Source organism: Candidatus Woesearchaeota archaeon (assembly GCA_016187565.1).
Lineage (GTDB): Archaea > Nanobdellota > Nanobdellia > Woesearchaeales > JACPJR01 > JACPJR01.
Map to the genome: position 1 here is coordinate 1 of JACPJR010000003.1, position 114,811 is coordinate 114,811.

Sequence of the window (114,811 nt, forward strand, 5' to 3'; positions counted from 1 at the left end):
AGTAAAATAAACGGTTTCTAGAAGATATATTTTGCGTTGTTGGGAAGAATTCCCCTTACACTACCACTGACTTTGTCCAAGTTCTGCTTGATGCTGTGGAGCACATCGACTTTACGAACAACACCTGTGTTCGTGTAGGTGCTCCGACAGGAGAAACTGTTTTCTTTTTGTTTCTTTACATTCATGGGGTGCTGGTTCATAGATAAACTTATCTCTTAATCCTGTGTCAAATTGACCTCATGTCCAGCATCAACAACAAAGGTTCTATTTTGACCCCACGCTTCATTAGGCATTTCCCCATTATCCTCCTCATGATCGGTTGCATGACAGTTCCATGTATATCGGCCATTGTCAAGGTTGCTTAAGGTAGTGTTGATTGTTAAGTTCTGGCAAGAATCACTGAGTAAACGAAATTGTGATGTATAACCCCATGCATTTAACCATTGCTGATTCAGTGCTTGATTCATAAGATGCCCCTCACTTTGTGATGTCAAGATGGTATAAGTCCCATTAGCCCCTGGATTTGTTTGGATATAAAAAATGTAGTTTACTCCTCCGATTAGAGGAATTGGCCTGTCAAATGGAATTGTTTTCCACTCCTTCGTAAAGGTTCCCCATGTATGGAGAGGAAAATCGGTAACTATTTTATAAGGTACAGATGTACATGTTTCTTCAAAACTTTGGCGATCTGATAATCCGTTAGCTGTTGTGTAACACACATACATATCAATAGAAAGATTCGGAACAGTACTATTCATTGCCGTATGTGCTTCAAATCCAGTAAAGAGGTTATTGGTATTGATTTCACGCACTAAAAACATTGAATCATAAGTTATTTCATTGACTCTACCAGCAAAAAATAGTGCACTTCCTGGAAAAAAAGGTCCTCCTTCTTCATCCCTGAAAGAATCATACGGCGTCTCATTCATGCCACAATAATAGTCTTGCTCAACATTCCATCCACTCCGATTCGAATAAAACTGTAGCTGTTTTAGATTAAAGGATGGATCACTAAAACTACAGAAAAGATCAACTGATCTGTTTTTGAAGGTTTTCCCATTCGGTGGATAATTCTGGATAACACTCGGCGATCCATCTTCAACAGTAAAGTCATAAATCACAGACTCAGCATAATTTTCTTGTTGATCAACTGCTTTAAACAGGTACTGGACAGGAGCACTTCCTGTTCTGATTGCATAATTGACTTCATTGAGAGGTGCTTTCCAGAGATCTCCCTCGTTAAAAAAGACTCGATAATCCTCAAATGTCCCTCCGGGTGGTTTTATAGAAACCCACACTTTATCGAGATCATCATCAATAATGGTTGCATACAGGTTATTGGAGACATCATCGTAAACAGGATCGAATTCTGCAAAAACATTTTCAATAACCGGTGGTTGATTAATAGCAGCTGGCACAATAGCCGTTTTAAAATCTGATTTAACCGTAATACTTGTTTGGAGCTGATTATTTCTTTCGTCTATTTCATCAATAAAATTAAGGTTATCTGCAAAGGCATCAGTAAGATACGTTCCTGCATGAAGACTTATGTTCTCAAAGGTACAGGTAGCTGATTCTCTCTTTTGTAAATGATCAAAGGTACAACGATGAGAGGTTCCGTTCAGACTGAGTTTTACCTCAAATACATCTCCTACGAGTCCTGTCCCATCATTGCTAAAATCAAAGGAAAGATTGAATGGTTTATGTTCAACGACTTGTTCAGGTGTGGTAAACAGCCGTAATGCTTGGAGGTCTGGAATACCAACTGCACTCACGTCAAAGTTTCCTGACAGGACATTATTCGTTTCGTTAGTCTCACGAATATCATTCGAGGAATCGAGTGTCCAATTGAACGCATAATTTCCTATTCGTGCAGAGGAAAAATGGATCATGCACTCTTTTTGTTGGCCAGCAGATAATCCTCTAAAAGAACAACTCCTTGGTTCTTTATCACCTAACCAATTCGCTCCCAAAGTTACCATAAATGGCACCGTAATATTATCCGTATTCTGATTCGTAAATCGTACGATCAAAGCATATTCTTGGCCTTCTCTTGGCTGCACAGGCCTTGTTACGAGTTCAATGCCTTTAAGGTCAACGCTCTTTGTACATCCTTCATCGATGCTACCGTCACAATCATTGTCAAGTCCATCACAAAGTGATTCTTGTTTCTGATACCTACTGCCATAGTTTCCAGCGTTACAACCGTGCCATTGATATGCAGTACAGGTTTCCTTGCTTCCTTTACAGACACCTAACTGGAGTGGGCAATTCCGTACTTGAGCATTCATACATTGGCATCCTTCATCTACCGTAGTGTCACAATCATTGTCTAATCGATCACACGTTACTTCTACGGTCTCATAGCTTGCTCCATAATCACAACCTTCCCACTTTCCTGCAACACAGGTTTCAACGCTGTTTGAACAGACACCTCTCTGTTTGAGGCATGCTCGGACATTTCCATCGATGCACTCACATCCTTCATCAACAGCAGTATCACAATCATTATCAAGACCATCGCAAAGAGCCTCTTCTTCCTGATAATCATGCCCATAATCTTGTGGACTACAACCCTGCCACTGATATTCCTCACAAGGTTCTCTGCTGCCTCTGCAAACACCATTTTGATTTTTACATAATCGTGTTTGAGATTGGTCACATTCACCAATGCTTTCAATAAATACTCCTAAGGGAGCATGGATCGGCATATCTTCTCGCGTTACAAGCTGAGGATAAGCAAAGATAACATCCTTCGTATTGACACTTTGTGTATCCTCTATCCCAAATGAGATTCCCAATAAGTTTCCAAGAGGATCATAGGAGTATCGTAAGGTATAATTCCCACCAACTGCAGAAAGTCTATAAAGCGTATCATACCTATACGTGTGGAAGAGGTTATTGGAGGTATCGTTACGGGCTATGACATTTCCAGCTTTATCATAACCATAGCTCAAATTCTGGTCGGTTCCTGTTTGTATACGCTGTAACCTAAAGTTATTGGGATAGTACCTATAAGTTGTGTTCATTGCATTTGCATGTGCAATAACTAGAGGGGTGTTTACTTCATTGTAATTGATATTGGTAATGACGTCACTGATTCGGTCAAGCTCTCCTTGGGTATTGTAGTTATACACAACATCCTGCCCATTTGGTAAACTGATTGATGTGATCCGATCCATTGCATCATAGGTATAATGGGTTGTAAAGGTATTGCTGCCAAGCACTTTCCGTTCTGTTATCAACCTCAGCCGTTGATCATATTCGTATGTAATAGACATCTCTGACGTTTCAAGATTACTGAGTGTGCCAAGCGTATCCTGATCATACGTGTAAATTATGATCTCTTGTGGTGATGAGTATTCCTTTTTTATTCTGTTAAGTTCGTCATATTCAATGGTTTTGTTAATGCTCCGTGCATCACGAATACCGATCTGATTCCCCGAGGGATCGTAACTAAAATTCCACCTGCCAAGATCCGGATCATTAATAACCGTAAGTCTGTTGAGGCTATCATAATAAAACAAATAAACATTGTTCATATCATCGGTTATGTTAACTAAGTTATTGCTTGCATCATAACCGTACGTTGTTAAGAAAATGGTATCATTCAAGTATTCAGTCACACGCTTAACGTTTCCATACGCATTCAGATCATATTCCATTGAGACATTATTTTCATCAAACGATTTAATGTTCCAGTGATTATACTGAATCCTTCTCGTTGATGTATCTGGATTTGTCAGCCGAGTAATCCTATCAACAGCATCGTAGGTGTAGGTTACTGAAGCAACAGTTTGAGGAGTGGTATATTCAGTGGTCGGACTATAATAAGGGTTACTTATCTTTGTAATTCTTCCTTTTGTATCATAAAAGAAGTCTAGAGTGATGTAACCCTGTTCACCTTCTTTCTTTGTCTGAATAACTCTTCCGAATCCATCTAGAAAAGTGTATGAATCATACGTTCCTTGCTCATTGCTCACTTCTCGTTGTTTTAGCATAATCGTGATGGGACGTGTGGTTACATTGTACGCAATCGTCTGTGTTGGATACGTTTCGTTATCATACGGAGAAATCGCTTTGATTTTTCTTCCAAAAGAGTCATACGTAGAGGTCTTTCGATACCCATTAGGGTCATCTTCATACAATAGGTTTCCTGTTGCAGCATCATACCCTAGACGAAATTCTTGTCCTAGAGCGTTTCTTGTTAAAACAGGAAAGGTATGAGTAATTTCATCAAAGCCAACAGTGGTTGTATAATCGTTTGGATTAGTCTCGGTCACCTTATTTCCATAGGTATCGTACGAATAGGTGGTGATCGGATTTTGACCAAATGCTAGCCACTCTTCTTTTTTGGTAAGGTCCCCTTTTGTTGGTGCAAGACCATACCCCTTATTATCATACGAATACGCACGTTGTTGTATTGTTCTTCCACCGATGTTGTCCTTTAACTCATATGATCTTGGTGTATCCACAATCCACGCTGAGGGATTGTACACATACAGATAGACCTCTTCTTTTTCATCACCAACAATACTAAGATCCCCATAATAGTTCGTACGATACGGGTTACCATACGTATCATACATATACTCCTCTTTAACACTCTTCGCAGTAGCTTGCCCATCAAAATTCTGTCTCGTAACATTTGCTAATTGGACCGTATAAGGTGCGGTGATAGTTCTACTCCATTCACTCTCAACCACATCATATTTTTTGTTATCTTGCCATACTTCCTGCCTATACTCTTTTCCTTTCCGTGCATCGTCCTGATAGTACCAATGTTTAACTAATTCTCCGGTTGCAAACTCTTCTTCAGCGTAATTAAAACCCAAAAATTCCTGTGCAGCATAGTTATATTTTCCATCTTGATAATCAATCTTCGTTACTCGAGAAAGTTGATGTTGATCAGTAAGACCATTATCTTCAGTGATGGAATCAACAACCCATAGATTGAAACCAAGATCACTAATACTGTCATCTCCGGTATTATCAAAAGAAACAGATTTTTTGTAGTCGAGAGTTATGGTTCCTCCAAGTTCATTCGTTATTTGTTTCAATAAAAAGTCTTTCGTACCTCTATGAAGATACGTTACTCTACCATCGTTCGTTTTCACCATATCAATGAAACCGTCGCCATTCACATCCGTTATCCGTACTCCTCTGTTTTTCTTGTCAGAAACAAAATCAAGAGGAATAGTCCAGCTGTTATCTTGTGTCCAACCTTTTCCGTTATTTATCCAGACCGTGCTTACACCGTCAACAGCTCTTGCAATATCGACAAGGCCGTCACCATCAATATCCATTAACCGTGTACCGTAATCAGCACCTTCTCGGCTATCATCGTCATACACAAAGTAGGTTGGAATCTCGTAAGAAGCGTCCTGCTGCCAGTTCATTCCATCGTTAAGATACACTTGCGTACGCGATGACTCTTCTCGGCTGTACAACAGATCAGGAAGACCATCACCATTAACATCATCTAAACGCAGACCACTATCAGTTCCTTCAATCTCAAAATCATATCCTTGGATTTCTACATCCCCTTTAGTGGCAAAATAGTTTGGCGGATCCCATCGAGATTCTTCACGCACCCAGCTTCCTTCAGTATTCATCCAGACTTCCTTGATGTTAGCTTCTTCATTCTCTGATCTCAGCATGTCCCCTCTACCGTCATTGTCAAGGTCAACAAATCTTACGCCATTCTCAGTACCATAAAACGTAACACCTTTATCTCTGGACTCTTCAACAAAATAGAGCGGTGGTGTCCAGGCAACATACTCCTGCCAGCCATTGCCCATGTTAAAATACGTCTTTTTAACAGGATCAGATTGGTCATGATCTGCAACAACAAGATCGGTAAAACCATCATTATTAAGGTCACTAAACCGTGCTCCCTTATCCACACCCTTACTATTATCACGTTCATGCACAAAATATACTGGAGACTGCCAAGGGCTTAAACCCGGTTGTGATGTCCATCCATTACCATTGTTTAACCAGACACTCTTCATACCACCACTACTTTCTTTTTTGGCTTGCATAATATCAAGTAAGCCATCTCTGTTCAGATCAACAAACCTAACCCCTGTATCATAATCGTCAACCTCAAAGTCAACAGGAGATATCCACGTATCGTTCCGTGTCCAGCCTTTTTCTAAAGGAAAATAATCAAACGATGTGGTAAAGAATTGTGAACTGTCTTGATTATAGCGATATATCTTTGAAAGATAAGCTCTTGTTTGAGTAATGCTTGCATATTCAAGAACGTATTTTCGTACCTGCTCATCATTAAAGGTTATGCGTACTTCTTTGAGACGATGCGAATATCGTTGCTTATTCCCCTGGACATAGGTTTCAAAAACATCAGGTCGAGTTTCGTAGATAAACACAATGTTCCGCATCCTTTCATGGTTATAAGTAATCTCCTGAGGATAGACACTACCAAAATCACCTTCGTAATTCTCGTGGTATGAGTAACTCACGCTGTTATCATGGACATCAGTAATCGCATCCAGGCTCCATCGCCAAATATAATCATGGAGATTAGACCTAAGCACTGCATCATCATTGTAACCAAATCGGAAAACCGTGCCATCTTTTGTTTTGACTATCCAATACTCGCCCTCGGCACCACCCGAACTATTGGTAATGAAAAGATAGGATTCAACTTCAGTGTGATATCTACTCCCATCATAGACTAAATCATATTCTTCACCATCTAAGTAGAGTTTGAAGGTATCGTCCACAACATCTTCAACCGTATGCTGCACGTCTCGTTGAATGTAATTCTGCGTAAGATCCCATGCTGAACTTACCAAGGAAGGAATATTCCTGCTATTATGGCTGTTATAACTCAATGCTACGGTTGGCTGTAAACCACCAATCCCAGGTGGAACGTCAAATGCATACGAATACGTTGCAGCACCGGTAAATAAACTCGTTGAGTAATATCCCTTTGTTTCCATAAACTCTTGTTTTGGTACCGTCGGATTATGAAGGAAAGGCTCTGTTCGATCTACGGCAATGGATGCTCCATCAATCAACGGAGGAACATCCGTATCATCAGCCTCTTGTAATGCTTCTTTCATGTCCAAGAACTCCTGAATCTTTTCTTCGTTGGTTGGCTGATCAACGTCGTCTGATTGAACGTTAACACTACTCTCCTCCACTTGTTCGCTCATGTCATGGGTATCGTCAGGGTAAAGAAAGATATCATCAGAGTTTATTGCAGCAGCTAGAGGTATCAGTAAGAAAAGGATTGCTATGATAAGGTACGGGATATTATTTTTCATTTTCTTCTAGTTCTTTTAATTTTTTTAATGCAACTTTTACAACTTCAAGAATCTCTTTTTCATCTTTCAATGCAGAATCTTTTTTTCTTTTAGTCTCATCAGGATTATAGAATTCAACATATCCCCAAACTTCATCTAAAACATCAAATTCCTCAGATTTCATTTGTTTTAAAAGACCTCCCTCAAAAAAGGTTTTATTAAATAAGATTTCAAACTTACTCGTATCAATTTCTTTTCTAATCAATTTCTCAAATAACTTTTTAAACTCATCAATTTTCTTCATCACTTTAACCCCCATTTAATTAACTTATCATCACTTGCCTTTATAGTAGTAGCAATTAACCCTTTATTAGGACCTTCAGTAAATACAAATGTTACTATATCTTTTCCATCAACTACTTTATAATAACCAGTAACAGCTTCTCCACCAAGCTTATGACCTTCAAAAGCCTTTCCTGTCTCAATAACATTCTGATTAAATTCTTTCCAAGCCTGTCTTTCTGCTTTCCAAGACCCACCTTTAAATTGCTTTAGGCCCAACTGTTTAGCATGTTTACTCCACCCATGATTTAACCTATCCATATTAGAAACGGCCTTCTGTGCCACGCCCACTCTTTCCATTCTGGTGAAGAACTTTCCTCCAGCTTCCAACGCTTCGTCGCTGTACTGAACAGCATCATCCGCATGATGACCATAGCCCAATATATTTGGGAGCACTGGTGCTAAAGAGACTACTGAAAGCGTTAACCAAGCAGCATTAGCCAAGGTAGGATCTTTCTTAAAGGTCTTGGCGTCTAACAGCATAAACCCTACATCGACAACATCCCAGGGAGTGTTCCCATCAGGATCCGTGTACTTCATAGGGTTGTTCAACACGTAACTGTACCTGTTCAGAGCTTGAGGATTATACACATCAGAGAAGACCGTGTCAGGCTGAGTAAATCTCCGCAAGAACGCATCATAATATCGTGCACCGTAATAATACATGGCTGTCTCTCGTTCAAGCTCTTTGCCGGTAAACAGATTTCGTTCATCACCACCATCAATGACTAAGCCGAAAGGAAGATAAGATGTTTCAGAAACAACATTTCCTGCTTCATCCGTTACCAACACTGTACTACCGAGATGATCGGGATGGAAATGGTACAGACCAACATCATCCTGTTTTGCAAGAATAACACCGTTTCTATCTTTAAAGTACACCTCTCGAAAGATAGAATCTCGGTCATGGACTTCAAGGTAGTTGTCATTCACATAATAGGTGGTTTTGTTATTACCAAAGGTATCGTACTCAACTTTCTTTACCCGTTCATCTGCAGGACCATAAGAATACTCAGCAAGAATCCTGCCACTGCCATTACCTTCTCGAAGTCTGCGGAGCTGATTAAACCCGTTGTATTCATAGTAAAAGTCAACACCCTGCACAAGGTTTCCATTTTCATCGTAACTCAAATTGTACTGGATTGAGGAATTACAAAACCCACATTCCTGAAAACAGGTGCTGCATGACTCACCTGCATCCAACGAACAACAGCCATCACCACAGCTTGGAGAACAGTCCTGCTCGCAATTACAAAAGCTTTCCCCAGAGGTACAATACTCATCGCCACAGAATGCTAAGCAGTCCTCAGGGCAGGTATAGGCATTTTCATTGTGTGTACAGAAGGTATCACCACAGATTGCAGGGCAATCCTGTTCACAGTTCTGGGCATTCTCCCAACCAGTACAAAAACGATCTCCACAAGTCGTAGGACAATCTTGCGGACAGGTTACTGGATTCTCGTTATGGGTACAGTACGTATCACCACACCTTGGTGGACAGTCGACTTCACAGTTCTGAGCATTTTCCTGGCCTGCACAATAGGTATCACCACAGGTCGTGGGACAATCTCGTAAACAAGTCAGTGGAGTTTCATTGTGCGTACAGAACCCGTCACCACACTGGGCAGAACAATCCTTGGGACAGATTTCAGCGTTTTCGCCAAAATCACATCGACGATTCCCGCACCAGGTATACGAAGTACAATACGCACTCCAGCATTGCCCTGGGTTAATACAATCATCCATCGTGTAAGGATCACCATCATCACAATCATTGTCAGTATAACACTCAATTCCTTCAGGGTGAGCAATACAACTCCCATACTGGTTACATTCACCACAGGTTGCCATGGAACAACTTCTCCCATAACATTCAGAAGGATAACCGATAGTGAGGTAATTACTCGTATAACAATTCTCGGAATTTCCACTACAGATCGGCTGCTTGGCAGAGCCGCTACAACTATTAGGGTTGTCACAACGCAGATCATACAGAGAACCACAATACGTTCCATTGGCTTTGTATTTTTTAGTGCCAGCATCGCAACAAGACCCTGAATCACACTCAGGACGCAAACATTGCTGGTTGTTGTAACTCTTAACTATAGGGGCCTCGTAAACATACATATAAACATACACATCATCAAAGTTGACATAGTCAATTTCACATTCAGATCTAGACCAATCATCAATATCACAAAAATCATTAAATTCATGACTACTAAATCCATCTTCCATGCCACAGTCTGCCTCTATTTTCAATTTTGTGTTTACATTGTAACAATCAGTATCACAATAGGAGGAAACACTATCACAGGCTTCCTGGTTTGGTGCACAGAAAAGCCAGTAATTCTGATCATTGGGACTACCTGCTAAGTCATCAGCAGAATCAAAATCATCCCCATTATCAAGATCAAAATCAACATAAGCCGCTTCACTATATTCTTGGCTGTCACAATAATATCTAGCGTTATTTTGCCAGTCAGTATTTGACTCCCAATAAATCGACATTGAAGAGTCTTCTTCACCTGTATCCTCATAATCGATATCACTACTATCAACAATGCCGTTCATCGACAAAAATCTAAAACGGTAGCAGTTATTTGGATTCGGAGGAGCATAGGAACCTATAGGAAAAGCGAATCCAGCCATGCCTCCCAATGCGTTTTTCTTATATTCGTGTCCCTCTAAATTGGCAATACTACCTGTCTCATCGTTATCCGGTAGAAATTCTCCATGATTATATACCTCATTCCAACTCCCACAAGAATCTCGGTAGCAATACCTTGTGCAATACTGACCGCTACAGTCAACATTTCCCTCCTGATGCCAACCTGGTGGACATAGTGAAGGATCACAGCTACCATACGCAGAAACAGTACCTAAACAAAGAAGAAAAACGACGATATAGAGTACCCAACGCTTATCGTTCATGTGCCCCCCACTCATTAACCTTGACTCATGCTGATCACACTAACACCCGAGTTTAAGGAAATGATGAGGGGTTAATAAATCTATGTTCGGATTTTCCGGAAAAATCTTGCCAGCTTTTTATATATTTTATATAATTTATAATGCAAAATTATAAATACTTCCTGATGATAGTGTAACTATCGGATAGTAATTACTAAGATAGCACAGAAGGGGTGATAGGAAAAACAACACGAGGATGATAACCCATGAAAAACAGCCAGATCCTTTCCTGCTTGCGAAACAATGCTCGCATGAGCTTAATGCAGATCAGTAAGAAAACAGGAATACCCATCTCAACGATTCATGACCGGATTAAGGGAGAAGAAGGAAACGCTATTCTACGATACACCTCCTTACTCGATTTTTCCAAACTAGGGTATTCCAATAGAGCTACCATTCTGTTAAAAGTAGATCGGAAAGACAGGGAAGAACTTTCCCTCTTCTTGTTTCAGCATCCGTTGATAAACTCAGCGTACAAGGTCAGCAATGGGTTTGATTTTATTGCTGAAGGAATCTTTCAGAATGTGAAATCACTCCATGAATTTATTGATAAGGTAGAAGAACGGTTTACTATGCAGGATATAAAAACACACTTTGTTCTTGAAGATTTAAAGCGAGAATGTTTTCTGTCAGATGACGAAGACTCTACGGTAAAGAACTAGAACTCGTTCTGCAACGTATATTTCCGAACTAACTCGGAAATTTTTCGACAATTTTTCACAAAGGCTTATTAAGATGCTCTTTTCCATTCACCCGGTCAAAAATGAAGAAGACCTGCACCATGCAACTAACACCCAATGAAGAAATATTGTTAACGTATCTTAGGCGTAACGCTAGAGCGAGCTTAACCAGTATGGCTCGAGGTACTCATATTCCCCTCTCTACAGTATCCAACACTATCAAAAGATTAAAAGAGATGGTGATTGTCAGGTATACAACATTCGTCGATTTTGGAAAACTCGGTTATCCCATCAGTGTTCAGTTTATTATCGAATCGAACCAAGACAAAAAGGGAGAAGAGTTTCTTATGAACAGTCTCTCAGTAAATTCTTTATCAAGACTCAGCGAGCTCTATGGCTTTCTCGTTACATGTGTCTTTAAAGACGTCAAAGAGAAAACGGATTTTAAGGAAAAACTTGAATCGCTTGGGATAAGAGTTATTGAAGAGATCTTCATTATTGAGACCATTAAAAAGGAAGAATTCGTACAGAATATTCATCAAAGTCTTACCTCTTGTTCCTTTCCTTGAATATTCAGACATACGCAAAAAGAGTTACTCCGCCAGTTGGTAGATTCACCGCCACAGCCATGGGAATGTTTTGGCTCAAATAGAATTAACTTACATCCCGTAAGACATAGTAAGTTGCTCTCCCTGTTCCTTTCTGCTTTATAACTCCTTTTAATACAAGATCATGCAAATCTCTTTTTGCGGTTGCTTTAGAACATTCAGCGATTTCTACATACATCTTCATTCCTATTTCTTTTGATACCGACAAATATTCCAAAGCTGCTTTCTGTCTTTCGTTTAATTGGCTCATTATCGGCTCATATCGGCTCATTATCGGCTCAGTCTTCTCAAGTAATTCTGTTTTTGGGCTGAATAGGATAACAATAACAGTATTTCCTGTATCCCTTATTTCAGGAAGCTTTGGTTTAAATGGATGCTCCTTGACACTATCAATAATTCTTATCCCAGCCCTCACCTAATTTTTCTATAAACTTAACTCTATTAAAAACATCTGCAATAACTGGATTTCTTGAATATTGCTCATGCACGATATTTTGAGGAGTTACATTAGCAGGTAAACCACCTGGAGAATTAAACTCTATTCTGTCTTTAAACATCCTAATAATTATTCTAGAACCCATGTTAGAATAATCTCTATGGACAACGGCATTCGTTATCAGCTCCCTAATAGCGAAATAAGGGTATTGCGGGATTACTTTTCTCGCAAGACTTCCTGCAACCACTTGTGAAATCTCTTGAATGTGTTGTCGTATATACTCGTCTGTAGAATCAACAATATCAAATAAATTCCCATAAATATCCTTAATGTCAGAATATGTTTGTGCTTTTTCCTCTCCAGGATATCTTACCATGGTAATATAATCCATAGGAAAGAACGCCTTTGGTTCTTTTCCGAATAAGAGAATACCAGCGTTGGTAATCCTTACCTTTTTGTTGATTACCCTTATGCATTTGAGTGATTTAAGTAATTCCGTATTAGACCCCTTTACTGAGATCTTATTTATCTCTTCATACCTTTCCCTGAATACATTGATTGCCCTTTCATCAATGTCTTGTAAACTGGCACTCTTACATATTTCTTCATCCCATTTAGTCTGTTTTTGCTCAAAGATCATCTTCTTCAGATCGTCAGGAGGAATGATTCTTTTCTCAGTACCAACCTTCCTATAAGCAATACCATTCAGAAAATAAGGTTTATTAGGGCCCTGTGGAATCTTTACTTCAATAATTGATTTACCCTCTACTTGTAATTCTCTTATCTGAGGGTTAAATTCTGGCTTGATCCGCTGATGGATCTGTTGTGAAATTTTTCGCAAGCTAGTGTCGCTGACAGTAGTACCAATAACTTTTCCGTCTTTATCTTTTACACCGAAGTAGACTGTTCCTCCCCTATGGTTCAAAAAAGAGCAAATTGTCTCTAAAGCATCATTTAATCTTGCTAAGGACTCTTTCAGTTCAACTGTCTGGCTTTCTTTAAATTTCATTGAGGTCTTACCTCTTGTTCCTTTATTTCTAAAAACTTCTTTAAGACATCTGGTGTGAGTTTCTCCTTTGCATCTTGAGCATTCATTGCAGCCAGTGCTTTCAGAAACATCGTTTGTACGTTCTCCAATTGCTTACTTTGCGCATCTAATTTTTCATTCATGATCTCTCGCTCTTGTTTCTCTCTTGCCAACTGCTGTTCAAGGTCGCTTCTAGTGGCATCTATAAGCATATCTTCCTTCGTAATCGTATCACTCATCCCAAGGAGTTTTGTGTAGTGGTGAACCATCTGATTGTTCTTCCATCCAAAACGATATTTCAAGGCGCTTTCGTTTTTATATCTCGGTAACCAGTAACAAGCAGAGGAATGCCTGAAATCATACATGGTTAGTTCAGAAGTCATTTTCCCTGCCTTTGTTTTTACATTCCCTAGTGTCTTTACTGCTAAGTTTTTGAAATATTGATTGACCACACGAGGAACAATCGGAAAAAGGTACATCGTTGGCTGGAGATTCTTATCTTTAATATAATCCTTAATCTGTTGAGAACATAATAACAGTTTTATTCGTCTTCCAAAGGTTTTAGAAATCTCGTCCCTTATGTTGAGTTCATAGTCGTCTCCTCGTTCCATTAACGTTAAATCCTCAATTTTGATATTCATCAGTTCGGTTGGTGCACGCATTCCTGTATCAAAAAGAAACCACATGAGCACGCGGTATTCATATTTGGCACGCTCTGCCATTTTTCGCAGATCATCGATCGTAAAATAAACAAACGTTGAATCAACCGGAGGTGATTTATCGATGTACGTAGTAATATCCTTCACCGTATTTCCCTTTTCGTTTTCTCGTCGCTGATACCAATGCCAGAAAGCAGTAAATGCCTTTGCATAGCTGTCAACAGACGTGTAAACTTTTCCCGTTCTTGTGGTAATCTTTCCATTCCGCATGGAGTCATTAAAGAAAGAAACCGCTTCACGTTGGGTAATGTTCGTGACTTTATTCTTCTTATAAACATGTTGAAATTGGTTTAAAATCCAATGCAACCTGAGACGCAGGTTTATTAATCGAATAGGTTTTACGGGCTTTTTACCGAGGGTATTGTAACCTTGCTCCATATCAGAAAGATATTCTATTAACAACTGAGCATTGAACGTCGAAAGACCCCCTAATGGGTAACCTTTCTTCTTCCAGTTCTCATGTTTTTCTCTGCTTTTATGTGGGTCTAATTTCATGGAAAACCACTTCAGAAAGAGAGAAAATAGCATTATCTATTTAAATCTTGTGGGAATTATCACGAAAACATGGAATGCCCGATGGGGGATTTGAACCCCCGTCCTTGCCTCGAGAGGGCAAGATGATTGTTCCCGCAGGGATCTTGTCGATTCCTGTGCCGGACTACACTAATCGGGCATATGGTAACTGGGCTTGATCTTAGCGAAACTCACAGCTCTATCACCTCTGCTCAGATTTGCCATGGTTACACGTATCGAATATAAATGTAGTGGGCCCAGGGGGATTCGAACCCCCGACCTTCCGGTGTCTTTGTGCTCGATAAGCTCTTAAGAGCCGGACGCTACTAACCAGACTGAGCTATGAGCCCTTTAATTGCGGCGAAGTTGAGCTTCTATTAAAAGATTTAGGTTTTCAGTACGTAGAGGAGTAGAGCAACCGTATTCTCTCGTTACCATAATCAGTTTCACGAATGGATACCTTTCTCATAAAACCTATAACAGTATACGAAAACGTAACATTTATATACAAGTACCTCTTTGGTACAAGAAACTGAAATATACTCAGAAAACAAGCAAAGAGGTGTGTATGTATGGATTTCAACGCAAAGCAAGCTACGGCTCAAAATGAGCTTAAGGAAGTCGGACAAGCCTATATAAAGGTTATTGGTGTTGGTGGGGCAGGGAGTAACATGGTTAACTGGCTCTACAACAAAGGTGTCAAGGGAGCAGAAATTATCGCATGTAATACTGATCAGCAGCATCTTGAACTTACCTGTGCCGATCGTAAATTCCTCATAGGACAAAGCCTAACCAGAGGCCTTGGCTGTGGCGGGTACCCACAGAAAGGAACACAGGCTGCACAGGAGAGCATCCAGCAGCTTAAGGAGAGCCTTCAAGGATCTGATATGGTCTTTATCTGCGCAGGAATGGGCGGTGGTACAGGAACAGGAGCTGCTCCTGTCGTTGCTAAAATCGCAAAAGACACGGGCGGTATTGTTATAGGTACCGTAACCATGCCCTTCAAGGTTGAACGTGCACGTATTGATAAGGCAGAGTTCGGACTCCAGCAATTGCGTGAAGTCTCTGACACGGTTATTGTTGTCGACAACAATCGCCTGGTACAAATCGCAGGAAACTTACCAGTACAACAGGCCTTTGCTGTTGCCAATGAACTTGTTGCAACCATGATTCGAGGAATCGTTGAAACCATTGCTGTGCCAAGCCTCGTTAACCTTGATTACGCTGATGTCAAAGCTATCATGACGGATGGGGGTGTTGCTGCAATTGGTGTTGGCGCATCCGATACCAACAACAGAGTCGAGGAAGCGGTAACAGGCGCATTAAGTAACCCCTTACTGGACATCAATTACGAGGGAGCAACTGGAGCTTTAATTCACATTGAAGGTGGCCCAGACTTAACCCTCGAAGAAGTCAGTAGGGTTGGAGATCTTGTTACTGCCAACCTTGATCAAGATGCCAACGTGATCTGGGGCGCTCGTATCAACGACGACATGAAAGGAAGGGTGTGTGTTATGACAATAATCACCGGAGTGAGCAGCCCTTGGATCCTTGGCAAGCATCACCAACAGAAGCAGCAAGCCCGCGAGCGCGAACAGTTTAGTGATGAATTAGGCATAAGCTTCATTTAATTATTAAATTTCTTTTTTTAAATTTTATTATTTTTGTTTTATAATTCTTTATCATTCTTGTTCTTCTTCATTTAAGGTAAAACCCATCTCTATTTTTCCAATGACCATCTTATGTTTTGGCATTCGCTTTACGTGTGAGTGCTTATCATAATAATAGATATCTTGCACTACTTCAAACCCCATATCATCAGTACCAAGAATGTCAGTAATCTCACGAAGAATCTTTTTTTCTAATGGCTTGTATTTCTCGTGCATCACAATGTCTATCTCAATCCGATCTGCATACCGTACGATGAGTATATTGGGAATCTTTTCCTGGTCAACGGTAAAGAACCACTTTTCACTTTCGGGCTCTTTATACGCTCGAAATGCCTTGATAAGATAACGTTGATGTGAAAGTTTCTGCAACTCATTAATCTGTTCGGCAGATGGGACCTTTTCTTTCATTAATCGTTGGATAAGTGCTTCAGCATCCTCTTTGCTCTCTGCACTGTATTCCTCGCTGCAGCTCGTGGTCTGAGCTGTTCGGTAGGTTTTGAAGATAGTCCATCGTTTCGTTTCATCTTGACGGGCTTCAATATAGACCCTTACCTGTCCCTGTTCATGTTCATAGCTCATGAACTCTGTAGTATGCGCAATTTTTTTCCACATAAAGAACACCTTACCTCTAGTAACGATGAATGATATGTTCTATAAAAACTTTATTAATTTTATGAGAAAAATATAAATAGGATAGTGTTGTCCATCTCATCATAAGTACAAAGGTGAGTTGGTGGACGCAATACTACGGAGGGTTGGATGCCATGATTACTGATGCAAATATACACAAGCAGTTACTATATACACTCAAGGAAACTCATTTTGACCAATTAGGAAAAAGATACGAGGGGAAAGTACGTGACAATTATAGTAACGAGAGAAAGCAAGAGCGGACTATTGTTACGACGGACAGAATCTCTGCATTTGACGTGGTTTTAGGGACCATTCCTTTCAAAGGTCAGGTGCTCAACCAAATGGCATTGTTTTGGTTTGCGCATACCACAGACATTATCAATAACCATGTTTTGAGCTCACCAGATCCTAATGTCATGGTCGTGCGTGAACTTACGTCTTTTCCTGTTGAAATGGTTGTTCGTGGTTATCTCACCGGGGTTACCAAAACATCGGTGTGGTACAACTATAGCAATGGTGTTCGTTTGTTTTGTGGAAATAAACTCCCTGAAGGGATGAAAAAAGATCAGAGGTTTGCCAAGCCCATGTTAACTCCGACAACAAAGGCAGAAAAGGGTGGTCATGATGAATCGATTAGTCCGGAAGAGATTGTCCAGCGAGGGCTTATTGATAGAGAAACGTTTGCGCAACTAACATCGGTAAGCTTTCAATTGTTTGAACGCGGAACAGCACTTGCAGCCAAACAGGGTATTATTCTTGTAGACACTAAGTATGAGTTTGGTTATTATGAAGAAAAAGATGTTCAGGGAAAGAAGCGAAAGGTTATTTGCTTAATGGATGAAATTCATACCCCAGATTCTTCACGCTTCTGGTTTGCCGATGAATACAAAGAGCGATTTACCAAGGGATTGGAACAGAAGAAAATTGATAAAGAGTACGTCAGAAAATGGTATGCTGATCAGGGGTATATTGGTGATGGAGCCCCTCCGCAACTTCAAGATGATATCCGTGTCGAGGCAGCCAAACGGTATATCCAGGCGTATGAGCTTATCACTGGACAGATCTTTTCAGCTGATGTCGGTGATGTAATCGGAAGGATCAAAAGAAATCTTGGAATAAAGTAAAGATCAGTTACCAAGGAGACCAGTATACTATGCCAACACCCTTTGAAGAAAGCGTCTATGCATTACTTCGTCAGGTTCCTGCAGGGAAGGTAACCACGTACAAGGCATTAGCAGAAGCATTAGGGACAAAGGCATATCGTGCTATAGGAACTGCGCTTCACAAAAACCCATACGCTCCGGAAGTTCCCTGTCATCGTGTTGTTACGAGTACAGGATTTGTTGGCGGCTTTGCCCATGGCACACCCCAAAAAATAGCTATGCTACAGAAGGAGGGCATTACCATTGACCAGAACGGGTATCTTGATCTGTCAGCATATTTTTTCACGGTTAAACCTTAAGGTCTAAATCAAAGGGCCGAAACGTTTATATACTTCTGTAACAATTAAGTTACATATGTCACGTAATAATTACAACCTTGCCATTGTTGAAGCACTCTTGAAATCGGAAAACCATATCAGAGCACTGGCTAAGCTTCTCCACACTAACCAGACGACTATTGCAAGGAAGGTCGACCAACTCTGCAAAGAGAATATAGTAGATTTTAAGTATGAAGGCAGGAACAAAGTGATTTTCGTTAAGAAAACATTAGAGGCAAAGCAATTTGCATATACCGTAGAAGCAAATAAACTCTTGATTATTCTGAAAAAATATCCAATCCTCCGAAGAATTATAGAGGAAATTAAGAAACATGAGAAAATATCACTTGCAGTACTTTTTGGCTCATATGCTAAAGGAACTGCTAACAAAGAAAGTGACATTGACGTCTATGTAGACACTCCTGACAACAAAGTAAAAGAAGAAATAGAATCTATATACTCAAAGATTAGTGTCAAAAGGGGGAAGTATAATCCAGAAAATCTATTAATAAAAGAGATAGAGAAGAATCATGTTATTATTAAGGGAGTTGAAATCTACTATGAGAAAAATAGGTTTTTTGGTTAAGTTACACAAAGAAAAAAAGCTCCATGGATTGATGGTAGAAAGAATTTTCCTGAAGAAACACAAGATAAAGCATGTTTGGTTTGATCTTGATGGAACCTTGGTGAAAAGGTCAGACGCATTTACTAAAGCGCATGCTCAGCTTCGTTATGAGACCTATGCCAAGGCTGTTGGCAAACCGTTAACTGAAAAACTAAAGACGGAGTTTGAAGGGCTGTATGCCAAGCAGGGAAGCAATTCAGCTGTCTTTCGATCACTTGGATTTCCTTCTGATTTCTGGCAGAAATGCTTTAGTCAGTTGGACAAGTCTCGTTATTACAAGCCGGTAAAGGCCGTCACGCTAACCTTGAAAAGATTAAAGGACAAAGTTCCTATCTCTCTTTTCACTAACCTCAGGTCTGAGGGGGTTGACAAGACACTCCAGCTTATCGACATAGACAAGGCCTGGTTTACGTTTATCGTTACCGGAGATGATATTCAAGAGAGAAAGCCAGCACAGGACGGTTTTTACGAAATGATAAAACGTTCACAGGTACCTGCAGAAGAAATTCTCTATGTGGGTGATAGAGTAACCGTAGATATCCTCCCTGCAAAAAAGGTGGGGATGAAAACCTGCTTAGTATGGAGTATTTCTGACCAAGCAGATTACTCTTTTAAGAACTTTGAAGACCTGTTAAGCCTTTTTAAGTGAATCGTTAATCCCCGCGTTTCTTTTTCTTGGTTTTCTTGATTTCGCGCTCTAAATCGAGCTCATCCAGAAGTTCTTTGTATCTATTTCGAATAGTTACTTCGGTAACCCCAGCAACATCAGCTACCTCTCGCTGTGTCCGTTTCTCACCATGAATTAGGGCTGAGACATACAAAGCGGCAGCAGCAATTCCTGTTGGTCCTCTTCCTGAGGTTAACTCTGACTTTTGTGCCTGTTCAAGAATTTCAATACTCTTCGATTGAGTTTCTGCATTCAACCGTAAGGCTGAGGCAAACCGTGCGATATAATCAGCAGGGTTACTTGGTAAGATAGTAATACCTAGTTCTCGGGTGACAAAACGGTAGGTTCGTCCAATTTCTTTCTTTTCAATGCCCGAAGCTTCAGAGAGTTCATCTAATGTTCGTGGTACATCATGGCGACGACAGGCTGCATAAAGAGCACCTGCAACAACACTTTCCATTGATCTTCCTCTGACAAGACCACGCTGAACCGCCAGCGTATAGATTCGTGCAGACTCTTCTTCCACAGATTTCGGGAGCTTTAAATAGGAACTTACTCGCTTCAATTCTGCCAATGCCAGTTTGAGGTTTCGTTCAATAGCCGTGCTAATACGGTACTGCCATTTTCTGAGCCTGAAGAATTTATTGCGGTCTTTTCCGTCAAGTCCATAGATGTCTGCTTTCCTACCAACCTCTGTACCCAGACCTTGGTCGTACTGGGTATAGGTCATAGGAGCGCCTGTTCTTCGTCTCCGTTCATCCTGATCAGAATCAAACTCACGCCATTCTTGCGTGAAGTCAACCATCTTTTCTTCCACGACAAGACCACAGTCTTTACAGATGATCTCTCCTTTTTCTTTGTTCAGCCAAAGATTAATCCCCCCACATTCTGGACACTTTTTAACAAATGTTGACATAGCCCATCACCCTTCTGTTTCCCCCAGATCGAGAATAGTATCGAATAAATAGACGGTACTCCCCAGCAATTTTTGCGTTAAATTTATAAAGAGAATTGTAATCAACTATTTAAATCTTTCGCTTGGTATCGACGTTATTTATTCCAATGGAAGAGAGGGTGGGTTGTTGCGACCGGCGTTACGACCAAAACGTTTAAATATTCTCCCCTCTCAGTCTTGTGCATTATGCAAAAAAGGGGTCAGGTGACGTTATTTATTCTGGTAGGTTTCCTTCTTGTTTTTGCCATAGGTATCTATTTCTTTGTCAAAGGCCAGTTCTTTGTCGAGCCGCGAACAGTTCCTGAAAGCATTGCTCCGGTAAAAACCTATGTGGAAGCCTGTCTCTCTACTATTGCTGAGCGGAATGTTATTACCATTGGCATGCAGGGTGGTTATCTCACCTTGCCTAAGGAAATTGATCTTGATCCTTTTGCGTATTTGAGTGTTGGTGGCATGAAACTTCCTTATTGGTACTACAAAGGAAAAAATAGGATGCCCTCCCGTACAGCAATGGCTCAAGACTTGGCATCTCAGATTACTGCAGAGCTTCCTGGATGTTTACGGAGTTTTGCAGATTTCAACGATCTTTTTCTGGTGACGCCTAAGGGAAATATAAGCACGGTAGTTAGCATCAATGATGAAGAAGTTATTGTAGAGCTCGATTATCCGTTACAGATTAGAAATCTCAAAGAGACTGAAGCAGTAGCGTGGAGCAAATTCATTACTGCAGTGCCTTTCCGTCTTGGTTTAGCATACGATCTTGCAAAAGGGATCATGGAGCTTGAAAACGAGGCATTTTTTCTTGAAGAGCTTACCATTGACCAGATAGCGAGTTCTGATTTACCCTTTGAAGGATTATATCCAACCTGTCGGGAGAAAGTCTGGAGCGAGCAGCTTGAGATAAAACCTTATCTCCAGAATCTGGTGAAGTACAATATGCATTATCTGACCTTTGCAGGAACCTCTTACCTGGATTCAGGCATACCCTACTTTCAAAAGCAGTATCACTTTACGGTTTCCAATCGAACCTACGATAAGATGAGTGTTACACCTTTTTACGATGATAACTTTGGCATGACGGTTGATGTCTATCCCAGCCGAGGAGATCAGGTCAAGGCTATTCCTCTTGCTATTCCTCTCGTAGGCACTTGTCTGAAACTCTACCATCATTTTTATAGTGTTGAGTATCCTTTAGTATTTATCATTACGGATAAGCAAGATCCAGAAAAGCCCTATCTCTTTCATTTTGTCACTCCGGTGTTAGTTGACAAGAACCAGCCAGACCGTCAACGGAGTTTATACACGGTGAGTGACGAATTCAGGTCTATAACGAGCGATGATTATTGTGCCGAGGGTATTAAAGAGGTGGAGGTTTTTGCCCAGGATGCCATTACTGGCAATATGCTTGAGGATGTTAATCTCAGCTATCAGTGTGTTGGTTTTGTCTGTAACCTCGGTAAAACAAAAACACCCTTATTTCAGGGATATCCTACGGGAGGATGGCCGTCCCTGCATGCTTCTTTCCCCTTTTGTGTGAATGGCTGGCTTAAAGCTGAAAAAGAAGGTTATCTTGAGAATGTAAGCACGGTAACGATAACCGACGAAGAGCAGATCCAGAACGTTAAGCTTCAGATGGTACCCTTACAAAAGCTGGACTATGGGTTTACGCTCATTAACCATGATGGCTGGACACCTCAGTTAAGGACGTTGCAGGACAATGAGCATATCTTTTTGACTCTTACCAGTAAAGATTATGACTTTGAACAGAGTATCTACTATCCTACTGAAGGGCCGGATTATAGCGAACTTTCCTTGTTGCTGGATGATAGTACGTATACCGTTGACATCAAGTTGCTGCGTGATGACGAACTGATTGGTGGTTTGTATCTTGAGAATTGGACCGTAACCAGAAATGAACTCTTGAGCGCAGAAAAGGTATATTTTGATGTCCTTTCGATGAAGATTATGCCGCTGAATGTTTCTTCATTTGCTCAATACTGGGTAACCGTGGTTGAACCGTTATCAGGAGAGTACCAACCAAGCATACAATGATGCAGCAACGACAGGATTGGAACGTGCAGGGTTTTGGGAAGAAAGTAAGTAAAAAACTGGAAAAAATAGCGAGTGTATGGGTTGTTTTACTCATTATCCTTTTGCCACTTACCCAGGCAGAACTCTTGATTCAGCATACTTCTCCGAGTGATCTCAGCATTACTGACACCCGTGTTGTGGTGAATTGGACAACGAGTACAGCAGCAGATTCAGGCCTGTTTTATACAACGAACACCAGTCAGGGTTTTCAATCGCAAACAGCAAATCAGCATGTTCTGAATCATTCAGTCATGCTCAACAATTTGCAGCCGACTACCTTGTATTACTATTTTTTGCAGTCCAGTAACGGATCTGAAACTGCTGTTGCCAATAATAGTGGGTCATACTATAGCTTTACAACAAGTAATCCACCAGCACAATCTCATTTAAGTACGTTGAGCAATGTCCAGGCTCAAAACATTACTCAAGAGAGTGTTCTTATTTTTTGGCAGACCAATGCACCTGCGAATAGCACGGTCTTGTATGGCACCAATAAATCATTGGGATTGGTTGCAGGCGATAATACACTAACGCTGAATCATACGGTTACCGTAACTGGCTTGCAGAACGATACACGCTATTACTACACTGTTCAGTCAAGTGATGGCATTGTTACGTTGTCTGATGATAACCAAGGATTGCTGTACTTTGTTGACACCCTTGCTCCTGCCATAGTACCCATAACCGTAGATCCCTTACCTTTATTGACCAATAATAACCGTTTCAGGATTTCGGGAAAAACCATTGCTGATGCCGAGGTCCAGTTTTTTGTTAACAATAGAGGAGTTGCCTCACGCATCTTAGAAACAGACCTCTTTTTTATCAAGACCAATACAACAGGACTCTTTAATGGAACCATTATTTTGGATGAAGGATTGAATACCATCCAAGTTACTGCTAAAGATAGTCATAACAACAAAGGCTATGCATGGCTCAATGTGACGGTTGATGTCCAACCTCCTTTGTTGTACTTAGAGCCGTTGAAGAGTAGCGTCAATACGCCCACACTCCTTCTCCAGGGAACAGCAACTGACAATGCGATGGTGAAAGCACTTGTTGCTGAGATTGTTGGCAATGTAACACAACTTGCTCAAGAAACCGTGTTACCAACGAATGGGAGTGGTTACTTTAATACCTCGATCCTGCTTGGTGCAGGTGGCCAACGAAGCTTTAATCTTACTATTCTTGCGTTGGATTTGGCAGGGAATAGTGCACGTTATAACCAAATCATCAGTGTAGATACTCAAGCTCCCCGTATTGTGCAGATCTATCCTGACCTGGAAAAAGAGAACTTTCACAATGTCTTTGTCCCTATTAAGGGCAACACCTCAGAACCCTTTGTCACTATCTTCAGCATCAATTTTGGAAATAGGACTCACCTCAGTACTGACGTAGAACAGGATCCCTGGAAGTATTTTGTCGTAAGACCAGGACCTGATGAATATACGGAATGGGAACTTACCGGAGGTTCTTCAGAGCTGATCAATCTTCTCATGGGACAACGAGAATTTAAGTCAGATGCACAGGGCCAGTTCGGGTACAGCAATTTTGAAGATCAGTTTAAAGTTTGGGAAGAGGAAAACAGTTTTCTCGTCTTGCAAGAGGGGAAGAATGATATCTTGTTCTTGCCTGTTGATGAGGCTGGCAATCAAGGAGCACCTGACTGGAGAGCCGTTACCCTCGATTCTGGTAGTAGTAAATGGAGCGTGGGCAAGGTAAGCACGATTGCCAATGAAGTGTACTTTACTGACTTAAAACAAGGTCCGGTAACTATCAGTATTGTTTTTGACCTTTACTACCTTGCTGGGGATTCCTCACAACTCCAGAATGTGAATGTTGTTCTGGTGAAAAATGGCAACCGAATGAACAATGATCTCATCAGTAATCCTGAAGATCAAGTAGTTCATTACGATAAAGAAAACAACAAGTTTGTGGTCTTTGCCAAGATACGAGTAAATCAGTGGAGCGGCAGTTTAGAGCAACTCCTTGGCGAGATTGAAGAACAAGCCATTGGTGAGGCTTTTGTGGAGGATCTGGAAGGTAATCAGTTACTCTTTGACTTCAAAGCGCAAATAGGATATACTATCCCTGAGATCCAGGTACAGCAACAAGAGCATGTCTTTGTTGAAAGTCAGGTCAATTTACAAACTCCTTTTGATGCTTCAACATGGTTATCCCCTGAGTTTATCAACAAATCAATTAAGGTACTTGATGATACCTTAGAAGGGCTTGAGACTGCTATTGAATGGGCAAAATGGGGAACGCTTGTTGGTCTTGGCGGTTGTATTGCAACAATGACCTGGGGATTCCTTGATAAGTCAGACACGGCATTAAAGGCGATCTACTGGAGCTGTGATCGAGTTGCTTGTCCGAGTGTCCCTCCGGATTGTCAACAATTTCAAGCATTGCAAGGAGCAAAATCTACCGGACAATTGAAAAACACTGATGGCCAGGTTATTACGGTTAAACATACGGGTCAGCAATCCTATCAGGCTGCCAGTGGTTTACGCTTGGAATGCCCTGACCATGAGTATGTGCTTGAGGTCATTACCCAAGGGCAAAAAAAAGAGAGTGTAAAACTGGTTATGAATGGTGGAACCATCACTGATGCTACCACTGACCTGAAGTGTACCAATGTAGAGCAAGGTAGTTTTGACCCTGCACAAATAAGCGTAGATTCAAGTTATGGTGTTTGTTACCAGCCAGAGTTTCCTCCGAAGGGAAATTATGATATCTCCAAATGTTGGCCTGATTCGACAGCACGTAGCCTTAATCCCTATGAAGATATCATTGCCTCAACCCGTTGTGGTTGCGTTACCGGCATATGGGGAAATTTGGAAAAACTCCATGATGTGGTCTATGGCATGCGTCAGTGTCTTGTCCAAGCCCAACTAGGAGAGATTAATGGAGCCTACTGTGAACGCTTGTTTGCCCAGTACTCCTGTGATCTGTTGTACTATGCCATAGGATTTGTTTTGGAAAATACAAAAGAGGGAAGACTGCTTGACTTTGGTGGCGATACTCGAGAGGATATCAATGCTGAAGGAACCAAGAAACGCGTTCATGAAATTCAAGAGAATATGGCAAATCGTTATAGAGGCGTGTTTACCAACCAGTTCGGGCTTGGTCCTGATAAATTCATTAAGTCTGCCTGCATTGCAGCTATTACGGCAGATTGGAGTTCGCTTGCCGATTCAGTCTTAGCGAGCTTCCGTCAGCCTGTCGAACCTATGTTTGGTCCATTAATGCCCAGCAGCAGAATCACTGCCTATAATCCCTTTAGTGGTGGCATTACTGTTGAATACCTCTATACTCTCGGCATTCTCTCAGGAGGCCAGCGTATTGATTATGAAGTCCGTTTGTGGTGTGATCCTGATAAAGAGGACAGTGTTTGTGGTAATTTCTGTCCCAAAGATGGAAAGGTCTATGAGATGCGCTTGCCTGGTGCTGTTGGTGAGGGACAGAGTGTTCAAGTAACCAGGAATTTGCCCATGGAAGATGCACAGCTCTGGTACAATCAACTTGACTTTACCGCTACCTTTAAAGTTGGTGATCAACTCAAACAATATACCCAGACCGAAAACATCAAGAAAAAAGGATGTTTGATCGAGCAGTGTCATTTTACTCCTCTTCCTCCTGCGTTTGTCTGTGAAAACTTTGGTCAGGATGAGTTTGGCACGATTCAAGTTTTGGGGCCAAACTTACTTTCAGAACGAAGCCCGAAAGTGCCAACCTATTACAATGGAAATCCACTCGTGGTTAAGCTAACCCTGAGAAATATCAATAATTATTTTAAGGAAAATCGGGAACTGAAATTACAGTCAGTGCTCCACAAGCAGCCAGGCTCTGCCTTCCCGAATCCTGATGAAAAAACAACATCCATTATGGTTATCAATAGTACTGATAGCACAACGACGTCGGAAACCTTTGAGGGAGAGGGCATAGCAAATGTAAAAATCGTTGATTTTGAGAAGATACAGGTAGGCGTTGGTGGAGATTGGCCATTGGAAGTGCCGTTGAGTGATAAGAACATTGAGCTTGCCCAAAATGGAAAGCTCCTTATGACCATCAAAGATTACGAACAAGATACTGCAGGTATTCCTGTGCACGATGTGACCGTCCAAATGACACCTGACACCCAAAAGCCAAGACTTGAGCCAAATAATGATGGCATGGTTTCTTGCAGCGAGACTCCAGATTCAACATCCAAAATAAGGAAGATAGAATGCATTAACACCGGAGAAAAAAGAAAGGTTACTTATTTCAAGACTACCTTGAGTACTTCAGCACAAAATGTCGTTGTCAATGTTGGTACTGATACTGATGAGAGTAAGTATTACAGCGGGAGCTTTGCAAAGCCTGCAAGTGGCTTAACCGGGTTGCAATACGCAGATGGACAGTACAAACTCGAGTTGACCTTGCTCGATGAGGAGAACAAGCCATTACTCTACGATGGAAAGAATCAAACCATTGTTACCCTATTCAACTACGTGAATGATCTCAACTGTCCGAATGGCAACAAAGAGCCGAGCGTGGATCTGGTCTGGCCTGGGCAATATTACAAACTCAGAGAGAAGAACGCTGTGGTGGTCAACACTTTTGATAAATGTAACACGATAGCCGCAGACATGATTACCATTGCGGTTAACCGCAAGGATCAACGACTGGATGCAACATGTAGCCCAGCGGTGAATCCTCCCCCTAACCCTATCACGAGTAAGACCGGAACCTTTACCTGTAGACTCAACACAGGTGCACTGGTTGCATTTAACAATCAGGATCAAGTAACGCTGTATGCTGTGGTAAAGAACAATGTGGGAGAAGGCATTGCCAAGGTTGATCATGTGGTTGTGGACAGACCGTAGATATACTCTTAAGAAAGATATTGCTAAACGACATGGACTGATTAAATGAAGATAGTTATCGACACCTATCTATTCTCCACCATCCCCTCCTCCACTTTCTCCAGTACTCTCTGCTCCTTCGCTAGCTTCTCCGTCCTCTGATTCTCCTTCACTATCTCCTTCTTCCTTGAGGAGTGCTTCGAGGCCTTGTGCTGTAGCTCGTGCACCTTCCTTTGCAGATCTTCCCTTAGCACGACTATCTTGAGAAGCAGTAAAGGCATCAAGCGTTCCGTAGTTGTGTTCAACATCATGGTATCGTTGTTTACAGAGCGCTGCAAAGGTCGCATAGGTCTTTGCTAATGCAGTTTTTCCTTGGGCCAAGGCTTCTCGAGCAAGTTCGGTATAGGCTCGTACAGAAAGTGCTTCAAGAGCTCGTTCTTTCTTTACACCGAACATGTGTACTAGTTCGTGATTAAACGCATATGCTTTCATCCTTTCATAACCCAGGCCTAGCGATCTGCCCATAGCTTCGACAGTTTTGCGAAAGTTTGCTGAAACAACGAGAAATTTATTTCCTGTTGCCTCATCATGGGCAACTCCAGCGATGGCTCTATTCTCTAAAGTATCTACCACGCCATACCCTTTTATCTTTCCAGTAAATTTCAACCCATAACTCTTCAATTTATCAATGAACGGTTGTGCTGTCGTTAAATAGTGGTTTTTGAATTCCTGCATTACATCAGTAACGGCCCGTGTGTACCACCCCTGATTCCTCCATGCATTTCCTCCATAGAGTAATGACGTATCATCGGGATAAGCCATGACATACGTGCGGTTTGGGTTTGCATCAAGGTTATGGGTGGGCATGGCCATGTAGCGCCAACAACATCCTTGCTCAGGAATAGCGCTATACGCATGACTGAGATTTTGAACGATATTGTACAAGGTCATAGGGCTCGTGAAGTAGTCTGTATTTAAAAAGATTATGAAATTCAGTCACGTATCGGTGGTAAAACCGACTCTTTTCTCTATTCCCCCGTAGTTAAAACCGAAAGATTTATAAGAAAGTTCGTATCTATTACTTCTATTGAATCCATAATGGTGATGTCTATGACAGCTTCTCACGATGCACATGGCGGAAATTATGAAAAACATCCTCTTGTAAAACAATTTGAGGAAGCATACACCATCTCACAGCACTACCATGATAGGCTTGAGGCAGAGGCATTAAGAAAGGGGTGGGTTGGTAAGGAAGTTGATAAGAAAACACTTGATGAGATTGTTAATTTCTTTCATTCAGATGAAGTTGTGGAGTTTATTAAGCAAAGCATTGGTACGAGAGCTGAAGGTTTAAGCAAAGAAGTGTTGTTGGGTAAATATGGGCTTCCTAAGCATGTTATCAAGGACTTAATTGCATACGGAAAATCTATATCTTCCCAAGATATTGGAAGAATTGTTCTTAATTTTCAATCAAGGCTTCATAGTCAATTATCAGATCATATCGCAGGATCTATCTCGAATGTTGCTTATGATAAAGGTCATGAAGTTGCGCAGAACCTTGTTCTTGACCTCTATCGAACTGCGGGTGGTGATCGTTACGCAGCATCAGTGGAAGATCGAGTAAGGGATCTCAAAGCACCAGATAAAATCTTGCAACATGTGCAAGGGAGTTATGAAGCTTTAACAGGAGAGATGGCCCGCCATGCACCAAGAAAGCCGGTTTATAAAGCAGAACCTGAGGGTCATCGTTGAGTAGTTTGAAATCTTTTTCTTTATCTTTGTTCTCTTCGCTAAAACGACATGTTTATAAATAAGGACTGAGTTGTCGCTCTTGTTTCTGGGTGTGCGAGAAATACCATGACCAAAGAGAAGAAAGAGCACGAGGAAAAGCAGGAAGAGACTCCTGAGGAACGCGAGGCCAAGCTCAGAGAACAAGAGATGCTGGCAAAGTTACCCAAAGATGCACAGGAAAAACTCAAAGAGATTAAGATAAAGCTTGACACCTTTCAGAAGAGGGTTTTGGAAAAGTTTGACAAATATGTCATGGGTATTGCCTTATTACCGCCACCAAAACCCGTTGAAGGTCAACCAGCTCCTGATAAAAACCGTATCCATGTGCTTGTTCTTGTTGATGATGCTGATAGTAAACGCATGACCAAGGGAGAGCTAAAAAACAAACTCTTAACCATTATGGATACCATGGCTCAGGAGATTGATAAGAATATCTATCCTGAAGCAATTCTTATATCAGAACTCTGGCAGAGCTGTTATGACGGAAAGTATGATCTTTTACAGCTCGTCTCTCTTGCAGCTCCGTTGCATGATACCGGAATGCTCCAAGCCATTAAGATTGCTGAGCTCCACAAGAGTATGGTTCTTAAAAAGTTTGAAAAATACATTGTGAGCTATGTGCTTGCAGGATCCCTTGTTCAGGGCAGAGCAACTAAAACCTCTGATATTGACGTCTGGATTGTCATCGATGATACTGACGTTAAGAAAATGACCAGAGCAGAACTCAAAGATAAGCTCAGGGCAATCATTATCGGCATGGGTATTGAAGCTGGTGACATGACAGGCATCAGAAACAAACTCAATATTCAAGTCTATATTCTCACGGATTTCTGGGAGAGTTTGAAAGAGGCAAATCCTATTATCTTTACCTTACTTAGAGACGGTGTCCCCTTTTATGATCGAGGTATCTTCATGCCCTGGAAACAGTTGCTCAAGATGGGAAAGATCAAACCGTCCCAAGAAGCAATTGAGATGTTCATGAATTCTGGTGAACAGATGCTGCAACGAGTCCATTTCAAACTCAAGGAAATGGGGATGGAAGATACCTATTATGCGATCCTCACCCCATCACAGGCAGCCTTAATGCTTCATGGTGTCCCACCACCGGCTCCGAGGGAAACGGCCAAATTAATGCATGAGATCTTTGTCCAGAAAGAAAAGTTGCTCGAGGAAGAATATGTCAAAATTCTTGAGTATAATATCCAGTTGCGTAAGGATATTGAGCATGGCACCAAGAATGACTTAACTGGTAAGGAAGTTGATGAGCTCCTCAAGAACGCAGAGAAATATCTCAAGCGTATTAAACGACTTTTCAAGCAGATCGATAAAATCAAGGAACAGGAGAGCATTGTCCACACCTATGAAACAACGGTTTCGATGATTCGTGATGTCCTCAAGCTTGAGGGCGTTGAAAAGGTAAAAGATACAGAAATTGTTGATATCTTTGAATCTGAAGTTATCCATCGAGGAACCATGCCAGAGAAGTATCTTCGTATCTTAGAGTCCATTCTCAAGGCAAAAGATGACTATGATGAGAATAAGTTAACCAGAACAGAAGTCGAGAAAATCAAGAAAACAGCCAATGAATTCATCAAATACATGATTGAACATCTCCAGCGTGCCCGTGGCAGAGAATTGGAGCGAGCAAAGATTCGGGTAAAGCATGGCAGTCGTTATGGCGAGGTTATTCTGCTCGACAAAATAGCCTATATCATCCATGATATTGATCATGAAGAAAAAGAAATCTCTAAAGCACCTATTCATGAGGATGGTAGTTTAGGAACAACGGAAAAAGCTAGCCTAGAAGAACTCGAAAAAGTCCTTACCAAGATTCAGATCCCAACCAAGTCATTCATCAAAGAACCCTTGTTTGAAAACTTGCGTCAGATCTTTGGCAAGGATGTTGAAATCGCTGTTCGGTATTAGTGATAGTCATTATTTCTCGTGCATTATCCTCTCTTGATTACCTAGTTGTACACCCAAAACGGCTTCATCCAAAAAAAGGTTAGCAGCCTCAAATCAAAGTCCCATCACATTATTGAATCCAACCGACAAGGGGGATGTCCCTTACGGGGAATGTCGGCGATCATAAACAACAGAGAGGACTTTGAAGCTGTTAACTTGAGCGTTAGCGAATTGTTGGATGAAGCTACCCAAAACTAAACATTTATATACTAATTGTTACACTATAATTAGTAAATTGCTAATTTTGATGTAAAATGAAGGGAATCTCTAACAAGGAAATTGAAATGATATCATGGCTTGAACTAGAGGATAAACGATTTTTTACGAGAGATGACATTAAACCATTTTTTAAAAATACGAATCTGATGAATTTTTATCTCAGCAAGCTCAAGAAGAAAAAAAGAATCGTTAAAATAAACAAGAGAAAATACTACCTTGTACCAATTCAGGCATATCAAGGATATTGGGCAGAACATCCCTATATTATTGTAGATGAAATATTCAATGGCAAAAACTATTATATCGGAGGTATAAGTGCCGCAAACTATTGGCACCTCATTGAGCAAATTCCCGTTCAGATTGATGTATATTGCAACAACAAGCAGGGATGTATGGTCTTTTTTAATGCCAAACTTTGTTTTAAAAGGCAAGCAACGATAGATCCTAAAAAATATACAACAATACTTGTTAAAAATCATCCGGTGAATATTGCAACGAAGAGGCTCAGTAAAAAATGGAGCTCATAAGTGAGAACAAAATACATTTTATTGCAGGTCAGCAAAGAAAAGACCCAATCATGATAGAGAAAGATTATTTTTTAACGTTATTTCTTTATTTCATTCAAGACAAAAGTGGCATTTATTTCAAAGGAGGCACTGCGTTAAACAAAATTTTTCTGGAGCAGATAAGACTTTCAGAAGATTTGGATTTTACCATTACTATTCCCATGGATAATATAAAAGGGATAGTCGAAGAGATTATCAGCAACAATAAGAACATTTTTACTAAGTTGACGTACGATAAACGTGTTTATGGCTTTACACGGTATTTACTGTATTATAAGAGCTACTTCAGGGAAGAAGCATTATTGCTCTTGGATTTTAATAAGCGAGCAAAACTCTCTCTGCCTCCAGAAAAACACCCTATCCCTAATTTTTATGAGCTACTCATTACGGTTAATACCTTAAATAAAAAAGAACTCATTGCAGAAAAAGTATGCGCGTTGATAAATAGAAATAAAGCTCGAGACTATTTTGATGTATATCACATCATCAAAAAGGGAATACCGATAGACGTAGGCTTAGTAAAAGAAAAAAGTAAACTTCATCATCAAGAATTTGACAACTTCAAAATATTCAATCAGGCAAATAAAGTTTACCGGCAGTGGGAAAATGACTTATCACCATTAACAACAGAAGCAATTACGTTTCAGGAAGTGATGAAGACCTTAAAAGAATACTTTAACTATGTAGCGGAAAAAAAGAAACGAAAAATGATGAACATTTATAGAGAGGCTTAGTCAAATTGGAGTGAACCGACTGCTGACGAACTTGGAAAAATAGGTACTTACTCTTTCTTCGTCAATCTGACGCTGTCGCCAAGTTTGGTACCGTAATGCCTACAGAAATCGGCTTGGTTAATTGCAAGTTCAACCCTGCCATAATCGTCCTTGATAATCAAGGGCTTGCCAACAGGGACATCACCAAATGTACGGCTATAAGGAAGCATGATTCTTTTATTGTTGTGCAGAAGGACGAGCTCGTGCCCAAGTGTTGGTTTTAGGACATCAAGCTTCTCAGACCGTATATTGAGGTGGCATGAACCGAACTTATTGGTGCTAATAATCGTAGCATCAAAGCACAAGGTTTTCTGATCAACGTGTGCTTCTTCGTAAGGCGCATGCACCAGATCCTTTATGGGAACCTCAGGGCCGAATTCTTCTAGAGAAACACCATTACAAAGATGTGCTGCTGCAGGAGTAAAGACATCTCTACCATGAAAGATAGGCGAGACGGGCTGGCGCATATATTTTTCATGAGTAATTGCTCTTACCTGAGTTATCCCTCCAAGAAATCGTGTTGCAGGAATGAGAACACCATTATCCGGCCCAATAAGATAATCTCCTCGACCAACCTTGATAATTAGTCCTCTGCGTTTGGTTCCAACCCCTGGATCAACAACACAGACATGACATCCTTTCGGCAGATAAAAAACCGTTTCCATTGCTCGTGCGCCTGCAATAATCGTAAAGCTCGGCAAGCCATGCATTAAATCAATGATGGTTGCTTCTGGACACATCGATAGGGCAACCCCATGCATGATACCAACACCTTGGCTCTGCACACCAAAATCGCTCGTTAATGAGATGAATGGTCTGTTTGCTTGTTTCATGGGATTACTGAGTAAAAGAAATCACTTATTTAAATAATTTTGTTCCTGTTGTTTTTTCGTGTTCTTGGTTTGCTTCAATCCTGTAACAAAATATTCCAGACAATCAAGTGCACAGAAGGATGCTTTCTTTCTGAATCCCTTTGGCCCAAAAAGAATGGCATAATTGTTAAATGCCTCGAGATTGAGGTCTTCACCACAAACCGTGCAATGCGTTGCCTCGCTCTGCTCGAGTGCAGCAAGCTGCTCAGCAACTGCTTTTTTCGCATGAAACCCACCGCTTGTCAGATCTTTGTGGACATGTTCCAATTCTTCATAACTGAGATATTTTATCATATCAGCAAAGGTTACGGCTTGCATGCAATCACCTCTTGTTGCCCTTTGGTAATAGTTTCTTTAGTATGCTACTCTTGAGTAATGTATTTTACTATACAAAAAGCACTACTCCTATTTATACTTTTTGGTAGCAATTTTCTCATTTGTTTAAGGTAATGAAACACTAAGCGTGAGTATACCAGAACACGTGTTTGTTTTTTTGCTTTTTATCGAGAATGGCAAAGAACTTTCGCTCAAATTGAAGAATGGTTTTTTCCGGGAGATCCTTAATCGTTGCTTCGGCAAGGCCTTTTTTCCGTGTGGTATCGGGCATCATGACTTCTAAAGGGATAAGGGTGTCTTGGACAGGAAGCCAATGCATGATCTTTGTTCCTTTTGCTTTATAGACAGCTACCTCAAACGAGTCAAAGTACAGAGATTTTCCTTTTTTAACAAAATTCAGACAATCCATGAGGCGGTAGAGCTTTCCATCCTCGAGTTGTTTAAAGTCTTGTTTCTCAAGGTAAAATTCCTGGCTCAGGGTAAATCTTCGCTTTCCACGTTCTGGATCTTCAGGATGAAGTTTAAGTTCTACCTGTTTTGTTGGTGTTCCCTCGATAGTTACTTTCACCGGATCTTCGATCATAAAATACCGGTTACACTGCGCATCTAATAATCGCTTGTTATGCATGATTAAGTCATCCCAGGTTAGGGTTGCCTCTGCTTTAGTAATTCCTGTTTTGAGCACAAACTGCTGGATGGCTTTAGGCAAGAATCCTCGTCGTTGCAATGCAACTAAGGTTGTCAAGCGTGGATCATCCCAGCCAATAAGTTCCCCAGCATTAATTTTTTCACGGATAATTCTTCCACTACTTTCAACGCCTTCAAGATTGAAACGGGCAAACTCCACAACCGTTGTTTCAGGAAGGTTAAGGAGTTTCTGGATATGACGCTGTAAAGGATTACGCATCTCAAATTCTTTACTCCTCAAGCGATGAGTAATTCCTTCAATGCCATCCATGATAGCGTTAACAAAATCATAGGTAGGCCATACCCTGTACCTTGTCTTTACTCGTGGATGTGGCGCAGTAACAATGCGCATGATCGTAGGATCTCGCATCGTTGTATTCTGGTGATCAACCTTAATTTTCAATCGGAGAATTGCCGTTCCTTCATCCTGTTTGCGCATTGCTTTCCAAGCAGTTTGGTTTTTTTTGACACTTGTTATACGGCAGGTACAAGGAATACCTTTAAAGCGATTTGCCTTGATAACTTCACTTGTACAGGAACAAACATAGGCATTTCCGCTCTTGATGAGCTGTTCTGCATATGCATAGAATTGGTCAAGATAATCAGAGGCATAGTCGAGTTTGTCCCACTGCACACCTATCCATTGATAATTCTCAAGATGAATCCTGTAAAATTCTTCCTTTGCAAGTGCAGGATTCGTGTCTTCAAAGCGGAGCACAAACATGCCATGATATTTTTTTGCAAGGTTGTAATTTAAGAGAATAGCCTTGGCATGGCCTATATGGGGGTATTTACTGGGTTCAGGTGGAAATGCACTAACGATCTTTTCTCCTTCGGTGATCTTCAGAAAAGCATACATATCTCGTTCTTGTTTTTTGGGTTGTGATGTTCCTCCCAAACTGTCCAATAAAAGCACTTGTTCTTCGCTTGTCTTTTGGTTTACCTCAGCAACAAGAGCGTTAATGGCTGGCATAAGTTCTTTAGCCTTTGCTCGTAACTCTGGGTGTTGGGCAAGAAGAATGCCGAGTACTGCATTGGGGTTCGCTTTTCCCGCAAATTTGCAGGCATTTTGTACAGCAGCAGCAAGAATAACTTTTTGCATGTCCATGGTTCAGTGAGATAATATTTCCCATATAAATCTTCGTATTGTAGTGTCATTTCCCCTAGAAACTGTTTCTCAATCGAAAAGCTTATAAGTATCTATGCTTTACTATAGATATCTTTTAGGTGATAGAGATATTTTTCGAAGATTTGTACTGGAGAGGTAAGCTGTTAGTGTTTACATGGCACTTTAAAGAAGAGTTTGATACTTTAAGAAAACCAGTAGAATTTGTGTTAGATATACTGGATGATGGAGAACACGTATTAGTATCCAAAAACCAAAAATGAAAAAGTTCATGAGAACTTGTTATAAATGTGGAACAGACGTTCAGATTAGTAAATGCGTAAAAGAAGGAATTAGCCTAAGCTGCTTAAAATGCCCTAAATGTGGGGAAGAATATTTTACTTCAAGTGAACTTATCAAGTTTGATATCAAAACTGGAAGAAGACAGCTTGTCAGGAAATTTGGTATTCTTGGGGATTCAATGGTTGTGAGACTTCCAACAAAAGTTGTAAAAAATTTTAAAATAAAACCAGGAGACTATGGTGTTTTTGAGGAAAAGCCAGAGGGAATTCTGATAAAACCAATTCATGCAAAGGAAATCGATTAGCCAATGTTTGATGCACTCACTTATCGAATCTCACGAACCCACATCAGCCCTACTTTAATCATGGCCTTGTTGAACTTATCAGAAATACGGTATGTTTTCTTATAGAGATCATAATCAATAAGTCCCATGGCCTTCATTGGCGTTAGGATTCTATCGTAGAATTGACGCTTGTTGTAAGAAATCTTGACCTTTTTACCGAGATAGGGTGGCTTGTCTAAGGTCGTAACGATCTTTCCCTCATGCAGATCTGTTGCAAACATGGACATCTCTGTTTTGGTTATCTCTCCGCCCTTTTCTTTGAGATAGTTGATCAGCAATTTTCCAACAATCCGCTGTTGGTCAGTCGCAAAGATAATTTCGTATATGTCCTCAGGTAAATTGAAACGATCAAAGAGTATTACCATCGTTTTTACACCCCCCAACGTATACAAAATATCCTCCTCTATATAAATGTTACTCTTTTGTATACCAATGCCTGAGATCTTATATTACTCTCATGAACTATAGATTATGGGGTGGTTTGTAGATCATTCATTCTTCACTAACAAACCCATACACGTTTGCGTAACATCGTTGAAATTTAAAATCAGCTTCATCCAACAATTCGCTAACGCTCAAGTTAGCAGCTTCAAAGTCCTGTATATTGTGTATGATCGCCGACATTCCCCGTAAGGGACATCCCCCTTGTCGGTTGGATTCAATAATGTGATGGGACTTTGACTTGAGCTGCTAACCCTTTTTTTGGATGAAGCTTTTAAAATCGAAACGTTTAAATACATCAGAGCTTGCAGTATGCAGAGCATCAGGATGTCAAACATTTCTGTAAAAAAAGAGGAGAATATGGCAGAAGAAGCAGATGACTCGTATGAGTTAATGCCCCAAAAAGAAATTGTCGAGATTAGGAAAGAGCTTGACCGTCTTAAAAAGAATCCTTTGGGCGAGAATACCAACACTGATACACTCTTGGACGCTCTTCGCGATCTTTCTCATACTATGAAAGACCTCCATCAGTTATTTAGTACTGCAGCAAAAGATCTGAAAGAGGAAGAGGTCCAGTTGCAGCCTGAACAAAAACTCCATGACGAAAGTCTTGCAAAGAAAATAGATACACTTATTGAACAGAATAAGAAAATTGCCCAAGGCATTGTTACTGTTGCAGAAATGCTCAAGGAGTTGAAAGAACGGAAGGACGAGGCTTCGCTCATGAAACGATATTCTATGCCACGACGTCCTGCGATGATGTCACCTCCACCACCACCAATTCCTTCACCGCCTCCATCACGACAAGAACGCCAACCACAGCCAACCTGGCAGCCACCGAAAGATCAGAGTAATGACGTTACTGGGTTATTCGAAACCCCACCAGTGGTTCCTCCACTCACCGAGGCGCCTATTCCGACTGGCTTTGATGATCCACGAAAGAAAACGCTTTTTGGACGATTAAGAAAATGATCCAGACAACGCAGCAGGTGAGAAGACTTTTGCTGCATTTATGTCGTGCAGCCCAAACCAGAGAAAGCACGGTCGTTTCTTTGTCTCCTTCTCAAGCATCACCTTCAGAAAATACCAAAAAACTACAAGAATTGTTAATAATTATCGAACAGAAGTATCTCCAATTGCAGGAAAATAATGCGCATGATCCAGTCCTTATGGAGGCCCTTGCTCAGCGTATTTCTCAACTTAAGGAACGACTCCAGCAAACAGCAAACACTAGCTAAAGATCTCTTCCCATCACGGTTTTTCTGCCATTGGCCTCTGCGCGTATGCATGCTTCTTTAATGAGTGCCTTTACTTTTTCATTCAAGGCATCGGCAAAATCTCCAGCAATATTAAACTCCCCAACTAAATCTTTTAATTTGCTTCGTATAATAATAGATTCAGTCATAGTATCACATCCGTTATCGTGTTTGATTATCTAGGAGGTGCTTGTCTATATAAACATTTCTTGCGGAAAAAGATCTGAGCCAACAAATATATAAAGGGTATGATGTACCCACGACTTAGGGGCTGGTAGTTCAATCCGGACACGATACCGTAACGGTACGTAACGTGGGAGACTAGAACGTCCGCTTGGCTTGCGGAAGGCTCCGGGTTCAAATCCCGGCCAGTCCATTATTTCTCAAGTTAAGTCAAGTGTTTAACTGAACATCCGAATCATAAAATGCACACCACGCCCGTATCAGCATCAACCACAACAAAGTTTCCATTCTTCAGGACTTTCGTTGCATTGCCCGTACCAACGATGCACGGTAATCCCAACTCTCTGCTGACAATGGCTGCATGCGAGAGAAGTCCACCTTCATCAGTGACAATCGCAGCTGCTTTCTGCATCGCAGGGACATAGTCAGGATGCGTGGTTACAGCAACGAGAATAGATCCAGGAGTAACATGACGAAGATCTCCAACAGTTCTTACAATCGCAACCTTGCCTTTTGCTTTTCCTTTTGTTGCTCCCATTCCTTTGATGATGGTTTGGTCAATAGCATCTTCTTTGAAACCGAGTTGTGCAAGTGTTTTGGGAATATGTTCTGTCACACAGATGGTTGTATTGGTCTCATTGTTCTGAAGGTACATCAAAAATCCTTGTTTACGTTGAGCAATAAGTGCACTAAGCGTTTTCTCAGGAAGAGTGGTTGAAACAGCATCTTCACAGGCCGCAAGAATTTCTTTCTCAGTAAGATATGCTATTTCTTGGAGTGATAAACCCATGCGTTTTCCAAGAGCAGTGAAGAATGGCTGAATAGAGAATATCCCCTGTCTTCTGAAGTCATCACGTTTATCTTTGAGGTAGGCAAGCTCAGCGATCATCTTGAATATTCCCTGTTCTTTTGTATTCAGGTTGGCACGTTGGACTGCATCATCAAGAGAAAGTTCTGACAAAGTATTAGAGGATGGTTTTACCTCTTTGATGTATGCTTCTACTTGTGTTAATGTCCATGGTGTGTTGTGGAGATCTAAGCACGGTAACCACTGATAGGTTTTCCAAAATCGTTCAACTGCAGCATGTTTTTCATTCTCGCTCATGATTTGTGCAATCCGTTGCGCTTGCTCCTGCATAATAACTACGGTACTTTTCTGTTGCGGTTTAAAGAGCGCTGTGCGAACACTATTATCAACATTTCCGAGCAATGTATTCCCGTAGTTTGTCCAGTACTCATTTAATAAATAGCCGAGCCAGAGCACACAGCAATAGTCCAGTGCACGTTGTTGGTATTCCCGGTAGCATTGTGCAAGTCCTTTAAGAGACATTTCTTCAAGGTTTTGTTGGCCAAGACGTTGTGCATACGCCACGTATTCCTCACCAAGCTTGTAGAGTTCATGCACAAACAAACGAAATTTTTTTTCATCCCCTGAGAATTTCTGAATAATGTGCTCCATGAATTCCTGCTCTTCAGTTTCCTCAAAATAGCAACACTGATTATGATTTGCCGGCAGAATCAATTGATGACGTATGGGATAATCGAGCATCTTTGCCCTTTTTCCAAGTGAATGGAGTGCCATCTCACAGTACTGTACAGAATATTCTCTACTCCAGATCTTTTTCCACTTCATAGATAAACAAACACAAAAATTGATTTTTTTATAAATGTGTTGCTTAAAAGTTATTGAAAAAGTGATTAGTGATGGATAAGAACAAAAAAAGATAAACCTTTAAAAATAAAGCAAAAATCGCTCCATCATCATGCAAAAACACTATAATATTGCCATACTTCCAGGTGATGGAATCGGTGTTGAAGTTGTGCAACAAGGATGCAGAGTCCTTGAAAAGGCAGCTGAAAACAGTGGATTTAAAGTTACTCTTCATCAGACACCATGGTCGTCACAGTACCTTATTGATGAAAAACATGTAGTTAAGGACGGTTCTGGACTCTATGTCCCTAATAGAGAATCTCCTCTTGCTGCGTCTGATAACAAAGGTCTTACTCTTCCAGAGGAATTCATTGCAGGTCTACGACAAAATGACGATGCTATGCTCTTTGGTTCAATTGGTGATCCACGTGTTCAGCGTGGTGTTGTTGAACGTGCAATTATCGGAGGATTGCGATGGCACCCAACCTTAGACTTGTATGTGAATCTCAGGCCAGTCAAATTATACGATGAGGAGATGTGTATCCTTAAACGTGTTACTCCAAAAGATCTTGATGTCATTGTTGTCAGAGAAAATCTTGAAGACTGTTATACTAGCAAAGGAGAAATCCATTATAGAGGAGAACCTGAGGAGTACGCAGTACGATCAGTTATTGCTAGCAGAAGGGGAACAGAAAGAATTATTCGCTATGCATTTCAATATGCTCGGGAACATGGAAGAAAAACAGTTACGTTAGTAGATAAAGCGAATGTTATGAATGGTGATATAGGGCTGATATGGCGAGAAACGTTTGAAAGAGTTAAGCAGGAATATGGTGACATACGCACCAATGCAAAATACATTGATGACGCCTGTGCTGAATTGGCAACGAATCCTAGTTCATTTGATATCATTGTAACCTCGAATTTATTTGGCGATATCGTCAGCGATATTGCTTCAGGATTAACAGGTGCAAGGGGAATGGCGGGATCAGGAAATATTCATCCAAGACAATTTTCTGTTTTTGAACCTACTCATGGAACAGCCCCTGACTTAAAACCCGGCGAAGCTAATCCCTTAGGAACTATTTTTGCCGTAGCATTGATGCTTGATCATCTTGGTCAATCGAGCTCGGTTATGTCTATTAACAGAGCAGTTCAATCTCTCTTTGATACGAAAGTATTTACTGCAGAAACATTTAGAAGAGGGTCTCAGGGTAAACAATCATCTACTGAAATAACCAATCGTGTTCTTGAACAGATGAATTAAACGACAGAGAAAGTAAATTTATCTCAAAATAACTCAATACTCTGCTTATTTCTTTGACTATTTTCACAGTAGAAACCTATTTATACTTTGCCGTCTTTTTTTATTTCACACCATGAAGGTGGCTGAGGTACTTTATGATTGCTCTCATTGCAGACACGCACGATAATACGCCGTTGATTGAGAAAGCAGTACGATTAATAAAAGCAGAGAAGCCAGATTTTGTTCTTCATCTAGGCGATATCTGTGCTCCTGCGAGTGTTCTTTTATTTCAAGGATTACCGATGCGCTTTATTCATGGAAACTGCGACGGCCATTTGCTGCTGATTGCGCAACGAATAAAAGAGATCAATGGTTTGTTCTATGAATCGGATTTTGCTGAATTTTCCCATGAAGGGAAAAGGTTTGCTGCTTATCACGGTACGAATCCTGTATTCCTTGATTTGCTCATGAGTTGTGGCCAGTATGATTACGTACTCCATGGTCATGATCATAAGCGTAGAGATGGTAAGGTTAAAAAAACGCGCGTCATTAATCCCGGCGCTTTTTACCCAAGAAATATTGACAAGCCAACCGTTGCGTTCTTGCATCCTCGGACAGGAGAGTCACGTTTTGTTGAGTTATAGATTATTTTAGGTTACTGTAGGTTGCGGTTATGTGCATTTATGAACGACGTTTTTTGTGAGCGGTTTTTTCATGATAAGTTCTTTTGCTGCTACAGCGATATGTTCGGCAGATAAGCCAAAAGCCTTGATAAGTTCCCAGGGATTTCCTGACTCTCCAAAGGTATCATTAATACCTATCATCCTAAAGAGCACCTTTTCAGGAAAATCATGCATTGCAATGACTGCAGCAACAAGGTTTCCTAAACCACCTTTTTGATGTTCTTCAACGCTTACTATAGCTCCACTTTCAGTTGCTACTTTTATAATAGCTTCAGTATCGAGGGGCTTTACTGTTGAGAGATTAAGGACTTGCGCAGTGATACCAAACTCTGCAGCTAATATCCATGCAGCACGCATGGCTTCAGCTACTTCAGGTCCACAACTGACGATAGTGATATGGTTTTCGTAATGTGCTGCTTCATCAGCAAATGTATGGGTAAATGCCTCTCTGAATTGTGCTTCTTCTCTGCCGGTGTAGCGAATAATTGTTGCTCGACCATGCTGGTATGGTGTTGTTTCTTTGGTAACAAGGGGTGTTGCTTCTCGTGCATACCTCAAATAACATGGGCCATTGATGCATTCTATCATTGTTTGTGTTGCTTTTTTCGCTTCAATGGCATCACAGGGAATGAGCATCCGCATGTTTGGCAATCCTGTTATCTGAAAGATCTCTTCCAATGCTTGATGTGTCGCTCCATCTGGTCCTACTGAAATACCTCCGTGGGCACCAGCAATCTTGACATTAAAGTCTCCATAGCAGACGGTTGTTCGCAGCTGATCAAGCGCTCTTCCGGCAGCAAAGACACCATACGTGCCAAAAAGAGGAGTCTTTCCTTCTTTTGCCAATCCTGCTGCCACACAGGTACCAGATTGTTCAGCAATACCCATACTCAAAGATCTATCCTTTCGCTCAGGATGTTCTTTCTGAAACATATTGATGTTTATTGAGCCAGAAATGTCAGCTCCTAAGGTAACAAGGCGGGTGTCATCTGTGTCTTTTAGTGCTTCACCAAACCCCAAGCGAGTTGGTTTCATTTCTACTTTCATTCTGTCCTGTGTATTCCACCAGTAGTCTCGGCTGAATTGTGGCATCTGTTTTTTTATCTCCTCTTCCACTAAGTTTTGGAAAGTTTCTGCATGGTGAATCATCTCTTGTTTGGGTAGGTAAGCTAGACCAAGTTCCTGCAATGCTTGTTCCAGTTCCTCTTTATTTGGAGCTTTTCCATGCCATCCTACTTGGTTTTCCATAAAGCTTACGCCCTTTCCTTTGATGGTCTTTGTAATGATAACTGTTGGTTTTCCTTTGGTAATCTCGGCCTCTTTGAATGCATGCAGCAGATCGCTCATGTCATGACCATTACATGAAATAACATGCCAACCGAATGCTCGGTATTTTTCATCAAGCGGATCGATGTTCATAACATCCTTAACAAATCCATCAATCTGTAATTCGTTCTTATCAACAATGCCTACCAAGTTATCAAGGTGGTAATGAGCAGCTTCCATAACTGCTTCCCAGATCTGACCTTCTTGCTGTTCTCCATCTCCCATCAAACAGAAAACTCGATATGATTTTTTATCTAATTTCGCTGCCAGTGCAGAGCCTACAGCAACACTTAATCCTTGACCTAAAGAACCACAGGAGAGTTCAATGCCTACAAGCTTTTTCCGGTCAGGATGACCCTGAAAAGGGCTCCCGAACTTGCGTAATGTTGCAAGTTCCTTGATGTCAAAGTATCCTGTATACCCTAAACCAGTGTACCATGCAGGTGCTTTATGGCCTGCTGAAAAAAATAAACGGTCTCGTTCATCCCATGATGGGCGAGAAGGCATATGTCTCATGACTCTGCAATACAATGTTGCAAGAATGTCCATACATGATAAGCAACTGCCACTATGACCGGATTTTGCACAATACAATGCAATAAGTGCATAGCCCCTCATTTCTTGAGCAGCCCGTTCTAGTGCGTCAATGGTGTAGGTATGCTCGTTCCCTGTTTCGTCGATAATTCCCATGTCTTTTTTCCTTCAACTACCGCCTTTATCCGTTGACATCCTTCGATTATTTTTTCAGGAGCAGTTGCATAGGATAAGCGGATATACTCTTGCTTTTGACCAGGATTCTTTGGTCCAAAATGAATATCTGCAAGAACAGCAACGCCATTTTCTAGTAGTAGTGTACGAAAGGCCTCGGCATTGGGAAGCCCAAGTGAATAGCATGCCTTAGTCACATTGGGAAACGCATAGAAAGCTCCTCCAGGCATATGACAATGAACTCCGGGAATCATGTTGAGCACTTTTACCATAAGATTACGGCGTTCTTTGAAACTCTTCATCATGGCATCAGATTCCTCTTGAGGACCTGAGAAAGCCTCTTTGAGTGCACACTGAGCAATGTGATTTGCGCATGATTCTGTATTTGCCATCCATGTTGCAAAGTATGGCGCTAGTGTGGGATTTGCAGCGAATCCCATTCTCCAGCCCGTCATCGCATAGGATTTTGAAGCACCATCAACAATGATGGTTTGGGCATACATCCCGGAAAGTGAGGCAATACTTACAAAGGGTGCATCGTACGTTAATTTGCAGTACGGCTCATCACTGTATATCCAGAAATGGTAGTGCATGGCTAGTTTTGCAATTTCAACCAGATCTTCTTTTTGTAGGACGCCACCAGTAGGATTGTGGGGAGAATTGATGATCAATAGTTTTGTTTTGCTGTTTACTTTTTGCTTTAAGATATCTAAATCAAAACCAAATCCATTTTCCTCTACAAGCGGAACTGGAACAGGAACAGCACCGTTTGCCATAATCTGTGATTCATAAATTGGAAATCCTGGACTCGGATAGATCACCTCATCACCAGTTCCATAGTCAGTCGTAGCAAGAATAGCAAAGGCAATAAATGGTTTTGCGCCATTGGCGATAACAACATGCTCTGGATGAACAGGAATAGCTCTGCTCTTGGTGAGATAGTTTGCAAGTGTTACGCGAACATCATATAATCCTGCAGCATCAGTATAACTACTCTTATTTTGTTCAATAGCATTGATAGCAGCTTTTTTGATATTCTGTGGTGTTGGAAAATCAGGTTGGCCAATACAGAAATTGATAATGTCTTTACCTCTACGTATGCGTTGGTTAACTTCGGCAAGAACAACAAACGCATTTTCTGTACCTAAGCGCTTTGTCCTTTGAGAGAGAGACTGCAACAACGATTGCATACGACACCGCCATTTTTGTTTCTCTCAGATAAGATAATGCTATTTAAATCATAACTACGAAAAAGTGTAGTTATGGTGCTTTTTGCGAGGTTTTCCAGAGGAGATAAAAATATGATTGAAAGGAATTGCTTATTTCAGGACTTGCAATGAGAATTGCAAAAGGTTTATCTCCTGCCAACCACATAAAAATTGCTGCTTTATTCCCATAGACATAGACGGTTGTTGGACTTTGGTGAGTCTTCGGCAGATATTTTACTTCAGTAAGCGGATATTTGAGGAACTCCTTTCCTCTTTGTTTGCCTTCTCGTGTTCGATTGCACAAGACTTTTAATCGGATATTGTTCTTTACTCGTTCCTTGTGAAATCTCTCGAGAAAAAATAACGGCAGGACATGAGGCCCTTTTCCAGTGCTCCCCAGAGCAAGCCATTCTTTTTTCGTTCTGATAATGTCATTGAGAATGGTTTTCATTCCTTCTTTATCTTCGTAGACTTCAACTAATGGCTTTTTGATTTTTGGTTTGTGCAGTTCTTTGAGAAGAGGTAAGATACGCAGAACTGATGTTTCTTTTTCTTTGAGATAATCAAGCAATCTATCAGGTGGAGCGGCATGAAAGTACTTGATATTATTCTTGATGGCATAGGATACTAAGCCACGATCAATCAAGCTTTTCAAGGTGTCATACAGATGGGTTCTTGATTCTTTTGTTTTGTCTGAAATTTCTTTAACGGTAGCTTCTTGGAGTTGCAAAAGTGTTAGATAAGCATCTGATTCTCTTTGTGTTAATCCAATCTTTATTAGTTCTTCTTTTTCGCTCATCATCCCCTAGTTGATAGCGAACTATTTAAATCTTACTCCTGTAGTCCATTTTTGGACAAATAATCTTTTTATAGTACAAAGCAATCCTTAAATGAGGGAGGGGTGTGTTTCAACTATGCAACGATATGATGCCTATGTAGGAGTGTTACCGCAATCTAGTTTAGCAAGGATACTATCAGAATCATATACAACTCCCTTAGGGCAATTAGTTCTTGGCACAGCAGTTAAGCAACGATCTCCTGAAACACACGTTGTTGTTTTTGATCCTGTGAGAACACCACCTGAACAGATGTGGCAAAAAATCCAGGAATTACATGCATTATACGATCGAGTTCTTGTTGGCTTGTCGTTGTTATCGGGAAACACCTCTCATGGTTTTCACCTTGCGCAGCAGTGTGCTGAAACTGGTATCGATGTTATTGTTGGCGGTCCAGAAGTTGCGGGATATCACTCTGCTCATCTGATGAGAGCACGTCCTTATATTACCTATGGCGTTGATTATTTGGCGGAGCGTGTTCTTCCTGAAATAATTATCGGAACTCCTCTTGATAAAATTCCTGGGCTTACCTTTAGAGACCATGGAACAATACGTGGAAATCCTCCTTCTCCGCTAGTAACAAGATTAGATTGGTTACATGTTGCTGTGGATTATGGTTTGCTGGATAACATTACGGGTAATACAGGGACTACTTACTTGATGGGAAATGATTGTTTTATTGCAGACAAACGATGTTATTTTTGTGGACGTTTAGGTATGGGTAATCCGGAAACAAAAGATGAAATCGATACAAGAGTTGCAAGAGTATGGCATGAAATCAAGGATGCTTTTGATCTTGGACTTACCCATTATTTTAATTCTGCAGATTCTGCATTACGTAATCCTCGACTATTTACGGCGTTTGCCGATGCTATGCCTGATTGGTTTAATCCACAATTCCATCATCTTTTTGCGAATGCCCACGAATTAACGCCAGAAGTTATGCCTCTCCTCAAGAAATTACGTGCTACGGTTTATCTTGGGGTTGAAAATGCAGCTCTTGAGAACCATAGAAAAGGAAAAATTCATTTCACCCATTCAGAAAGCCGCGAAACTGACATGATGTCTAGCAAGCGGGCTATTGATCTGCTTGATCAGTATGGGATTCCGATGAGGTTGAGTTTTGTATTTGGCGGTCCGAATGAAAGCCCGGAAACATTATCGAAGAATCTTGAGATAATAACAGCACTGGTGCAAAAGTATCCAACCATTACTGATCTAGAGTTAAACCCTATTGAAGTCTTGCCTGGAACTGAAGCATTTCGCGATCTTATGAAAGAGAAACGTGAAAAATATACAGCAAAAGAGGTTCCTTATGATACTCTTGAAATGTCAACAGATTTGGTTCCATTGATTTCACAGGTTGCCAGAAAAGAAGTTCTTGACTGGATCGCAAGGATGTATGAAGCAATACGTCACCTAAGGCCAACTATTCGAGTAAATACCAAAGGAATTTCACCAGAGGAATACACCATTCTGGTTGAATCATCACAGGAGTAGGTTATCTCCTGCTATTTTCTTCTCCTCCTCGACTTCCCCCATAGCCACGCAAAACCTTTTTATAATAGCCCCTATTTTTGCTCTTGAAATGTTAGACATTAAGCTTATCAGAGAACATCCAGAAATTGTGCGAAAGGATTTGGTAAAGCGGGATATGACCAGTAAGCTCTCATGGATAGATGACATTCTCCAGCTTGATGGGCAATGGAGAGACTGCTTACAAGAACTGGAGAAACTTCGTCATCGACGTAATAAAGTAACGGAAGAGATTAATCTTCTGAAAAAGCAGGGAAAAGATATCTCACCAAAAATAGCAGAAGTCAAGCAAATTCCTAAGGATATTGAAACACAAGAAGCAAAAACTGCAAAACTTAAAGAAAAGCTTGATTACTATCTGATGAGCCTTCCTAACATCCTCCATGCGTCTGTACCCGACGGAAAAAGTGAGGCAGATAATCAAGCTGTTGCCTATGTTGGTACAAAGCCATCCTTTTCCTTTCCTTTGAAAAGTCATGTTGATCTCCTTGAAGAACTTGGCTTAGTTGATTTGGAAAGAGCAGCAAAGATTGCTGGTGCTCGGTTCTACTTCCTGAAAGATACCCTTGCTCTTCTTGATCTTGCCTTGCAACGATTTGCCATCGATGCACTGCGCAAGAAAGGGTACATGCTTATCCAGCCACCCTATCTCATGCGCAGAAAGCCCTACACTGGCGTTACTGATCTTACCTTCTTTGAAGATGAACTCTACAAAATCGAAAATGATGATCTTTACCTTATTGCTACCTCTGAGCATCCCTTAACGGCCCAATACCTGGACGAAGTTATTGATGAAAAAGATCTTCCTGTAAAGCTTGTTGGTATCAGTCCTTGTTTTCGCAAGGAAGCAGGAAGCCATGGAAAAGACACGAAAGGCATTTTTCGTGTTCATCAGTTTCATAAGGTTGAGCAGATTATTATCTGCAAGCCTGAAGATTCGTGGAAATTTCATGAAGAACTCTTGAATAATGCCCTTGCGTTGGTCAATGATCTTGGCTTTCATGCTCGGATCATGAACATGTGTGCAGCTGATATTGGTACGGTTGCCGCAAAGAAATATGACATTGAATGTTGGATGCCTGCTCAGAATACATACCGTGAAATTATTTCCTGTAGTAATTGTACTGATTATCAGGCAAGACGTTTAAACATCCGGTGGACTGATGGCAAAAACCGAGAGTATGTGCATACCCTGAACAGTACAGCCTTGGCTACGTCAAGAGTAATCGTTGCAATCCTTGAAAATTACCAACAGCAAAATGGTAACATACTGCTTCCTCCAGTACTTCATCCCTTAATGGATGGCATGAGTTCAATAACAAAAGCATTATCCACCAACGCAGTACCTGAGGTGAGACCATGAGTATGATTACGATTACGTTTCCTGACGGAAAGAGCAAGCAGTACCCTCAAGGTATAACCTTGAAAGACATTGCCTTTGATCTTGGTCAGCGTCTGGGACGAGATGCATTAGCAGGAACAGTAAACGATAAACTTGTTGATTTATCTTATAGTATACACCAGGATGCGGCTATTGCAATTATAACTTCTGATACCCATGAAGGTGAGGAGGTATTCCATCATTCCACTGCTCATGTCCTTGCTGAAGCAGTAACGAGAGTATTTCCTCATGCAAAACCGACCATTGGGCCGTCGATTGAAGGTGGATTTTATTATGACTTCGATGTGCAACCATTAACGCCAGAAGATCTTGCTGCTATTGAAGGAGAAATGCAAAAAATCGTTGCCAGTAATGTTTCTTTTGAACGCAAAGAAATTTCTATTGCTGAAGCAAAAAATTTTTTTTCACACAATCCCTACAAGCTTGAAATTATTGAAGAGCTTGCAAAGGAAGAAAAAGCGCTTAGCTATTACCAACATGGCAATTTCAAGGATCTTTGTCGAGGGCCCCATATTCCTGAAACCGGTAGAATTAAAGCGTTCAAACTCACCAAGGTTTCTGGTTGTTATTGGAGAGGTGATGCAACCAAGCAGGCCTTGCAGCGTATTTATGGTGTTAGTTTTCCTGAAAAAAAACAACTTGCCGACTATATCCAACGTGCTCAGGAAGCAGAAAAGCGGGATCATCGGAAGATCGGAGAGCAGCTTGATCTGTTTAGCTTTCATGACGAGGGAAGAGGGTTTCCGTTCTGGCACGCTCATGGTATGATTATTTGGAATGAAATCATCACTTATTGGAGAGAAATGCATGCCCGACATGATTATGATGAGATCAAAACACCGATTATTCTGAATAAAGAGTTATGGCTTCGTTCTGGACACTGGGATCATTATAAGGAAAATATGTATTTTACAACCATTGAGGGAACCGAAAATGCAGTAAAGCCAATGAACTGTCCTGGCGGATTGCTCGTCTATAAAAGCAAGATACATTCGTATCGTGAATTCCCTATTAAAAATGCTGAACTAGGCCATGTCCATCGTCATGAACTGTCTGGTGTACTCCATGGGTTATTCCGTGTACGCAGCTTTACCCAGGATGATGCGCATATTTTTTGTTTGCCTGAGCAGCTGAAAGACCAGATCAAAGAGGTTATTGCCCTAGTCCAGGAAATTTACAAAACTTTTGGCTTTACTGATTACCATATCGAGCTCTCAACACGGCCTGAAAAATCAATGGGAAGTGATGCAGTATGGGAACAAGCAGAATCTGCACTTGCCCAGGCACTTCAGGAAAAGCAAATTGCTTATAAGATCAACCCTGGCGATGGTGCATTTTACGGACCAAAGATTGATTTCCATATTAAAGATTGTATGGGACGGCGATGGCAGTGTGGAACTATTCAGGTTGATTTCTCTATGCCTGAACGTTTTGATATTTCGTATGAGGGAGCTGATGGCCAAAAACACCGTCCAGTCATGGTGCATCGTGCCCTTTTAGGAAGCCTCGAACGATTTGTGGGAATTCTTATTGAGCAGTACGCAGGTAAGTTGCCTCTCTGGTTGAGTCCAACGCAAGTGATCATTATGACCGTTGCCGACCGTTTTAATCCGTATGCAGAAGAAATACATGCAAAGTTACGAGAACAGGGCATACGGTCAGCAATGGATTTGCGAAGTCAATCTATTCCTAAAAAAGTAAGAGATGCACAGCTGATGAAAATTCCGTTCATGCTTACCATTGGTGAAAAAGAAATGAACGAAAAGGTTGTTGCTGTTCGCACGCTTGATGGAAAGGTAACATTTGGTGTTCCACTTGCTGATTTTATCCCCAAGGTTATTTTACTCAAAAATAGTCGTGCATTATCATTGGATATATGAGCATGAGTCTGGCAAGGAGTAATGATATGAGTACAATGTTTCCTATGGCTGATCATGAATTAGAGGAAAGACTTATTACGAAGATTATTGCTCTTGCTCTTGAAGAGGATATAGGTTCAGGTGATGTAACAACGGCTTCGGTTATTACAACCTCAGAGAGGAGAGCTGCAACTATTTTGCTCAATGAAGCTGGTGTTGTGTGCGGACTTCCTCTCCTTTCTACTATTTTTCGTGGTGATCCTGTTGAATTTCATCTCCATGTCAAGGAGGGTTATCTTGCTCAAAAGGGAACGGACATTGTTACTCTCAAAGGGCCTGCCCCAATTATTTTAACAAAAGAAAGAACACTGATGAATTTTCTCCAGGTTTTATCAGGTATTGCCACGCAGACCCATGCGTTTGTGGAACTGGTAAAAAACTACCCTGTTACGGTTTTAGACACCAGAAAAACCCATCCGGGTTTACGCATGCTTGAAAAGTATGCTGTCTGTATCGGCGGTGCAAAGAACCACCGCTTTGGGTTGTATGACATGGTTCTCATTAAAGATAATCACCTCAAAGCCAATGGCTCACTCACCGATGCGGTAAATGCAGTCGTAACCCATCATCGAAAACATCATCGTGCCTATACTCTTGAAGTAGAAGTCGCAAACCTTGACCAAGTAAAGGAAGCCTTGCGGACAAAAGCTGATCTGATAATGCTCGACAATATGTCTCTTCCTGAAATAAAACAAGCCGTTTCCCTTATTCAGAAAAAAAAGAAGATTGAAGTCTCTGGTGGTGTGACGCTTCAGAACATTCGAAAGATTGCTGCATGTGGGGTTGATTATATTTCCATTGGATCTGCCTTAACCTTAGGGGCAAAGCCCTTAGATATGAGTCTTGATTTCTCCTCGTGAAGTATCTTCATTTTTGCAGATTTCTTGGTTGATACACAAATATTTATAAAAGATTCAGCGTTTTTGTGGCTTCTATGTATGAATTGATTATCAGCGAAAAACCAAAAGCTGCTCAAAAAATTGCAGAGGCGTTGGCAAATGGGAAAGCGATTAAAAAGGTATATCAGGGCGTTCCCTATTATGAAATAACCCGTGGCAATAAGGACATTGTGGTAGCTGCTGCTGTCGGTCATCTGTATGGATTAGCCCAAAAAGGAAAATCAACCTGGACGTATCCGCAATTTGATGTCGAATGGAAGTTAACTGCTGATATGAGTAAAGACGCGAGGTATGCAAAAAAGTATTACACACTGCTCAAGAAACTCGCAAAGGATGCGCGTGAGTTTACTATTGCTTGTGATTATGATGTTGAAGGAGAGGTTATTGGCTTGAATATCCTTCGGTTTATCTGTAAGCAGAAGGATGCTCATCGTATGAAGTTTTCGACGTTGACCAAGCCCGACATCGTTGAAGCCTATGACCATAAATCTCCTACCCTTAATTGGGGACAGGCAAATGCAGGTGAAACACGACATGAATTGGACTGGTATTATGGCATTAATGTGACCAGAGCACTTTCAGCAGCTATCCGTCAAAGTGGACGTTTTAAAGTTTTGAGTTCTGGTCGTGTGCAGGGACCGGCGTTAAAGATTATTGTTGACCGGGAAAAGGAAATTAAGGCGTTTATTCCTGTTCCTTATTGGCAGATTGAACTCCACGGAAGAGTGAACAATGGTATGTTGCAGGCGTGGCATAAACAGGATAAGTTTTGGAACAAGGAAGATGCCACTCGTATCTTTACTAAAATTAAGGACTGCAAACAAGGCATGGTTGTGCAGATTGAGCGGAGTCAGATGCAACAGCCTCCACCAGTTCCCTTTGATTTAACAACCCTTCAAACCGAAGCATTTCGTCATCTTCATATCAAACCAAAAGATACGCTTGAGATTGCGCAGGAATTGTATACTTCTGGATATATCTCTTATCCGAGAACATCTTCCCAGCAGTTACCTCCTACTATTGGGTATAAACATCTTCTCACCAATGTAGGAAAGCAGGATAAGTATAAGGCTTATTGTGAAAAACTCTTACAAAAAAAGACGCTCCAGCCGAATAATGGAAAGAAAACAGATCCTGCCCATCCTGCAATCTATCCTACCGGTATTGTCGGGGAAATGGAGGGCAATGAAGTGAGAGTGTATGATCTTATTGTACGACGCTTTTTGGCAACCTTTGGGGATCCTGCGCTTCGAGAAACAAACACCATTACGCTGGAAGTAAGGGCAGAGCCGTTTGTAGCCAAAGGAACACGAACCGTCGTGAAAGGATGGCATGAGCTTTATGGTCCCTATGCTAAATTCAAGGAAGAGGAACTTCCTCCGGTCCAAGAGAAGGATCAGGTTTCTGTAGAAGAGATTTTTCTCCACGATAAAGAAACCCAACCGCCAAAACGCTATACGCAGGCTTCACTTATCAAGGAACTTGAGGCTAGGGGACTAGGAACAAAGTCAACGAGGGCAAGCATTATTGATACCTTATTTCAACGTGGATATGTCTATGAAGATCCCATCCATGCAACTGATCTCGGTATGGCAACCGTTACCATGATGGGTCAATACACCCCCATGATGGTCGACGAGGAACTTACCAGGCATTTTGAAGGAGAAATGGAAGAGATTCGTGAAGGAAAGAAAAAGCCTGTTACCGTGCTTGCTGAAGCGAAAGAAGTGCTCACTAAAACTCTTAAAGAGTTTAAAGAAAAAGAAAAGAAGATAGGTCAAGGGTTAATTACTGCTGAACAAGAAACCCGGAAGGCTATGAACGAACTCGGGCCATGTCCTGTTTGTGGAAAGGGCCAACTTACCATGAAGTCAGGAAAATACGGTAAATTTATTGCATGTACTGCATACCCGGCATGCACTGCAACCTTTAAGCTTCCACAATTTGGTCTTATTAAGCCTTCAAAACAGGCCTGTGTTCAGTGTCAGTATCCTGAGATTACTATTATCCGTAAAGGTAAGCAGCCTCAAAATATCTGTATTAATCCCGAATGTCCCTCGAAAAAAATTACTGATGTCCATGCGAAAAAGGAAATGGAAGCTATAGCAAACGGTTCTACCAAACCCTGTCCACTGTGTAAAGATGGATCTGTTGTTCTTCGCCGAGGGATTTATGGCAGCTTCTATGGTTGCAGTAGATATCCGAAATGTAAGTTCACTGAAAACATTGGTGCCAAGAATGAGCCATCAATCTCGTCTGAAAAAGAACTAACAGTATCATCACCTCCAGTAGCAGAAGATAAAATAGCAGAAGATAAAAAGCCCGTAACTAAAAATCCAAAACGCCAAAAAAAGCCAAAAGGAGTTAGGAAGCGCTAGTACGATCAAGAACCTGGCAAAGCCTTGCTAACTTTTCTTGATAGTATGTTTTTTCTCTGAAAGGTTCCTCAAGTTCAGGAAGCGTTTTAATGGTGAATAATGCTAACGGTAAAACGATCCTTCGCTCTGTATCGCTGAGCGGAGCGTTTGCATGAACTTCTTGTGATTTGCTTGAACCTCGATATCCTCGCTGACAATTTTCCACAATGACATAGCCTTTTTGTTCATACTCAGCAACCTTCGCCAGTAGGTCATTTTTACACTGAACAATATTTGATTCCCCTTCTTCGATGCTTCTTGCTCTATCAAGCAAAAAGAGCAAATCCAAAGGATAAATACGATGATCCGTGAGGATAGTCGCTACCTTTTCAGCTGTTCTTCCATCAACGCACTCGCGGCAATGGTGTTGATATAATTCCTTGCATGCTTCGGCTTCTCTTTCTGCCTCAGTCTGTATATCCATCCAACGCTCAAGATTGCTATCGAGAATTGGTCTGTAATGTCCCCTTACTTCTTCTCTAAGCCCTGCTATTTCATGGTCATCGTAGAAATGGATATTTATGTTATAACTAACGGTTTCAATTCGTAACTGAATACCAAGTCTTACTGAATGAGGTTGAACATCGCTATCAAGGATACCACCACGAAGACCAAGAGAAGGTAAACTATGAAAGGTGATTTTGCTTCCTTGACGTTCACGCGTAACAAATGTTGCATCCTCAATCTCAGAAGGTAGTCCATGAGCACTACTTCTATCAAGGGTATAGGAAATAACTCTCGGCTTACATTCTATGATCTTTTTTTGCCACATATACCGGAAAAAATAGATGATCCTTTATAAAAAGAACTCTTTTTTATATCTTCAGTTAAGGATCTGACTTAAATGTGAGTATTCCATCCAGTCTTTGACTGGTGGTTTGGAAGCAGTAACTGCATCCAGAATACTCTCATTCTTAGAAACCCGACCGAGCGGCCGAAGGGAGCGAGCAATCCCACCATCTGTGATGAGGGGTGTCGGGTTTCTCTTGAATATTTTGCAAATATTTATATAAGTTCGTTATTCTCTTCGAAATACTGCCAGCGTCGCATAACCTGGTATTGCGCAGGCCTTGAGAGCCTGTTCCCTTCGGGGTATCCCGGAAATCTTTGCCAAAGATTTCATAGAAAAGCGGAGGACTTCGACTAACGTCTCAGTCCGCCTCATCACTTTGGCAGGGTTGGGAAATTCAAAAATCATGAAGGGATTCGTGATGGAAAGTCCGGGCGCTGGCGGTTTTTCTTTCTTTTTGTTCTATACGCAGATTTATATACTCTGTCTCATAACTCTTGCCGAAATGGCATAGATATTCGTGTGCCAGGATTATGCGTACTCTGAAGCATCATATTGATCGTTACTTCCAGCCTAAGCACAAGCGGGAAGAAGAAAATTATGCATTGAAGGTAGTTTCTGTTGCAGAAGAGCTAACGCGCCCGTATGATCGTTACCTTCCTGATGAGCTCAAATACATTCTCAAAGAGACACCCCACAACAGAGAAAAGCTCATTGCCTTAGTCCAAGAAGGAAAGGCAATAGGGGTACGAACCTTTGAGAAAACCCCTGATTCATTATTGAAGGCGGTTTCTCACATTAGTATTTATTCGCAGCATTACTGCATTACAACCTGGTTACCTGATCTTCTCAAAAATGATAAGATGCCAATTTTCATTCAAGCGGATATCGAACGAGCAAATGAGCAGGGGATAAATCTTGAACATGACCTTAAAACAATCCTGCGTTATAAAACGAAATTCAAACAAATTGTGCTTATTGACATTGATAATAAGGGTATTACGCAAACCGAGCAGGATTTTGTCACCCATATGAACGACATCATTTATCCTCTTGCCATTGATTACATTATTTACCGTATCATTAGTGATAATGCTCATGAGCGTACTGAGGTTGCGCAAACGATTATCAAGGCAATGCTTATTGTTGGACCTATCGCACATATCCTTGAGCGGGTTACTCACGGATTAGGGAAGGTATTTGCTGCAAGTGCCGATGATGTGATGGGAGAGTCTGCTGAGCTCATGGCATTACGGGGATCGGGGTTTTCATGGAAATATCTCATCAATCGATTGAAAATTCTTGTTCCTGTTTTTATTCTAGCAACTTACGGTGTTTTTCAGGTTGAACACTTTCTTGTTTCTGGTCAGGTTATTATTGCAGGTATTATCTTTGGATTAAGTGCAGTCGCATTATCATTGACAACCGCAATTCTTAGTATAGGTATGTACCATCACAGCGTTGAAAATTTAATCCGTGAAAAGAAATTAAAGCCCCATACTCGTTGGGAAAAAATAAAAGAGGCATTACGCCAAGATTTTACCAATCCTGCTCGATTTGGGTTGTTGATTGGAGCTCTGCTAGCACCTGTTATGGGTATCCTTGCAGCAATTTCTGGCTTGATGTACAATGGTTGGGTACTAGCGGCAGTTGGTACTACGGAAAGTGTTGGTGCAGGTTTAACGGTTATTCTCTGGAGTAGAATCTCACGCTGGCGTTATCATCGAAGACTTCATCATGAATTCATTCGAAAAAAAGCGTCAACCAGGAAATGGGTCAGCAACCTTGCATTGAGGTCTGGTTAGTTCATGAATTGAAACAATGCATTTCAGTTATTGGAGAGATCCAACACGTATTCCCAGCAACCGTATTCTTCTTTTATCTCGTAAAAAAGGATTCATCAGATACCAGGCAACATGAAAGAGCACGTTATGGCTATCACTTGCTGCGATGAGGCTGTACTGTTTGGTATGAGTTTCAAAATCTTCATAGCGAAGACGGAGCATTACTTTTTTAAAGCGCATAAAACCTTCTGATCTTAGGTCTATAATGACTTGTCTGGCAAGCTGAGCAAGCGTGTACTGTAAAAGGGTTATTATTTTTGTATCCTGATGAAAGGTTCGTTCTCTGCCGACACTTCGAGCAAGGTATTCATCGACAAGAGGACGGTTATCAATGCCCTGTGCAGCTTCAGAAAGGTAATGAGCTGCTGCTAACCCAACAACGTTTCTAAGGTTTTCCGTAGAGATACTTGCTAGTTCTCCTATGGTGAAGATCCCTATATTCTGTAAGAGCTGTTCTGTTTTTTCTCCGATTCCGGGAAGTTTCCTCAGCTCAAGGGGATGTAAGAAAGAAGAAACTTGTGAATAGGTTATCATGGTTAAACCATTTGGCTTGTGATAATCTGACGCAATCTTAGCAAGAAGTTTATTTGGTGCTATACCTATCGAACACGTTAAGTGTTCTTTTTCATGGATTTCCTGTTGGATACGCTGCGCAAGGAGACGTGCACTTTCAAATTCTCCACAAAAACAAGCATCTGTATAGGCTTCGTCGATACTTGCCTGTTCCATCACTGGACAAAAATGTTTGACAATCTCCATAATTCTTCCCGAGACTCGAGTATACTTATCAAAACAAGGCTGGTAGAACACGCCTTGTGGACAGAGCTGATATGCTTTGCTAATGGGCATTGCTGATCTGATGCCGAGCTTTCGTGCTTCCATAGAACAGGTACTTACTACTCCTCTTCCTCTTCCATGCTCTGGATCCGCTCCAATAATAACAGGTTTTCCCTTCCATTCAGGATGATCACGTATTTCAATAGCAGCAAAGAAGCAATCCATGTCAAGGTGTAGAATTATCCGTTGAGTCATATCCCTCTGAAGCTTGCTTTCCTATATAAGTTCCTTGGAGAGAGCTGTCGTGTGGGAAGTGAGATACAAGAACCTGCAAAATTCGTATTTTTTCCTCTGGTTTACTTAACAAACAAACGTAAGAGACGGACTACTGGCCAAAGCAGTATGCGGACAAGGAATTTGAGTAACCAAAAACGACTAATAACTCTGGCAATAGGTGGGCTTACCCTAGAGTACGTACTGACAAAAAGTCTTCCTAATGCAGAGGGAAGAAGCAGAGTATCACGAAATGCCCTTAAGATGTTGATTTCTTCTGCAAGTGCTGTTCCGTAAGCAGCAGTAGCAATAAAACAGCGATCATCCTCTTTCATAACCTTGGGAGAGGTTTTGTAACAATGCTCGCAGTAATGCATGGTTCGATCATACGAAGGATGAACAACTTTGGCATGTTCTGGGCAGACATATCTTCGACAAACATCGCAAAACGTGGACGTAAGATAGCCACAGACACAACAACTTCCGTTTTTAAAGAGAATGGCACCCATGTTGCTGACGAAAAGATTTATATATTTAAATATTTCTACTAAGACATTCTGGGTCCATGATCTAGTCCGGCTATGATGTCACCTTGACGTTTGTTGCTCTCGTAAGAGAGGATCAATTGAAATGGTGAATGTCCCCGGTTCAAATCCGGGTGGACCCATTTTCAGCATTTTTCAAAAGAGGTGGTTCATTATTCGACGGTTACGGCACCAAAAAATTATCTTTACGCTTCTCTTTATATTGCTGCTTATTCTAGTCTTTTTAGTTATCCATCCCTACCTTGGCACGATTCTAGCAGCAATGATATTGAGTTATACCTTTTATCCCGTCTACAAAAGGTTATTAGGCTTGGTGCGTTACCAATGGCTTGCATCATTGCTTACCTGTGTACTGATTCTGGTTATCATTGTGTTACCGGTTATTTTTTTACTCAGTTCCCTGTTCACTGAGGTCTTGAATTCTTATCATTTTGTTGTTAGTACCGCGAATCAACTGAATGTATCTTCTTCAAGCTTTGCGCAGTTTGTACAGGAAGAAACTGGCTATGTGTTAAATATTCAGGACATCGCTGAAAAAGGGCTCCAGACGGCCCTTACTGCACTTCGCGCTCTTTTTGTTACCTTGCCAAAACGGATGTTCCATGTATTTATCATGTTCTTTCTGATGTATTATCTGTTTAAGGATGGCGATAAACTTGTAGGCTACCTCAAGCGAGCTCTTTCGATGAAAGAGAAACATCATCTTGAGATTATGAAACAGATCGATGATGTGGTGTATGCCGTTGTCTATGGCTATGTAATAACTTCTCTTATCCAAGGGATTCTTGGTGGACTTGGTTTCTTTATCTTTGGCATAACCTCTCCTTTATTATGGGGTATGGTCATGGCGCTCTTTGCCTTTATTCCTTTCCTGGGTACCTGGCTGATCTGGCTTCCGGCAAGTCTCTTTCTGATCCTTCAAGGGATTCTCACGCCTGAGGTGAATAGTATCTTTTATGGCATTGGGCTCTTCCTCTATGGATTATTTGTGGTAAGTGCCATTGATAATATTGTTCGCCCTATTATTATTGGTAACAGAACAAAGATTCATCCTGCAATTATTTTTATTGGTGTCCTTGGTGGTTTGGCCATGTTTGGTTTTATTGGTATTGTTGTTGGCCCATTACTGTTAGCACTCCTGCGAACATTTATTGATATCTACCACAGAGATGTATCCTAAGCATCAACGAGAAAGGTGAGAAATAACATGAAACTTCGAGTAACTGATTTAGATATTCGCACCGGAGGACCACTTATTGCCTTGATGCACAAAGAAGATGCTCATTTTCTTGATCTCTTTCCCATGGATCGTGTGAGAATTAGGAAAGGAAAACATGAGGCCATTGCTATCATCGACATTGCAGAATCAAGTAAGCTTATTCAGCCTGGTCGTCTTGGCCTTTTTGAGGAACTCCTTGAGATTTTGCATGCACGAGATGACCAACTCGTAAAGATTCACTTAGAAGCAAAGCCTCGTTCAATCCAGTATATCAAGAAGAAGCTCAATGGGTATCACTTGAGTTATTATGAGCTTAATGCTATTGTCAAAGACATTGTTGATAATAAACTCAGCGATATTGAGCAGACCTACTTCATCAGTAGCTGTTATACGCATGGGCTTAGCACAAAAGAAACCTTGAATTTAACCAGAGCTATTGTTCATAATGGTGATCGCTTTACTACGTCGGTATATCCTGTTCTTGATAAGCATTCGATTGGTGGTGTTGCCGGTAATAGAACAACTATGATTGTTGTTCCTATTGTTGCATCAACAGGGCTCTGTATGCCTAAAACAAGTTCACGTTGTATTACTAGCCCCGCAGGAACGGCTGATACCATGGAGGTACTTGCTCCAGTGGAATTCACCATTCCTGCAATGAGGAAGATTGTCCAGAAAGTGAATGCTTGTATTATTTGGGGAGGTGCTGTTAATCTTGCACCCGCAGATGATAAACTCATCAAGGTTGAACATCCGCTTGAAATTGATGCTCGGGGTAATTTATTGGCGAGTATTATGGCCAAAAAAAGATCTGTTTCAAGTAGTCATGTTTTGATTGATATTCCTATTGGCAAAGGAGCAAAAATTGCAACACGAGAAGGAGCAGAGCATCTCAAGGTTGATTTTATTGCTATCGGAGAACGACTGGGCATCACGGTTCGGGTTATTATTACTGATGGCTCACAGCCGATTGGTAATGGATTGGGTCCTTCACTCGAAGCACGGGATGTCCTGTATATCCTCATGAATCATGAACGAGCCCCTCAGGACCTAAAAAAGAAATCAATTATGATGGCAGGTATCTTATTGGAAATGGGTGGCAAAGCCAAAAAAGGCGAGGGACATAAGCTTGCAAAAGAGATCCTTGAAAGCGGCATGGCATGGCAAAAGATGAAAGAGATCATCAAAGCACAGGGAGGAAACTGCTTTGATCCAGAAAAAATTCCTTTGGGAAGGTATACCAAACAGGTACGAGCAACACGCCATGGAAAGGTAAAACATATTGATAATCGTACCTTTGCAAAGATAGCCCGCCTTGCCGGTGCTCCTCTAGACAAAGAGGCTGGAGTATATCTCCAAAAGAAAAAAGGCGATGAGGTAGCACAAGGATCAGTACTCTTTACGATTTATGCAGCGAGCAAGCCAAAGCTAGCTTATGCCTATCAGGCGTGTCGTGCTTTTGATGGAATTTCGTACTAACGAAAGAAAAGGTTTATTAATGCTCGGATACCACCCTAGGGAATGGAGCGAGATATGATTGTTGTACTGGACTTTGGTGGCCAGTACTGTCACTTAATTGCCAGGCGCATACGCCAACTTGGTGTCTATGCCATTGTTATGCCCTGTGAGACTTCTGCTCAAAACATACGTGAAGCTGGCAAGGTACGAGGGATTATTTTTTCAGGCGGACCATCCAGCATCTATGATCCTCACGCACCGCGCTGTGATCCAAAGCTCTTTGATCTTCATCTTCCTATTCTTGGGCTTTGCTATGGTCATCAGTTAATGGCTTCACTTTGTGGAGGAACTGTCGTGAAAGGAACGCATAGAGAATATGGCCGAGCAGAACTTACTCTTGCTGGAGAATCTAAGCTCTTTGCTTCTGTTCCCTCTCCGACGTTGGTTTGGATGAATCATGGTGATACAGTTACCAAAGCTCCTCCTCTGTTTTCTGTTCTTGGGTCAACAGAAGATTGTCCTGTTGCTGCTATGGGAGACTTAGAGCATCACTGGTATGGACTCCAGTTTCATCCTGAAGTAACGCACACTGAACATGGCATGCAGATGCTGACGCATTTTGTCTTTGCTATTTGTCATGCCAAAAAATCTTGGGATATGGCTCATATTCTTGATGAAAAACTTCAGGAAATCCGTGCACAGGTCGGGAATAAAAACATCTTTTTGCTCGTTAGCGGAGGAATTGATAGTACGGTTTGCTTTGCTCTGCTTAACAAAGCCCTTGAACCAACGCATGTCTATGGTCTCCATATCGATAATGGTTTACTACGAAAAGACGAATGCGCCTTGGTTAAGGCATCATTTTACGAGCATGGGTTTACCAATTTTCATGTTGTTGATGCTTCCCACACGTTTCTTGAACGCTTACGTAACGTCTATGACCCAGAAGACAAGCGTGCTATTATCGGAGAGACCTTTATTGCTGTTTATCAACAAGAACTTGCTAAGCTCCATCTGAATGTTGAGGACTGGCTTTTGGGTCAAGGGACTATTTATCCTGACACCATTGAAACAAAGGGCTCGGCACAGGCAGATCTCATTAAAACACATCATAATCGAGTTGCACTTGTCAGAGAAATGATCAAAAAAGGGCATGTTATTGAGCCGTTAAAAGAGCTTTACAAGGATGAAGTACGAGAGTTAGGATTGCAACTTGGTTTGCCGGATAAACTCGTGTATCGTCATCCTTTCCCAGGTCCAGGATTAGCGGTTCGCTGCCTCTGTGCACGTGCTTCTGATACTATTGTTAATGCACCAGAGGTAACACAACGAATAAACAAACTCAGCATGCCTTTTGGACTTAAAGCAGTTATATTGCCTCTTCGTTCAGTAGGAATCCAGGGAGATGCACGCTCCTATAAACATCCGGTTGCCCTTGTTGGTAAATTTCCTGGTTGGGATATTCTTGAACAACTCTCGACGCAAATGACGAATAGCGTACCAGAAATCAACCGAGTCGTTTATACCGTGCATTGGTCATGCTCATCCTCATTACTGGACCATCCGACTATTAAACAAAGTGATCTCTCTCACGAACGTATAAAACTGTTACAGGACATTGACGAAGTGACTATGCAACATCTCCATGATAACGGTCTCTATGATAAGATCTGGCAGATGCCCACGGTTTTAATTCCTCTAAGCTTTGCAGGAAAAGAATGCGTCGTGCTTAGACCTGTTGAATCACGAGAGGCAATGACCGCGCGCTTTTATCATATGGATTGGAAGATACTTATGCCTCTTGCAGAACGCTTGTTGCAACAATACCCCCTTGATGTTCTCTTTTATGATGTAACCAATAAACCGCCGGGAACAATTGAGTGGGAATAATCCTTAGGTGAAGATTATGCAATTCAGAACCTATACCCTAGATCCATTTCAGGAAGAAGCAATCCATGCTATTGGGCAAAATGCCTCTGTCCTTGTTTCAGCTCCTACGGGAAGTGGAAAAACCCTTATTGCAGATTATATTATTGACAAGGACATTAAAGAAGGCAAACGTGTTATCTACACCGCGCCGATTAAGGCGCTCTCTAATCAGAAGTATAAGGATTTTACACATCAGTATGGTTCAGATACCATTGGCTTGATTACCGGAGACATCGTTATCCAACCCAGAGCACAAGTTCTTATTATGACCACTGAAATTTATCGCAACATGGCCATTGCAAAAGATCCGCTTCTTGAGGATGTGTCTTATTGTATCATGGATGAAATTCATTTTATCAGTGATGAAGAGCGAGGATATATCTGGGAAGAATCTATTATTTTTAGCCCTCCTCATATTAGGTTTTTATTTTTGTCTGCAACTATCCCCAATGCAAAAGAATTCGCAGGATGGGTAAAAAAAATCAAAGCACATGATGTTGCTATTATCCAGCACACTGATCGTCCTGTTCCTCTGCAGGTGTTGTTTTACGATGCTACCTTCGGCTTAACGAGTTTGGCAAAGATCCATCAGCAGCGAGAGCTGGATAAAGTGCCTGTCTATTACAATCCGTATCACCGTAAGTCATTTCAGAAGCAGTTTGTTCCACGGCCTTCCTTTACTGAAGTTGTTGGAGCACTGGCTAAAGAACAGAAGTTGCCCTGCATCTACTTTGTTTTTTCACGTGCAAAGACCCAAGAGTATGCCAAGAAACTTGCCTCAGGCCAGATACTCTTTCCTCATCATCCAAAACTTCATCAACGCATTGGTCAACTCTTTCAGCAGATTAGTCCTGAAGTTGTCACCTTACCCTCAACAAAGCTCCTTCGACAGTGTCTCGGTAAGGGTATTGGTTTTCATCATGCAGGGCTCTTGCCGGATGTTAAAGAGATTGTTGAGGTGCTTTTTGGTGAGGGATTGCTCCAGGTGTTGTTTGCTACAGAAACCTTTGCTGTTGGAGTAAATATGCCTGCACGGAGCGTGTGTTTTGACGGGCTTCGCAAGTATACTGGAAAGGGTTTTCGCTACCTCACCTCTAAAGAGTTCTTTCAGATTGCGGGTCGAGCAGGACGACGTGGTATGGATCGTGTTGGATATGCCATTGCACTTGTTGATCGGAAAACCGATGATTTAGGAAGGATAAAGGTGTTTACCACAGCAGATACCTTACCCTTACGTTCACAGTTTAAGCTCTCCTACAATACGGTTCTCAATATGGTTCATCGTCATAGTGTTCAAGAGATTGAACAACTCCTTATGATGAATCTCTATACCTATCAACAGCTCAAAGAAAAACATCGTAATGCCTTTGTCTTACGTTCCATTAAAGCACGGTATACACGCATTGTCAAAACCCTTATGCAGATGGGATATATTCATGAGGGAGAGCTTACTGCATTGGGCATGTTTACCATACAGATTTATTCCAATGAACTGGAGATTTCCCAGCTCTTTGGAACAGCATCCTTTTCCTTAGATGAATACACCATTCTGTTACTGCTTGCATGTCTTGTGTATGAACCGAAACGTGATACACGATTCTTTCATACAGTTCCTTCAAGAAAAATTACGACATTACAGCAGCACCTCTCCCATCATCCGTATCTTAAGAAAGGAAAATGGTGGCATCAAATGGAACAGCTCACCGCTTTGATCCAGCCCTGCTATGAACACAAAAAATTTATTGAACTTCTCCAGAACACGACCATGCCCGAGGGCGATATCATACGGTTATTCATGCAACTTCTTGATAAATTAGAGCAGATTGATCGTGCCTCACAGGATGAAACGCTTATTGCAAAAGTCCGCAATGCAAAATACCTCATCCGCTCTTGTTTAGAAGGAATCCATGTGTTCTAAACGTATTCATCCGAGAGTAGTTATCTGGTAAAGGTTTATATACTCTCAAATTTTCCACGAAAATAAATTGGAGGAATTACTATGATTGAATCATTACTGAATACACGAGCCAAAACTGGCATTGCAACCCTTGCTGTAACTCTTCTTACTACAGGCTGTGCAGGACATGTCCGAACTCATGCTCCCCAATCAATAACCTTAGGACCAGGAGTATACGTCGTTACTTCTGATGGAATTGAACAAACTAACTCCGGTAATATAGCTGAACCCGGATATCATATAAGAGATCTTACCCCTGATGCTGAGATAGAGACATACTTGGCGAAAGAGGGATATCTCCCGAGTAATGGATACCTCCGGAGCACTCAAGGGATTGGGCAAGTTGATTCTGTTAATGTAACTGAACCAGGCGGATATCTTACTGGAGATCGTATTACTCCTGCTGAGGATCTGCTATCTGCTGATAACCTTTCTCCTGCTGGTATGATAGCCTATGGTCTTGTTTCAGGAGCTGCTATTGAAAATGCAAATAATCCATATGAAGTAGCACAAAGAACAGCGTTTGCGCAGGAAACGTTTTTGTATACTTTAGATATACTTATGGATACGTGGAGTGATAGGGAAAGTGCTAAGCCGTTTGATATTGCTGTTAGTGCCTTGATTTTAGGCCAAGGCTTTAATGAAGTTTGTGATCGGATTTATGGAGACGCTGATGGGGGATTTGAACCGTCAGATTATGCCCATGTTATTGACACCTTTGGTGGATACAGTGGTCAAGGTCCTGGTCCTGATAACCCTGGTTTATGGATGCTTAGAGCCTATGGAGATACTGCTTTGAGAGATCTTAGTGACCGGCAGGAAGGTTATTGCTCTCCTTCTAATGTCGTAATGGACATACTAGAAGTGGCAGGCTTATATTATGAAGCTTTTGCAGAATTCCGAGGTTGTGATCCTCCTACTCCTGAGTAAGAGCGTATGTCTGGAAAAGATTTCTTGACGTCTCAGCTATAAGGGAGAGGTAGGAAAGCTTTGTTGTTCGGTAATCTTGTACACTAATCCTTGTCTGCACTGTCGATCAGTTATTGGTAGAGGACTTCGGTGAATCTCATTGGGAAACCTGCCCTGTACAAAGTATCGAATGCTTCCTGTCCGGTTTGTTGGCGCTTCTTGGTATTCTCCTCTCGCATACCATCCTTGACGGACCAATACGCCACCATCACGTTCGCTTACCGTAAAGGGGATAATTGCTTCAAATATGCCTCCCATTGGTGCTCGTATAACAACATAGTCAGCATTGCTTATCGCATTTGGATCTCGTACCTGTTCTAGGGGTAAAGTCCCAATATTAAGATGAGATTGATAAAAACGGAGAATAACTTCTTCTGGCGTCATAATATTTGAGAAATCAGGCTATGTTATATAAATCTTAGCGATTTTAATCTCTTTGACAGAATAACAGATTCTACGAACACCTTATTGTTACTGAATAGTAACGAAACATTTATAAATCATGGATATATTACACTGTCCATGAGGCATCAAATCTGTGTGACCTTAGATGAGGAAACCCACGTAAAGATAAGAGAAAGAATGCGTAGTGTCAAGTATCGAAGTAAGAGTCATCTCATAGAATGTGCAGTAGTCCATTTCTTGGAAAAAGGTGAGGATAATGCTTGATACCCTTGTTGATACTCCCCTGTTAAGTACAGTGATCTTACCCTTAGATCAACGGTTATCTCACGAATTGCTTGAGAATGCCGTTCGAAGCTCGTCAGCTGTCTTAGTTGAGAGTCAAGGGCTTTTACCTCTTGGAGATACGGGTACTTCTGAACCTGTTGAGGGTATTCCTCTGAGACTCTTTGAAGAAGCGGATCGAACTCATGTTCCTCTTTTATTTCTACGAGAGGGACATGAAGCAGGATATAGAAGAAAGATGGATATGCTTAAAGCAAGAGGCGCTGTTGAACTTGGTGCTTTACCTTCACAAGCGTTTACCGTTCGCTACGGGTTACAGCGAATTGTGGATCAGGCATCAGCTATGCATGGACTTCGAACTCCTCAAGCTGCACATGCTATTCGAGAAGATGCTGCACGAGTCTTTGCACGTCCTGATTTTTCGAGACAAAATGCATATCAACGGTTTATGATGAGTTCTATACTTCAGGAGCTTGCAGATGAACTCACGACAACAGAAGGTCCTCTGGTTATTGATTGTGGTCATATTGACTCACCAAAATTCACTCCAACGAATGCAGATCGCATGATCTTCTTAGAAGGTATCGCTCTCTTTTATTATTTGAAGGATAGGGGACATGATGTCCGACTCGGTATTCTGGTTAATGAAACCTATGCCATTAATAAATTAGGGCTTCCAGAAGCCAGAAAAGTATTTGATACACTTCAAGAACAACGCAAGCAAACAGGATCACATCATATTATTGATGAAACCTACAGAGTCTTTTTGGATCAAGCAGGAATCAATCCTCAAGATGATGTGTTATGCAGCTTTGAGGGGCATTACATGCACAATGGCAGGCAACGACTTGCTCGTCATCGGAATGGCAAATCTACCTTCATGACTGATCTTGTGGAAGAGCCAGAGGGTATCTTTTCATTAGAGGGAACAGGAGATGATGCGCTAAAACGACCACTGTATTATGCAAGCGGCGCTCCGAATTGTCACCTTGTGTCAGGCATCCACAATGAATGGTACGCACGTAAAGGCATACAAACCGTTGTGTATTTGCGTGATATAACGCAAAGCAATCGAAGAGGAGATCCTGTTGAATGTGGCATTCGTGGAGGAGCGCAAACAGCTGTCAGAACATTAGGTGTTACTATTACTGCGTATTTTGTACCCTATGTGCCTGATCCGATACGTCAGGTAACAGCCTTACCCACGCAAAAACTGACCTAAGCACTCTTTTGACCTTTTTCATTGCTCTTGCTTATTCCAAATGATCCCACATGAACTGATAGATTTTTCTAAATCCTTCTGCAATGTCCTTGCTTTTGATGACAAACACGGTTGGTTCTTCTTTCAGCTTGCCAAACTCTTCTCCTGAATAGATAACGACGTAATCTCCAAAGAATTCCAAGGTCAGCTTGCTACAGTACTCCTCAGGAAGAAACTTGAACACATTGTCCTTGAATTTCAGTGGATCTTTAATGCTCTGCTGCATCCCCTCATCAAAGATGTGGTGATAGGATATCTTTGCCTTTTCTCGCTCACGATCAAACGTTAGGCGAAAGTACTTCAGCCGTGGATCAAACCACATACCCTTTGCGCCGATACAATAATAGGGCTTTTTCTCCTTTAAAATATCAAACATGTAGTTCTTATAGGCCTCAACACCCCGGTAGAAATATGCCTCTTCTTCCTGATTATTGGTTTCAAATTTCTGTACGAGTTGGGGAAGGATAGTTTCAACCTCCTCTTGTTTCTCTTTCAATAGTTCAATGAGCCGTCGTGGATGAATTCCTTTGTAGCATTTCTGGTGTTTGATGAATACCTGGGTCGCAAGGCCCTTTTCACACAACCGTTCCATAGCATCATAGACATTACTTCGGTTGATCTTTGTTTTAACTGAAAGTGTATTTACCGAAGCTTCATCGAGCTCAATCAATGCCTCATAGATTCTGGCTTCATTGAGGCTTAATCCAATCTCCATCAATGTTTTCTCATGCATAGAAGAACAAAATAAAAGCTACTATTTAAACTTTTCGTGGTATTTACCACGAATCAATTATTTATAGTGGTTTAGCTTTCTTCACTTAACGGTGACTATGAGCGTTCTTACACACTCTCGATAACATGAAACCAAACAACCAATCCATCAGGATCTTTGTCACTGGAGGAACCTTTGACAAGGAGTACAATGAACTCAATGGAGAACTCTTTTTTAGAGATACACATCTTCCTGAGGTCTTGAAGAAAGGGAGGTGTAATCTTCCTGTTACCATCAGAACATTAATGATGATTGACAGCCTTCATATGACTGAAGCAGATCGTATTCTTATTGCTGATCAGTGCGCAAAAGCGTCCGAAAACTATATTCTCCTCACCCATGGAACTGATACCATGGTTGAAACTGCAGCGGCTATTGCACAGAGAATAAAGGATAAAACCATTGTTTTGACCGGTGCTATGATCCCCTACCACTTTGGAAGTTCTGATGGCCTCTTCAATATGGGAAGCGCCTTAGCGTTTGTCCAATCACTCCCTCCAGGGGTGTATGTTGCTATGAATGGACAATGCTTTTCTTGGAATGCTGTTCGAAAGAACAAGGAAACAGGTGTCTTTGAGGGATGGTAATGGTGCATGCAGAGAATGATACCCTGAAAGAAGGATTACATGTTATTACCACTGGTGGAACACTTGACTTTACGCTTAGTCAACGGTTTGAGGTAGAGACAGGTCAATTTGATAGTTTGGTTCCTCGAAAGCATTCAATTGTCCCTCATTTCTTAACAAAAAGAGTAAAGGTTCCATCGGATAGTATTGAGTATTCTCGGATATGTCTTAAAGATAGTCGTGAGATTACTGATGAGGATAGGAGCCATCTTCGTGATGCTATTGTGCAAAGCCCTTATCGAAGTGTGCTCGTAACGCATGGGATTGCTGATATGGAAACGACAGTAGCCTATCTACGTGAGAACCCGCTAGAGGGAAAGGTTGTTGGTGTTGTTGGTTCTCGTATGCCTCTTGAATGGTATCGATCAGATGCAGGATTCAATATTGGGTATGCCATTGGACAGTTACAGGGAGTAGAAAATGGTGTCCACATGTTCCACCCAACTCATATCCGTGATCGTGTTCAGCGATCATTAGATAATCTTGTCTTTCTTATAACCGGTGGCACGATTGATTCTTTTTTTGATGAACGGAAAGACACCCCAAGACCCTTTTCGTATTCAGCAATTCCCAGCTATCTCACTGGAAGCATTGGTGTTGAACCTCCTGAACCAGATTTTGTCTTTAAACAGATCTGTATGAAAGACAGTAGAGAACTCGATGAAGTTGAAGTACGTGAACTTTTAGATTCCTCAAGTCGAAGTGCACACAAGTCTCAGATTATTACTGCAGGAACATATGCCCTTCCTGATCTTGCAAATCGCTTTGATCACCTGCTTACGAGAGGCGAAATGCCTCAATCTCGGTATGTTTTTGTTGGTGCAATGTTTCCTGAAGATGTTTATTTGAATGATGGGTGGTTTAATCTCGGCTATGCGCTTGGAAAGATGGATCATATCGATAAAGGAGCACATGTTGCCATGCATGGCTGGGTAACTCGTCCAGATAATGTGATGAAGCAACTTGCCAACGCACGGTTCGCCTTGTACAACCCCCAGAGGGTATACTAGTTACATCTATCTATGGAATCTTTCTGATGGAGTTGATTAGCATTATGAATCCAAGTACTACGAACAGGTCAACAAGAATTATTGCGTGGGATCGTGATAACACGTTAGGATGCTTTGATAGAATGGGCGCTCGTATGAAAGGGTTTGATCCTAAAGAAATTGATGAAGAATACGGACAGGGATATCTCCTTCATGGTTTAAAACCAGGAATTGTTGAATTACTGGCAGATTTATTTCATGAAGGGTATAGACATTATATCGTAACAGCAGGGTCACCAGAAAGGGCAGCTCCAAAATTACAGATGTCTGGTTTGCATCCATTTTTTGAACTGCAATTTGCAGGAGAGAAATATCTTGAAACTTCATCAAAGTTTTATCGCTCTGTTTTACAATCTGCTGGCATAGATATTGAAGATGCTCCTGAAAGATTGCTAGTTGTTGGTGATAATCTGAATGATTTGCCTGGTGATCTTCTTGATGTTGTTTTTATTAACCATGAAAATGGGTGTTTTTATCATAGTGATGTTTTACGCCACATTATTAGAGAATTACATAAGCCTGAAGGTGGCTTTATCGCAGGGTTTAATGAGTTATATGCAAGAGCTGAATCCCGAGATGGAAAAGATTATGTCGAAAGATACGGTTTTGTGCAGAGAACGAATAAAACAGTTGATATTGGGAACGGCGTAAAAATTACTCTTGGTGACAGCTATAATCTGATGACGAAAGAACAGGATGGAAGATATGTTGGAACAGTTCCCACTATAACTGAGATAGAAGCACCTGATTATCGCAGAGCAATTCTTGATCCAATGCAAACAGTGACTACTATTGATCAATTAGGTGGTTATGATAAACTTGAAGAACAAGCCGAAGCATTGTTATCTGATCGTGCCAAAGCTCAACGTATAATTCATTATCTGAAGAGTTCAGTCCAATTAGTTGTTGAAGTAGAACCGCCGGTACAGCTTTCGGTGCAAGAACCAACAGACAGAAGGACTGAGTTAGAGATTATCGCAGAACAAGGTCTTATTTTTGATGTACGTCCTCGACCGAATACTGAAGTGACATTGGAAAGGAAAGCAGAGAGGTATATTGTTGGTGTTCCACTTCCTAAGGATATTGCTTCTTGTCGAGAGGATTCTCGCGGCTATGTAAGCATTGTTTGCAATGGTGAACGATGAGACAGCAAACTTCGTAAGAGCTTCCGATACCTTTAAATAGAAATAGGAGTAGGAAAACCGGATGCCTATGCAGATGAGAGAGATACAACAGTTGCTTCACCAAGTCATACTCTTCGTACTTCTGGTCACTGTTTTCGTTATTGTTGGATGTTCTCAAACAAACAGACAGAAAGCACTTTCCTTGGATAACGCTGCTTGTGAGCGTTTGGCAGCTGAGTTGGATAAGATAATCTATGAAACACAGGGAACCATGCTTGAGCAAAACGGTGATTCCTTAATCGTTCTAGGGCTGCAACCGAATTCTGTCGGCGGAAGGCTTACTGAAATCTCCCATCCATGGTTTTATAACCAAAAAGATGAGGAGCAGGGGATGCTCACCTATCGCTTAACCCTTGAAGGCGAGCAAAAAATAGGCGATTTACTCGTCCGAATTCCTGAAGAACAAGCCCTCCCTTACGAAGTTGGTACGTTCTACCAGTTCGATGCAACGGCAACCAAAGAAGATATCCGCCATCTTGGAACCTTTAATGATCTTGAGCTTAATCGCTTGCACGCAGCTTCGTGCTAATTTCATTTTGTGCTACGCTGTTTTCGTGTGTTTCTACTCTTCAGAATTCTGGTTAAAATATAGAAACCGAAAGATTTTACTATTCCTTTAGAGATTGCTTGTAAAATTCACCATCAAAGAAATAAGCTTTTCTATCGTCGGTCATATAGTATATTGTACTATCTGGACCATAGTGTCGAGTTGCTCTTACAAAACTTCCATCTTGTTGACCGATGAATAGCCAAGTTCCAGATTGCGCACCAGATTTAATACTTACAATTATATCTGTAATGTTATCTCCTGTTAAGTCTTTATTTTGTTCAATTGTTGGTAGAGAACATCCAGTCAACATAGCAACAAGGCTTCCCGCTAAAATTGTCTCTTTTTCAAAATTTTTGATCGTGTTATATAAGCTCATACTAATAGAAATGGACTTCTTATATATATAATTTTCTACTAGTTTACTACTTAAACGTAAATATGAATCACACCCGAATTCTGAACTCAAAACCCTTTTTTAAAAGCATTTTTTGCAGAAGAAACAAGCCCCTGACGAGAGTTGCACTCGCGACCTCCACCTTACCAAGGTGGCGCAATAGCTACTATGCTACAGGGGCACGGGCCACTGAAAACCGAAGTGTCTTATAAAGCTTTCGACGAGAAGAGAAGGTAGGTTTTTCAGAATCCTTACCAAAACAGAAATGTTTTTAAATACCATAGCTCCCCCATGGTTTACAATGGTTATTATTCAACAACGATCACGAACAAAGGCCTCAGGTGGCGCCAAGCGTGCTGCACGAGGTAAAAGACTCTATGAGTCTGGAAGCTTACCTACATTGACAAAGCTTGCTAACCCGAATGCAAGAGTTATTCGTACCCGTGGTGGCAATATGAAGCAGAAATTGCTTTCTACCAACAAGGTTAATCTCTACAATCCCCAAACAAAGACCTATATGCAGGCAAGCATCAAAACAATAACCGAGAACCCTGCAAATAGACACTTTGTACGACGAAATATTATTACGAGAGGTTGTGTGGTTGAGACTGATCAGGGAAAGGCCAGAGTAACCTCACGACCAGGGCAGAGTGGCATGGTGAATGCTGTCCTTATCAGTGCATAATGCTGATGCAGGACCAACTTTTCTTTCTGTACAAACGTCTTCTTGAGACCTATGGCTATCAAGGTTGGTGGCCACTTCTCTGTGAACGAGGGAAAGGGTGTAACGCACAAGGGTATCATCCGCAGTGTTACACCTATCCTCATACTGACCAGCAATGTATTGAAATTATTGGAGGAGCTATTCTTACCCAGAATACTGCCTGGAAGAATGCAGAAAAGGCACTGCTCCAACTCTATCAGCAGAAACTACTGACCCTTCGTACGTTAGATAAGGTAACTGGTGAGGAGCTTGCCCAATATATCCGACCCTCTGGCTATTATAACCAAAAAGCCAAAAAACTCAAAAATGTTGTTCATTTTCTCACGTCAACACCACTCAAGCAACTGATGGCAATGGATACGCTAACAGCAAGAAAACATCTTCTCGAGATTCAGGGGATAGGACCAGAAACTGCGGACTGTATTCTTCTCTACGCTCTCCATAAGCCTATTTTTGTCGTTGATGCTTATACGCATACTCTGCTTACAGCATTGGGCCTTGTTTCAGGGAGAGCTTCGTACGAATCTATCCAACGCATGTTTATGGATACCCTTCCTGCTGATGAGGCATTGTTTAATGAGTACCATGCATTGCTGGTTGCCTGGGGAAAGGCTTTACACAACAAACAGCCTACTGCACGAGCAATCATGCAAGAGTTATCCAATAGATTTAAATAGATCAAATATTTTAAATGCAAAAAAAGAGGACGACATGGGAATATTAGATAAAGTTGCCTTCTGGAAAAAAAAGGACGAATTTGCCGATCTTGGTCTGCCAAGCGATGGCCAAAATTTTACTGATAATCTTGCGCTTCCTGAGCAGCAACCAGATCCAACAAGTACCTTTGATACCCTTCCGCAGCAGCCATCATTTCCGCAAGAGGCAGGGTCATTTTCCTCCTCAAGAATCAGGCCAGCAGTCCGTCCAGAAGATTATGCGCTTGCAACTCCTCCTTTGTCAGAATCTCGTTCCTATGCTCAGCCAGAACCTCAAAATCAACATGCTGTTGAAATGATAGGCAAAAACATAGAGATACTCTCCAGTAAAATGGATGCGCTTCGTGCAGAATTAAGCATCATGAATCAGCGACTAGCAAATCTAGAACGGATGGGTTATGGTGAACGTGAAACAAGGCGAAGAAGTTGGTAAGGTCTCCTATCACCACTTTTTTTGGATTACCCTCGGCGTTCTTATTCTTGATCAGGTGATAAAAGCCTTTATTGTTCGTTTTGGAAGTTATGTCACCAATACCGGAGCAGGCTTTAGTATATTTCAACAGCAGACAGTGTTGTTGTCATGGATTTCCCTCATCGTCATTGGTAGCATAATCTATATCCTTGATAGGCTTCCTTCCCGAGGATACCTTCCTGCTGCACTTATCGTTGGCGGTGCTACTGGAAACCTTATCGACAGAGTAGTCAGGGGCCATGTCATTGACTTTATTGATCTAAAGATCTGGCCTGTTTTTAATCTCGCTGATATTGCTATCAGTATCGGAGCACTGTGGCTGGCATGGCTTCTTTGGTTTCAGAAAGTGAAGTAATCACGAAAGGAAAAGGCATCGCTTACCCTTTCATAAAGACAACATACTCGCTTGGGAATTGATACGCTTTTTGACCATTTCGAAGTCTATCAACCGGTCGTATAACCTCGCCATCCCTAATGTAATGCCCATCCATTGGTGGATTAAATGTACCATAATGCCCAGGTAATTCAACGTCTGCTGCAATTCTCTCTAAACTTCCATCCTCGTCCCTGAACAAAAAACGTTCGATTGGCGGATTTTGGTCAGGCGTGAGGTATATATGCACATGCATTTGCGATCACTTTTTATCCTCTTATAAATCACATAAATAAAGGATATTATTTAAAGGTTTTGGCAAATGAGTCTCTTGAGGGTTACCAATCTTATTCCTGCCTTATTTTTCTATTACAGAACTCTGCGTTGGACATACCCAAAGGGTGAATATTTCCAGAATTTTTCCATGAGATAAAAGGTAGCTCCTCCCAGCCCCATCAAAGTATCAACGCTCACGAGGGGAAGGGGATTACTCTTGCTGTACCTGTGTTTAGCAATGGTTGGAATGCCATGACCTAGACGAAGTTTCTTGAGAACCTCATCTGCATCGCTACAATAGGGAAGCTTTGTATACGTGTTTCCAATAAAGGTATAAAGGTGTGCATCACTATTTCCTGCCATGGGATGTCCATGCTTTTTTGCCCATGCTTTAATAGGGCCTGTGTACATCAAACTTGCATTTTGGGTCTCGATAACAATATCTTTTTTGAGGGTAACTTTTTCTAAATGAACTCCTTTGAACTGCCAGGTCCAAGGTCGTTTTGACCATACCTGTAGATTTGGGTGAGGGATAAGAATAGTGCCTCCCTGTTCCCTAATGCGATCAAGCGTCTCATAGAATCCTTTGAGCGGTGGAATTTTTTCACTGAGATTTAGGCCAATCACTTCTCCAGAACGGGTAAAGATCTCCTCACCTTTAATGGCGATGAAGTCTTTGGGTTGTTTGAATCGCGGCAAAGTGTTGTGATCAGTAATGGCTACACCACTTAAACCGCGTTGTTTTGCGATCTTGAATATTTTTGCGGGCTGCATGTATGAATCAAGAGAATACTTCGAATGCATGTGAAAATCAACAGCTATCATGGTTCGTCTGATAATGAGGGAACATGGGAATGAGTAACTATTTAAAGGTTATGTTGACTAAACCTTTTGCTCTTTTTTCTTTTTTGTTTCTTCATGCCAAGATATCTTTTCGGTAAAAAGACCCCTGGTTGTGCATTTTGTACAGGATCCACAGCTTTCAACTAGCATGGAGGTATTGCAGCGGGGACACTGTTGTGGCAGACAAGACTCGCTTTTATAGCCACAGGTTATGCAGAAACTACCCATAGAAGAGCCTCCCTATCTGGAAAATAAGGCCACCAATGAAAAAAGCGACGACTATCGTTCCTGTCCAAAGGAGCGTTGCAGTTTTTGTTCCGCGTTCTTTGTAAAGAATGAGAATGGCTGCAATGCAAGGAACAAAAATAGTTATGGAAACCAATGCAACAAGAAGTTGAAGGGCGTTAAGTTCTAAATGATAAAATCCTGCTGCGCCAAAATCTCTACGAACAATGCCCATAATATAACCGATAGCTGCCTCAGGAGGAAGTCCCATCCAGGAGACAACTAAAGGACGAAGAGCATGCTCGATAAGGACGAGCACATTGGTCAATTGCAGTATGGAGATAAGCAACGCTCCAATGAAGAACCATATGCCCGCTTCAGACAAAAAGTGGAGCGTTCGATAGGCAGTTTTGATCAGTATGTTCTTAGCCCGTGGAAGTTGGAGTGCAGGAAGGCTCAAGAGTAAGGAGGAAGATTCGCCAGGAAGCATAGCATGGAGGAATGTCCCTAAAAGGGTAAACAGCATAAAGATAATAAAGACATAAAGCAGGGCAACTTTCCAGCCAGCCACGACAATAAGTGCAGTAATAACTGCGAGTTGTGCAGAGCAAGGAATAGCAAAATTAAGTAACGTGGACGCAATGGTTTTTTCACGTTTGGTATCGAGCATTCTTGTTGTAATTGTTGCCATGGTGACACAGCCAAAGCCAAGGATAAGAGGTACAACAGCCTTACCATTAAGACCGACTCGTGTTAACCATTTGTCAATCAGGAATGCCAATCGAGGAAGGTATCCTGAATCTTCAATAAATGAAAGGAACAAGTAAAATCCCGCAACAAGGGGAAGTAATAACCCTAGAACATACGTTATGGTCATGGTGAGCACACCAAACTCTCCGACAAGCAATGTCCGTAACCATTCAGGCAATGAAAAAAAAGACACTACCCTCGTTATGAAAGGAACATAATAGCCGTTCATGATTGTACCTTCGGTTATGCCAACAACCGTCTGAGCGACAAAAACACCAATAAGTTCATAGGCAAGAAAAAGAACAACGATGAGCACAAGGATACCACCAAATGGATGAATCATCATTTCAGCTAGACGTTGTTTTATTGTTTTTTTTGTCTGTTTTACCTTGACGACCTCGGCAACAAGCTCGTTTACCTTTTTTCGTCGTTCACGATAGATTATCTCTTGCTCATGTTCTCGTAGCTTTGTACGTTGAACAGCTCTGCTATTTTCCTGCTGTTTTTTTTGCTGAAGCTTGCCAAGAAGAAGCGGAATACCTTCTCCAGTAGGAGCAGTGGTTGGGATAACATCGACTCCAAGGCGTTTAGCGAGCAGATCAACATTAATGACTTGTCCTTGCTTTCGCGCTTCATCCATAAAATTCAGAACAACAACGAGAGGAAGTCCTGTCTCGAGAAGTTGGAGTGTTAAAAACAGGTCGCGTTCAAGATGTAAGGCATGAACAACATTAACGATTTTCGTTGCCTGAAAGATGATATCATGCGTAATCTGTTCTTCATGCGTAAATGAAGAGACACCATAAACGCCTGGTGTGTCGATAACTGTATACGTTTGAAACTTTCCTTGCTCAAGCTGGATGGTTGTTCCTGGATAATTTGAGACCGTAACATACTTTCCGGTAAGATGATGAAAAATAACTGACTTTCCAGCGTTGGGATTTCCTACCAGAACAAGCAGTTTCCCGCTAATAGCCTTAGGATGATCGTCATGACAACTCATGGACTAACAAGCATAACCTCTATCTGTTTACTGTGCTCATTACCAAGTGCTATTTCCTGCAGATGGTGATGAAGTACCATTGGGCCATGAGTTATCTTTTCAAGAATATGAACGGTGTCTCCCTCTTGGATGCCAAACTGCAGAAGTCGAAGCCGTAAACTTGGATCATGGATCGCTGCAACACGTACCTTTTGATTCTTGTTTGTCTCTGTCAAGAGCATGAATATCATCCCTGTATCTCTGTTTCTTACTTTTCAGATTTCAAAACGAACTTCCTTTTAAGTCTTTTGGATTTTCAGACGTATGACTTCCTTATTAATGCTATCGAAGAAAAAGGTATTATAAGAAAAAGCAAAACCAGACATCATTATCTCTTTGCTGTCTTTCGTGGTCGTCCAGGTTTTCTTTTTGTTCGCTGTGATGCTCTCTTCGTTGGTTTCTCTGCAACAACGACCTCTGGCTTTGTTATTTCAGTATGGTATGATTGCTGTTGAAGGTATTGTGGCAATTTCTGTTGTCGAACTACCGGGCGTTCAGGAGCAGAATGTATTTGACCAACTGCCATTAAGAATCCTGCAATGCTCAGGAGCATGAGCAATGCCAAGCCTAGAGGATATGCAGAAAATTTCACATAGAGCACAACAACATTGAGGAGTTGCAGGGTAAAGAAGAGTGCTGCAAGCTGCACTGCCCAGGTACTTCCACTGGGAAGTCCAAAGAGCGTTAGTAATCCGAGCAGGATAAGAATAACAACAAAGAGCAGCTGGATAAAGGGCATATTCCGTAATTTGACAAGCTCGATGATCAACGCAACAATCATTAAAGCAACAAGAAGTAATGTTCCTATGTTTCTTTCTGCCATTTAGATGCTAAAGGAGAACTTCTATTTAAATGTTTTTATTCCACAGTAGCTATTTATTTCCGTTACTTCAGAGTGGAATGAAGTTTTCCATTTCAGCAGCTGAAACAGCTAAAGTAAGAAGTCATTATCGAGGCCGAAATTTAATACTGACCCAATTACTAAGAAAAAAAGTTCCAACTATTACAGCAGTAGCTACCAACGCGAAAAGCCAATTTTTTAGTAAAGCATGATATAATATAAGTAAAGTACCAAGTATCATAACGAGTATACTCACAACGAAATTATCAAAAAAATTTTGCTTACTTTTCATATCAAAACATAATTTCGTGCCACATTTGTAAGCTAACACCATAAAGATGATAAGCAATATTGTCCAAGTGATCCACTCAGTAACGCATGATGTCCATTTGGGTAAACTGTTTTGATCCAATAGCAGAGAAAAATATCCCCCTAAGATTATTGCAACAAATAAGCTAGCCAAAAAACTAGAATGAAAATTTTTTGTTTTTCTTGGATTCACCTTAATCGCTTTAAGCATGAGAACGTAAAGAACTAAGCATTTAAATAGTTTATGAAGGCACTGATGACAAGAGAAACTACAATGGCGAGGATGAGGCGGGACCCTTATGGGGTGCCGAATAGCTCGAACAACGTGAGAGCGTCCGAAGCCAGTGATGTTGTTTCCGGCTTAAGAGAAAAGAAAATATAAATAAGAACACGTTCAAAACAAAGAACCAGTTTACACATCAATCATTTCGATCTCGATATTTAATCCTTCAGGGATAGGAACTCGCATAACGAGTCTGAGGGCTCGTTCATCAATCCCAAGATCAATAAGGCGCTTGTGAACCCGCATCTCATATCGTTCCCAGGTTGCCTTACCTTCACCATCTGGACTCTTTCGTGTGGTTACCTTTAACCGTTTGGTTGGTAGGGGAATAGGGCCTCGCATCTCGACACCGGTTTTTTGTGAGATGTCTTTAATGTAATTACATACATCGTTGATCTTTGCAATGTCAACGCTTGCCAACTTTATTCTTGCTTTCTGCATTTTGTTTTACATCCCATGATAAACCATGTTCACCATGCGCGACCTTAATCAATCGCTCAGGGTAAAGACCACTTACGTGGCCTTTACGAGATCAATACACATACCAGCTGCAACAGTTGAACCAGAGTCACGGACAGCAAATCTGGCTAGTTGTGGAATTTCTTTCTGCTTTTCAATGACCAGTGGTTGAACTGGTTTAATCTTAACAATTGCTGCATCACCATTCTTGATGAAGTCTGGATTCTCTTTGACTACTTCACCAGTTGCTGGATTGAGCTGCTTCTCAATCGCCGTAATTTGACAGGCAACCTGTGCCGTGTGAATATGGAAGACAGGGGTGTAGCCTACGGTAACAACGGTTGGGTGATTGAGGACAACGAGCTGTGCGGTAAATTCTTTTGCAACGGTTGGCACATTATCAGTATGCCCAAGCACATCACCACGAGCAATATCCTTTTTCCCAATACCTCTCACGTTAAAACCAATGTTGTCGCCAGGAAGGGCTTGCTGAAGCTGTTCATGGTGCATTTCAATGGTCTTAATCTCTCCGGTAATACCCTTTCCTTCACGTGCAGGTACAACAATGACTTTGTCACCTACTTTCATAACACCGGTTTCGACTCTTCCGACGGGAACAACACCAATTCCGGTAATATTGTACACATCTTGGATAGGCAATCTGAGAGGAAGCTTTACTGGCTTCTCTGGCATTTTGAGCTGGTTCATTGCTTCGAAAAGCGTTGGACCACTGTACCATCCCATCTTGGTTGTTTTTTTGAATACATTCTCCCCATGCAAAGATGCAAGAGGTAAAAAGGGGATTTGATCCGGTTTATACCCAACCGTCTTCAATAATTTGCTGACTTCTTCCTTTACTTTGTTGAACTTTGCCTCATCATAATTAACCATATCCATCTTATTTACCGCAACGATGAGTTGTCCAACTCCCAAGGTTTTTGATAAGAAAACGTGTTCTTTTGTCTGAGCCATGACTCCGTCAGTTACCGCAACAACAAGAACACCGGCATCTGCCTGTGAAGCTCCGGTAATCATATTCTTGACGAAATCCTTGTGACCAGGTGCATCAATGATCGTAAAGTAATATTTGTCGGTTTCAAATCGCCGGTGAGCTAAGTCAATAGTGACACCACGCTCTCGCTCTTCCTTAAGGTTATCCATGACAAAGGCAAATTCAAAACCGCCTTTTCCTAGCTCCTCAGCCTTTTCTTTCAGCTTACGCATGGATTGTTCATCAATATTTCCTGAATCGTAGAGCAATCGTCCTACAGTTGTTGATTTTCCATGATCGACATGTCCGACAAACACAAGGTTCATGTGTTCTTTTTGTGCCATCTTCTTTACCTCCTTAACTTGTTTTGTGGTGTTCTGTTCATATTTATAAATCTTTTGCTTGTTGTTCCTCGTATATGGTTACGCTTACTGCGCATCACTGAGGCCTTTTCGTTCACGGATCTGTTTAATAATCCGCTCTTGGAGCTCATAAGGCAAGCGTTCAAACGTCTGGTCAACAAGGAAATGATGACCTCTTCCCTCTGTTGCTGATCGCAAATCAGAGGTCATACCAAACATCTCGGCAACAGGCATCTTTGCAATAATTGTAACATGATCCATCTCTTGGGTCATATCCAACAATTGCCCTCGCTTATTACTGATGAGTTTTGAAATCTCTCCCATGTACACCATAGGAGCCTCAAATTGCAATGTCTGATACGGTTCAAACATAACCGGGCCAGATTCACGGATAGCTCCTCGAATGCCATCACGAACTGCAGGATATACCTGCGCCGGACCACGATGGATAGCATCTTCGTGAAGCTTTACATCATCAAATTTAACCAAGAGATTGACACAAGGTTCTCGTGCAAGTGGACCAGCACGCATAACATCCTCAAACATGTCAAGTACCATCTCCATAATTTCTCCGATGTGTACTTCTCCTCTGGTCATGTCTAAGAACATGTTTCCCCGATAAAAGTCTTTGACACGAAGCGCTGTCTTGGAATCCATACCCAGTGCTACTAATTTATCTCTGAGCACCATATCTTTTTTCTTGATACGCATCTCTGGAAGTTCATTTGTTTTGATGGCAGCTGCAATTTTTGGATCTAAAGGCTCGACCATAAAGTAGAATTTGTTATGCTTATTGGGAGATTTCCCCTCGACAACACCCGGCGTTGCTTTGGTAACAGTTTCCCGATACACTACAATAGGAGCACCAGTCTGAACCTCAACACCCTTGTCATTAATAATTCTGTTTTCAATAACCTCAAGATGGAGCTCTCCCATACCATGCATGAGATGCTCTCCTGTTTCTTCATTGATATCGACCTCAATGGTTGGATCTTCCTTATTGACCTGTCGGAGCACTTCAATGAGTTTGGGAAGATCTGATGGCCGTTTTGCTTCAATCGCCTTGGTAACAACAGGCTCAAAGAGGTGCTTAATAGCCTCAAAAGGCTCGATGAGTTCTTCAGAGATGGTTTCACCTGAATACACATTTCTAAGCCCAACAATACCAACGATATTTCCTGATGGTGCCTTGTCTACCATCTCACGCTTTGCACCGTTGTAGACTGAGACCTGTTGAACACGCACGGTTTGTTTCATCCCATTCATATAGACATTCTGCCCTTGACGAATCGTTCCTGAAAACAAACGACCAGCGGCAACCTCTCCTGCGTGTTTATCGATAACTATTTTGGTACAGATAAAGGCAACAGGAGCATTTGGATCACAGGCAAGAAGCCCCCGACCAATGGCTGATGCAACATCGCCATGCCAAATTCTTGGGATACGATATTTTTGCGCTTCCATCGGATTCGGATGGTGCTTGATAACCATATTAAGGACAACAATGTGTAAAGGAGCAATTTTTGCGAGTTCTTTTTGAGTCTCTGCCTGATAGTGCTCTATAACTGTTTTGAAGGTTAAGTTATGTTTCCGCATATACGGAAAGTTCAGTGCCCAATTATGGAATGCTGAACCAAAAGAAACACTTCCTTCTTGGACATTAACCTGCCATTTTTCTTTGTACTCTTCAGGAGCAATCTTCCTTATTAAGAGATTAACATTGTTGATAATATTAACAAAACGATCCTGCATTTGTTCGGGGGTTAATTGCAACTCCTTGATGAGTCTATCAACTTTATTGATAAAAAGAACGGGTTTTACTAATTCCTTCAGTGCTTGCCGCATGACGGTTTCTGTCTGAGGCATGATACCTTCAACCGCATCGCAAAGCACGATAGCACCATCCACTGCTCTCATTGCCCGAGTAACATCACCGCCAAAATCAACATGGCCGGGGGTATCAATGAGATTGATAAGATATTCCTCAGTGTCAAAGGTATGAACCATGGAGACGTTTGCGGCATCAATGGTAATGCCACGAGCCTGTTCATCTTCACGGAAATCAAGGGCAAGCTGCTTTCCAGCCAGTTCTTCAGAAATCATACCGGCTCCTGCAAGCAGGTTGTCAGAAAAGGTTGTTTTTCCATGATCAATATGAGCACAAACACCGATATTTCTAATGTGATCTCTTTTGTCCATCAACCGTACGACCTTTTCCACCATCTTTTCTGCCATTGGTGATTCCTCCTCTATCCCCGCAATTACTGTACATGAACTTCGTGAACCGTTTTATAGCTATGCAATTCTTTATCGGTAAACCATAGGGCAACTTCTTTCTTTGCCTCTCGTAAACTGCCTGATGCATGCACGAGGTTCTTGATGGATATTCCTTTTTGATCACTGTATGCGTAGGAATGGTGTGCGTAATCTCCCCGAATAGTTCCTGGAAGGGATTTCTTTGGTTCGGTTTCGCCAACTATCTTTCGGACAACATCAACGACTTCTACTCCTTCGAGAACCATAGCGATGACTGGTCCAGAGGTAATGTATGCCTCAAGTCCAGGATAGAATTTCTTTTCGACATGTTCGCTATAATGCTGTTTCGAGAATGATCGATCAATCCAAACCATCTTCATGCCAACGGTTTTTAAACCAACTTTTTCAAAGCGAGTAAGGATCTCGCCTGTTAGCCCACGTTCAACGGCATCGGGCTTCAAGAGTACTAATGTTCGTTGGATCATTGTTTTCCCTCTTTTTTTACCTCTTTTTCCTTTCGGAATGCTGCTGTCCACTGCGTTAACCGTTCTTTTCTCCCTAAAATCAGCATATTTTTCTCGCACTTTCGTTTACAAAAGTACAAGATTTTACCGTCCTTTTTAACATACATGATACCTGTGCCTGGCTCGACAAGCGTGCCACAAAAACTACATTTTGCCATTGTTGTCAACCTTTTTGTTTGGCAGGAATTAACTCATTCCTCGACCGCCTTTGGTTAATTGTCTGGCCTCAATTTCAGTTTCCCGTAACATAAGGATATCGCCTTTCTGAATAGGGCCCTTGACATTTCTTCGGAGTATCTTATTTGCATCCATCCCTTCAAGAACTTTACAACGAACTTGAATAGCCTCTCCCCGTGATCCTGTTCTTCCAATAATCTCTTCAACAGAGGCTGGAACAGCAGGAGAGAAAACCACCTTTCCCTTGATTTGTTCCTCTGCTTGGGCCTGTTCTCGTTGGGGCTTTTTTACCACTTTTTCTCCTTTTTCAGCCATGGTAATCACGCATTCTCCTCGTCACTTTTTCCTGCCGAGGATTTTGTAAAATCCCTGAGAAGCGCTTTTGCTTCGCCTTCCTCAATGACCGCTACACTGGCCGTTCCAACTTCAAGTCCAGCTGCAGCTCCCAGCTCGTCCTTTTTAGTGACACGAACGCAAGGAACACCTTTCTCTTCACAGAGAAGGGGAAGGTGCATGACAATCTCCGGAGGATCAACATCCTTTGCAACAACAACCAGTTTCGCTGTTCCTCGTTCTATTGCCTTGGTAATCTCATTCGTGCCTTTTTTTAATTTTCCTGTCGCTTTTACGGTCTCAATGATCTCGAAAATTCTTTCAGCAACTTCTTTGTTTGCATCAACGACTGCCATTGTTCTTCCTCCTTATATCATTACGGTTTAACCATGCTCTATAACCGTGTAACGTTTAAAAAGCGGAGTACAAGAGAGAATTTGTACCTCCCTCAAACCTTGCGGTTCTCATCACTCATCGGTTTTCCGTTCACCTAAATGTTCAGCCTGAACGGTTTTAGAGGGGATTTCGTAGTGGTTTATAAATGTTCGTGTTTTCAAGCAAAAAGTTTATAAATATCGTTCTTTCTAAAACAATACATGGCCATGCATAATATTTTTGCACCTCGTCAAGAACTTATCTTCCATTATCATGGACTTGTCGATTTTGAGGCCTTGCACCATACCATTGTCAAATATTTTGATGGAAAAGCATACGAGGTCCACGAACCCGTCTACAAGCATAAAATTCCTAGTCCTGCTGGCTATGAAATTGAGTGGAAACTGGATGCGTTTCGTAAAACAACTGATTATTTTAAGGATTGGATTCATATTCACGCCCATGCCTATGATATGAAAGATGTTGAAGTTACGCAGGATGGAGAAAAAAAGGTCCTCACTGACTGTCGCTTGCGTATCAGCTTTAAGGCTGAACTTGAAAGTGATTGGCAGGGAAGGTTTACCGGAACGAAATTCCGTGAACTCCTCGGGAAAATGTATCTTGATCTTTTGTTCACCAAAAAATTGACGCTCTATGGAGATCGTTTGGAGTATAAAGTACAAAAACTGATGACGCAAATCAAGGAAGCGCTCCATATGACTACAGACATCGATGAGTTCGCAGATAGATGGTGATCAGAAAAATTGAATAATCGTTTTCACCGGGATAATCATAGTAACAAAATTTGAGGTAGAGATATGGCAGAACGCCGCATTGTTGTCGATCGTATGAAATTAGGGTACAAGGGCTTGTTTGACGCCAGAGAACTCTATGCATATATTGATCGATGGTACCGTCAGATGGGATACACCAAACAGGAACTGAGAAATTATGAGCATGTGTATCCCGAGGGAAAACAGATTGAAGTGGTGTATGAGCCCTATCGAAAGATTACTGATTTTCACAAATTTGTTATTCGAGTAGAGCTCATTATGAATAATGTTAAAGAGGTTATTGTGCAACGTGAACAGCACAAGGCAAAGCTCAATCAGGGCCATGTTGAAATTATTATTACTGGCTACATGGAAACAGACTATGAGCACCGATGGGAAGGAAAGCCTTACTATTATTTTATCCGAGCTCTCTATGATCAGTTTATCTACAAGGTAAAGTTTGATCGTTTTGAAGGCGGACTTGTCGAAGAAATTAATGAACTCTACGGTCAATTAAAAGCGTTCTTAAATCTGTACCGCTTTGAGGGAGATCGCCCTATCCATAATACTGCAGGAACTGTCTCCAAGCATGCAGCATAGATCAGTAACAACAGAGAAGCAAACCGAGTGTGGGACAGTAAACCTATATTTTTATATATCACCACTTCTTGCAGGTATCTCTCTGTGGGGGTAGCGAAGTCTGGTCAAACGCGCAGGACTTAAGAACAAGGTTAAGCAATCCTGTCCCTTAGTGGGTCCAGGGGTTCGAATCCCCTCCCCCACATTTCTCATCTATAAATCCTCTCGCCACTTGATACTACAACCCATGCTTGGTTTGAACCACTCTTTGATGAGCTTTCCTGTAAGATAGGCATCAAGAACTTCACGCAAATCATGTTTGGTTGGCTTTGCATCCGGCGTTAGTGCATCATTGATTCTGCCATGATAGATCAACGTATGGTTTTTATCAAACACATAAGGATCTGGGGTGCATACCGCTCCATAAGCTTTTGCCACTTCCTGAGTTTCATCAAAGAGATAATAGAGATATCCCTTTTTTTTGGCAATGCGCTGCATCTGGATAAAATCGTCTTCTGGATACTGAGCTGGATCATTTGCATTGATACCTATGATGACAACTCCTTTCTTGGCATAATCCCTTTGTAGAGCAGCAATCTCATCCATCTTAGGGATAACATACGGACAATGGTTGCACATAAAGATAACAACAACAGGATTTCCTCGAAAATCCTCGAGACTTACCACACTGCCATCCACATTCTTTAAAGAAAATTCCGGTGCTGGAGTACCTGGCTGTAAGGCTTTTTGATTAGACTTCAACAATGCCATGCTATCACCTCTGACGCTAGTATGCGCTTGAGCTATAAATAAGTTAGTATTGTGTATGAAATGACCGGCATCCCCCTGTTTGAAGAAACTTAAGGAATTCTTATAAACAACTTCGCATTCCCCGCTCTGGTGGCATATAAAGAAAAAATACAGTTTAGAGAAGAAGGCACAGAAAGAGTTATTGATCAAGCATGTTATGCCACCCTTTCTTCTGAGGATTGGGCTGCATGGATAGATGATCGTCTCAATGGCAGAGACTCTCTTGTACCCTACCCCCGGGAGGATTTTCCCCACACTGCATTTACGTATGTAGCAAGAGAGGTTAGTCCTTCAGTGACTGCAGCTGTGCATTCGGGTATTCGTTCTTGCTTGCAGGAGGCATATACTTTCCTAGAGCGTAGGGGTAGAGGTACAGCAGAAACAAGAACCTGGTCCAATGATGGTATTGATGAGTTACTCATCTTGGTAGGTAGTGTTGGCTCTGATGTAAACCATGATCCTGTCGATGATCCTCACCCGTTCTACCACGATGCACCAACGATCCAGCGATTTCTCGAGGTTCTGAAACCACGACCAGAATTATTGTACAATCCTGATGCTGGAGAAGAGCATGATCTCTATCATCGTGTGTTATCGACGCTTGTTGCTGTGCAAGCACGTTTACCTTATTCTTTTTGGGAGGGCCAGCTGCACCATGCAGACAAATATACCGGTGTCTGTATGGAAGGTGCAGAAATGAATAGTGTCGATGATGCCTTGCAATTGCTCCATCATGTTCCTTGGGAGAGTGACCAAGCACAAGAACAGATGGCTGAGTACTTTGATCTCTTCTTTTACGAGCACAAATTGGATGCTTCTCTCGTTAGCAGAGTTCACAGTGAAAAAACAACACTCCCTCCTACAGCAGGAAGGATAATTGATGAAGCGTATGCACTTGTAACGTAATCAATAGAATTGAGTGATTAGAAACTTTTGGAGACAAAATGAGAAGAAAGGCGGGTAAACCTACGTTTACTTCTTTTTAGTTTTAATATAAACATATCGAAGTAATGACGAAAAAACGTAACATCCAATGACAAAACTAACAAAATAAATAATTAAAATAATTAGCACATGTGGTGTAGATAAAATCATTAAAATAAATAATGCCAAGAGAGGAATTCCTAAAACTAATGTTACGATAACATTGAATTCATTTGGCTTGAAAAATAATTTTAATTCTCTTTGTTTGAAAAGATATATGATAAAACCCATAACAACTCCCAATACGATGACGTATCCAAAGAGATATTGAAGCGTATAAATACTTGGGTTTTTCAATATAAATTCAATAAATTGTAGATGTGATTTAGTAGCATATGGGGGCCTTGTTTCTCCTCCACCGGTTAAATAACAGTAATCCCTACCGATTTCAGTAATAATCAACCAATCTCCAGCTCGTTTGTATTCTTCATAATAACAATCACCATAGGATTTCTTACTTTTAATTGATTCAAATTCTCTCTCGAGTGAATATGGCTCAAAAATTAAATTTCCTCGAAGAGGAGATGCTTTTTGAGTTGACAACCAATTCTGAATTTCACGAAAAAAAACTTGGTTCATATCATCAATATCTTCAACGCAGATAGAATCCAGAGATTGTAATATCTGTAACTCAATAGAATCCTCAAAACTACTAGTTTTTACAAAAAGATCATATTTTGGATAGAATTGTATCCCATATGTTTCGTTTATACAAAGAGATTGTTCTAACGAATCTTGAAGGTTTAAATCATAGAATTCTCCATGTTGCTCTTTTGAAATATTAACCGAACAATTACCATTTAAACAAGTAGCGTTCTGCTGAAGAAGCAAATCCGCAATATCGCAGTTAAGAACAACAAAGTTTCGAATACTGGGACAAGCATAAACGAGGTTAGAAAGGGATAGTACAAACACAAAAAAAATGGTAAACAATAACACCTTTTTCATGATACTCTTCCTATGGTAAATACTATTTAATACTTTCTCTGTTTCGTTCTTTTAAAAGATGTAAGTGCACTATGTATGAACGATGTATGAGTTAGAACACAACAACATTTATATGGAGTATTCCATTTCCAGAATCATGCCAAAAATTCATTTCATTACTCAAGGATGTAGTGCAAATCATGCTGATTCAGAGATCATGGCTGGGTTGCTTGACCGTGAGGGTCATGTCCTTGTAAAGAGTAGTGATGACGCTGATCTCGTCGTGTTCAACACCTGTACGGTAAAAGGGCCAACAGAATCATTTTTTAAAAAAAAGCTTCATGAGCTTCAGCATGCAGGTAAGACCGTTATTGTTGCTGGCTGCATCCCGCAGTCTGAACGAAATCTTGATCCATTTCAAAATCTTTCAGTTATCGGAACCTACCAGCTGGGTAAAATTACTGATGTGGTCGATCAAACCCTCGCAGGAAAAACAGTTCACGTTCTTTCGCGCAGCAATGAAAATAGATTGAATCTTCCTAAGATCAGGAAAAATGCCTTTGTTGAAATTGTTCCGATATCCCAAGGATGTCTCGGAAGCTGTACCTTCTGCAAAACAAAACAAGCACGCGGAGGGTTGTACTCCTATCCACCACAGGACATTGTGCGTCATATTAGTACAGCAGTTCGTGAAGGAGTCAAAGAAATTTGGTTAACCTCCCAAGATGATGGTGCCTATGGCCTTGATATTGGCACAACACTAGCAGAACTCTTACGTCAAGTTGTGGCTATTCCTCGTGAATTCAACATACGCATTGGTATGGCAAATCCTGATTTTATTAAGGAGATGTACGTAGATCTTATTCCTCTGCTGAAACATGAAAAAGTCTACAAATTCCTGCACATTCCCTTACAGGCCGGAAGTGATGAGGTACTTAAGGCAATGCAACGACAGTACACCGTTGCGGACTACAAGCATATTGTCAATGCTTGTAAGCAAGCCATTCCCGATATTACTATTAGTACGGATATTATCTGTGGTTTCCCAACAGAAACAAGCGAGCAATTTTCACAAACGTTGAAGCTCATTGAAGAAACAAAGCCAGACATGATTAACATCTCAAAATTTTGGCCACGCCCAGGAACATATGCAGCAAGCTTGCCTCAACTTCCTGGTGAGATTGTTAAACAACGTTCACGAGAAGTTACGGTGCTATTTCAACGGATTGCTCAGGAAAATAATGAGCAGTGGATTGGATGGGAAGGTCCTGTGCTTGTGACCGAGCAGGGAAGATTTGGAACGTTCATCGGCAAAAATTATTCGTATAAGCAGGTAGTTCTTACTGAACAAGTGCCGTTAGGAAGTACCGTTCATGTGCGAATAACACAGGCGAAACCATTTGACCTTCGAGGGGAAATTCTAGAAAAACGTACCTAAAGAAAATCGGAGAAGACAACAAAAGTCAAGACTTAAACAACTTCATACTCCAGCAATAATGTTCCTTGGGCATTCAGCCGTTTGCACTTGACAAGACGCAATTTCTGCATATGAAAAGGATGATCGAATAAAGCTAGTCCCTCTCCGAAAATTAGTGGCTCAAGTGTTATAAAAAACTGGTCAAGCAGGCCGTGCTGCAAACAGTAACTGTACACCTTTCTACCGCCAAGCACACCAATCTTTCGGTAACCTTGTTTTTGTAAATAGTGGCGAAGATTTGTTTTGCTTGGGTTACAATAAACCAATCGTTCATGGATCCTTGTTAGTTTTTGGACACGCTTCGTAAAGACCATGCAATTTCGTTGTGAGAGTTGTTTTTGCGCAGTTTTATAGGTATTATTTCCTACAAGAAAAACCTCAAATGAATGAAGCTTCCTTTGAAAGAAAGCCTTGTCTTCTTTACTTGTCCAATCAGTAAAATGATGATGATTTTGCGCAATTTTTCCATCAAGCGTCATGGCAGCTAGTGCCACTATCCATTGCTTAGGTGGTTGATCGTTTCGTTGGCTTTCTTTCATAGACCATTAAGACAAACTCAGGATACTCCTCTTTTGTTAGAATATTCCATTCGTTTTCATGAAACTCAGGAAAATAGGCATCTCCGTCATATTCTTGCTTGACCCATGAAAGATACAGACGATCTACCAGTGCAATGGTCTGTCGATAGATTGTCTCACCACCAATAATAAAGGTATCCTTCCCTCGTTGTTTTGCAGTTGCAATTGCCTCGGGAATCGTTTTACACACGGTAATGCCCTCTTGTTGTGGTAATGAACGACTCACTACAATATTCACACGGTTAGGTAAGGGTCTACCAATAGACGCATAGGTCTTTCTTCCCATGATAATGGTATTTCCCGACGTTAGCTTCTTAAAGTTCTTGAGGTCTTCAGGAATATGCCAGATAAGTTTATTGTCTTTTCCTATAACGCGGTTATGGGTTAACGCAGCAATTAAAGCGATCATACTGCAACCTCAAATTTTATTACCGGGTGAGGATCATACCCTTCTACGATAACATCTTCAAACTGGAGGCTTGGTAATGGCTTGTCAGCAATGTGGACACGAGGCAAGGGTCTTGGTACTCGGGTAAGCTGTTCCTGGAGACCTGCAATATGGTTCACGTAAATATGAGCATCAACAATGGTATGAGCAAATTCACCGGGTTCATATCCAGTTTCCTTTGCTATCATCATGGTAAGCAAGGAATAACAGGCAAGATTAAAAGGAATGCCTAAAGCAATATCACCTGAACGTTGGGTGAGATGACAATTAAGCTTATTACCGAGTACATTAAAGCAGAACGTATAATGGCAAGGGGGAAGCTTACTTTCAGCAGCGTTTCCTGGGTGCCAAGCAGACACGACCATCCGTCGTAAATTTCGTGTTTCTGGATTTTTTTTAATCTCATGTAAGGTATCAATAACATACTGGATTTGATCAAAAACCTTTGTTCCTGTATCTGGATCGACAGAAATCCATCTCGTGCCCCATTTTTCACCATCAATACCCTGCTCAGGGAGGGGAAAACGACGCCAAAATCTGCCATAGGCTGTTTCCAGTCTTCCCTCTGCATCTGCCCATGCATCCCATATCTTTGTTTTTTGACGTAAGTTGCGTACGTGCGCTTCGCCTGAAAGATACCACAGAAGTTCATGTAACATTGAATTGAAATACATCTTCTTCGTTGTTAACAACGGGTAACCATTCTGCAAATTGATTTTATAGAAATAGCCGAAGGTACTGAGGGTTGCAACACCGGTTCTATTCACTTTTTTAACCCCATGGCTGAGAACATAGCGAACCATGTCAAGGTAAACCTGCATGCGACACCTCCAGAAGAGGATGATTCGTGAAGATATAAAAAGATTTCTAAAATTAACGTTATTTCCTATAGCTCTTGAGGTACGAAAAGCATATCTAAACCAAAGCATTTTTATAGAACGACAAATCACATGGAGTAAAGTGTTCTGGGCATATACCTTAGGTGGTCATAGTGCAACAAACAGACGATACTTTTCAATGGAAGATTGCCGGTGAAGCAGGCTTTGGCATTATGAATTCAGGAGAGGTCTTTGCAAAGTGCTGCCTCCGTCAAGGGTTTCATGTCTTTGCCTATACCGAGTATCCATCACTTATCCGAGGAGGACACAATACCTTTCAAGTCCGCATCAGCAAACGAGAGGTTTTTTCTCAGGGAAAACTCATCAATCTTCTTGTTGCCTTAAACAAAGCATCTCTCGCTCTGCATATGGAGGAATTAGGAGAAGGCTCAATAGTACTCCACGAAGCTACTATCCCGCTTGATAAAGAGGTATATCCGCAGGTACAATCTTGCCCCCTACCTCTTAGTGGGATGATACGAGATCTTAAGCTCTTGCCCATCATGATTAACAATATTTGCCTTGGTGCGAGCATGGCACTTTGTGGCTGGAAAATAGAAGAACTGATGAGAATCATCGAAGAGAATTTTGCCCGTAAAGGTCAAGAAGTTGTTACAAAGAATCAAGAGGCTGCACGAGCTGGCTATGCATACATGCAAGAGCATTATCCAAACGCATGTGCTTTGCCTCCAGCATTGCAAGCAAATGTAGCGCAACCAAATTCACTACCGGGAAAACAGCTACCTCTACTGGTAACAGGCAATGATGCACTTGCACTTGGAGCTGTTGCAGCAGGCTGTAAGTTTTATGCTGGCTATCCCATGACACCAGCATCATCGATTTTAACGACGCTTGCCTCTTTTGCACATGAAGCAAGTATGATGGTGCGCCATGCCGAAGATGAGATTGCCGCAATTAACATGACCATCGGTGCTGGTTTTGCTGGTGTTCGAGCAATGTGCGGAACGTCTGGAGGAGGATTTTGCCTGATGACTGAGGGCTATGGTCTTGCTGCTATTACCGAGACGCCCATTGTTGTTGTTAATGCACAACGTCCAGGCCCAGCAACTGGCTTGCCAACGTGGACAGAACAAGGAGATCTGCAATTTGTGTTGCATCCTGCACAAGGAGAGTTCCCCATGGTTGTTATTGCGCCAGGAGATGTTGCAGAGGCCTTCACGTGTACGACAACAGCGTTTACCATTGCTGAAGAATACCAAACTCCTGTTATGATCCTTTCTGACAAGTACCTTGCTGAATCCTATAAAACAACAAAAGCCTTTCCCAGCGTAGCTATTCGACGAGGACTTTTGTTAGACAATGCAACGACTTCCACAAACACTGATTACAAACGCTACCGTGATACACCAACAGGAGTCTCTCCACGGGTACTTCCTGGTCAACCAGGAACACCTTTCCTTGCCAATAGCTATGAGCATGATGAGCATGGTTTCTCTACAGAAGATGCAGCAGAACGAAAAAAAATGCAGGATAAACGGATGAGAAAGTACCATGGACTTCGAGCAACTTTGCCTAAACCAGCATGGTATGGTCCTGCTGATGCTCCTCTCCTTGTTATTGGGTGGGGAAGTACTAAAGGACCTATTCTCGAGGCACTCCAACTTCTCGCAGAGGAGGGCATTTTGGTTAGTTTTTTACATCTCGTCTATATCAGTCCATTTCCAGCAGAAGAGGTTAAACCGAAAATAATGAATGCTGCATACACGCTGTGCATTGAAAACAATAGTACCGGACAAATGGCACAGTACATCCGTGAACAAACCGGAATGTCGGTAACAGAAATGCTTTTAAAATATGATGGAAGACCATTTTATCCTGAGGAAATTTACACGAAACTCGCGATGATCAATAAGGAAATAAATAATCCAAAAGGAAAAGGTAGACCGAGAGGAAAAAATAAAAACTAGGTGGCACCATGACTGTCCAACTTACTGATTTCAAGCTTCAGACACCTGACTGGTGTCCAGGATGTGGTGATTTTGGTATTTGGGGCGCTCTGAAAAATGCCCTTGTTCGCTTACAGATTTCGCCAGATAATGTTCTGATAGTGTATGGTATTGGTTGTCACGGTCATCTCTCCCATTTTCTTAAGAGCTATGGATTTGAAGGCCTGCATGGTCGAGCATTACCGGTTGCAGAGGGTGCTAAACTTGCAAATCATAACCTTAAAGTCATTGTATCAACCGGAGATGGTGATTGTCTTGGTGAAGGACTCTCTCATTTTATCCACACCATTCGGGGGAACCATGACATAACCTGTTTCATCCATGATAACCAAGTATATGGGCTAACCACAGGACAGACGTCTCCAACCAGTCCAAAGGGATATAAAACAAAAACAACTCCTGAAGGCGTCATTGAAGATCCTGTTAATCCTTTGACCGTGGCACTTGCAGCTGGCGCAACCTTTGTTGCTCGGGGTTATGCAGGCAATATGCCTCATTTAATTGAGCTTATGATAAAGGCCCTGCAACATAAAGGCTTTGCAGTTGTCGATATCCTCCAACCCTGCATCACCTTTAACAAAGTGAACACCTATGAATGGTTCCAACAACATACAACACTGCTCGAATCAACCTATAATCCACACGATAAAACAGAAGCATTTCGACGTGCACTTGCAACAGAATCCTTGCCACTGGGTCTATTCTATCAAGAAACAAAACCGACCTTTCATGAATGCCTCCCACAACTTGCCGACCAACCGCTTATTCACCAAAACATTGATTCCATCAAGCTTGCACCATTCCTCAAAGATTTCCGATAAAAGAGACTATAACGCACACCCCGTAACTGGTTACGCTCAGTTGACACGCAAGGAAGAGCATGAAGCTCTTCGGCGTGGCTATCCAGGCAACACGAAGGCCGCGAAGTGCAACTTTATGTTGCACCCTTTTGATCAAACTTCGGAAAATTTGGGGGGCAAGCCCCGTTGCGTCAGCGCCCATGGGCGTGCGACGAGCCGAGGCTCCTTCGGAGTGGCGAGTAGGCTGCTCGAGCAGCCGTCGCACTGCCACAACAGGCGCCATGACGTTAAAAAGTTTTGTTTCCAAACAGGTAAATGTGAGGTGATGAATTTGACAAACACAAAGCATTTCTCTTCAATGATTGAGCAGACAGCACGATTACAAGAACTCGCAGCATTAGCACGATATTATATTCTTATTTCAACAACTGAGGCTGGATCAGGGCATCCAACCTCCTCGATGTCAGCTGCTGATCTTATGACTGGACTCTTTTTTAGTGGTATTCTTAAAGCTGACCTTGATCATCCACAGCATCCCAATAATGATCGAGTTATTTTTTCAAAGGGTCATGCAGCTCCCCTCCTCTATGCACTGTATGCAGTAGCAGGAAAGGTCAGCAAAGACCAACTCTTAAGCCTACGAAAGTTTGGAAGCCCACTGGAAGGTCATCCTACCAAATGTTTTCCTTATACCGAGGCTGCAACCGGATCATTGGGCCAGGGACTAGCAATTGGAGTAGGGATGGCATTGAATGCAAAATACTGCGATAAATTACCTTACAAAACCTATGTTCTCCTTGGTGATTCTGAGATGAGTGAAGGATCTCAATGGGAGGCTATTGCGAGTGCTGCACATTATAGGCTCAATAACCTTATTGGCATTCTTGATGTCAATCGGCTAGGACAGCGAGGCCCCACTATGTATGGCCACGACCTTGATGCCTATGCACAAAGGTTAAACGCATTTGGCTGGGAAACGATCTGCATTGATGGTCACACCTTTTCTGAAATTGTTGAGGCCTTATACCGTGCACAAAAAGCATCCTCTCCCCTCATGATTATTGCAAAAACCATCAAAGGGAAGGGAGTTCATTTCCTCGAAGACAAAGAAGGATGGCATGGTGTTCCTGTTGCTCAAGAAAAATTAAAAGAAGCTATCCATGATCTTGGTGAGATTAATGAGACCATAAAAGGGGAGGTAGCACTGCCAGAAAATCTTCATCCGGTTTTGATGAAACCAAAAAAAGCACCTCCTATGGACTCTGATCCTGCAAAGCCTGTCGCGACACGAAAAGCCTATGGGATGGCACTTCAGCGTTTATATCAGCAATATCCACAACTTGTTGTGCTTGATGCAGAAACCAGTAATTCGACCTATGCGCAAACCTTTCAGCAAAAATATCCCGAACGTTATTTTGAGATGTATATTGCTGAACAGAATATGATCGGTGTTGCACTTGGACTTTCATTACGCGGAAAGATCCCCTTTGTTTCTTCATTTGCAGCATTCTTGACCAGGGCTTTTGATCAAATCAGAATGGGCCAGTATTCAGATGCAAATCTCAAAATAGTTGGCTCACATGCCGGAGTTTCTATTGGTCAAGACGGGGCATCCCAGATGGGACTTGAGGATATCGCCATGTTTCGAACCATTCATAACAGTGTTGTTCTTTACCCCAGTGATGCAGTTGCAACCGAAAAATTAGTCGAATTAGCACTTACCTATCAAGGAATAGTGTACCTGAGAACGACACGAAGCGATACGCCTATTCTCTATTCACCTAACGACGAATTTCCGTTGGGTGGTTCTAAAATTCTCAAACAGAGTAAAACAGATAGTCTGACGATTGTTGCTGCAGGAATTACCTTACATGAGGCACTTGCTGCCTATGAACTCCTCAAGAAAGAAGGGATACAGGTCAGAATCATTGATCTCTACTGTATTAAGCCGCTTGATCTTGCAACATTACAACAGGCACTTAACGAAACAGGCACATTGATTGTTGTTGAGGATCATTACCCTGAAGGTGGCATAGGAGAGGCGGTAAAAAGTGTTCTTGCTGAGGGAGATTACCAGGGCAGTGTGTACACACTTGCTGTGCGAAAATTGCCACGAAGTGGATCAGCTACAGAGCTTTTTGCGTATGAGGAGATTTCCCGTCAGGCTCTTGTTGAGAAAGTAAAGGCAATCTGCTCTCTAAAAAAGCAGCAAAAAAGCCAAGCCAAAAACAGGCAATTGAGATGATAAGTTAACCTATTTTAATAAAATTTATTTTGGTCTTGAATAATAATAACCACTAGCGTAACCTAATAGTCCTGTAACACCGCTAAATATGGCAAGCATAAAAGAAGTTCCATCTTTAAATTCAACCTTTCCAGACCATATCAAAATAAAACACATAACTAATACCAGAACGAAGATTATTAACGCTACCCAAACAAGTGAAGATGTCAATTTCTCTCTAGTACGGTTGTCAATATCTCCCGTTTGTTCGCCAACCGATTTTGATGATGCCATTTATAGTTTTCCTCTACTCTTCGCTAAAGAGATCTTAATTTCGCCACACTTATTACAAACATCTAGAATCACTGGTATCCCAACAGATGGCATGAAATTCACCTTGTCACCTTTTTTCTCGATCCTAGTTATTGCAAACAACTCATCAATTTCTTCCCATTCATGATTACAATTCTGCATCTTAATACCTCATAATAACTAGCCTATTACCTTTAATCTCAGGTGCTAAATACTCACCACCTTCCAAATTAGGCAGTTTAATAAGTTTATTTGGGATTACCACAAGGTACTTATAATAATCTGTTTCTCCATACTTCCTTCCGTACTGCTTAATCAGTCGCATGGAGAGACTTTGGGAACCGATTATTTATAAACATTTTGGTTCCTAAATCTACATGTTTTAACTTAGGTGATTAGATTCGAAAAATCATAATGTTTATATAGTATCCGGTCTTTCTTCCTCTATAGTTTTCTGTATAATGCTAAGGGGGATGAAGCAAGCGAAAAGGAGGATGAGCCAATGGTACTCAGCAAGAAGGTACACGAAGCATTAAATAAACAGATTAACAAGGAGTTTCAGTCTGCCTATATCTATTTGGCAATGGCAGCTTATTTTGATAGCATCTATTTACGTGGATTCCGGCATTGGATGGAAGCACAGGCAAAAGAAGAAGTCCATCATGGTATGAAAATATATGAACATATTCTTGAGCGTGACAGTACGGTAGTGCTGCAACCAATACAGGCACCTGCTCTTGCATGGAAAAGCCCTCTTGACGCAGTTACCGCGGCATACAAACATGAGCAGGAAGTAACGAAATCTATCCATCAAATCGTTGATGTTGCTCAAGCAGAGCACGACCATACAACTGAAGTATTTTTACAGTGGTTTGTCAATGAACAGGTTGAAGAAGAGGATGCAACACTTGAACTGCTGAAACGAGTAACTCTTGCCGGTAACGAAGGTGCTGGTCTCTTGCTGCTCGACGCTGAACTAGCTAAGCGTGAATGAATAGAGGAAACATATGCCTCTCTACTCAATAAACCCCTATACCGAAGCAACCAGTGCGACTATTCCCATGCATACGCTTGAAGATGCAAGGGAAATGATTCGACAAGCTCGGGCAGCACTGGAATCATGGAAGCAGACTTCTCTTAAAGAGCGCGCATCATTGCTCCATCGACTTGGAAGGGTTTTAGAAGAAAATGCTGAAGCGTATGCAGCGTTAATTACGACCGAGATGGGCAAGCCAATAAAAGAAGCAATTGCAGAGGTCAAAAAATGTGCATTGACTTGTGCCTATTATGCAGACAATGGAGAAACATTCCTCCATGACGAGAGGATTACAACCAATTATTCCAAAAGTTACGTGACGTTTGAGCCACTGGGGATAGTGTTTGCGATCATGCCATGGAATTTTCCTTTCTGGCAGGTTTTTCGTTGCGCTATTCCAGCAGTTCTTGCGGGAAATGTTGTTGTGCTGAAACATGCCTCGAATGTCCCGTTGTGTGCAAAAGAGATTCAAAAGTGTTTCAACGATGCAGGATTTCCGCAATCTGTTTTCACAACTCTTCTCATTGATGCAACAACCGCACAGCAGATTATTGGAGAAGATCTTATTGATGCCGTTAGCTTAACTGGAAGCAATGCTGCTGGATCAGAGATTGGAATGCTTGCGGGAAAATACATTAAACCGCTGGTTCTTGAATTAGGTGGATCTGATCCCTTCCTTGTACTTGATGATGCTGATATTGCAAAAGCAGCTACTATGGGGATCAAGGCCCGATTCATCAATACAGGGCAAAGCTGCATTGCTGCAAAACGCTTCATTATCATGGATACGGTTGCAGCTGCATTTGAGAAAAAGGTTCTCGAGCTGATGGAGCAGTTATCTATTGGCGATCCGCTAGACCCTAAAACTGATATTGGTCCTCTTGCGAAAGCCTCGTTTGTTCATGATCTTCAAAGACAATTACAGGCTACTGCTGCACCAGGAGGGATGATCAAAAGCAGAGGGAAGATTCCTTCTCAGGGATACTTCTTTACGCCAACTCTTGTAAAAAATCCTCCACGCACTTCTCCGGTGTGGTGTGAAGAAGTCTTTGGGCCAATCATGCCCATGGTAACCGTTGCTACCGAAGAAGAACTCATTCAAACGGCGAATGACACTCCTTTTGGATTAGGGGCATCTATCTGGAGTAGAAACATTACGCATGCAGAAACAATCGCAAAAAAAATACAGGCAGGATTCGTTGCCATCAATGACCTGGTAAAATCTGATCCACGTTTGCCCTTTGGTGGTATCAAAAAGTCCGGTATTGGCCGTGAACTTTCAGTCTATGGGATTAGGGAATTTGTCAATATCAAGACCGTCGTCATAGAAAATCCATAATCATTACAGAAACAATAAAGAAATAAAAGGAACAGCAATCAAGGTAAAAAAATAAGCGAGGCAGTCATGAAAGCATCTGATCTTTTTGTAAGACAGTTAGAGGAAGAAGGAGTTACGCATATTTTTGGATTACCTGGAGAAGAAAACCTTGATATGCTTGAATCCCTCCGCAAATCAAAGCAGATTACGGTAATCATTACCCGCCACGAGCAAACTGCTGCATTTATGGCAGCAACCTATGGAAGATTAACAGGCAAGGCAGGCGTTTGTTTCTCAACCCTTGGACCTGGTGCAACGAATTTAGTTACCGGAATTGCGCATGCACAGCTTATTGGAGCTCCTCTTGTTGCTATTTCTGGTCAGAAACCTGTGAAAGAAAATTGGCAGGGTAAATTTCAAGTCGTTGATATTGTTAGTTTAATGAGGCCGATTACCAAAGATGCTGTGTTAATTACTGACGCTGAAACCATCCCTACGGTACTGCGTAATAGTTTTAAGTTAGCAGAATCTGAGCGGCCTGGAGCAGTGCAGATAGTACTTCCTGAAGACGTAGCAACTGAGTCAACGAAAGCATCAATTCAGAAACGAACATCACCAGTTACACCCTTTTGCAATGATGCTGCACTCCAGGCAGCTGTTGAGGTCATTAATCAAGCTGAATATCCCCTGATTATTGTTTCTGCAGGTGCAAATCGAAGACGAATAACTGATGCACTTACCAAGTTTATCAATCATACAGGGATTTATGTCGTCCATACGCAAATGGGAAAAGGGGTCATTGATGACAGAAATGAATACAGCTTATTTGCAACCGGTATTCACAGTCATGATTATGTCAATTGCGGTATTGACAAAGCTGATCTCATTATCACCATAGGATATAATGTTGTTGAATACCCACCCTATGTTTGGAACAAGGATTTCAAAAAAAAGATCGTTACTATTGATGGCGTGCCTTCTGTTCTTGATAAGTATTACAATCCGGATGTTGAGGTTATTGGAGATATTTCTGTTACGTTGGAGAGGCTTACGCATAAGATTATCAAAAAAAGGTCATTTCCCCTGTTCAAGAAAACGCGTGATCTTATTGAGCAAAAGATGAACGAGCCAGCACCGCATCAATACCCACTTGTACCAGCTGAAGTCGTCCGCAATGTTCGTGATGCACTCGGCCAAGATGATATTATTGCGTTTGATAATGGAATCTATAAGTTGTGGTTTTCGCGATTATACAAGACCTACAAACCAAATACTTTTCTCGTGGATAATGCCCTTGCGACCATGGGAGCAGGACTATCTGTTGGCATAGCTGCAAAGATGTTGCACCCGGAAAAGAAAGTACTTGTTATTTGCGGTGATGGTGGTTTTATGATGAATTCTCAAGAGATCGAAAGTGCTTTACGCTACAAGATTCCTCTCGTCATTTTAATAATTAATGATAATGGTTTTGGCTTTATCAAGTGGGAACAACAGCATAAACACTTTCCGATCTATGGCATGGATTATGGGAATCCAGACTTTGTGAAATATGCAGAGAGTTATGGTGCACAAGGCATGCGCGTTAATAAGACAGATAATTTAGGTAAACTGTTAGAACGTGCATTTGCATTGCATACGGTTGTGGTCATTGATTGTCCCATTGATTACTCCGTAAACTACGATGTTTTTTCACGAGAGTTAAAGCAGCTTGTTTGTCCGATCTAAATGAAGGTTATGAAAAGTGATGGTTATGAAAGATAATAACCGTAATGAATAACAATGAGGGTGAAACTATGATTCAAGGAGATCCTTTTGGACCAGAAAAGGTTTTACAGGTGTATAATCCGAAACTCGGCATGCGAGGCGTTGTTGTTATTGACAATACTGCACTCGGCCCTGGAAAGGGTGGCATTCGTATGACTTCGACGGTAACGGTCGAAGAAGTTACGCAATTAGCCCGTGCTATGACCTGGAAAAATGCATTAGCTGATCTTCCCTTTGGGGGTGCAAAGTCGGGTATTCTTGCTGACAGCAAGCAGTTGTCACCACAAAAAAAAGAGCAGATTGTTCGCGCATTTTCAGAAGCCATCAAAGATGTTTGCCCAAAAAAATATATTGCTGGTCCTGATATGAATATGGCTGAACAGGATATGGCGTGGTTTGCAGAAGCAAATGGAGATATTCATGCCTGTACAGGAAAACCTGCAGCAATGGGAGGATTGCCCCATGAATTAGGAAGTACTGGCTATGGTGTTTTTCTTGCCACCAAAGTTGCTGCAGCAAAACTGTCTCTTGATCTCAAAAAAGTTCGTGTTGCTATTGAAGGATTTGGTAATGTTGGATGGTTTGCTGCTAAATTCTTGACTGACATTGGTGCTACACTCGTTGCTGTTTCTGACAGTAAGGGTGTTGTGTATGATCCTCAAGGACTGGACTTTGAGGAACTGGATCGCGTGAAGAAAAAAACAGGTTCAGTGGTTAATTACGCTCACAAAAAACAGACAAAAGAAAGTAGTTTTATTCTTACGATACCAGCAGATATTTTGATAACCGCAGCTGTTCCGAATTTAATTAGCTCTGGAGATGTCGATGCATTACCCTTTCCTCTCATTGTTGAAGGAAGTAACATTCCCATGACCTATGATGTCGAGGAACTCTGCATGCGCAAGGGCATTCTCGTCGTTCCGGACATTATTGCAAATGCAGGTGGTGTTATCAGTTCCTATGTCGAGACCATTGGTGGAACAGAGCAGCAGATGTTTCAACTTGTTGAGGAGAAGATCATTGCGAATGTTGATCTCACGCTGACGCGTGCACTGCAACAACACGTCATGCCACGACAAGCTGCCTTACACATTGCAAAAGACCGTGTCCTTGCAAAGTGTACTATCTGTGCTGTTGAAGGAATGACAAGAGAGATTAGCAAGAACAGTAAAAAAACGCGGTGAAAATATGACAACAAAAGAGGGAAAAAAACAAGTCACAGAAAAAAATGATGTAATCATTATTGGTGGTGGTATCTCCGCACATACAGCTGCCCTTTACACCGCACGAGCAAAATTAAGCCCTTTGGTTATTACAGGAACAGATCTTGATCAACTCTCAACAACCACAGCCGTAGAAAATTATCCTGGATTTCCTGAAGGCATTCAAGGTCCTCTCCTCATAGAGCTTTGCAAAAAACAGGCAGAACGTTTTGGTGCAGCATACATCAGTGAGGATGTTACAGGAATTTCTCCACTCCCTGGAAAGACTGAAACTGGTGCAAGTGGCTACAAAGTGATGACATCTTCTCAAGAATACCTGACAAAAACCATTGTCATTTGTACAGGTGCATCTGCACGGACACTTGGCATTCCTGGAGAAAAACAATTTTGGGCAAAAGGTGTCTCAACCTGTGCTCCTTGTGATGCTCCTTTTTTTAAGGATAAAGATGTTGTGGTTATTGGTGGCGGTGATTCTGCGATGGAAGAATCTCTCATGCTCACGAAATTCGCACGGTTGGTTACTATTATCCATCGTCGAGATGAATTTCGAGCAAGCAAAATCATGCAGCAACGTGTTTTAAGTATGACGGATAAAGTCAAGATTATTTGGGATACAACGATTACGGCAATTGTCGGCAACACCTTTGTTACTGGCGTCAAGACCAAGCACCTCAAAACAGGAAAGGAAGTACTTCTGCCGTGTGAAGGAGTTTTTCTTGCCATAGGCCATGATCCTAACACCAAATGGTTGGGAAAAAGCATTGAGCTTGATGATCATGGCTATATAAAAGTACACGGTGTTAAGACTTCTTTGCCGGGAGTTTTTGCTGCTGGAGATGTTATGGATCCTCGATACCGGCAAGCTGTGACTTCTGCAGGGACGGGTTGCATGGCTGCTCTTGATGCGGAACGCTATATTGAGCTATTGCATGCAACGCAATGAACGTGTTTACCTATGAAAAACGTGGAGACCTTTCAAGGAAAGATTATCCAGATCATTGAACACACGCCATTAATTCGAAGTTTCCAGGTAACCAAACCAGCACCATTTAGATTCATACCTGGCCAGTTTGCATCACTTGCTCTGCCGTCTGCAGTTGCCGGAAAGATTCAGAGGAGATCAATGAGCTTTAGCAGCTCTCCACTCCAAAAAGACTATCTCGAGTTCACCGTAAAAAAGTTTGGTGAATTTACGACAGCATTATTTGCCTTGCAGGTAGGAAATGAAGTCATGATTACTGGTCCTTTTGGTGATGACCTTCTCTTTACCGAAACTTCTCCACAGCAGCATCTTTTTATCGCTGGAGGAACAGGAATAACACCTTTTATGAGTGCCATTCGTTATGCCACCGAGAAAAAATTATCCCATGAAATAACGTTGTTGTACGGTTGTCCTGAATCAAAAGCTATCATCTTTCGTGATGAACTTGAAATGATCAGCAGGAAAAACAAACATATTCGAGTTATTTTTACCATTGATAAGCCAGAAAAAGATTGGGACGGAGAGGTTGGTTTCATTACCCCAGGTATGATTAAGAAATATGTTGATTTAACGCATGATTATCTTTGGTCGATATGTGGCCCCCCCCCTATGGTAACTAGTGTCGTGAATGGATTAACACCGTTAGGAATCAGAAAAGAACAAATCCGTACTGAACGATGGTAGTTTCATTTTTGTCTTGGTTCGATTCGATAATAAACTGAACACTGCTGACAGAAAACATTCTCGCTTTAAATCTTCAAGAACAACGTGTGTTTTTATTGTAAATTATATAAAATATATAAAAAGCTGGCAAGATTTTTCCGGAAAATCCGAACATAGATTTATTAACCCCTAATCATTTCTTTAGACTCGGGGTGTTAGTGTGATCTACATACGTCGATTATTGGTCTTAAGCATTCTGTTGATGTTTTTCGTAGGTATGCTTCCCTTAAGTTCTGCTCTTGTTGATGTTACCGTTAACCTGACGTACGATCGCAATGGCAATTTAATGCAAGATGCGAATTATTATTACCAGTATAACTCCGAGCATCAATTATCAAAAGTACGAGATAAAAATGCTACTGGTAGGATTCTTGCCGAGTATTGGTATGATCATCTTGGGGAGCGTTTAAAGAAGGTGGTGTATCATGAAGATGGCAGTAACACAACGACGTACTATGTTAATGAAAACTTTGTTCGAGAGATAGGGCCTGATGGTGTTGCACGCGATACTATTTATTACTATGATGATGAGGGTGTTCTTTTAGCCCGACAAGATTCAGATGGCAAGAAATACTTCTATCATCCTGATGCACTGGGCAGTACTGCTCTAGTGACAGATGAGGCAGGGAATGTGGTTGAAGAAGTTGAGTACTTGCCGTTTGGTGAAGTCATTGAAGGTGGCAATGATCGCTATTTGTTTACCGGCAAAGAAAAAGACAGAGAAACAGGATTGCAGTATTACAACGCTCGGTATTATGCCCCTGATCAAGCAAGGTTTATCCAGCCTGATTCTGTCCAACCGAATGTCTATGATCCACAGCAATTAAACAAGTACAGCTATGCCAGGAATAACCCGGTAAAGTATACGGATCCTGACGGACAGAATCTTCTTTTGGCGGTTGGAGGAATCTTTGTTGTAGGTGCATTTGACGTTGCTTATTTTGCGGGGTACGCTGGTAATATCTATGATCAGGTACAAAACATGGAACCTAATTCTATGTTGCCTTGGTACGACAATGTTAATTGGGATGAAGCCCATTCGGCTGGAAAAGAACTGGGCACTGACGCGGCTGTTGCAATAGGAGCAGAATTACTTTTGCATCAGGCAGCTCTAAAGTTTTCAGGAAGCAGTCTCAGTGGAAGTTCAGCTTCAGAGGAATTAGCCAGACTGAATAGAGGAGCTAATTCTGTTTCAAGCGAACTAGCCAGATTGAATAAAGGAGCAAACCCTAAAGCAGGAGTGACTGTTTTAGGAGATTATGAGTCAGCTGTTGAACTTGGCAGAGCAAATGGATGGAATTATCTTGATGTAGACTATTCAATCTACCAAGATCTAGAAAAAAATAATAAGTGGTGGACTCTAAACCAGCAGTTCTTAGATGAAGCTATAGCAAGAGGAGACAAAATAAGATTCTCAAGGTCAAGCGAGGGAAAACTTAGTAAGGGGTTTCAGCAAGAGATAGATTATCTTGATGCTAAAGGTTACATAATAGATAAGTATGAGGCTATTAAAAAACCAAGGTGAGAATTATGAATCTTGAAGAATATGGTGATAAGGAATATGTAAAGTTAGTTCAAAAGGTATTTAGAATATTATTTGATAAGTATAACTTCAAGATCATATATTCGAAGGGTTCTATTTCTTCCGGAGTTTGCATGGTTATCCTAGAATCGAAAAAATGTCGGGTAAGGATTTTTAATCAGAGGAGAGAAATTAGTGTTTGTGGTTGTCACTTGGATATACCCTTTAAGAAGATAATTGGTAAAGATGAAAACACATTTTATTACGAAGACTTATGGTCTGATTTTTCATTACTCGCTGCATTTACTTCAAAAAATACAAAAAAGGAGTGGAATTATCCAACTCCTGACTTTCGTGTTGAGGAATTAAGAGATCTTGAAAATCTAATGGTTAAAACAGAGAGGATTCTTTTTCCTTACTGGGATCAAATCTTTGATTTTTTTTCAAAGGAAGGTTATAAAAAAAGAGAAAAAGAGTTTGATGCATTCCTTACAAGAAGAGCTAAGGAGAAATGGGGAGATTCATGGAAAAAGAGTGGAAAAATAAATAGTTAGGACAAAAATAATATTCGGAATTATAAAGAACAAAGAGATGTGGTAAAGGGTATTTAAGGAGTAGGGGGATTAGAAAATGAAGGACGAAACAAAACATATTCTTGGCGAAGTAGTGGAGATTTTAAGTGAATATGCTTTAGAGGCAAAAAAAGAATTTGAAAAAAACAAACAAACCAAAGAATCCGAATTTTATAGGGGCATTCTCATAGGATATTATCGTGTGTTAAGCACAATAAAAGGCCAGCTAGAAGGGTTTCAGGTAAACTTAAAAGACATAGGTTTTAACATAGATCAAGAAAAGGATTTGTTGTCTGGCGTAGAACCGAAAAAGACTGCTTCACAACGAAAGTAAGTAAAGCAACAATGAAAAACACCAAAAGTATTCATCTGATTTCGGCAATTGTTATGATGCTGTTCATTTGTAGTTCCATTTCATTCGGTGAATCAGAAAATACTGTTCTTGCGACAGGGGACGAGACACTTCCTGGGGAAGATGAACCCTCAGCAGAGCAGCCTGCTCTTGACCAGCATACGCAAGCGGATACTGAAGAAACAGAAATGGCTCAAACGCTTGACCAGAAATCTATGACTCTCCCTTATGTTTATGATCCTGCAGTTCCACAGCAAGGTAAATTAGAATCCTCGTCAATGTTTAAAACGAGTCTATACACTGGTGCTGCAATTTATTCTTATACTATTAACGTCCCACCGGGGATAAATGGATTAGAACCACAGGTGAGTATTTCATATAATCATCAAAATACAGAGAACGGTGGTTTCTTGGGTAGAGGATGGTCTCTCTCTCAAAATTATGTTGATAGAGATGTCCATTACACTTCTGAAAATATTAGCGATGATACCTATCGATTAGTATTTGATGGACAATCCTACGATCTTGTTTATGACTCATCAAATGGAACATATCACACCAAAATTGAAAGTTTTATCCACATTACAAAAGAATTTGGTGGTATGAATGAAAAGAAGGAATATTGGAAGGTAGAAACGAAAAATGGAAATAACTATCGATTTGGCTTTAACTATGATTCTGAGTTGTTATCGAACCAACACAATTTTGTCTGGAGGTGGAGTCTGGATTTAATTAATGATACTCATGGAAACTCTATATTTTATACATATCAGGAGAACCCACATCCAAGTGATATAGGGGCTGTTTACCCCTCTCTGATTGAGTATAACAACAATAAAGAAAGGAAGATCCAGTTTATTTTTGAGTCAAATAATCGACCCGATTTGACAACGATTTATGATGATGGAAATAAAGTAAGCTATTCGAGAAGATTAAAGGACATCATTCTTTTCATAAATAGTGATTTAGTTATGAGATATACTCTTAGTTACTCTTCCTTTAACTATTCCTCAGAAAGTTTTGTTTCAAGAATTACTCAGTACGGAAACGATAATAGCACCGCATTGCCAGCAACAACTTTTTCTTATGTACAAACAAATAATGGTTGGTTCGAGAATGATTCTTGGGAACCACCCCTTTGTTACACTAATCGTGAAGGTGTAGATTTTGGAGCTCGGTTTTTAGACTTGAATGGTGATGGCTTAACTGACATTCTTTATGGTCGTGATTTGAATAGTTGTAGTGGTGAAGATCGAAAGGCTTGGTTGAACACCGGTTTTGGTTGGCTAGAGAATGACTCTTGGGAGCCACCTCTTTGTTACAGCAATCGTGAAGGCGTAGATTTTGGAGCTCGGTTTTTGGATTTAAATGGTGACGGATTACCTGACGTTCTTTATGGGAGAGATCTTAATAGTTGCAGTGGTGACGATCGAAAGGCATGGCTTAATACTGGTTATGGTTGGCTCGAGAATGACTCTTGGGAGCCACCTCTTTGTTACACTAATCGTGAAGGTGTGGATTTTGGAGCTCGTTTTTTGGATTTAAATGGTGACGGATTAACTGATATTCTTTATAGCAGAGATCTTAATAGTTGTAATGGTGATGATCGAAGAGCATGGTTGAATAGCGGTTCTGGCTGGCGAGAAGACACTGCTTGGAAACCTCCTTTATGCTTTGGTAATCGTGAGGGTGTTGACTTTGGAGCCAGATTTTTAGACTTAAATGGCGATGGCTTAACTGACATTCTTTATGGTCGTGATACGAATAGTTGTAGTGGTGATGATCGAAAGGCATGGCTTAATACTGGTTATGGTTGGCTCGAGAATGACTCTTGGGAGCCACCTCTTTGTTACAGCAATCGTGAAGGTGTGGATTTTGGAGCTCGATTTTTGGATTTAAATGGTGATGGATTACCTGACGTTCTTTATGGGAGAGATCTTAATAGTTGCAGTGGTGACGATCGAAAGGCATGGCTTAATACTGGTTATGGTTGGCTCGAGAATGACTCTTGGGAACCACCCCTTTGTTACACTAATCGTGAAGGTGTAGATTTTGGAGCTCGATTTTTGGATTTAAATGGTGATGGATTACCTGACGTTCTTTATGGTCGTGATACGAATAGTTGTAGTAGTGAGGATAGAAAAGCGTGGATTAACAAGGCTCAAAAATCTTATTTACTTCATAATATTACCAATGAATTTGGTAGTACTTTCACAGTTGATTACAAACCATCTACCTATCTCAACAATACCGGTAATGACACGTTAAGTGATCTTGGTTTTAATGTATGGGTTGTGGCTAATGTTAGTGAAGATAATGATCTGAATGGGAACCATGGTCTTTTTTCAATTACTACCTATAATTATTCAGGAGGAATGTATGATTACAAAGATAGAGAATTTAGAGGATTTAGTTATGCAGAAGAAAGAAAAAATGATAGTGTTGTCAAGCATTGGTTTTACCAAGATGATGCTCGGAAAGGTAATGAATACAGAACCCAAACCGTGAATCGGAGTGACAGTACGTATCAGATAACTGAGCGTGAATTTAATACAAGAGAAAAAGGCGGATATTTTATTGTTACGCTTAACTCAAGCAAAGAGTTCATGTATGATGGATATGCTAATAATCCCAAAATAACAGATGCATTCTTTACTTATGATGACTATGGAAATATCCTGCAGCAATTTAATAAAGGTGAAGTTTCAGTATCCGGAGACGAGACCTACCAACAATTTACTTATCTCTATGATACTGAACAATGGATTCTTGATAAACCTCTTAGTGTAACATTATTAGATGATGCCTTAACAAAAGTGCGGCAGGTTAATTACAGTTATAATACTTATGGAGACGTTATTAAAGAAGAGCATTGGTTAGAAAGTAAAAATAATCCTACAATACAGTATACGTATGATTCCTATGGAAATCTCATTACTGAAACAGATGCAAATGGTCATACAACATACTATGGTTATGATGTAAGCCATACTTTTATAATTAACACAACAAACGCGAAAGGTCAGGTAGCAACGTATGCTTATTATCCTGGAACAGGAAATCTTCTCTGGAAAGAGGATCCAAATCATTACAAAATAACATACACCTACGATGTCTTTGGCAGGTTAGTAACAGAAATACAACCGTATGATTCTGACAGCTCTCCTACGAGAAGGTATAGGTATGACATCGATGGTGTTGCACCAGAGATGATAATGGTTAACACAAAAGAAAATGGTACCAGTACCTATGATACTTACCAGTATTATGATGGTATGGGACGACTTATTCAGGTAAAAAGTGAATCACAAGGAAGTGATTTTATAACAAAAGATCTTTACTATGATGAATCTTTCCGAATAGAAAACGAAAGCAATCCATACTACACCTTGTCTTCCGAATATTCTCTTCCCAAGGAGGAGATTAATAAGAGTAAGTATCGGTATGATGCTCTCAGCAGGACAACAGGTATTAAAAAGCCAGATAATAAAGAAATCAATACCATCTACAATCGATGGAATATATCTATCCGTGATGAAAATAATCGTCAGCGAGATTATCTCAAGGATGCCTATGGAAATATCGTTAAAGTTATTGAATATAACCAGAATGAAACCTATACAACAACCTATCAATATAACGATGCTGGAGATTTGCTCAAGATCACGGATAATGAAGGAAACACGATAGAATACATCTATGATTCTCTCGGAAGAAAAATCAAAATGATTGATCCAGATCTTGGAATCTGGGAATACGGATATGATCCAAATGGAAACCTCATTAACCAGACTGATAATGAAGGGAATATTGTCCGAATAGCATATGACCAACTTGGTCGAATCATTACTCGACAGACTTCTGAAGGAACAACCCGCTATTACTATGATGAAGAAACCACTGGCACACTTTCACGGGTTATCGCCCCCAGTTTTTCATTGCATTATTATTATGACAATCGTTTGAGAACAACAAAAGAAGAGAAAACTATCGAAGGTATAGGGTTTGTAATAGAATGGTATTATGATTCTATGAATCGAGTTATTTTGGAAATGCTTCCTAGAGGAAAAACAATATCGTATCTCTATGATACTCAAGGAAAATTAGATCAGATCCCTGACGTTGTTGAGATAAATTACAATGCGCTCAGTCAACCTACTGAGAGAAACTATGAAAATAGTCTTGTTACTCAGTTACAGTATTATCCAGAAAATTATCGTATACAAGGTATTACTACAGGCACTAAACAGGATTTACATTATACCTATGATAATATAGGAAATGTTATTACCATCAATGATCGAAAAAATGATAACATCAAGAATTTTACCTATGACTGGTTGGATAGGTTAATCGGAGCATCAACTTCGAATCTTCATAATAAAGAATATAGTATTACTTATGATTACGATAGCATTGGAAATATAGAGACTATACATCTTGACAGTCAAAACGACGATTATCTTGAACAGTACACCTTAAACTTTAGCTATGGCATGAACCCTGTCCATGCCCCTTCTGGTGTTAGGTTTTACTATCCGAACCGTCACATTCCTGAACTCTTTGTTCCAAACCAAGTCTTTTTTGAAGACTTTGGAACTGGTCAGATTAATCTCCAGGATTACAGTCGTGATAGTGATGGTGATTTGTTAACCTTTTCTCTGCTGGAAGAAAGCCCAACAACGGTTGATTGTACACTTGTTGACACCACGTTAATATTAACCTCAAATCCAAACTGGAATGGGTTGACCAGCTGTACGCTTCTTGCCGACGATGGTAGACTAGGAAAAACCAATCAGACGATCATGATTAATGTGACGCCAGTGAATGATGTCCCTGTTCTTGCTGTACCCCCACAAACCATGAACGAGGATGCAGGGACGTCCTGGCTTAATCTTGACATCTTCGCATCTGACATTGAGCATGATCCTCTACTCTTCCGTGTTATTGATGAACGACCTGCTGAAGTTGAGTGTACCATTGTTGGATCCACCTTGTCGTACCGACCTTCATTGAACTGGAACGGTCAAACCAGTTGTCTGCTTGAAGTTGATGATGGCAAAAACAAATCACAGGATGTCTTCCAGATTACGGTTTTACCAGTTAATGATCCTCCGACGTTAGCATTGCCTACAAAGATTATTGATGAGGATTCAGGACTCTCTACGTTAGACTTGACGCTCTACGCAGATGATGTTGATGGCGATCCGTTGTTGTTTATGCTCACCAAAGAGAACAGAAGTGCCGTGGATTGTGCAGTCTATGGCAATATGTTCAGCTATCAGCCGGTATTGAACTGGTATGGTACGAGTACTTGTGATGTAACTGTGGATGACAATCATGGTGGGATTGCCCAAGACACGATGATGGTTACCGTACTTCCGATCAATGATGCTCCTTTCTTGTCCTTGATTCCTCCACTAACCGTTAGTGAGGGCAATATCCTCTTCCAGCCTCTGTATGCCTTTGATGTAGAGAAAGATCCACTCTACTATAACATCAATGATTCTCGCTTTAGCTTGAATGGAACGATGTTAAAATACACAACGCAAGAAGGTGATGCAGACAATTTTACACTGAGAGTTTCTGTTGATGATGGGATGAATACGACGATACAAAACGTTCCTGTCATAGTTCAGCCATACAATGGTACGATTACTACGTTTGTTGGTGGTGGTACGGAAAAGATCATCACCTATCAACTACCAGGAACAGAACAAACGTATGTGAGAATTAAAAAGAATATCATCATTACCAATGCATCCCTTATATTGAAAGGATTTGATTAAGAGGATGGCGTATAAAGAAGACTTTATTACCTTTCAGTCAACTCTCTTAAATATAATAATTCCCTCAAAAGACGCATTAAAATCCTCTACTTGCCCGAAGGAATGAAAAGGTATTTCTGCTCTAGTTTGGTCTTGCCAGTACACATGGAGTGTTTTATAGGCTTCATAACTATTCCCATCCTTGGATAAATAATCCACAAACTCTTGAGAATTTTTTCTCCAACCGAAAAAAATAATCCAGTCTGGCACTGCTTTCTCAATAAAGAAGCTAGGATTTAATGCAATAACTGTATCTTTTTCAAGATGAGTATCCTTATCTAATATTCCACAGAATATCACTTTATGGCCACTATAGAACATAAGCGGATAATTCATATAACTTGGAGAGACGAAAACACAATCGTCCTGTTGTGCATTCTCCTTAAGAAATTGATCAACTGCTTCATAAGACGTAGTATAGTCATTATGGATCTCTTTCATATATTTAATCAAATTATAATCTATTGTTGGTTCTAAAGGATTTATTGATAATAGGTTGGTAAAAACCAGTAATGGAATTATCAGTATAAACAGAGCCTTACTTCTGGCTTCAATGAATGATAAGAGTATGGCAGTGAGTGCTGCAAAAAAAGGCAATGTTAGTACGATATATCTCATATTTGCTACGAAAGTAATTGAGACTGGTTGAGGTGATATAAGAACCATAAACAACACGAACAAGAGTACAAGGGTTATCCATTCTTTTATTAATGTATAAATCCCTAGATATTTAGGAGATCTCTTAGTTATATACACAAGATAAACAAGTCCAACAGCAACTATCCATGGTAACCAGTTGAAATTATTTAAATCTCGAATATGCCACAGGAGTAATGTCGCTTTGCTCATTAACCAAGAATCTGAACCATTGTATACTGTGGTAGCTTTGTTGAATAATCTGAAGTACAGAAAATAAGGAATAGTAAATAAACAGAAAGAGGTAAAGATAGCTATGAGATATTTCACTTCTGATTTTTTAAAATGGAATAGAAAGTGGACTGCAAATAATGCTGCGATAAACGCGGTAGCAAGAAAATGCGCATAAAACAGTAAGATCATTGTTACAATTAAGCCTATGAGATATTTTTTTTCCAAAGAATTGAAAAACTTCAAATAGAAATAATAAACGCACAACGATAGAAACATCACTAGCGCAAAATATCTCGCCTGCCTGATGTAGAGCAAAAAGGAAGGAGAAAGTATGTAGAGCATAAGGGCAACGAACATTATTTTCCGGTTCAATTTTAATTCGCGAAGTATAAGGAGAAGTATGAATGTAGAACAAAATCCAATAAAGGCGAAAGGTAATCTTGCAGCAAGTGTTGATACACCAAAAATAGCAAAACTGAGGGCAGTAACAAAGAACTGCAATGGTGGCATGTAAATATCATTTAGGTTCTGGTCTAACTCTAATCCATTTCTATAGCCATACAGATTCCGACCGTCCCAGCCAGTTAATTTTCCGGTGTTAAGAAAATTCTTTGCTATGATAGCAGTATTTGCTTCGTCATCCCAGAAATAATTATTATCTAGTCCTTGGAATGTAAGGTAAGCACCTATGAGTATTATGAGGATAAAGTATTTTTGTTTTAGAATTAGATCACGAAAATTCTTAATGCTCATTTGCTTCAGAATGTCCATTCTGTACTTGCAACAAGCTATTACATATAAATGTTTTTCAAATGTTTGATGCATTTATAGTCCTGTTATCAGTATGGACACGGCAATTGTGGAAAGTAAAGCAGCAAGAGAATAAAAGAAATTAAAATAAGGTTTAACGTAAGACTATTTCGTTACCATCATCTTCCTCGTTGCTGTACCTTCTGGCGTTTGTAAGCTATAGACATACACTCCTGAAGGAACTCCTTGTGCATTCCAGGTGACAGCATGCTTTCCAGGTGAAAGAACACC

The 114,811-nt window shown here is 41.1% G+C and carries 102 protein-coding genes and 6 tRNA genes; 59 read left to right on the top strand and 49 right to left on the bottom strand.

Annotated features, from left to right (window positions below):
* Window positions 1-17: 17 nt before the first annotated feature.
* From HYW21_00455 to HYW21_00470, 4 genes are read right to left on the bottom strand one after another with little or no spacing between them, the layout of a single operon-like run.
* Entirely contained in the window at window positions 18-200 is a 183-nt protein-coding gene (locus HYW21_00455) for a hypothetical protein (GenBank protein MBI2547801.1), read from the bottom strand.
* Between the two features lie 15 nt (window positions 201-215).
* On the bottom strand, window positions 216-7,295 hold the full coding sequence (locus tag HYW21_00460) for a VCBS repeat-containing protein (protein MBI2547802.1): 7,080 nt from the start codon (window positions 7,293-7,295) through the stop codon (window positions 216-218).
* Window positions 7,285-7,578 (bottom strand): hypothetical protein, encoded by a 294-nt coding sequence (locus tag HYW21_00465; protein MBI2547803.1) that lies wholly within the window; start codon window positions 7,576-7,578, stop codon window positions 7,285-7,287. Before HYW21_00465 ends, HYW21_00460 begins: the two co-directional genes overlap by 11 nt.
* Complete coding sequence (locus HYW21_00470; protein MBI2547804.1) at window positions 7,578-10,550, bottom strand: hypothetical protein; 2,973 nt, start codon at window positions 10,548-10,550, stop codon at window positions 7,578-7,580. Before HYW21_00470 ends, HYW21_00465 begins: the two co-directional genes overlap by 1 nt.
* A gap of 245 nt (window positions 10,551-10,795) precedes the next feature.
* Here HYW21_00470 and HYW21_00475 point away from each other — a divergent pair, with 245 nt between their 5' ends.
* Both HYW21_00475 and HYW21_00480 read left to right on the top strand, forming a co-directional pair.
* Entirely contained in the window at window positions 10,796-11,251 is a 456-nt protein-coding gene (locus HYW21_00475; GenBank protein MBI2547805.1) for an Lrp/AsnC family transcriptional regulator, read from the top strand.
* A gap of 101 nt (window positions 11,252-11,352) precedes the next feature.
* Window positions 11,353-11,838, top strand: a complete 486-nt coding sequence (locus HYW21_00480; protein MBI2547806.1) for an Lrp/AsnC family transcriptional regulator — start codon at window positions 11,353-11,355, stop codon at window positions 11,836-11,838.
* Window positions 11,839-11,923: 85 nt separating this feature from the next.
* Here the strand turns inward: HYW21_00480 and HYW21_00485 are convergent, their stop codons facing one another.
* The 5 genes from HYW21_00485 to HYW21_00505 form a co-directional block, all read right to left on the bottom strand.
* The gene (locus HYW21_00485) at window positions 11,924-12,292 is read right to left on the bottom strand and encodes a hypothetical protein (protein MBI2547807.1); all 369 of its coding nucleotides are present in this window, start codon (window positions 12,290-12,292) and stop codon (window positions 11,924-11,926) included.
* Window positions 12,267-13,322, bottom strand: coding sequence for a putative DNA binding domain-containing protein (locus HYW21_00490; protein MBI2547808.1), 1,056 nt, complete (start codon window positions 13,320-13,322; stop codon window positions 12,267-12,269). Before HYW21_00490 ends, HYW21_00485 begins: the two co-directional genes overlap by 26 nt.
* Entirely contained in the window at window positions 13,319-14,554 is a 1,236-nt protein-coding gene (locus tag HYW21_00495) for a site-specific integrase (protein ID MBI2547809.1), read from the bottom strand. The genes HYW21_00490 and HYW21_00495 overlap by 4 nt, the downstream gene beginning before the upstream one ends.
* Window positions 14,555-14,629: 75 nt before the next feature.
* Window positions 14,630-14,732 (bottom strand) — tRNA-Glu (locus tag HYW21_00500).
* A gap of 92 nt (window positions 14,733-14,824) precedes the next feature.
* Window positions 14,825-14,922, bottom strand: a tRNA-Lys gene (locus HYW21_00505).
* A gap of 222 nt (window positions 14,923-15,144) precedes the next feature.
* Between HYW21_00505 and ftsZ the strand changes: the two genes are divergently transcribed.
* On the top strand, window positions 15,145-16,203 hold the full coding sequence (gene ftsZ / locus HYW21_00510) for a cell division protein FtsZ (protein ID MBI2547810.1): 1,059 nt from the start codon (window positions 15,145-15,147) through the stop codon (window positions 16,201-16,203).
* 51 nt (window positions 16,204-16,254) lie between these two features.
* Here the strand turns inward: ftsZ and HYW21_00515 are convergent, their stop codons facing one another.
* Entirely contained in the window at window positions 16,255-16,854 is a 600-nt protein-coding gene (locus tag HYW21_00515; GenBank protein MBI2547811.1) for a hypothetical protein, read from the bottom strand.
* Window positions 16,855-17,006: 152 nt separating this feature from the next.
* Here HYW21_00515 and HYW21_00520 point away from each other — a divergent pair, with 152 nt between their 5' ends.
* From HYW21_00520 to HYW21_00535, 4 genes are read left to right on the top strand one after another with little or no spacing between them, the layout of a single operon-like run.
* Window positions 17,007-17,999: a phosphoribosylaminoimidazolesuccinocarboxamide synthase gene (locus tag HYW21_00520; GenBank protein ID MBI2547812.1), complete on the top strand. Its 993-nt coding sequence runs from the start codon at window positions 17,007-17,009 to the stop codon at window positions 17,997-17,999.
* Window positions 18,000-18,028: 29 nt separating this feature from the next.
* Complete coding sequence (locus HYW21_00525; protein MBI2547813.1) at window positions 18,029-18,337, top strand: MGMT family protein; 309 nt, start codon at window positions 18,029-18,031, stop codon at window positions 18,335-18,337.
* Window positions 18,338-18,392: 55 nt separating this feature from the next.
* A complete protein-coding gene (locus HYW21_00530; protein ID MBI2547814.1) occupies window positions 18,393-18,941 on the top strand; it encodes a nucleotidyltransferase domain-containing protein in 549 nt (182 codons plus the stop codon).
* On the top strand, window positions 18,916-19,629 hold the full coding sequence (locus HYW21_00535) for an HAD family hydrolase (protein MBI2547815.1): 714 nt from the start codon (window positions 18,916-18,918) through the stop codon (window positions 19,627-19,629). Before HYW21_00530 ends, HYW21_00535 begins: the two co-directional genes overlap by 26 nt.
* A 4-nt stretch (window positions 19,630-19,633) precedes the next feature.
* On the opposite strand, the gene HYW21_00540 is transcribed toward HYW21_00535, so the two are convergent.
* Window positions 19,634-20,563 carry a transcription initiation factor IIB gene (locus tag HYW21_00540; GenBank protein MBI2547816.1) on the bottom strand — a complete coding sequence of 310 codons (930 nt, stop codon included), beginning with the start codon at window positions 20,561-20,563 and terminating at the stop codon, window positions 19,634-19,636.
* A gap of 225 nt (window positions 20,564-20,788) precedes the next feature.
* On the opposite strand from HYW21_00540, the gene HYW21_00545 reads away from it, so the two are divergent.
* Together HYW21_00545 and HYW21_00550 are read left to right on the top strand one after the other, a co-directional pair.
* A complete protein-coding gene (locus tag HYW21_00545; GenBank protein MBI2547817.1) occupies window positions 20,789-22,654 on the top strand; it encodes a hypothetical protein in 1,866 nt (621 codons plus the stop codon).
* Complete coding sequence (locus tag HYW21_00550) at window positions 22,651-27,558, top strand: fibronectin type III domain-containing protein (GenBank protein MBI2547818.1); 4,908 nt, start codon at window positions 22,651-22,653, stop codon at window positions 27,556-27,558. The genes HYW21_00545 and HYW21_00550 overlap by 4 nt, the downstream gene beginning before the upstream one ends.
* 69 nt (window positions 27,559-27,627) lie before the next feature.
* Here HYW21_00550 and HYW21_00555 read toward each other — a convergent pair whose 3' ends face one another.
* Window positions 27,628-28,488 (bottom strand): hypothetical protein, encoded by an 861-nt coding sequence (locus tag HYW21_00555; protein ID MBI2547819.1) that lies wholly within the window; start codon window positions 28,486-28,488, stop codon window positions 27,628-27,630.
* Between the two features lie 159 nt (window positions 28,489-28,647).
* Here HYW21_00555 and HYW21_00560 point away from each other — a divergent pair, with 159 nt between their 5' ends.
* The 4 genes from HYW21_00560 (at window position 28,648) to HYW21_00575 (ending at window position 32,812) form a co-directional block, all read left to right on the top strand.
* On the top strand, window positions 28,648-29,289 hold the full coding sequence (locus tag HYW21_00560; protein MBI2547820.1) for a hypothetical protein: 642 nt from the start codon (window positions 28,648-28,650) through the stop codon (window positions 29,287-29,289).
* A gap of 105 nt (window positions 29,290-29,394) precedes the next feature.
* Window positions 29,395-31,254: a nucleotidyltransferase domain-containing protein gene (locus tag HYW21_00565; protein ID MBI2547821.1), complete on the top strand. Its 1,860-nt coding sequence runs from the start codon at window positions 29,395-29,397 to the stop codon at window positions 31,252-31,254.
* 293 nt (window positions 31,255-31,547) lie between these two features.
* The gene (locus HYW21_00570) at window positions 31,548-32,039 is read left to right on the top strand and encodes a hypothetical protein (GenBank protein ID MBI2547822.1); all 492 of its coding nucleotides are present in this window, start codon (window positions 31,548-31,550) and stop codon (window positions 32,037-32,039) included.
* Window positions 32,027-32,812 carry a nucleotidyl transferase AbiEii/AbiGii toxin family protein gene (locus HYW21_00575; protein ID MBI2547823.1) on the top strand — a complete coding sequence of 262 codons (786 nt, stop codon included), beginning with the start codon at window positions 32,027-32,029 and terminating at the stop codon, window positions 32,810-32,812. The genes HYW21_00570 and HYW21_00575 overlap by 13 nt, the downstream gene beginning before the upstream one ends.
* Before the next feature lie 47 nt (window positions 32,813-32,859).
* Here HYW21_00575 and HYW21_00580 read toward each other — a convergent pair whose 3' ends face one another.
* The 3 genes from HYW21_00580 to gltX all read right to left on the bottom strand — a co-directional run bounded on the left by HYW21_00580 (window position 32,860) and on the right by gltX (window position 35,854).
* Window positions 32,860-33,684: an SAM-dependent chlorinase/fluorinase gene (locus tag HYW21_00580; protein MBI2547824.1), complete on the bottom strand. Its 825-nt coding sequence runs from the start codon at window positions 33,682-33,684 to the stop codon at window positions 32,860-32,862.
* A 21-nt stretch (window positions 33,685-33,705) separates the two neighbouring features.
* The gene (locus HYW21_00585) at window positions 33,706-34,041 is read right to left on the bottom strand and encodes a hypothetical protein (GenBank protein MBI2547825.1); all 336 of its coding nucleotides are present in this window, start codon (window positions 34,039-34,041) and stop codon (window positions 33,706-33,708) included.
* Between the two features lie 139 nt (window positions 34,042-34,180).
* The gene (gene gltX, locus HYW21_00590; protein ID MBI2547826.1) at window positions 34,181-35,854 is read right to left on the bottom strand and encodes a glutamate--tRNA ligase; all 1,674 of its coding nucleotides are present in this window, start codon (window positions 35,852-35,854) and stop codon (window positions 34,181-34,183) included.
* 277 nt (window positions 35,855-36,131) lie between these two features.
* Here gltX and HYW21_00595 point away from each other — a divergent pair, with 277 nt between their 5' ends.
* Window positions 36,132-36,458 carry a hypothetical protein gene (locus tag HYW21_00595; GenBank protein ID MBI2547827.1) on the top strand — a complete coding sequence of 109 codons (327 nt, stop codon included), beginning with the start codon at window positions 36,132-36,134 and terminating at the stop codon, window positions 36,456-36,458.
* A gap of 20 nt (window positions 36,459-36,478) precedes the next feature.
* Here HYW21_00595 and HYW21_00600 read toward each other — a convergent pair whose 3' ends face one another.
* Window positions 36,479-36,862 carry a hypothetical protein gene (locus tag HYW21_00600; protein MBI2547828.1) on the bottom strand — a complete coding sequence of 128 codons (384 nt, stop codon included), beginning with the start codon at window positions 36,860-36,862 and terminating at the stop codon, window positions 36,479-36,481.
* A 388-nt stretch (window positions 36,863-37,250) separates the two neighbouring features.
* Between HYW21_00600 and HYW21_00605 the strand changes: the two genes are divergently transcribed.
* Window positions 37,251-37,910 carry a hypothetical protein gene (locus HYW21_00605; GenBank protein ID MBI2547829.1) on the top strand — a complete coding sequence of 220 codons (660 nt, stop codon included), beginning with the start codon at window positions 37,251-37,253 and terminating at the stop codon, window positions 37,908-37,910.
* Window positions 37,907-38,176 carry a hypothetical protein gene (locus tag HYW21_00610; protein ID MBI2547830.1) on the top strand — a complete coding sequence of 90 codons (270 nt, stop codon included), beginning with the start codon at window positions 37,907-37,909 and terminating at the stop codon, window positions 38,174-38,176. Before HYW21_00605 ends, HYW21_00610 begins: the two co-directional genes overlap by 4 nt.
* Here the strand turns inward: HYW21_00610 and HYW21_00615 are convergent.
* On the bottom strand, window positions 38,173-38,343 hold the full coding sequence (locus tag HYW21_00615; protein ID MBI2547831.1) for a DUF1931 domain-containing protein: 171 nt from the start codon (window positions 38,341-38,343) through the stop codon (window positions 38,173-38,175). The genes HYW21_00610 and HYW21_00615 overlap by 4 nt on opposite strands.
* A 119-nt stretch (window positions 38,344-38,462) precedes the next feature.
* Between HYW21_00615 and HYW21_00620 the strand changes: the two genes are divergently transcribed.
* Window positions 38,463-38,570 (top strand) — tRNA-Ala (locus tag HYW21_00620).
* Window positions 38,571-38,612: 42 nt separating this feature from the next.
* Here the strand turns inward: HYW21_00620 and HYW21_00625 are convergent.
* Window positions 38,613-39,926, bottom strand: a complete 1,314-nt coding sequence (locus HYW21_00625; protein ID MBI2547832.1) for a hypothetical protein — start codon at window positions 39,924-39,926, stop codon at window positions 38,613-38,615.
* Window positions 39,927-40,140: 214 nt separating this feature from the next.
* Between HYW21_00625 and HYW21_00630 the strand changes: the two genes are divergently transcribed.
* Together HYW21_00630 and HYW21_00635 are read left to right on the top strand one after the other, a co-directional pair.
* On the top strand, window positions 40,141-41,295 hold the full coding sequence (locus HYW21_00630; protein ID MBI2547833.1) for an isocitrate/isopropylmalate dehydrogenase family protein: 1,155 nt from the start codon (window positions 40,141-40,143) through the stop codon (window positions 41,293-41,295).
* Between the two features lie 134 nt (window positions 41,296-41,429).
* Window positions 41,430-41,918, top strand: a complete 489-nt coding sequence (locus HYW21_00635; GenBank protein ID MBI2547834.1) for a YfcE family phosphodiesterase — start codon at window positions 41,430-41,432, stop codon at window positions 41,916-41,918.
* Between the two features lie 27 nt (window positions 41,919-41,945).
* Here HYW21_00635 and HYW21_00640 read toward each other — a convergent pair whose 3' ends face one another.
* The 3 genes from HYW21_00640 to HYW21_00650 form a co-directional block, all read right to left on the bottom strand.
* Window positions 41,946-43,973, bottom strand: a complete 2,028-nt coding sequence (locus HYW21_00640; protein MBI2547835.1) for a transketolase — start codon at window positions 43,971-43,973, stop codon at window positions 41,946-41,948.
* Window positions 43,919-45,181, bottom strand: a complete 1,263-nt coding sequence (locus HYW21_00645; GenBank protein MBI2547836.1) for an aminotransferase class I/II-fold pyridoxal phosphate-dependent enzyme — start codon at window positions 45,179-45,181, stop codon at window positions 43,919-43,921. The genes HYW21_00640 and HYW21_00645 overlap by 55 nt, the downstream gene beginning before the upstream one ends.
* Before the next feature lie 70 nt (window positions 45,182-45,251).
* Entirely contained in the window at window positions 45,252-45,998 is a 747-nt protein-coding gene (locus HYW21_00650; protein ID MBI2547837.1) for a hypothetical protein, read from the bottom strand.
* Window positions 45,999-46,113: 115 nt separating this feature from the next.
* Here HYW21_00650 and HYW21_00655 point away from each other — a divergent pair, with 115 nt between their 5' ends.
* From HYW21_00655 to topA, 5 genes are all read left to right on the top strand, one after another.
* Window positions 46,114-47,535, top strand: coding sequence for a hypothetical protein (locus HYW21_00655; GenBank protein MBI2547838.1), 1,422 nt, complete (start codon window positions 46,114-46,116; stop codon window positions 47,533-47,535).
* Window positions 47,536-47,623: 88 nt separating this feature from the next.
* The gene (gene serS, locus HYW21_00660; protein MBI2547839.1) at window positions 47,624-48,934 is read left to right on the top strand and encodes a serine--tRNA ligase; all 1,311 of its coding nucleotides are present in this window, start codon (window positions 47,624-47,626) and stop codon (window positions 48,932-48,934) included.
* Between the two features lie 2 nt (window positions 48,935-48,936).
* On the top strand, window positions 48,937-50,853 hold the full coding sequence (thrS, locus tag HYW21_00665; GenBank protein ID MBI2547840.1) for a threonine--tRNA ligase: 1,917 nt from the start codon (window positions 48,937-48,939) through the stop codon (window positions 50,851-50,853).
* 44 nt (window positions 50,854-50,897) lie between these two features.
* Window positions 50,898-51,752 (top strand): carboxylating nicotinate-nucleotide diphosphorylase, encoded by an 855-nt coding sequence (gene nadC / locus HYW21_00670; GenBank protein MBI2547841.1) that lies wholly within the window; start codon window positions 50,898-50,900, stop codon window positions 51,750-51,752.
* A gap of 74 nt (window positions 51,753-51,826) precedes the next feature.
* A complete protein-coding gene (gene topA / locus HYW21_00675; protein MBI2547842.1) occupies window positions 51,827-54,169 on the top strand; it encodes a DNA topoisomerase I in 2,343 nt (780 codons plus the stop codon).
* Here the strand turns inward: topA and HYW21_00680 are convergent.
* Window positions 54,156-54,980, bottom strand: coding sequence for a hypothetical protein (locus HYW21_00680; GenBank protein ID MBI2547843.1), 825 nt, complete (start codon window positions 54,978-54,980; stop codon window positions 54,156-54,158). The genes topA and HYW21_00680 overlap by 14 nt on opposite strands.
* A gap of 551 nt (window positions 54,981-55,531) precedes the next feature.
* On the opposite strand from HYW21_00680, the gene HYW21_00685 reads away from it, so the two are divergent.
* Complete coding sequence (locus HYW21_00685) at window positions 55,532-56,803, top strand: hypothetical protein (protein ID MBI2547844.1); 1,272 nt, start codon at window positions 55,532-55,534, stop codon at window positions 56,801-56,803.
* A 27-nt stretch (window positions 56,804-56,830) separates the two neighbouring features.
* Here the strand turns inward: HYW21_00685 and dinB are convergent, their stop codons facing one another.
* Window positions 56,831-57,874 (bottom strand): DNA polymerase IV, encoded by a 1,044-nt coding sequence (gene dinB / locus HYW21_00690; GenBank protein MBI2547845.1) that lies wholly within the window; start codon window positions 57,872-57,874, stop codon window positions 56,831-56,833.
* 101 nt (window positions 57,875-57,975) lie between these two features.
* Window positions 57,976-58,401 (bottom strand): hypothetical protein, encoded by a 426-nt coding sequence (locus tag HYW21_00695; GenBank protein MBI2547846.1) that lies wholly within the window; start codon window positions 58,399-58,401, stop codon window positions 57,976-57,978.
* Between the two features lie 50 nt (window positions 58,402-58,451).
* Between HYW21_00695 and HYW21_00700 the strand changes: the two genes are divergently transcribed.
* From HYW21_00700 to HYW21_00725, 6 genes are all read left to right on the top strand, one after another.
* Window positions 58,452-58,559, top strand: a tRNA-Val gene (locus HYW21_00700).
* Between the two features lie 80 nt (window positions 58,560-58,639).
* The gene (locus HYW21_00705; protein MBI2547847.1) at window positions 58,640-59,617 is read left to right on the top strand and encodes an AI-2E family transporter; all 978 of its coding nucleotides are present in this window, start codon (window positions 58,640-58,642) and stop codon (window positions 59,615-59,617) included.
* A 27-nt stretch (window positions 59,618-59,644) separates the two neighbouring features.
* A complete protein-coding gene (locus HYW21_00710) occupies window positions 59,645-61,135 on the top strand; it encodes an AMP phosphorylase (GenBank protein MBI2547848.1) in 1,491 nt (496 codons plus the stop codon).
* Window positions 61,136-61,177: 42 nt separating this feature from the next.
* Window positions 61,178-63,004, top strand: coding sequence for a glutamine-hydrolyzing GMP synthase (guaA, locus tag HYW21_00715; GenBank protein MBI2547849.1), 1,827 nt, complete (start codon window positions 61,178-61,180; stop codon window positions 63,002-63,004).
* A 16-nt stretch (window positions 63,005-63,020) separates the two neighbouring features.
* Window positions 63,021-64,961, top strand: a complete 1,941-nt coding sequence (locus HYW21_00720) for a DEAD/DEAH box helicase (GenBank protein ID MBI2547850.1) — start codon at window positions 63,021-63,023, stop codon at window positions 64,959-64,961.
* Between the two features lie 81 nt (window positions 64,962-65,042).
* Window positions 65,043-65,930, top strand: coding sequence for a hypothetical protein (locus HYW21_00725; GenBank protein ID MBI2547851.1), 888 nt, complete (start codon window positions 65,043-65,045; stop codon window positions 65,928-65,930).
* Window positions 65,931-65,966: 36 nt separating this feature from the next.
* On the opposite strand, the gene HYW21_00730 is transcribed toward HYW21_00725, so the two are convergent.
* Entirely contained in the window at window positions 65,967-66,353 is a 387-nt protein-coding gene (locus HYW21_00730; GenBank protein ID MBI2547852.1) for a hypothetical protein, read from the bottom strand.
* A 138-nt stretch (window positions 66,354-66,491) separates the two neighbouring features.
* On the opposite strand from HYW21_00730, the gene HYW21_00735 reads away from it, so the two are divergent.
* On the top strand, window positions 66,492-66,638 hold the full coding sequence (locus HYW21_00735; protein ID MBI2547853.1) for a hypothetical protein: 147 nt from the start codon (window positions 66,492-66,494) through the stop codon (window positions 66,636-66,638).
* Window positions 66,631-67,878 carry a hypothetical protein gene (locus HYW21_00740; GenBank protein ID MBI2547854.1) on the top strand — a complete coding sequence of 416 codons (1,248 nt, stop codon included), beginning with the start codon at window positions 66,631-66,633 and terminating at the stop codon, window positions 67,876-67,878. The genes HYW21_00735 and HYW21_00740 overlap by 8 nt, the downstream gene beginning before the upstream one ends.
* A gap of 31 nt (window positions 67,879-67,909) precedes the next feature.
* Here HYW21_00740 and HYW21_00745 read toward each other — a convergent pair whose 3' ends face one another.
* Window positions 67,910-68,650 carry a hypothetical protein gene (locus HYW21_00745; protein MBI2547855.1) on the bottom strand — a complete coding sequence of 247 codons (741 nt, stop codon included), beginning with the start codon at window positions 68,648-68,650 and terminating at the stop codon, window positions 67,910-67,912.
* Window positions 68,651-68,775: 125 nt separating this feature from the next.
* Between HYW21_00745 and HYW21_00750 the strand changes: the two genes are divergently transcribed.
* The 4 genes from HYW21_00750 to HYW21_00765 all read left to right on the top strand — a co-directional run bounded on the left by HYW21_00750 (window position 68,776) and on the right by HYW21_00765 (window position 72,077).
* Complete coding sequence (locus HYW21_00750) at window positions 68,776-69,276, top strand: asparaginase (protein ID MBI2547856.1); 501 nt, start codon at window positions 68,776-68,778, stop codon at window positions 69,274-69,276.
* Window positions 69,270-70,325: an asparaginase gene (locus HYW21_00755; GenBank protein MBI2547857.1), complete on the top strand. Its 1,056-nt coding sequence runs from the start codon at window positions 69,270-69,272 to the stop codon at window positions 70,323-70,325. The genes HYW21_00750 and HYW21_00755 overlap by 7 nt, the downstream gene beginning before the upstream one ends.
* 44 nt (window positions 70,326-70,369) lie before the next feature.
* Window positions 70,370-71,509 carry a hypothetical protein gene (locus HYW21_00760; GenBank protein ID MBI2547858.1) on the top strand — a complete coding sequence of 380 codons (1,140 nt, stop codon included), beginning with the start codon at window positions 70,370-70,372 and terminating at the stop codon, window positions 71,507-71,509.
* A 61-nt stretch (window positions 71,510-71,570) separates the two neighbouring features.
* Window positions 71,571-72,077, top strand: a complete 507-nt coding sequence (locus tag HYW21_00765) for a hypothetical protein (protein MBI2547859.1) — start codon at window positions 71,571-71,573, stop codon at window positions 72,075-72,077.
* Window positions 72,078-72,156: 79 nt separating this feature from the next.
* On the opposite strand, the gene HYW21_00770 is transcribed toward HYW21_00765, so the two are convergent.
* Window positions 72,157-72,474 carry a hypothetical protein gene (locus tag HYW21_00770; protein ID MBI2547860.1) on the bottom strand — a complete coding sequence of 106 codons (318 nt, stop codon included), beginning with the start codon at window positions 72,472-72,474 and terminating at the stop codon, window positions 72,157-72,159.
* Between the two features lie 126 nt (window positions 72,475-72,600).
* Window positions 72,601-72,673: transfer RNA gene (locus HYW21_00775), tRNA-Thr, on the bottom strand.
* Window positions 72,674-72,793: 120 nt separating this feature from the next.
* Here HYW21_00775 and HYW21_00780 point away from each other — a divergent pair.
* Genes HYW21_00780 through lspA form a run of 4 tightly spaced genes read left to right on the top strand, consistent with a single transcriptional unit; the run spans window position 72,794 to window position 74,759 of the window.
* Entirely contained in the window at window positions 72,794-73,177 is a 384-nt protein-coding gene (locus HYW21_00780) for a 30S ribosomal protein S8e (protein MBI2547861.1), read from the top strand.
* Between the two features lie 5 nt (window positions 73,178-73,182).
* Window positions 73,183-73,893: an endonuclease III domain-containing protein gene (locus HYW21_00785; protein MBI2547862.1), complete on the top strand. Its 711-nt coding sequence runs from the start codon at window positions 73,183-73,185 to the stop codon at window positions 73,891-73,893.
* A gap of 34 nt (window positions 73,894-73,927) precedes the next feature.
* Window positions 73,928-74,365, top strand: a complete 438-nt coding sequence (locus HYW21_00790) for a hypothetical protein (protein MBI2547863.1) — start codon at window positions 73,928-73,930, stop codon at window positions 74,363-74,365.
* Complete coding sequence (gene lspA / locus HYW21_00795; GenBank protein MBI2547864.1) at window positions 74,331-74,759, top strand: signal peptidase II; 429 nt, start codon at window positions 74,331-74,333, stop codon at window positions 74,757-74,759. Before HYW21_00790 ends, lspA begins: the two co-directional genes overlap by 35 nt.
* A gap of 22 nt (window positions 74,760-74,781) precedes the next feature.
* Here the strand turns inward: lspA and HYW21_00800 are convergent, their stop codons facing one another.
* The 12 genes from HYW21_00800 to HYW21_00855 form a co-directional block, all read right to left on the bottom strand.
* Window positions 74,782-75,033 (bottom strand): hypothetical protein, encoded by a 252-nt coding sequence (locus HYW21_00800; GenBank protein MBI2547865.1) that lies wholly within the window; start codon window positions 75,031-75,033, stop codon window positions 74,782-74,784.
* A gap of 113 nt (window positions 75,034-75,146) precedes the next feature.
* Window positions 75,147-75,878 (bottom strand): PHP domain-containing protein, encoded by a 732-nt coding sequence (locus tag HYW21_00805; protein MBI2547866.1) that lies wholly within the window; start codon window positions 75,876-75,878, stop codon window positions 75,147-75,149.
* A 238-nt stretch (window positions 75,879-76,116) separates the two neighbouring features.
* Entirely contained in the window at window positions 76,117-77,874 is a 1,758-nt protein-coding gene (locus HYW21_00810) for a ferrous iron transporter B (protein MBI2547867.1), read from the bottom strand.
* Window positions 77,871-78,095: a ferrous iron transport protein A gene (locus HYW21_00815; protein MBI2547868.1), complete on the bottom strand. Its 225-nt coding sequence runs from the start codon at window positions 78,093-78,095 to the stop codon at window positions 77,871-77,873. The genes HYW21_00810 and HYW21_00815 overlap by 4 nt, the downstream gene beginning before the upstream one ends.
* A 146-nt stretch (window positions 78,096-78,241) precedes the next feature.
* Window positions 78,242-78,736: a hypothetical protein gene (locus HYW21_00820; protein MBI2547869.1), complete on the bottom strand. Its 495-nt coding sequence runs from the start codon at window positions 78,734-78,736 to the stop codon at window positions 78,242-78,244.
* Between the two features lie 739 nt (window positions 78,737-79,475).
* Window positions 79,476-79,787 carry a 30S ribosomal protein S10 gene (locus tag HYW21_00825; protein ID MBI2547870.1) on the bottom strand — a complete coding sequence of 104 codons (312 nt, stop codon included), beginning with the start codon at window positions 79,785-79,787 and terminating at the stop codon, window positions 79,476-79,478.
* A gap of 72 nt (window positions 79,788-79,859) precedes the next feature.
* Complete coding sequence (gene tuf / locus HYW21_00830; protein ID MBI2547871.1) at window positions 79,860-81,140, bottom strand: translation elongation factor EF-1 subunit alpha; 1,281 nt, start codon at window positions 81,138-81,140, stop codon at window positions 79,860-79,862.
* A gap of 84 nt (window positions 81,141-81,224) precedes the next feature.
* A complete protein-coding gene (locus HYW21_00835) occupies window positions 81,225-83,381 on the bottom strand; it encodes an elongation factor EF-2 (GenBank protein ID MBI2547872.1) in 2,157 nt (718 codons plus the stop codon).
* Between the two features lie 38 nt (window positions 83,382-83,419).
* On the bottom strand, window positions 83,420-83,899 hold the full coding sequence (gene ndk / locus HYW21_00840; protein MBI2547873.1) for a nucleoside-diphosphate kinase: 480 nt from the start codon (window positions 83,897-83,899) through the stop codon (window positions 83,420-83,422).
* Window positions 83,896-84,096: a 50S ribosomal protein L24e gene (locus tag HYW21_00845; GenBank protein MBI2547874.1), complete on the bottom strand. Its 201-nt coding sequence runs from the start codon at window positions 84,094-84,096 to the stop codon at window positions 83,896-83,898. The genes ndk and HYW21_00845 overlap by 4 nt, the downstream gene beginning before the upstream one ends.
* Before the next feature lie 28 nt (window positions 84,097-84,124).
* Window positions 84,125-84,364, bottom strand: a complete 240-nt coding sequence (locus HYW21_00850; GenBank protein ID MBI2547875.1) for a 30S ribosomal protein S28e — start codon at window positions 84,362-84,364, stop codon at window positions 84,125-84,127.
* A 71-nt stretch (window positions 84,365-84,435) separates the two neighbouring features.
* Complete coding sequence (locus HYW21_00855; protein MBI2547876.1) at window positions 84,436-84,804, bottom strand: 50S ribosomal protein L7ae; 369 nt, start codon at window positions 84,802-84,804, stop codon at window positions 84,436-84,438.
* A gap of 240 nt (window positions 84,805-85,044) precedes the next feature.
* On the opposite strand from HYW21_00855, the gene HYW21_00860 reads away from it, so the two are divergent.
* The 3 genes from HYW21_00860 to HYW21_00870 all read left to right on the top strand — a co-directional run bounded on the left by HYW21_00860 (window position 85,045) and on the right by HYW21_00870 (window position 86,380).
* A complete protein-coding gene (locus HYW21_00860; GenBank protein MBI2547877.1) occupies window positions 85,045-85,578 on the top strand; it encodes a hypothetical protein in 534 nt (177 codons plus the stop codon).
* Between the two features lie 63 nt (window positions 85,579-85,641).
* Entirely contained in the window at window positions 85,642-86,196 is a 555-nt protein-coding gene (locus tag HYW21_00865) for a hypothetical protein (GenBank protein ID MBI2547878.1), read from the top strand.
* Window positions 86,197-86,280: 84 nt separating this feature from the next.
* A tRNA-Leu gene (locus HYW21_00870) sits at window positions 86,281-86,380 on the top strand.
* A gap of 8 nt (window positions 86,381-86,388) precedes the next feature.
* On the opposite strand, the gene HYW21_00875 is transcribed toward HYW21_00870, so the two are convergent.
* On the bottom strand, window positions 86,389-86,946 hold the full coding sequence (locus tag HYW21_00875) for a thioredoxin family protein (GenBank protein ID MBI2547879.1): 558 nt from the start codon (window positions 86,944-86,946) through the stop codon (window positions 86,389-86,391).
* A 129-nt stretch (window positions 86,947-87,075) separates the two neighbouring features.
* Here HYW21_00875 and HYW21_00880 point away from each other — a divergent pair, with 129 nt between their 5' ends.
* Complete coding sequence (locus HYW21_00880; GenBank protein ID MBI2547880.1) at window positions 87,076-87,891, top strand: hypothetical protein; 816 nt, start codon at window positions 87,076-87,078, stop codon at window positions 87,889-87,891.
* A 66-nt stretch (window positions 87,892-87,957) separates the two neighbouring features.
* On the opposite strand, the gene HYW21_00885 is transcribed toward HYW21_00880, so the two are convergent.
* Entirely contained in the window at window positions 87,958-88,917 is a 960-nt protein-coding gene (locus HYW21_00885) for a hypothetical protein (protein ID MBI2547881.1), read from the bottom strand.
* A gap of 136 nt (window positions 88,918-89,053) precedes the next feature.
* On the opposite strand from HYW21_00885, the gene HYW21_00890 reads away from it, so the two are divergent.
* Window positions 89,054-90,334, top strand: a complete 1,281-nt coding sequence (locus HYW21_00890; GenBank protein ID MBI2547882.1) for a tRNA (N(6)-L-threonylcarbamoyladenosine(37)-C(2))-methylthiotransferase — start codon at window positions 89,054-89,056, stop codon at window positions 90,332-90,334.
* A 32-nt stretch (window positions 90,335-90,366) separates the two neighbouring features.
* On the opposite strand, the gene HYW21_00895 is transcribed toward HYW21_00890, so the two are convergent.
* The 3 genes from HYW21_00895 to thyA are packed head-to-tail and all read right to left on the bottom strand — an operon-like array spanning window position 90,367 to window position 92,220.
* Window positions 90,367-90,912 carry a dihydrofolate reductase gene (locus HYW21_00895; GenBank protein MBI2547883.1) on the bottom strand — a complete coding sequence of 182 codons (546 nt, stop codon included), beginning with the start codon at window positions 90,910-90,912 and terminating at the stop codon, window positions 90,367-90,369.
* Window positions 90,878-91,360, bottom strand: coding sequence for a dihydrofolate reductase (locus HYW21_00900; protein ID MBI2547884.1), 483 nt, complete (start codon window positions 91,358-91,360; stop codon window positions 90,878-90,880). Before HYW21_00900 ends, HYW21_00895 begins: the two co-directional genes overlap by 35 nt.
* Window positions 91,357-92,220 (bottom strand): thymidylate synthase, encoded by an 864-nt coding sequence (gene thyA / locus HYW21_00905; GenBank protein ID MBI2547885.1) that lies wholly within the window; start codon window positions 92,218-92,220, stop codon window positions 91,357-91,359. Before thyA ends, HYW21_00900 begins: the two co-directional genes overlap by 4 nt.
* 170 nt (window positions 92,221-92,390) lie before the next feature.
* Here thyA and HYW21_00910 point away from each other — a divergent pair, with 170 nt between their 5' ends.
* The 3 genes from HYW21_00910 to HYW21_00920 all read left to right on the top strand — a co-directional run bounded on the left by HYW21_00910 (window position 92,391) and on the right by HYW21_00920 (window position 97,289).
* Window positions 92,391-94,205 (top strand): 2-oxoacid:acceptor oxidoreductase subunit alpha, encoded by a 1,815-nt coding sequence (locus tag HYW21_00910; GenBank protein ID MBI2547886.1) that lies wholly within the window; start codon window positions 92,391-92,393, stop codon window positions 94,203-94,205.
* Window positions 94,206-94,213: 8 nt separating this feature from the next.
* Window positions 94,214-95,065 carry a 2-oxoacid:ferredoxin oxidoreductase subunit beta gene (locus HYW21_00915; GenBank protein MBI2547887.1) on the top strand — a complete coding sequence of 284 codons (852 nt, stop codon included), beginning with the start codon at window positions 94,214-94,216 and terminating at the stop codon, window positions 95,063-95,065.
* A 337-nt stretch (window positions 95,066-95,402) separates the two neighbouring features.
* A complete protein-coding gene (locus HYW21_00920) occupies window positions 95,403-97,289 on the top strand; it encodes a transketolase (GenBank protein ID MBI2547888.1) in 1,887 nt (628 codons plus the stop codon).
* 24 nt (window positions 97,290-97,313) lie between these two features.
* Here the strand turns inward: HYW21_00920 and HYW21_00925 are convergent, their stop codons facing one another.
* Window positions 97,314-97,562, bottom strand: a complete 249-nt coding sequence (locus tag HYW21_00925) for a hypothetical protein (GenBank protein MBI2547889.1) — start codon at window positions 97,560-97,562, stop codon at window positions 97,314-97,316.
* Window positions 97,563-97,743: 181 nt separating this feature from the next.
* Window positions 97,744-97,905: a hypothetical protein gene (locus HYW21_00930; GenBank protein MBI2547890.1), complete on the bottom strand. Its 162-nt coding sequence runs from the start codon at window positions 97,903-97,905 to the stop codon at window positions 97,744-97,746.
* Between the two features lie 177 nt (window positions 97,906-98,082).
* Between HYW21_00930 and HYW21_00935 the strand changes: the two genes are divergently transcribed.
* The 10 genes from HYW21_00935 (at window position 98,083) to HYW21_00980 (ending at window position 112,861) form a co-directional block, all read left to right on the top strand.
* Complete coding sequence (locus HYW21_00935) at window positions 98,083-98,574, top strand: ferritin (GenBank protein MBI2547891.1); 492 nt, start codon at window positions 98,083-98,085, stop codon at window positions 98,572-98,574.
* 13 nt (window positions 98,575-98,587) lie between these two features.
* Window positions 98,588-99,955, top strand: coding sequence for an NAD-dependent succinate-semialdehyde dehydrogenase (locus tag HYW21_00940; GenBank protein ID MBI2547892.1), 1,368 nt, complete (start codon window positions 98,588-98,590; stop codon window positions 99,953-99,955).
* Between the two features lie 66 nt (window positions 99,956-100,021).
* The gene (locus HYW21_00945; GenBank protein ID MBI2547893.1) at window positions 100,022-101,659 is read left to right on the top strand and encodes an acetolactate synthase large subunit; all 1,638 of its coding nucleotides are present in this window, start codon (window positions 100,022-100,024) and stop codon (window positions 101,657-101,659) included.
* 68 nt (window positions 101,660-101,727) lie between these two features.
* Window positions 101,728-102,882: a Glu/Leu/Phe/Val dehydrogenase gene (locus HYW21_00950; GenBank protein MBI2547894.1), complete on the top strand. Its 1,155-nt coding sequence runs from the start codon at window positions 101,728-101,730 to the stop codon at window positions 102,880-102,882.
* A gap of 4 nt (window positions 102,883-102,886) precedes the next feature.
* Window positions 102,887-103,864, top strand: coding sequence for a thioredoxin-disulfide reductase (trxB, locus tag HYW21_00955; protein MBI2547895.1), 978 nt, complete (start codon window positions 102,887-102,889; stop codon window positions 103,862-103,864).
* Window positions 103,865-103,876: 12 nt separating this feature from the next.
* Complete coding sequence (locus tag HYW21_00960; GenBank protein MBI2547896.1) at window positions 103,877-104,587, top strand: FAD-dependent oxidoreductase; 711 nt, start codon at window positions 103,877-103,879, stop codon at window positions 104,585-104,587.
* A 199-nt stretch (window positions 104,588-104,786) separates the two neighbouring features.
* Window positions 104,787-106,151 (top strand): hypothetical protein, encoded by a 1,365-nt coding sequence (locus tag HYW21_00965; protein ID MBI2547897.1) that lies wholly within the window; start codon window positions 104,787-104,789, stop codon window positions 106,149-106,151.
* Window positions 106,152-106,156: 5 nt separating this feature from the next.
* Window positions 106,157-106,702, top strand: coding sequence for a hypothetical protein (locus tag HYW21_00970; GenBank protein MBI2547898.1), 546 nt, complete (start codon window positions 106,157-106,159; stop codon window positions 106,700-106,702).
* A gap of 76 nt (window positions 106,703-106,778) precedes the next feature.
* Window positions 106,779-107,054, top strand: a complete 276-nt coding sequence (locus tag HYW21_00975; protein ID MBI2547899.1) for a hypothetical protein — start codon at window positions 106,779-106,781, stop codon at window positions 107,052-107,054.
* Window positions 107,055-107,107: 53 nt separating this feature from the next.
* A complete protein-coding gene (locus HYW21_00980) occupies window positions 107,108-112,861 on the top strand; it encodes a tandem-95 repeat protein (GenBank protein MBI2547900.1) in 5,754 nt (1,917 codons plus the stop codon).
* 33 nt (window positions 112,862-112,894) lie between these two features.
* Here HYW21_00980 and HYW21_00985 read toward each other — a convergent pair whose 3' ends face one another.
* Window positions 112,895-114,541 (bottom strand): glycosyltransferase family 39 protein, encoded by a 1,647-nt coding sequence (locus HYW21_00985; GenBank protein MBI2547901.1) that lies wholly within the window; start codon window positions 114,539-114,541, stop codon window positions 112,895-112,897.
* Window positions 114,542-114,685: 144 nt separating this feature from the next.
* A partial coding sequence (locus HYW21_00990; GenBank protein MBI2547902.1) for a T9SS type A sorting domain-containing protein occupies window positions 114,686-114,811 on the bottom strand: 126 nt, incomplete at its 5' end.

What these genes read in the sequence shown, in the direction of transcription:
- ndk (MBI2547873.1), bottom strand. Translation starts at nt 83,899, where the DNA reads ATGATCCAACGAACATTAGTACTCTTGAAGCCCGATGCCGTTGAACGT.
- HYW21_00560 (MBI2547820.1), top strand. Translation starts at nt 28,648, where the DNA reads ATGACAGCTTCTCACGATGCACATGGCGGAAATTATGAAAAACATCCT.
- HYW21_00535 (MBI2547815.1), top strand. Translation starts at nt 18,916, where the DNA reads ATGAGAAAAATAGGTTTTTTGGTTAAGTTACACAAAGAAAAAAAGCTC.
- dinB (MBI2547845.1), bottom strand. Translation starts at nt 57,874, where the DNA reads ATGACTCAACGGATAATTCTACACCTTGACATGGATTGCTTCTTTGCT.
- thyA (MBI2547885.1), bottom strand. Translation starts at nt 92,220, where the DNA reads ATGCAGGTTTACCTTGACATGGTTCGCTATGTTCTCAGCCATGGGGTT.
- HYW21_00475 (MBI2547805.1), top strand. Translation starts at nt 10,796, where the DNA reads ATGAAAAACAGCCAGATCCTTTCCTGCTTGCGAAACAATGCTCGCATG.
- HYW21_00885 (MBI2547881.1), bottom strand. Translation starts at nt 88,917, where the DNA reads ATGAAAAAGGTGTTATTGTTTACCATTTTTTTTGTGTTTGTACTATCC.
- HYW21_00755 (MBI2547857.1), top strand. Translation starts at nt 69,270, where the DNA reads ATGGTAATGGTGCATGCAGAGAATGATACCCTGAAAGAAGGATTACAT.
- HYW21_00720 (MBI2547850.1), top strand. Translation starts at nt 63,021, where the DNA reads ATGCAATTCAGAACCTATACCCTAGATCCATTTCAGGAAGAAGCAATC.
- HYW21_00695 (MBI2547846.1), bottom strand. Translation starts at nt 58,401, where the DNA reads ATGGGTGCCATTCTCTTTAAAAACGGAAGTTGTTGTGTCTGTGGCTAT.
- HYW21_00820 (MBI2547869.1), bottom strand. Translation starts at nt 78,736, where the DNA reads ATGGCAGAAAGAAACATAGGAACATTACTTCTTGTTGCTTTAATGATT.
- HYW21_00930 (MBI2547890.1), bottom strand. Translation starts at nt 97,905, where the DNA reads ATGCGACTGATTAAGCAGTACGGAAGGAAGTATGGAGAAACAGATTAT.
- HYW21_00835 (MBI2547872.1), bottom strand. Translation starts at nt 83,381, where the DNA reads ATGGTGGAAAAGGTCGTACGGTTGATGGACAAAAGAGATCACATTAGA.
- HYW21_00655 (MBI2547838.1), top strand. Translation starts at nt 46,114, where the DNA reads ATGCAACGATATGATGCCTATGTAGGAGTGTTACCGCAATCTAGTTTA.
- HYW21_00765 (MBI2547859.1), top strand. Translation starts at nt 71,571, where the DNA reads ATGCCTATGCAGATGAGAGAGATACAACAGTTGCTTCACCAAGTCATA.
- HYW21_00960 (MBI2547896.1), top strand. Translation starts at nt 103,877, where the DNA reads ATGAAAAACGTGGAGACCTTTCAAGGAAAGATTATCCAGATCATTGAA.
- HYW21_00730 (MBI2547852.1), bottom strand. Translation starts at nt 66,353, where the DNA reads ATGACGCCAGAAGAAGTTATTCTCCGTTTTTATCAATCTCATCTTAAT.
- HYW21_00770 (MBI2547860.1), bottom strand. Translation starts at nt 72,474, where the DNA reads ATGAGCTTATATAACACGATCAAAAATTTTGAAAAAGAGACAATTTTA.
- HYW21_00935 (MBI2547891.1), top strand. Translation starts at nt 98,083, where the DNA reads ATGGTACTCAGCAAGAAGGTACACGAAGCATTAAATAAACAGATTAAC.
- guaA (MBI2547849.1), top strand. Translation starts at nt 61,178, where the DNA reads ATGGAGCGAGATATGATTGTTGTACTGGACTTTGGTGGCCAGTACTGT.
- HYW21_00980 (MBI2547900.1), top strand. Translation starts at nt 107,108, where the DNA reads ATGATGCTGTTCATTTGTAGTTCCATTTCATTCGGTGAATCAGAAAAT.
- HYW21_00790 (MBI2547863.1), top strand. Translation starts at nt 73,928, where the DNA reads ATGGGAATATTAGATAAAGTTGCCTTCTGGAAAAAAAAGGACGAATTT.
- HYW21_00625 (MBI2547832.1), bottom strand. Translation starts at nt 39,926, where the DNA reads ATGCTCGATTATCCCATACGTCATCAATTGATTCTGCCGGCAAATCAT.
- HYW21_00630 (MBI2547833.1), top strand. Translation starts at nt 40,141, where the DNA reads ATGCAAAAACACTATAATATTGCCATACTTCCAGGTGATGGAATCGGT.
- HYW21_00640 (MBI2547835.1), bottom strand. Translation starts at nt 43,973, where the DNA reads ATGGGAATTATCGACGAAACAGGGAACGAGCATACCTACACCATTGAC.
- HYW21_00685 (MBI2547844.1), top strand. Translation starts at nt 55,532, where the DNA reads ATGCGTACTCTGAAGCATCATATTGATCGTTACTTCCAGCCTAAGCAC.
- HYW21_00725 (MBI2547851.1), top strand. Translation starts at nt 65,043, where the DNA reads ATGATTGAATCATTACTGAATACACGAGCCAAAACTGGCATTGCAACC.
- HYW21_00490 (MBI2547808.1), bottom strand. Translation starts at nt 13,322, where the DNA reads ATGAAATTTAAAGAAAGCCAGACAGTTGAACTGAAAGAGTCCTTAGCA.
- HYW21_00605 (MBI2547829.1), top strand. Translation starts at nt 37,251, where the DNA reads ATGCAGAGCATCAGGATGTCAAACATTTCTGTAAAAAAAGAGGAGAAT.
- HYW21_00815 (MBI2547868.1), bottom strand. Translation starts at nt 78,095, where the DNA reads ATGCTCTTGACAGAGACAAACAAGAATCAAAAGGTACGTGTTGCAGCG.
- gltX (MBI2547826.1), bottom strand. Translation starts at nt 35,854, where the DNA reads ATGGACATGCAAAAAGTTATTCTTGCTGCTGCTGTACAAAATGCCTGC.
- HYW21_00785 (MBI2547862.1), top strand. Translation starts at nt 73,183, where the DNA reads ATGCAGGACCAACTTTTCTTTCTGTACAAACGTCTTCTTGAGACCTAT.
- HYW21_00550 (MBI2547818.1), top strand. Translation starts at nt 22,651, where the DNA reads ATGATGCAGCAACGACAGGATTGGAACGTGCAGGGTTTTGGGAAGAAA.
- thrS (MBI2547840.1), top strand. Translation starts at nt 48,937, where the DNA reads ATGATTACGATTACGTTTCCTGACGGAAAGAGCAAGCAGTACCCTCAA.
- HYW21_00970 (MBI2547898.1), top strand. Translation starts at nt 106,157, where the DNA reads ATGAATCTTGAAGAATATGGTGATAAGGAATATGTAAAGTTAGTTCAA.
- HYW21_00595 (MBI2547827.1), top strand. Translation starts at nt 36,132, where the DNA reads ATGAAAAAGTTCATGAGAACTTGTTATAAATGTGGAACAGACGTTCAG.
- HYW21_00750 (MBI2547856.1), top strand. Translation starts at nt 68,776, where the DNA reads ATGAAACCAAACAACCAATCCATCAGGATCTTTGTCACTGGAGGAACC.
- HYW21_00585 (MBI2547825.1), bottom strand. Translation starts at nt 34,041, where the DNA reads ATGCAAGCCGTAACCTTTGCTGATATGATAAAATATCTCAGTTATGAA.
- HYW21_00570 (MBI2547822.1), top strand. Translation starts at nt 31,548, where the DNA reads ATGAAGGGAATCTCTAACAAGGAAATTGAAATGATATCATGGCTTGAA.
- HYW21_00470 (MBI2547804.1), bottom strand. Translation starts at nt 10,550, where the DNA reads ATGAACGATAAGCGTTGGGTACTCTATATCGTCGTTTTTCTTCTTTGT.
- HYW21_00940 (MBI2547892.1), top strand. Translation starts at nt 98,588, where the DNA reads ATGCCTCTCTACTCAATAAACCCCTATACCGAAGCAACCAGTGCGACT.
- HYW21_00760 (MBI2547858.1), top strand. Translation starts at nt 70,370, where the DNA reads ATGAATCCAAGTACTACGAACAGGTCAACAAGAATTATTGCGTGGGAT.
- HYW21_00855 (MBI2547876.1), bottom strand. Translation starts at nt 84,804, where the DNA reads ATGGCAGTCGTTGATGCAAACAAAGAAGTTGCTGAAAGAATTTTCGAG.
- HYW21_00565 (MBI2547821.1), top strand. Translation starts at nt 29,395, where the DNA reads ATGACCAAAGAGAAGAAAGAGCACGAGGAAAAGCAGGAAGAGACTCCT.
- nadC (MBI2547841.1), top strand. Translation starts at nt 50,898, where the DNA reads ATGGCTGATCATGAATTAGAGGAAAGACTTATTACGAAGATTATTGCT.
- HYW21_00710 (MBI2547848.1), top strand. Translation starts at nt 59,645, where the DNA reads ATGAAACTTCGAGTAACTGATTTAGATATTCGCACCGGAGGACCACTT.
- HYW21_00545 (MBI2547817.1), top strand. Translation starts at nt 20,789, where the DNA reads ATGCAAAAAAGGGGTCAGGTGACGTTATTTATTCTGGTAGGTTTCCTT.
- HYW21_00945 (MBI2547893.1), top strand. Translation starts at nt 100,022, where the DNA reads ATGAAAGCATCTGATCTTTTTGTAAGACAGTTAGAGGAAGAAGGAGTT.
- ftsZ (MBI2547810.1), top strand. Translation starts at nt 15,145, where the DNA reads ATGGATTTCAACGCAAAGCAAGCTACGGCTCAAAATGAGCTTAAGGAA.
- HYW21_00895 (MBI2547883.1), bottom strand. Translation starts at nt 90,912, where the DNA reads ATGAAAGAAAGCCAACGAAACGATCAACCACCTAAGCAATGGATAGTG.
- HYW21_00600 (MBI2547828.1), bottom strand. Translation starts at nt 36,862, where the DNA reads ATGGTAATACTCTTTGATCGTTTCAATTTACCTGAGGACATATACGAA.
- HYW21_00465 (MBI2547803.1), bottom strand. Translation starts at nt 7,578, where the DNA reads ATGAAGAAAATTGATGAGTTTAAAAAGTTATTTGAGAAATTGATTAGA.
- HYW21_00860 (MBI2547877.1), top strand. Translation starts at nt 85,045, where the DNA reads ATGGCCATGCATAATATTTTTGCACCTCGTCAAGAACTTATCTTCCAT.
- HYW21_00735 (MBI2547853.1), top strand. Translation starts at nt 66,492, where the DNA reads ATGAGGCATCAAATCTGTGTGACCTTAGATGAGGAAACCCACGTAAAG.
- HYW21_00950 (MBI2547894.1), top strand. Translation starts at nt 101,728, where the DNA reads ATGATTCAAGGAGATCCTTTTGGACCAGAAAAGGTTTTACAGGTGTAT.
- HYW21_00650 (MBI2547837.1), bottom strand. Translation starts at nt 45,998, where the DNA reads ATGAGCGAAAAAGAAGAACTAATAAAGATTGGATTAACACAAAGAGAA.
- HYW21_00530 (MBI2547814.1), top strand. Translation starts at nt 18,393, where the DNA reads ATGTCACGTAATAATTACAACCTTGCCATTGTTGAAGCACTCTTGAAA.
- HYW21_00555 (MBI2547819.1), bottom strand. Translation starts at nt 28,488, where the DNA reads ATGACCTTGTACAATATCGTTCAAAATCTCAGTCATGCGTATAGCGCT.
- HYW21_00915 (MBI2547887.1), top strand. Translation starts at nt 94,214, where the DNA reads ATGACTGTCCAACTTACTGATTTCAAGCTTCAGACACCTGACTGGTGT.
- HYW21_00525 (MBI2547813.1), top strand. Translation starts at nt 18,029, where the DNA reads ATGCCAACACCCTTTGAAGAAAGCGTCTATGCATTACTTCGTCAGGTT.
- topA (MBI2547842.1), top strand. Translation starts at nt 51,827, where the DNA reads ATGTATGAATTGATTATCAGCGAAAAACCAAAAGCTGCTCAAAAAATT.
- HYW21_00460 (MBI2547802.1), bottom strand. Translation starts at nt 7,295, where the DNA reads ATGAAAAATAATATCCCGTACCTTATCATAGCAATCCTTTTCTTACTG.
- HYW21_00800 (MBI2547865.1), bottom strand. Translation starts at nt 75,033, where the DNA reads ATGCATGTGCATATATACCTCACGCCTGACCAAAATCCGCCAATCGAA.
- HYW21_00900 (MBI2547884.1), bottom strand. Translation starts at nt 91,360, where the DNA reads ATGATCGCTTTAATTGCTGCGTTAACCCATAACCGCGTTATAGGAAAA.
- serS (MBI2547839.1), top strand. Translation starts at nt 47,624, where the DNA reads ATGTTAGACATTAAGCTTATCAGAGAACATCCAGAAATTGTGCGAAAG.
- HYW21_00480 (MBI2547806.1), top strand. Translation starts at nt 11,353, where the DNA reads ATGAAGAAGACCTGCACCATGCAACTAACACCCAATGAAGAAATATTG.
- HYW21_00925 (MBI2547889.1), bottom strand. Translation starts at nt 97,562, where the DNA reads ATGGCATCATCAAAATCGGTTGGCGAACAAACGGGAGATATTGACAAC.
- HYW21_00495 (MBI2547809.1), bottom strand. Translation starts at nt 14,554, where the DNA reads ATGAAATTAGACCCACATAAAAGCAGAGAAAAACATGAGAACTGGAAG.
- HYW21_00920 (MBI2547888.1), top strand. Translation starts at nt 95,403, where the DNA reads ATGATTGAGCAGACAGCACGATTACAAGAACTCGCAGCATTAGCACGA.
- HYW21_00680 (MBI2547843.1), bottom strand. Translation starts at nt 54,980, where the DNA reads ATGTGGCAAAAAAAGATCATAGAATGTAAGCCGAGAGTTATTTCCTAT.
- HYW21_00540 (MBI2547816.1), bottom strand. Translation starts at nt 20,563, where the DNA reads ATGTCAACATTTGTTAAAAAGTGTCCAGAATGTGGGGGGATTAATCTT.
- HYW21_00745 (MBI2547855.1), bottom strand. Translation starts at nt 68,650, where the DNA reads ATGCATGAGAAAACATTGATGGAGATTGGATTAAGCCTCAATGAAGCC.
- lspA (MBI2547864.1), top strand. Translation starts at nt 74,331, where the DNA reads ATGGTGAACGTGAAACAAGGCGAAGAAGTTGGTAAGGTCTCCTATCAC.
- HYW21_00845 (MBI2547874.1), bottom strand. Translation starts at nt 84,096, where the DNA reads ATGGCAAAATGTAGTTTTTGTGGCACGCTTGTCGAGCCAGGCACAGGT.
- tuf (MBI2547871.1), bottom strand. Translation starts at nt 81,140, where the DNA reads ATGGCACAAAAAGAACACATGAACCTTGTGTTTGTCGGACATGTCGAT.
- HYW21_00635 (MBI2547834.1), top strand. Translation starts at nt 41,430, where the DNA reads ATGATTGCTCTCATTGCAGACACGCACGATAATACGCCGTTGATTGAG.
- HYW21_00610 (MBI2547830.1), top strand. Translation starts at nt 37,907, where the DNA reads ATGATCCAGACAACGCAGCAGGTGAGAAGACTTTTGCTGCATTTATGT.
- HYW21_00615 (MBI2547831.1), bottom strand. Translation starts at nt 38,343, where the DNA reads ATGACTGAATCTATTATTATACGAAGCAAATTAAAAGATTTAGTTGGG.
- HYW21_00520 (MBI2547812.1), top strand. Translation starts at nt 17,007, where the DNA reads ATGATTACTGATGCAAATATACACAAGCAGTTACTATATACACTCAAG.
- HYW21_00975 (MBI2547899.1), top strand. Translation starts at nt 106,779, where the DNA reads ATGAAGGACGAAACAAAACATATTCTTGGCGAAGTAGTGGAGATTTTA.
- HYW21_00825 (MBI2547870.1), bottom strand. Translation starts at nt 79,787, where the DNA reads ATGCAGAAAGCAAGAATAAAGTTGGCAAGCGTTGACATTGCAAAGATC.
- trxB (MBI2547895.1), top strand. Translation starts at nt 102,887, where the DNA reads ATGACAACAAAAGAGGGAAAAAAACAAGTCACAGAAAAAAATGATGTA.
- HYW21_00575 (MBI2547823.1), top strand. Translation starts at nt 32,027, where the DNA reads ATGGAGCTCATAAGTGAGAACAAAATACATTTTATTGCAGGTCAGCAA.
- HYW21_00515 (MBI2547811.1), bottom strand. Translation starts at nt 16,854, where the DNA reads ATGTGGAAAAAAATTGCGCATACTACAGAGTTCATGAGCTATGAACAT.
- HYW21_00865 (MBI2547878.1), top strand. Translation starts at nt 85,642, where the DNA reads ATGGCAGAACGCCGCATTGTTGTCGATCGTATGAAATTAGGGTACAAG.
- HYW21_00455 (MBI2547801.1), bottom strand. Translation starts at nt 200, where the DNA reads ATGAACCAGCACCCCATGAATGTAAAGAAACAAAAAGAAAACAGTTTC.
- HYW21_00780 (MBI2547861.1), top strand. Translation starts at nt 72,794, where the DNA reads ATGGTTATTATTCAACAACGATCACGAACAAAGGCCTCAGGTGGCGCC.
- HYW21_00985 (MBI2547901.1), bottom strand. Translation starts at nt 114,541, where the DNA reads ATGGACATTCTGAAGCAAATGAGCATTAAGAATTTTCGTGATCTAATT.
- HYW21_00890 (MBI2547882.1), top strand. Translation starts at nt 89,054, where the DNA reads ATGCCAAAAATTCATTTCATTACTCAAGGATGTAGTGCAAATCATGCT.
- HYW21_00805 (MBI2547866.1), bottom strand. Translation starts at nt 75,878, where the DNA reads ATGATAGCTGTTGATTTTCACATGCATTCGAAGTATTCTCTTGATTCA.
- HYW21_00875 (MBI2547879.1), bottom strand. Translation starts at nt 86,946, where the DNA reads ATGGCATTGTTGAAGTCTAATCAAAAAGCCTTACAGCCAGGTACTCCA.
- HYW21_00810 (MBI2547867.1), bottom strand. Translation starts at nt 77,874, where the DNA reads ATGAGTTGTCATGACGATCATCCTAAGGCTATTAGCGGGAAACTGCTT.
- HYW21_00580 (MBI2547824.1), bottom strand. Translation starts at nt 33,684, where the DNA reads ATGAAACAAGCAAACAGACCATTCATCTCATTAACGAGCGATTTTGGT.
- HYW21_00645 (MBI2547836.1), bottom strand. Translation starts at nt 45,181, where the DNA reads ATGCAATCGTTGTTGCAGTCTCTCTCTCAAAGGACAAAGCGCTTAGGT.
- HYW21_00740 (MBI2547854.1), top strand. Translation starts at nt 66,631, where the DNA reads ATGCTTGATACCCTTGTTGATACTCCCCTGTTAAGTACAGTGATCTTA.